Annotated in this window: 96 protein-coding genes (1 of these 96 running past the window's edge); 33 read left to right on the top strand and 63 right to left on the bottom strand. The window is 40.1% G+C overall.

Going from position 1 to position 115343, the window contains the following annotated elements; all coding sequences use genetic code 11:
- The 8 genes from LV85_RS10575 to LV85_RS10540 all read right to left on the bottom strand — a co-directional run.
- Nucleotides 1–29: the 5' portion of a DUF4260 domain-containing protein gene (locus LV85_RS10575; protein WP_111319141.1), read on the bottom strand. 331 nt of this gene lie to the left of the window's left edge; 29 of the gene's 360 nt are visible here — the first part of the coding sequence; its start codon is at nucleotides 27–29; its stop codon lies off the left edge, out of view.
- 72 nt (nucleotides 30–101) lie between these two features.
- Nucleotides 102–674, bottom strand: a complete 573-nt coding sequence (locus tag LV85_RS10570) for a Crp/Fnr family transcriptional regulator (protein ID WP_111319139.1) — start codon at nucleotides 672–674, stop codon at nucleotides 102–104.
- A gap of 286 nt (nucleotides 675–960) precedes the next feature.
- The gene (locus LV85_RS10565) at nucleotides 961–1443 is read right to left on the bottom strand and encodes a Cif family virulence factor (RefSeq protein WP_111319137.1); all 483 of its coding nucleotides are present in this window, start codon (nucleotides 1441–1443) and stop codon (nucleotides 961–963) included.
- A 252-nt stretch (nucleotides 1444–1695) separates the two neighbouring features.
- On the bottom strand, nucleotides 1696–2670 hold the full coding sequence (locus LV85_RS10560) for an NAD(P)-dependent alcohol dehydrogenase (protein ID WP_111319135.1): 975 nt from the start codon (nucleotides 2668–2670) through the stop codon (nucleotides 1696–1698).
- Nucleotides 2671–2696: 26 nt separating this feature from the next.
- On the bottom strand, nucleotides 2697–3062 hold the full coding sequence (locus LV85_RS10555) for a DUF2200 domain-containing protein (protein WP_111319133.1): 366 nt from the start codon (nucleotides 3060–3062) through the stop codon (nucleotides 2697–2699).
- Between the two features lie 163 nt (nucleotides 3063–3225).
- On the bottom strand, nucleotides 3226–4605 hold the full coding sequence (locus LV85_RS10550) for a RagB/SusD family nutrient uptake outer membrane protein (RefSeq protein WP_111319131.1): 1380 nt from the start codon (nucleotides 4603–4605) through the stop codon (nucleotides 3226–3228).
- A 12-nt stretch (nucleotides 4606–4617) separates the two neighbouring features.
- Nucleotides 4618–7590 carry a SusC/RagA family TonB-linked outer membrane protein gene (locus LV85_RS10545; protein ID WP_111319129.1) on the bottom strand — a complete coding sequence of 991 codons (2973 nt, stop codon included), beginning with the start codon at nucleotides 7588–7590 and terminating at the stop codon, nucleotides 4618–4620.
- Nucleotides 7591–7804: 214 nt separating this feature from the next.
- Complete coding sequence (locus LV85_RS10540) at nucleotides 7805–9685, bottom strand: CocE/NonD family hydrolase (protein WP_111319127.1); 1881 nt, start codon at nucleotides 9683–9685, stop codon at nucleotides 7805–7807.
- A 237-nt stretch (nucleotides 9686–9922) separates the two neighbouring features.
- Here LV85_RS10540 and fahA point away from each other — a divergent pair, with 237 nt between their 5' ends.
- Entirely contained in the window at nucleotides 9923–11191 is a 1269-nt protein-coding gene (fahA, locus tag LV85_RS10535) for a fumarylacetoacetase (RefSeq protein WP_211318400.1), read from the top strand.
- 267 nt (nucleotides 11192–11458) lie between these two features.
- Nucleotides 11459–12961, top strand: coding sequence for a hypothetical protein (locus LV85_RS10530; RefSeq protein ID WP_111319125.1), 1503 nt, complete (start codon nucleotides 11459–11461; stop codon nucleotides 12959–12961).
- A gap of 346 nt (nucleotides 12962–13307) precedes the next feature.
- Here the strand turns inward: LV85_RS10530 and LV85_RS10525 are convergent, their stop codons facing one another.
- From LV85_RS10525 to LV85_RS10490, 8 genes are all read right to left on the bottom strand, one after another.
- Entirely contained in the window at nucleotides 13308–14219 is a 912-nt protein-coding gene (locus LV85_RS10525) for a sugar phosphate isomerase/epimerase family protein (protein ID WP_111319123.1), read from the bottom strand.
- Between the two features lie 174 nt (nucleotides 14220–14393).
- Nucleotides 14394–15647 carry a cation:proton antiporter gene (locus tag LV85_RS10520; protein WP_111319121.1) on the bottom strand — a complete coding sequence of 418 codons (1254 nt, stop codon included), beginning with the start codon at nucleotides 15645–15647 and terminating at the stop codon, nucleotides 14394–14396.
- 106 nt (nucleotides 15648–15753) lie between these two features.
- The gene (locus tag LV85_RS10515; protein WP_245942255.1) at nucleotides 15754–16452 is read right to left on the bottom strand and encodes a DoxX family protein; all 699 of its coding nucleotides are present in this window, start codon (nucleotides 16450–16452) and stop codon (nucleotides 15754–15756) included.
- Nucleotides 16453–16511: 59 nt separating this feature from the next.
- Nucleotides 16512–17840 carry a cell envelope integrity protein CreD gene (gene creD, locus LV85_RS10510; protein ID WP_111319117.1) on the bottom strand — a complete coding sequence of 443 codons (1329 nt, stop codon included), beginning with the start codon at nucleotides 17838–17840 and terminating at the stop codon, nucleotides 16512–16514.
- Nucleotides 17841–17891: 51 nt separating this feature from the next.
- Nucleotides 17892–18185, bottom strand: a complete 294-nt coding sequence (locus LV85_RS10505; RefSeq protein WP_111319115.1) for a winged helix-turn-helix domain-containing protein — start codon at nucleotides 18183–18185, stop codon at nucleotides 17892–17894.
- 1 nt (nucleotide 18186) lies between these two features.
- Nucleotides 18187–18801 carry a hypothetical protein gene (locus LV85_RS10500; protein ID WP_111319113.1) on the bottom strand — a complete coding sequence of 205 codons (615 nt, stop codon included), beginning with the start codon at nucleotides 18799–18801 and terminating at the stop codon, nucleotides 18187–18189.
- Nucleotides 18802–19047: 246 nt separating this feature from the next.
- Entirely contained in the window at nucleotides 19048–19743 is a 696-nt protein-coding gene (locus LV85_RS10495; protein WP_111319111.1) for a LytR/AlgR family response regulator transcription factor, read from the bottom strand.
- Nucleotides 19740–20831: a sensor histidine kinase gene (locus tag LV85_RS10490; RefSeq protein WP_111319109.1), complete on the bottom strand. Its 1092-nt coding sequence runs from the start codon at nucleotides 20829–20831 to the stop codon at nucleotides 19740–19742. The genes LV85_RS10495 and LV85_RS10490 overlap by 4 nt, the downstream gene beginning before the upstream one ends.
- A gap of 211 nt (nucleotides 20832–21042) precedes the next feature.
- On the opposite strand from LV85_RS10490, the gene LV85_RS10485 reads away from it, so the two are divergent.
- Together LV85_RS10485 and LV85_RS10480 are read left to right on the top strand one after the other, a co-directional pair.
- Complete coding sequence (locus tag LV85_RS10485; protein WP_111319107.1) at nucleotides 21043–21471, top strand: hypothetical protein; 429 nt, start codon at nucleotides 21043–21045, stop codon at nucleotides 21469–21471.
- 35 nt (nucleotides 21472–21506) lie between these two features.
- A complete protein-coding gene (locus LV85_RS10480) occupies nucleotides 21507–22730 on the top strand; it encodes an alpha/beta hydrolase-fold protein (protein ID WP_245942252.1) in 1224 nt (407 codons plus the stop codon).
- A gap of 32 nt (nucleotides 22731–22762) precedes the next feature.
- Here the strand turns inward: LV85_RS10480 and LV85_RS10475 are convergent, their stop codons facing one another.
- The 5 genes from LV85_RS10475 to parS all read right to left on the bottom strand — a co-directional run bounded on the left by LV85_RS10475 (nucleotide 22763) and on the right by parS (nucleotide 27299).
- A complete protein-coding gene (locus LV85_RS10475; RefSeq protein WP_111319350.1) occupies nucleotides 22763–24154 on the bottom strand; it encodes an alpha-L-fucosidase in 1392 nt (463 codons plus the stop codon).
- Between the two features lie 13 nt (nucleotides 24155–24167).
- Nucleotides 24168–24617, bottom strand: a complete 450-nt coding sequence (locus LV85_RS10470) for a nuclear transport factor 2 family protein (protein WP_111319103.1) — start codon at nucleotides 24615–24617, stop codon at nucleotides 24168–24170.
- A gap of 180 nt (nucleotides 24618–24797) precedes the next feature.
- Nucleotides 24798–26327: an FG-GAP repeat domain-containing protein gene (locus LV85_RS10465; RefSeq protein ID WP_111319101.1), complete on the bottom strand. Its 1530-nt coding sequence runs from the start codon at nucleotides 26325–26327 to the stop codon at nucleotides 24798–24800.
- A gap of 70 nt (nucleotides 26328–26397) precedes the next feature.
- Nucleotides 26398–26850, bottom strand: a complete 453-nt coding sequence (locus tag LV85_RS10460) for an RES family NAD+ phosphorylase (RefSeq protein WP_111319099.1) — start codon at nucleotides 26848–26850, stop codon at nucleotides 26398–26400.
- Between the two features lie 2 nt (nucleotides 26851–26852).
- Nucleotides 26853–27299, bottom strand: a complete 447-nt coding sequence (gene parS, locus LV85_RS10455) for a type II RES/Xre toxin-antitoxin system antitoxin (RefSeq protein WP_111319097.1) — start codon at nucleotides 27297–27299, stop codon at nucleotides 26853–26855.
- Between the two features lie 327 nt (nucleotides 27300–27626).
- On the opposite strand from parS, the gene LV85_RS10450 reads away from it, so the two are divergent.
- The 3 genes from LV85_RS10450 (at nucleotide 27627) to LV85_RS10440 (ending at nucleotide 31057) form a co-directional block, all read left to right on the top strand.
- Nucleotides 27627–28502: a carbon-nitrogen hydrolase gene (locus LV85_RS10450; protein ID WP_111319095.1), complete on the top strand. Its 876-nt coding sequence runs from the start codon at nucleotides 27627–27629 to the stop codon at nucleotides 28500–28502.
- Nucleotides 28503–28507: 5 nt separating this feature from the next.
- Nucleotides 28508–29581: an agmatine deiminase family protein gene (locus tag LV85_RS10445; protein ID WP_111319348.1), complete on the top strand. Its 1074-nt coding sequence runs from the start codon at nucleotides 28508–28510 to the stop codon at nucleotides 29579–29581.
- A gap of 630 nt (nucleotides 29582–30211) precedes the next feature.
- Nucleotides 30212–31057, top strand: a complete 846-nt coding sequence (locus LV85_RS10440) for an alpha/beta hydrolase (RefSeq protein ID WP_111319093.1) — start codon at nucleotides 30212–30214, stop codon at nucleotides 31055–31057.
- 221 nt (nucleotides 31058–31278) lie between these two features.
- On the opposite strand, the gene priA is transcribed toward LV85_RS10440, so the two are convergent.
- The 3 genes from priA to LV85_RS10425 all read right to left on the bottom strand — a co-directional run bounded on the left by priA (nucleotide 31279) and on the right by LV85_RS10425 (nucleotide 36985).
- Entirely contained in the window at nucleotides 31279–33798 is a 2520-nt protein-coding gene (priA, locus tag LV85_RS10435) for a replication restart helicase PriA (RefSeq protein ID WP_111319091.1), read from the bottom strand.
- A gap of 3 nt (nucleotides 33799–33801) precedes the next feature.
- Nucleotides 33802–35838, bottom strand: coding sequence for a thioredoxin domain-containing protein (locus tag LV85_RS10430; protein ID WP_111319089.1), 2037 nt, complete (start codon nucleotides 35836–35838; stop codon nucleotides 33802–33804).
- A 178-nt stretch (nucleotides 35839–36016) separates the two neighbouring features.
- A complete protein-coding gene (locus LV85_RS10425; protein WP_111319087.1) occupies nucleotides 36017–36985 on the bottom strand; it encodes a GSCFA domain-containing protein in 969 nt (322 codons plus the stop codon).
- Nucleotides 36986–37251: 266 nt separating this feature from the next.
- On the opposite strand from LV85_RS10425, the gene LV85_RS10420 reads away from it, so the two are divergent.
- On the top strand, nucleotides 37252–37761 hold the full coding sequence (locus tag LV85_RS10420) for an RNA polymerase sigma factor (protein WP_111319085.1): 510 nt from the start codon (nucleotides 37252–37254) through the stop codon (nucleotides 37759–37761).
- Nucleotides 37748–38341 (top strand): hypothetical protein, encoded by a 594-nt coding sequence (locus LV85_RS10415; RefSeq protein WP_111319083.1) that lies wholly within the window; start codon nucleotides 37748–37750, stop codon nucleotides 38339–38341. The genes LV85_RS10420 and LV85_RS10415 overlap by 14 nt, the downstream gene beginning before the upstream one ends.
- Before the next feature lie 91 nt (nucleotides 38342–38432).
- On the opposite strand, the gene LV85_RS10410 is transcribed toward LV85_RS10415, so the two are convergent.
- Together LV85_RS10410 and LV85_RS10405 are read right to left on the bottom strand one after the other, a co-directional pair.
- Nucleotides 38433–39185 (bottom strand): DUF1835 domain-containing protein, encoded by a 753-nt coding sequence (locus LV85_RS10410; RefSeq protein ID WP_111319081.1) that lies wholly within the window; start codon nucleotides 39183–39185, stop codon nucleotides 38433–38435.
- A 5-nt stretch (nucleotides 39186–39190) separates the two neighbouring features.
- Nucleotides 39191–39607: a DUF1801 domain-containing protein gene (locus LV85_RS10405; RefSeq protein ID WP_111319079.1), complete on the bottom strand. Its 417-nt coding sequence runs from the start codon at nucleotides 39605–39607 to the stop codon at nucleotides 39191–39193.
- A 193-nt stretch (nucleotides 39608–39800) separates the two neighbouring features.
- Here LV85_RS10405 and LV85_RS10400 point away from each other — a divergent pair, with 193 nt between their 5' ends.
- The 3 genes from LV85_RS10400 (at nucleotide 39801) to LV85_RS10390 (ending at nucleotide 47338) form a co-directional block, all read left to right on the top strand.
- Nucleotides 39801–42236 (top strand): S9 family peptidase, encoded by a 2436-nt coding sequence (locus tag LV85_RS10400; protein WP_111319077.1) that lies wholly within the window; start codon nucleotides 39801–39803, stop codon nucleotides 42234–42236.
- 449 nt (nucleotides 42237–42685) lie between these two features.
- Nucleotides 42686–45826, top strand: a complete 3141-nt coding sequence (locus tag LV85_RS10395; RefSeq protein WP_111319075.1) for a SusC/RagA family TonB-linked outer membrane protein — start codon at nucleotides 42686–42688, stop codon at nucleotides 45824–45826.
- Between the two features lie 12 nt (nucleotides 45827–45838).
- The gene (locus LV85_RS10390) at nucleotides 45839–47338 is read left to right on the top strand and encodes a RagB/SusD family nutrient uptake outer membrane protein (RefSeq protein ID WP_111319073.1); all 1500 of its coding nucleotides are present in this window, start codon (nucleotides 45839–45841) and stop codon (nucleotides 47336–47338) included.
- A 318-nt stretch (nucleotides 47339–47656) separates the two neighbouring features.
- Here LV85_RS10390 and LV85_RS10385 read toward each other — a convergent pair whose 3' ends face one another.
- From LV85_RS10385 to LV85_RS10365, 5 genes are all read right to left on the bottom strand, one after another.
- The gene (locus tag LV85_RS10385) at nucleotides 47657–49762 is read right to left on the bottom strand and encodes a prolyl oligopeptidase family serine peptidase (protein ID WP_111319071.1); all 2106 of its coding nucleotides are present in this window, start codon (nucleotides 49760–49762) and stop codon (nucleotides 47657–47659) included.
- 149 nt (nucleotides 49763–49911) lie between these two features.
- Nucleotides 49912–51219, bottom strand: a complete 1308-nt coding sequence (locus LV85_RS10380; protein WP_111319346.1) for a D-alanyl-D-alanine carboxypeptidase — start codon at nucleotides 51217–51219, stop codon at nucleotides 49912–49914.
- A gap of 65 nt (nucleotides 51220–51284) precedes the next feature.
- A complete protein-coding gene (locus LV85_RS10375) occupies nucleotides 51285–52685 on the bottom strand; it encodes a SusD/RagB family nutrient-binding outer membrane lipoprotein (RefSeq protein WP_111319069.1) in 1401 nt (466 codons plus the stop codon).
- A gap of 11 nt (nucleotides 52686–52696) precedes the next feature.
- Nucleotides 52697–55888, bottom strand: a complete 3192-nt coding sequence (locus LV85_RS10370) for a SusC/RagA family TonB-linked outer membrane protein (RefSeq protein ID WP_111319067.1) — start codon at nucleotides 55886–55888, stop codon at nucleotides 52697–52699.
- Nucleotides 55889–56332: 444 nt separating this feature from the next.
- Entirely contained in the window at nucleotides 56333–58573 is a 2241-nt protein-coding gene (locus LV85_RS10365) for a sodium-translocating pyrophosphatase (protein ID WP_111319065.1), read from the bottom strand.
- A gap of 479 nt (nucleotides 58574–59052) precedes the next feature.
- Between LV85_RS10365 and LV85_RS10360 the strand changes: the two genes are divergently transcribed.
- From LV85_RS10360 to LV85_RS10350, 3 genes are all read left to right on the top strand, one after another.
- Nucleotides 59053–59580, top strand: a complete 528-nt coding sequence (locus tag LV85_RS10360; protein ID WP_146260464.1) for an HD domain-containing protein — start codon at nucleotides 59053–59055, stop codon at nucleotides 59578–59580.
- Nucleotides 59581–59911: 331 nt separating this feature from the next.
- The gene (locus LV85_RS10355) at nucleotides 59912–60610 is read left to right on the top strand and encodes a response regulator transcription factor (protein WP_111319061.1); all 699 of its coding nucleotides are present in this window, start codon (nucleotides 59912–59914) and stop codon (nucleotides 60608–60610) included.
- 9 nt (nucleotides 60611–60619) lie between these two features.
- The gene (locus LV85_RS10350) at nucleotides 60620–62077 is read left to right on the top strand and encodes a sensor histidine kinase (RefSeq protein WP_111319059.1); all 1458 of its coding nucleotides are present in this window, start codon (nucleotides 60620–60622) and stop codon (nucleotides 62075–62077) included.
- 288 nt (nucleotides 62078–62365) lie between these two features.
- Here LV85_RS10350 and LV85_RS10345 read toward each other — a convergent pair whose 3' ends face one another.
- From LV85_RS10345 to LV85_RS10330, 4 genes are read right to left on the bottom strand one after another with little or no spacing between them, the layout of a single operon-like run.
- Nucleotides 62366–62845 (bottom strand): hypothetical protein, encoded by a 480-nt coding sequence (locus tag LV85_RS10345; RefSeq protein ID WP_111319057.1) that lies wholly within the window; start codon nucleotides 62843–62845, stop codon nucleotides 62366–62368.
- 5 nt (nucleotides 62846–62850) lie between these two features.
- On the bottom strand, nucleotides 62851–63486 hold the full coding sequence (locus LV85_RS10340; protein ID WP_111319055.1) for a Crp/Fnr family transcriptional regulator: 636 nt from the start codon (nucleotides 63484–63486) through the stop codon (nucleotides 62851–62853).
- On the bottom strand, nucleotides 63483–64373 hold the full coding sequence (locus LV85_RS10335) for a hypothetical protein (protein ID WP_111319053.1): 891 nt from the start codon (nucleotides 64371–64373) through the stop codon (nucleotides 63483–63485). The genes LV85_RS10340 and LV85_RS10335 overlap by 4 nt, the downstream gene beginning before the upstream one ends.
- Nucleotides 64374–64377: 4 nt before the next feature.
- Entirely contained in the window at nucleotides 64378–64827 is a 450-nt protein-coding gene (locus LV85_RS10330) for a DM13 domain-containing protein (protein WP_111319051.1), read from the bottom strand.
- Nucleotides 64828–64942: 115 nt separating this feature from the next.
- On the opposite strand from LV85_RS10330, the gene LV85_RS10325 reads away from it, so the two are divergent.
- From LV85_RS10325 to LV85_RS10310, 4 genes are all read left to right on the top strand, one after another.
- Nucleotides 64943–65236, top strand: coding sequence for a hypothetical protein (locus LV85_RS10325; protein WP_111319049.1), 294 nt, complete (start codon nucleotides 64943–64945; stop codon nucleotides 65234–65236).
- A gap of 120 nt (nucleotides 65237–65356) precedes the next feature.
- Complete coding sequence (locus LV85_RS10320; protein ID WP_111319047.1) at nucleotides 65357–65596, top strand: hypothetical protein; 240 nt, start codon at nucleotides 65357–65359, stop codon at nucleotides 65594–65596.
- Between the two features lie 137 nt (nucleotides 65597–65733).
- Nucleotides 65734–66834 carry a Gfo/Idh/MocA family protein gene (locus LV85_RS10315; protein ID WP_111319045.1) on the top strand — a complete coding sequence of 367 codons (1101 nt, stop codon included), beginning with the start codon at nucleotides 65734–65736 and terminating at the stop codon, nucleotides 66832–66834.
- A 246-nt stretch (nucleotides 66835–67080) separates the two neighbouring features.
- Nucleotides 67081–67260 (top strand): histone H1, encoded by a 180-nt coding sequence (locus LV85_RS10310; RefSeq protein ID WP_111319043.1) that lies wholly within the window; start codon nucleotides 67081–67083, stop codon nucleotides 67258–67260.
- A 70-nt stretch (nucleotides 67261–67330) separates the two neighbouring features.
- Here the strand turns inward: LV85_RS10310 and LV85_RS10305 are convergent, their stop codons facing one another.
- From LV85_RS10305 to tamL, 15 genes are all read right to left on the bottom strand, one after another.
- A complete protein-coding gene (locus LV85_RS10305; RefSeq protein ID WP_111319041.1) occupies nucleotides 67331–67972 on the bottom strand; it encodes a hypothetical protein in 642 nt (213 codons plus the stop codon).
- Nucleotides 67973–67992: 20 nt separating this feature from the next.
- Entirely contained in the window at nucleotides 67993–68541 is a 549-nt protein-coding gene (locus LV85_RS10300; RefSeq protein ID WP_111319039.1) for a DUF4136 domain-containing protein, read from the bottom strand.
- A 215-nt stretch (nucleotides 68542–68756) separates the two neighbouring features.
- Nucleotides 68757–69350: an outer membrane beta-barrel protein gene (locus LV85_RS10295; RefSeq protein WP_111319037.1), complete on the bottom strand. Its 594-nt coding sequence runs from the start codon at nucleotides 69348–69350 to the stop codon at nucleotides 68757–68759.
- A 2-nt stretch (nucleotides 69351–69352) separates the two neighbouring features.
- Entirely contained in the window at nucleotides 69353–70000 is a 648-nt protein-coding gene (locus LV85_RS10290; protein WP_111319035.1) for a DUF4136 domain-containing protein, read from the bottom strand.
- Nucleotides 70001–70024: 24 nt separating this feature from the next.
- Nucleotides 70025–70495, bottom strand: coding sequence for a hypothetical protein (locus tag LV85_RS10285; protein WP_111319344.1), 471 nt, complete (start codon nucleotides 70493–70495; stop codon nucleotides 70025–70027).
- Between the two features lie 119 nt (nucleotides 70496–70614).
- Nucleotides 70615–71820: a BamA/TamA family outer membrane protein gene (locus LV85_RS10280; protein ID WP_111319033.1), complete on the bottom strand. Its 1206-nt coding sequence runs from the start codon at nucleotides 71818–71820 to the stop codon at nucleotides 70615–70617.
- On the bottom strand, nucleotides 71820–73058 hold the full coding sequence (locus LV85_RS10275; protein ID WP_211318399.1) for a porin: 1239 nt from the start codon (nucleotides 73056–73058) through the stop codon (nucleotides 71820–71822). Before LV85_RS10275 ends, LV85_RS10280 begins: the two co-directional genes overlap by 1 nt.
- A 101-nt stretch (nucleotides 73059–73159) precedes the next feature.
- Complete coding sequence (locus tag LV85_RS10270) at nucleotides 73160–73825, bottom strand: outer membrane beta-barrel protein (RefSeq protein WP_111319031.1); 666 nt, start codon at nucleotides 73823–73825, stop codon at nucleotides 73160–73162.
- A 126-nt stretch (nucleotides 73826–73951) separates the two neighbouring features.
- Nucleotides 73952–76291 (bottom strand): OmpA family protein, encoded by a 2340-nt coding sequence (locus LV85_RS10265; RefSeq protein ID WP_111319029.1) that lies wholly within the window; start codon nucleotides 76289–76291, stop codon nucleotides 73952–73954.
- Between the two features lie 4 nt (nucleotides 76292–76295).
- Nucleotides 76296–77462 carry a hypothetical protein gene (locus tag LV85_RS10260; RefSeq protein WP_111319027.1) on the bottom strand — a complete coding sequence of 389 codons (1167 nt, stop codon included), beginning with the start codon at nucleotides 77460–77462 and terminating at the stop codon, nucleotides 76296–76298.
- Nucleotides 77463–77468: 6 nt separating this feature from the next.
- Complete coding sequence (locus LV85_RS10255; protein WP_111319025.1) at nucleotides 77469–78950, bottom strand: hypothetical protein; 1482 nt, start codon at nucleotides 78948–78950, stop codon at nucleotides 77469–77471.
- Between the two features lie 45 nt (nucleotides 78951–78995).
- Complete coding sequence (locus LV85_RS10250) at nucleotides 78996–79760, bottom strand: hypothetical protein (RefSeq protein ID WP_111319023.1); 765 nt, start codon at nucleotides 79758–79760, stop codon at nucleotides 78996–78998.
- Nucleotides 79761–79778: 18 nt separating this feature from the next.
- Complete coding sequence (locus LV85_RS10245; RefSeq protein ID WP_111319021.1) at nucleotides 79779–80354, bottom strand: phosphatase PAP2 family protein; 576 nt, start codon at nucleotides 80352–80354, stop codon at nucleotides 79779–79781.
- A complete protein-coding gene (hemF, locus tag LV85_RS10240) occupies nucleotides 80351–81262 on the bottom strand; it encodes an oxygen-dependent coproporphyrinogen oxidase (RefSeq protein ID WP_111319019.1) in 912 nt (303 codons plus the stop codon). The genes LV85_RS10245 and hemF overlap by 4 nt, the downstream gene beginning before the upstream one ends.
- A 10-nt stretch (nucleotides 81263–81272) precedes the next feature.
- Entirely contained in the window at nucleotides 81273–83696 is a 2424-nt protein-coding gene (gene tamL / locus LV85_RS10235) for a translocation and assembly module lipoprotein TamL (protein WP_111319017.1), read from the bottom strand.
- Between the two features lie 19 nt (nucleotides 83697–83715).
- Here tamL and LV85_RS10230 point away from each other — a divergent pair, with 19 nt between their 5' ends.
- Both LV85_RS10230 and LV85_RS10225 read left to right on the top strand, forming a co-directional pair.
- The gene (locus tag LV85_RS10230) at nucleotides 83716–84465 is read left to right on the top strand and encodes a TrmH family RNA methyltransferase (RefSeq protein ID WP_111319340.1); all 750 of its coding nucleotides are present in this window, start codon (nucleotides 83716–83718) and stop codon (nucleotides 84463–84465) included.
- On the top strand, nucleotides 84462–85469 hold the full coding sequence (locus tag LV85_RS10225) for a bile acid:sodium symporter family protein (protein WP_111319015.1): 1008 nt from the start codon (nucleotides 84462–84464) through the stop codon (nucleotides 85467–85469). Before LV85_RS10230 ends, LV85_RS10225 begins: the two co-directional genes overlap by 4 nt.
- Nucleotides 85470–85526: 57 nt before the next feature.
- Here the strand turns inward: LV85_RS10225 and LV85_RS10220 are convergent, their stop codons facing one another.
- From LV85_RS10220 to LV85_RS10170, 11 genes are all read right to left on the bottom strand, one after another.
- Nucleotides 85527–85787, bottom strand: a complete 261-nt coding sequence (locus LV85_RS10220) for an acyl-CoA-binding protein (protein ID WP_111319013.1) — start codon at nucleotides 85785–85787, stop codon at nucleotides 85527–85529.
- Between the two features lie 135 nt (nucleotides 85788–85922).
- Entirely contained in the window at nucleotides 85923–87209 is a 1287-nt protein-coding gene (locus LV85_RS10215; protein ID WP_111319011.1) for a citrate synthase, read from the bottom strand.
- Between the two features lie 241 nt (nucleotides 87210–87450).
- A complete protein-coding gene (locus LV85_RS10210; protein WP_111319009.1) occupies nucleotides 87451–87873 on the bottom strand; it encodes a BrxA/BrxB family bacilliredoxin in 423 nt (140 codons plus the stop codon).
- Between the two features lie 27 nt (nucleotides 87874–87900).
- Complete coding sequence (locus tag LV85_RS10205) at nucleotides 87901–88257, bottom strand: iron-sulfur cluster assembly protein (protein ID WP_245942250.1); 357 nt, start codon at nucleotides 88255–88257, stop codon at nucleotides 87901–87903.
- Complete coding sequence (locus LV85_RS10200; protein WP_111319007.1) at nucleotides 88250–88681, bottom strand: SufE family protein; 432 nt, start codon at nucleotides 88679–88681, stop codon at nucleotides 88250–88252. The genes LV85_RS10205 and LV85_RS10200 overlap by 8 nt, the downstream gene beginning before the upstream one ends.
- Nucleotides 88678–89901: a cysteine desulfurase gene (locus LV85_RS10195; protein WP_111319004.1), complete on the bottom strand. Its 1224-nt coding sequence runs from the start codon at nucleotides 89899–89901 to the stop codon at nucleotides 88678–88680. Before LV85_RS10195 ends, LV85_RS10200 begins: the two co-directional genes overlap by 4 nt.
- Before the next feature lie 3 nt (nucleotides 89902–89904).
- Nucleotides 89905–91173, bottom strand: coding sequence for a Fe-S cluster assembly protein SufD (sufD, locus tag LV85_RS10190; protein WP_111319002.1), 1269 nt, complete (start codon nucleotides 91171–91173; stop codon nucleotides 89905–89907).
- A gap of 22 nt (nucleotides 91174–91195) precedes the next feature.
- A complete protein-coding gene (sufC, locus tag LV85_RS10185) occupies nucleotides 91196–91960 on the bottom strand; it encodes a Fe-S cluster assembly ATPase SufC (protein ID WP_111319000.1) in 765 nt (254 codons plus the stop codon).
- Between the two features lie 41 nt (nucleotides 91961–92001).
- Nucleotides 92002–92400: a four helix bundle protein gene (locus tag LV85_RS10180; RefSeq protein WP_111318997.1), complete on the bottom strand. Its 399-nt coding sequence runs from the start codon at nucleotides 92398–92400 to the stop codon at nucleotides 92002–92004.
- 35 nt (nucleotides 92401–92435) lie between these two features.
- Nucleotides 92436–93881, bottom strand: coding sequence for a Fe-S cluster assembly protein SufB (sufB, locus tag LV85_RS10175; RefSeq protein ID WP_111318995.1), 1446 nt, complete (start codon nucleotides 93879–93881; stop codon nucleotides 92436–92438).
- A gap of 232 nt (nucleotides 93882–94113) precedes the next feature.
- A complete protein-coding gene (locus LV85_RS10170) occupies nucleotides 94114–94587 on the bottom strand; it encodes an Lrp/AsnC ligand binding domain-containing protein (RefSeq protein ID WP_111318993.1) in 474 nt (157 codons plus the stop codon).
- Between the two features lie 540 nt (nucleotides 94588–95127).
- On the opposite strand from LV85_RS10170, the gene LV85_RS10165 reads away from it, so the two are divergent.
- The 3 genes from LV85_RS10165 (at nucleotide 95128) to LV85_RS10155 (ending at nucleotide 100587) form a co-directional block, all read left to right on the top strand.
- Entirely contained in the window at nucleotides 95128–97047 is a 1920-nt protein-coding gene (locus LV85_RS10165) for a M14 family metallopeptidase (protein ID WP_111318991.1), read from the top strand.
- Between the two features lie 2 nt (nucleotides 97048–97049).
- Nucleotides 97050–99890, top strand: a complete 2841-nt coding sequence (locus LV85_RS10160; RefSeq protein ID WP_111318989.1) for a S9 family peptidase — start codon at nucleotides 97050–97052, stop codon at nucleotides 99888–99890.
- 97 nt (nucleotides 99891–99987) lie between these two features.
- Nucleotides 99988–100587 carry a hypothetical protein gene (locus tag LV85_RS10155; protein ID WP_111318987.1) on the top strand — a complete coding sequence of 200 codons (600 nt, stop codon included), beginning with the start codon at nucleotides 99988–99990 and terminating at the stop codon, nucleotides 100585–100587.
- Nucleotides 100588–100666: 79 nt separating this feature from the next.
- Here the strand turns inward: LV85_RS10155 and LV85_RS10150 are convergent, their stop codons facing one another.
- Entirely contained in the window at nucleotides 100667–101461 is a 795-nt protein-coding gene (locus tag LV85_RS10150) for a thymidylate synthase (RefSeq protein ID WP_111319336.1), read from the bottom strand.
- A gap of 133 nt (nucleotides 101462–101594) precedes the next feature.
- Between LV85_RS10150 and LV85_RS10145 the strand changes: the two genes are divergently transcribed.
- Nucleotides 101595–103850: an efflux RND transporter permease subunit gene (locus LV85_RS10145; RefSeq protein WP_111318985.1), complete on the top strand. Its 2256-nt coding sequence runs from the start codon at nucleotides 101595–101597 to the stop codon at nucleotides 103848–103850.
- Nucleotide 103851: 1 nt separating this feature from the next.
- On the opposite strand, the gene LV85_RS10140 is transcribed toward LV85_RS10145, so the two are convergent.
- A complete protein-coding gene (locus LV85_RS10140) occupies nucleotides 103852–104895 on the bottom strand; it encodes an endonuclease/exonuclease/phosphatase family protein (RefSeq protein WP_111318983.1) in 1044 nt (347 codons plus the stop codon).
- Between the two features lie 244 nt (nucleotides 104896–105139).
- Here LV85_RS10140 and LV85_RS10135 point away from each other — a divergent pair, with 244 nt between their 5' ends.
- From LV85_RS10135 to LV85_RS10100, 8 genes are all read left to right on the top strand, one after another.
- Entirely contained in the window at nucleotides 105140–105715 is a 576-nt protein-coding gene (locus tag LV85_RS10135) for a DUF2911 domain-containing protein (protein ID WP_111318981.1), read from the top strand.
- A 136-nt stretch (nucleotides 105716–105851) separates the two neighbouring features.
- Nucleotides 105852–108266, top strand: coding sequence for a penicillin acylase family protein (locus tag LV85_RS10130; RefSeq protein ID WP_111318979.1), 2415 nt, complete (start codon nucleotides 105852–105854; stop codon nucleotides 108264–108266).
- Between the two features lie 5 nt (nucleotides 108267–108271).
- Nucleotides 108272–108643 (top strand): hypothetical protein, encoded by a 372-nt coding sequence (locus LV85_RS10125; RefSeq protein ID WP_111318976.1) that lies wholly within the window; start codon nucleotides 108272–108274, stop codon nucleotides 108641–108643.
- 113 nt (nucleotides 108644–108756) lie between these two features.
- Nucleotides 108757–109275 carry a winged helix-turn-helix domain-containing protein gene (locus LV85_RS10120; RefSeq protein ID WP_111318974.1) on the top strand — a complete coding sequence of 173 codons (519 nt, stop codon included), beginning with the start codon at nucleotides 108757–108759 and terminating at the stop codon, nucleotides 109273–109275.
- A gap of 186 nt (nucleotides 109276–109461) precedes the next feature.
- A complete protein-coding gene (locus LV85_RS10115) occupies nucleotides 109462–112053 on the top strand; it encodes an SLBB domain-containing protein (RefSeq protein ID WP_111319334.1) in 2592 nt (863 codons plus the stop codon).
- A 44-nt stretch (nucleotides 112054–112097) separates the two neighbouring features.
- Nucleotides 112098–113417 (top strand): UDP-glucose dehydrogenase family protein, encoded by a 1320-nt coding sequence (locus LV85_RS10110; protein ID WP_111318972.1) that lies wholly within the window; start codon nucleotides 112098–112100, stop codon nucleotides 113415–113417.
- Between the two features lie 59 nt (nucleotides 113418–113476).
- Nucleotides 113477–114082, top strand: a complete 606-nt coding sequence (locus LV85_RS10105) for a PglD-related sugar-binding protein (RefSeq protein WP_111318970.1) — start codon at nucleotides 113477–113479, stop codon at nucleotides 114080–114082.
- Between the two features lie 45 nt (nucleotides 114083–114127).
- Entirely contained in the window at nucleotides 114128–115225 is a 1098-nt protein-coding gene (locus LV85_RS10100; RefSeq protein ID WP_111318968.1) for a GNVR domain-containing protein, read from the top strand.
- The last annotated feature ends 118 nt before the right edge of the window (nucleotides 115226–115343 follow it).

Genomic DNA, 115343 nt, shown 5'->3' with positions numbered 1-115343 from the left:
GTCTCTTCCAATTTTAGTAAGCCTCTCATTTTTAGGTGAATTAGTGTGGAGGTAAAATTGGGCAGCTGAAGGGACAGCGCTCTTGATAAATATCAAGAAGTTTAGCTGAGTTGCTTATTTCTGATTCTACTGAAGGTTTCCGCAGTCATTCCCAGCATGGAAGCGATATATTGGAGTGGGACCTGGTTGAAAAGCTCCTTATTATACTCAAAGAACTGCGTATAACGTTCTTCGGCTGTCATGGACAAGTGGGTGAAAACCCGGTCTTCCAGAGTAGTAAAGCATTTGGCAATAAATAGCTTTTCCAGTTCATGCCAATTGGGGACAACATTCCCAATGGACTTATAGTTGCCTCCGCTGATGGTAAAAAGCTCAGCATTCGTCAAGGCTTGGATATTCCAGCGTGCTGGGCTGCCAAAAAGTAAACTGGAAAGATCTGTCACAAAATAGCTAGGAGTGGAAATCCACTGCGTGACTTCCTTATCCTCAGTTTGCTTATAGACTCTCAAAAGCCCTGATTTAATAAAGCTAAGCTTGTTGCATGGTTTTCCTGTTTTTAGTAAAAAGTCTCCTTTTTTTAGGGTTTCGGGCTGAAATCGTGAGCTTATTGCTTGCAAACTATCGTCCTTCATGACTCCAAAGTAGCTTGTGATATTTTGTTCGAGTTCTGTCATTATGAGTGAAAATAGGGAAAAAAGTCTACTCCTGATTACCCAAGCACTTTAATCACAACCTTCCCTTTATGCTTTCCTTCACCGAAGTACTGAATAAGTCTAGCTGTATCTTCTAAAGAGTAGGGACCATCTAATTAAGGCTGAAATATTCTCCTTCATAGGCCATTCAATTTAACTCATAGTGTTTCTTTCATGCTGTATCGAGGTGGTAGTGATTACACTATCGGTATTTCCTGCAGTACTTTTTTGTCCTAAAGTGAAGATTTTACAATTTACATAAACATGTTTAATGGATTTCCGAGTCAATGCTTCTGGCATCCGAAACTAGGTGTGCCGTGATTCTCCATTCTTCAGTTTTTTCAAATACTCGATAATGGGTAGTCCTTCGAGTGCCTAAATTTTTGTTGTCTGCTGCTTTCTGTCCTTCACGCTCAACAGTAGTAATTGCTAAAATAGCCTTTTCCGATAGTTGTTTAAGTTTCAATGAGGTTTGTTCTGTAGCACCGGACATTACAAAACCAAATGCAAATACTTCGGTCAAATACTTTTGTATCTCCAATTGCCCAATTCGATTAAACCCAAATGCATTAGTAAAATCAGCGTTATTAGAATACCATTTACAAGCCAATTCTACATCCTTAATTTCCCAAGCCCTATTCCAATCGTCAATTTTGCTCACAATTTGTATGCTGTCAGATTCAGCTATGTTTTGCGCGATAAGTCCGTGACTTCCCAAAACAATTCCAAAGACTATTAGAAGATTTTTCATTTTGAAGGCTATTTCTTGAAGTCTGTTTTATTCTAGACTCTCTTCGCTTCTGCACATTAATAATTAATAGTATTTTCTGAAAACAAGTAAAATTACTTGCCTACTACTGTTTATAAAATTTAAACTAAAATAGTTTAAAATGCTGATTTTTAAAATATTGTATAATTACCTAGTTTGACGAAGTGCTGAAAAGTGCTGGTAAGATTTGATTATATCCTGTACATAAAGATAATATCGAAAGTCTTCACCAGGTTATTGATTAACCTTAATCACAACCTTCCCTTTATGCTTTCCTTCACCGAAGTACTGAATAAGTCTGGCTGTGTCTTCTAAAGGATAGCGGCCGTCTATTTGAGGCTGGATTTTATTTTGGATTACGAGTTGGGCGATTTCATCCAGCCCTTCATTTGGTTTTAGACTGAGGATTTGAAGTCTTTTTGCAGAGAACAAGGAGAATATCTTACCCCAAATAAGTATTGAAATTAAGCTGGTGAGGTTGCCACCAATGGTCACATAGATTCCAGTTGGCTTTAAGGCTCTCAAATAGGAGAATGGAGATTTGCTTGATTTGCAATCCAGAATGAGATCATAGAGTTCTCCTGTTTTCGTAAAGTCCACTTTTTTGTAATCCATCACTTGGTCATAGCCGAGGGATTTCATCATGGTTAATTTCTCGGCTGAATCTACTCCGGTGACCTCACAGTGATGGAGTTTTGCTAGTTGAAGCCCAATGGTTCCTACACCACCGCCACCGCCGTTAATGAGTGTTTTTTGGCCTTGTTTTAGTTTCCCTATTCCTCTAAGCGCTTGCAGGGCTAGGGTAGAAGCATGGGGGATAGCCGTCGCAGTTTCAAAACTTAATTCATTGGGTTTGATAATTACTGCATCCTCGTGAATACTGATATACTCGGCAAATGTCCCAAATCCATGCTGTGATATATCTCCATATACAACATCCCCAATTTTCAGTTTGCGTACCTTTGAACCAATTCCCTCAACTACACCAGCCAGTTCCATGCCTGCAATTGGGTTTTTAGGTTTGGATAGCCCAAACATCAATCTATACAAATAGGGCTTGCCACGAACGATACTCCAGTCATAATCATTGATCGCCGTAGCGTGAATTTTAATCAGTACTTCGTTTTCCTTTGGACTCGGCTTTGCTACTTCTTTTAATGCTAGTACCTCTTCAGGTAATCCGTACTTCTCAAATTGAATAGCTTTCATGGGTAGAGTTTGGTCAACAAGTATTCTTATCCTTTTCTTAAAATCTTCTCCATCTTCCTTCCTTTTGCCAACTCGTCAACCAATTTATCTAAGTATCGAACTTGCTTAGTCAAGGGAGTTTCAATTTCTTCTATTCTATATCCGCAAATCATTCCAGTAATAAGTGGGGCATTGGGGTTCAGTTTTGCTTTCTCAAAGAATGTCTCAAAAGTCACTTTTTCTTCAATCAGCTTCTGGATCTTCTCATCATCAAAGCCCGTCAGCCACTCGATTAACTGGTGTAACTCTTCCTTTGTTCTACCTTTTTTCTCAACCTTTGTGATATAGTGGGGATATACCGATGAAAATGTCATTGTCGCAAATCGGGCATCGTGTTTGGCTGTAGTTGTCATATTCTTATTTCAAAATGTTGGAGATGTGCAGTTATTCCCTTTTTGACCAATTGATTTACTGTTTTGAAAATAATCAATCTTTAGTATAGTGCCTAATAACCTTCGTAATGTAAAAAGGGAAGCCGTTTCCAGCTTCCCTTTAAGTAATACATTCTTTGACCTGTTAATCCCCCTTGTACTCATCCCAGCTTAGCTCAGCTTGTGGATGAGGGAATTCAGTGAAGATCGTTCCCGAGTCATAAGAGGTGTCGATCTCACCCAATCGATCATAACGTCTAGCATCTATCCATCTATGTCCCCAAGGCTCAGCCCAGAGAGAGTACCTTCTTTGATACAAGATCTCATCGATAAGCGCATCCTTGCTGGTGCTACCTGCATAGCTTCCTATTCCAGCTGCAGTACGAATTACATTGATCGCGGCTACAGCCTCTGAAGTTTGATCTAGCTGTGCATGTGCCTCGGCTTTGAGAAGGATTAGCTCTTCATTGCGGATAAAAGGAATTGGGTCCGTATTGGATTCCCAGCGTCCATCCTGATATTCTCCTACCAGAGCCCCAGCATCTGTAGTTACCAGTACTGGCTCATCTCGTTTGAAGAATTTCTCAGCCACTCTTTTGTCATTTGGCGTAGCATCATCCAGCATAGAAGGATGTACTACAATGATCGAATTGACAGGAGCATTAGGTACGTAGTAAATTGGATTGAAAACATCCGGAGCTGCTCCATATGGATGTGCAGGACCGGCATTCAGGTCTCCATTCATATCCATAAATGATGCATCCAAAGCCGTGAGTACTCCTTGCCAATCTTTTCGATAAGCATCCAGTCTAGCCGTAATAGCACGATTAACTTGTCGCAATTTCGGTATCGTGTTGAAATCCTCAAATCCACTGGTAAGCGTAAAAGGGAAATCCCCTGATCCGGCAGCTTGTAAAGCCTGATCTCCTTCGTCTAAAATACCTTTGATTGCAGCCAATGCTTGATCATAGGGTACAAATGGCCCTGGATTAAGCGGGTCTTTGACATCTACACGTATTCCATTGGAATATACCCAGTTGGCCGGGATCATAAATTGAAAACCTTGGATTGTTTTCGCAAATCCAATTACTGCACTTTTGGATTCTACAGATATGTTTTCTGTGTTTTCTCCTGCTACTATGAGTACATCTGCCTGCTTAATAGCTTGATACGGTGTTGCCCAGGAACCGCCTCCTGTATTTCCAAATCCAAAATAGGATCTATCAGGGACTCTACCATTTTGTCCAAGCCAATCGGTTTGATTTCTAGGATCTGAAGCATTTAGATTCCAGATCTCGCGACCGAAGGTGCCCCAAGCTCTGGTGACATTACTGACATATCCTCTATGTCTGGATTCCAATCCAGTGACCAAAAACTGAATCTGCTGTTGAGTAGCGTTATTACTGACACTTTCCACTGAAGGATTGTTTGGATCCTGTATTTCATCTATGTGAAAAGGATTGCAACTTGTAAAGAATGCTGCAGCAATCGCTAGAACTGATGTTTTTATAGTTAATTTTTTCATGATTTCTGCTAATTAAAAGTCAAGGGTTAGGTGAAAGAAAATTCTCCTCGATGTAGGGTATGGAGCAATGTCCACGTTGTTCTGCACCGCTTGAGCTCCGAAAGTAGAGGTCTCAGGATCGTAACCCTGATATTCGGTAAATAGAAACGCATTGTTTGCAGATGCACCTACTTTGATTCCTTGTACTGCTCCACTAAACCAGTCATTGATAGTGGCTCTCGGAATGGTGTAATACAATCCGATCTCTCTGATTTTTACAAAACTTGCATCTTGAACCCATCGGCCTGCATTATTATACGGCTCTGGTTCACGTTGCCTACCGTTTGGAATTCCATCACCATTATCGTCATCAAACCAACCTTTGGTAGTTCCACCACCATCAGCCAAGAATGAGGTTAAGTTGATGTTACTTCCCGCTTTTCTCCAGTCTACCAAAACAGAAAGTTCTAGCCCTTTGAATAACTGTAATGAGTTGTAGAATGACAGGTTGAAGTCAGGCTGTGCATTTCCCCAGATCGTAAAGCCTCCAGGTACGGAAGGATCAGCCGGAGTACCTACGATGGTAGTAGGTGAGTAGCCTTCTGCATATAGGAAAGTGCCTAGTCCAGAACCAAATCCACCTGACAAATAGGTAGGAATACCTAACCTAGTCATCTCGATAGTGTTTTTCCAGAATAAGACCCTAGAGAACCATCTGATATTGGATTTCTCTAGAATGGTACCAGATATTCCTAATTCCACTCCTTTGTTAGAAAGCTCAGCCTCATTACTAGGAGTTGTATTCACTCCAGTAGAAGGAGCCAGGTTCAGGTTCTGTATATTGTTCTGTGTGTTTTTGATATAGTAAGTGGCTTCTATACTTAATCTGCTGTTGAAGAAACCAGCATCAATTCCGAACTCTAATTCTGAAGCAGTTTCTGGAAGTATATTAGTATTTCCTATAGATGTCGCAACAGTAGAGCCCAAAAGGCCACCGATGTTTGTGCCACCAAGTGGAGTATAAGTTGATCCAAATGGAACTGGACCAGCAGTTTCACCGTAGGCGATACGAGGTTTCAACATGGTGACAACAGCACTATTCCAAAAATCAAAGTTTGCGATGTTGACAGCCATGGATGCTCTTGGGAAAGCAAAGAACTGATTTGGGTCTCCATTCAAACTGGACTTATCCCATCTAATGCCCACCGTACCAATGATTTTGTCCTCAAAATTCATTTCCTGTTGAAGGAAAACTCCTGCTTCTTGGACTTCACTCATAAACTCACTGTTGATTTCTTGAACAGCGGCCTGCTTGAGGTTCTTTTGTCCTGGTACCAATCCTCTACCTCTGTTGAATAAGGAATGATTTTGGAAATCCAGTCGAACCATACCGGCCTGAGAGTTCATATTAACTCTGCCAATATTCCAGTTGTAAACCAAAGCTGCTTGAAAATTAGTATTCAGGCTTTCCTGTCTACCCACGAAAATATCTCCAGGATTTGCCTGAGATTGCTGATACTGCAAGAATTCTGGGAGATATACCTCTGTTGCATTATTTACAAAGTCCAAACCTCCAGAGATTTGGGCTTTTAGGAAATGCCGATCAGTTTTTAGTATATCTAGGTCCAGCGTAAATGCTTGAATGAATCGATTTACGGTGGAGTTATTTTCACCAAAATCCGTCACTGCTACTGGGTTTTCGGAAAAGTAAGGATTGCTAGGGTAGGTGCCATCCTCGTTTCTTCTCAAGTCATAATAGTTTGGAGTATAAGCGATACTATATCCAATACTAGCTCCTGAGTTGTTTTGGTTGCCGGTGAACCCTCTATCCGTGGATGAATTAATGTAGTTTGAAGAAACTCCGATTTTAATCCAATCAGCTATTTTATGATCGATATTGGCTCGAATGGAGTAGCGATCAAATCCTGTCCGCTTGATAGTTCCATCTTCTGACGTGATATTTCCAGAAACGAAGAATTTTGTTCTATCATCTCCACCAGAAATATTTAGCCTGGTGTTCAACAATGTTGCTTTATTGTTGTAGAAATAATCCTCGTAGTCGATAAATGTGTTGGTGGCTTGTGCTTCAGTAAATCGCTCAATCTCAGTTGCGCGAGTTTGCTCTGGGAAGAAATAATTTATTTTATCCACAGACCAATCATCTACTCCAAGTAATCTCAAGGGATTTGCAAAACCAATATCCTGAGAGATTGAAACATTAGTCCTGCCTTCTACGCCTCTTTTAGTTGTGATGATAATTACTCCAGCATTGGCTCGGGTACCGTAAATGGCTGAGGCAGATGGTCCCTTTAGCACTTCTATATTTTCAATATCCGCAGGATTCAAATCCGCTAATCTATTGGATCCATCATCTTGATTGGATCCACCGGCACCAGAGACTGCAGCTCGGCCTGTACTTTGGAAGGAGTTGTTGATATAAACTCCATCTACAATAATCAGTGGCTGTGAAGCACCTGTCAAACTCGAGATTCCTCGAAGTTGGATTGACATCCCTCCGCCGGGAGCGCCGCCATTAGAACGGATGGTCGCACCTGCTACTTTTCCATAGAGTGCGCCATCAGCTGTCTGAATAGTCGTCGTCCCCGTTAGATCCCTAGCCGATACTGTTGAGACTGCATTGGCGAGATTACTACGCTTGACTGAGGACACTAAACCTGTTACTACTACCTCATCCAGGTTTGTTGACTCTTCCTTGAGCAGAATTGTTAGGGTTGATTGATTTGCTGAGACCTTAATGGTCTGAGAAATATAGCCTATTGAAGAAACGACCAATTCGAATTCCTCTTGGCTATTTACCGGAAGATTGAAGTTGCCATCCAAATCAGTGATGGTTCCTGAAGTAGTTCCTTTGATCAGAAGACTAGCTCCGATCAAGGCTTCGCCTGTACGTTCATCAGACACATTGCCTGTTACAGCATATTGGGCCTGTGATATTCCTACCGAAAGGATAAGGAATACTAAAGTGAGTAAAGGTTTGTAAATCATATTTTTAGGGTTAAAGTGTACGCTTACTTTAAAATCCGAAAAAATTGACTCATACCTTACTTAGTCACTTAAAATCTTTGACCTTTTTATACAAGAGGATAATTAAGAGTATAATTAGTATTATTCTGCACTAGGTTTGAAAAAACGGTACAAAAAAAGGAGAGGTTTTAATCTCTCCATTTTTTGTGCTGAATAGGTGTGAATTTTCAGAATTTTACTGTACGATCGGTAATACGATTCTACTCAGGCTTTTTGCTCCGTGATGAATGGAGTTGGTAGCTACCACACCTTCTGTTTCATCATAGGTGTTTCCGCCTGTATTCATGTTTCTGTCAAAACGCGGGAAGTTGGAGCTACTCACTTCAATTCTGATTTTGTGTCCTTTTCCAAAGTAATTGGAAGTACTCATAGGCGTCATTTTTACTTCATAGACTTTGCCATCTTCCATCCAAACTTCCTTGTCATAGCCTTCTCTATACCTTACTCGCTGGATTGTTTCGTCCAAATTGAAGGCTTTTCCATCAGGATGCACGTCTATCAATTTGATAGTAACGTCGGTATCTTTGGCATCAGAGGATAGATATAAGTAGGATTCTATAAAACCAGAAACTTCAATTCCTTCTTCTAATACATCTGAAGTATAAACCAGAATATCGTCCCGCATTTCCATTTCAGATTGATCAAAAGATCCGCCTACGACAGCGTTGCCTGTACAACAGACATTTCCTCCATGGGAAGTCACTGGATTCATTGGGTCGTATTTGAAGGTGTCAGGATTGTCTTTTTTAGGTTTTTTGGGAGTTAGAACCCCATCTCCATTTAGTGAATTTGCTTTGCCTTCAGAATTAAGATAGTAAGGTGTCATTTCTGTATTAGCAGGAGGCCAAACATCGCTAGTCTGCCATTTGTTTGATCCCATGGTGTAATATTGTACTCTAGGCATTGCCTCCATTGTTTCAGACTTTTCGCCTTTTAGCCATAGATCAAACCAAGCTGTAATGATTTCATCGTAGTTTAATCTAGCATCACCTACGCTTAGGTCGCCCACCATCGTGTTTTCAGAAGCACGAGTATAGGAACAGTGCATCACTGGAGCAATTACTAAGTACTGATTGTCTCTAGCCAGTTGAGAAACGGCATTCTCTCTTGCATGATTGAACATAGCAATGTTAGGCCCAGAGGATACGTCAAACCAAGATACAAACCAGAAACTAGGCTTGTCAAAAGGCATCTCGTCATTATATAATCCGCTTTTAAACCATTTTGGATCATTTGGTTTACGGGTGATCATCTCTTCGTAGATCCCCATTGGACCATGTTGATTTTTGATAATGTCCTGGATAGGAAGATGACTTAAAGCTTCCTTAGAATCAATTCTTGGGTACTCAGGAGACATGTCATAGAATCGCTGAAGTCTAAGTAAGTCTTTTTGGCTGATTCCTTTTGGTAGTTTCGGAGCCATTGGATCATGTTGAACACTATAAAGCCAGTTGGTAAAAAGCATCTGACCAGCACCTCCACGGTACCAGTTGCCTTGTTCCCAGAAATCTCCAACTTTGCCTACACCTGCACCAAAGCCCTGTGGAACCATTGCTCCTAAGGCAGGGTGATCAAGTGAAGCCACAGCCATTTGCCATTCGGCAGTAGAGGAGCAACCTAGCGTCCCAACTTTTCCATTACTCCAGGATTGCTTGGACATCCACTCAAAGGCATCGTAACCATCTGTCAAGGGAAGACCGAGGATATCCCATTCCCCTTCAGAGAAATATCTTCCACGCTCATTTTGTACTACGTATGCATAGCCTTTTTCTACCCAGGAAAGGGCTGCTTGCATGGTACGGGTATTTAGCTCTCCATTTCCCCAGGTATTGAAATTATAGGGAGTTCTGGAAAATACTATTGGATATTTACCATCGCCTTTGGGACGGTAGATATCAGTAGCCAGTCTGACGCCATCTCGCATGGGCATCATAACTTTTTGATCGACAATAGCGACTTCATCCAGCTGATCGATGATGCTTTTCTCTTGAGAAAAAGAAACGGATACGACCATGACCAACAGGAGAGTCAGGAATATGTTATACAGATTTTTCATTTGATAGGAATTCAGTTTCAATCCAAGTTAGCAAAGTGAAAGAAAAGAAGAGTGAGAAATTGATGATTGGTTGATTTTGGCTTTGAGAATTAATTGAAATTTAGCTGTACCGCCTCAAAGTGCAAGGAGCCAAATACTTATGCGCACTATTAAAAAATGATTGTCAGAGCCTTGGGCATTTACCCTTTTGATTTCATACATAAAAGCTAAATTTGTGGTCACACTGTTTTTTACTCAATGAGCGATAGCCCGACCAACACCCTGATTACCTGGGTAGAAGTATCAAAAAATTCTGATTTCACGATCTACAATCTTCCATTCGGAGTTTTTCAGAATAAACGACTTAGTCCGCGTATAGGAATTGCCATAGGCGACAAGATAGTGGACTTGAGTATTCTAGATCAGGAAGGGTTCTTTTCGGATATGTTTTTGCCTGAAGGGGTATTCTTAAGTGAATCTCTCAATGAGCTTATAGCTTTAGGGAAAGTCATTACCAAGAAGATCAGAGAACGTGTTCAGGAACTGCTATTGGCAGATAATGAGAAACTGAGAGATAATTCTTCTCGAGGAAAAGTAATGGTGAATCGTAAGGAAGCCACCATGCTGATGCCTGTGAAGATCGGTGATTACACTGATTTTTATAGCAGCATGGAGCATGCGACCAACGTAGGAAAAATGTTCCGTGATCCAGAAAATGCCTTATTACCAAACTGGAAGCATCTTCCGGTAGGTTATCATGGAAGAGCCTCATCTATCATTCCTTCGGGAGTGCCGATTACGCGACCAAAAGGCCAAACAAAAGATCCAGAAACTGGAGCACCTGTATTTGGACCTAGCAAAAAACTGGATTTCGAGTTGGAATTAGCCTTTATCACGGGCAAGCCTACCAAGCTTGGAGATTCTATTTCTACCGCTGATGCTGAAGAGTATATTTTCGGTTTTGTGTTGTTCAATGATTGGTCTGCTCGTGACATTCAGGCTTGGGAATATGTGCCTTTAGGTCCGTTTTTAGGGAAAAGCTTTGCTTCATCCATCTCTCCATGGGTAGTGACTCTGGAAGCTTTGGAGCAATTCAAAGTAGAAAGTCCGGTGCAGGAACCTGAAGTTTTGGATTATTTGAAATGTGCCAAGTCACATAGTTTTGATATTCAATTGGAAGCATACATTCAGCCCGATGGAGAAAAGGGTAGTAAGGTGAGCACCTCCAATTTCAAGAACATGTATTGGAATGTAGCCCAACAGTTGGCTCATCATACGGTGAATGGCTGTAATATCAATGTAGGGGATATGATGGCTTCAGGAACTATCTCTGGTCAAGAGAGAGATTCCTTCGGATCAATGCTTGAATTGTCCTGGAATGGAAAAGATGCTGTCAAGCTCGAATCTGGAACAGAACGAAAGTTTATTGAGGATGGAGATACGGTTATTATGAAAGGATTTGCAGAGAAAGATGGACGGCGAGTTGGTTTTGGTGAAGTGAAAGCTAAAGTCCTCCCTGCTAAGTAATTTGCAATAAATACTAATATTAAACCCTGACTTAGTACAAGTCAGGGTTTTTTTATGCCCTTTTCACGGTCATTGTTCGTCTTAATGCTTAAATTTATTAAGTGTTGAATATCAAGTGTTTGAGCTGTTTTTGTCTTCATTTGATGTTCATTGGTTCTCGATTGTTTTGTGTCTTGTTCACTAATGAATCGGGATTATGATTTTCATGTAGGTCTCATTTTTTAGGAGACTAAAATTCCTTTTCAAATTTTCATAAATACAAAAACAATGGCTAAGCTTAGAAATTTATCTATTACAACTCCTATTCTTTTCGCCTTGCCTCTCAGAAGTGCATGGGCAGTAAACCCCGTCGATATCAATAAGCCTATGATGGCTGGAGATTGGGATGGTGCCGGTAGTCTCAAATTCAGCAGAGGCTATGTGATGGCAAAGAACGACGCTAATTTCCTCTACCTAACTCTCGATGTGGTTTCTGATATTGGGAATGATAGTGGTACAAATGATTACTACTGGCTCTCTTTTGATAACAATCGAGACAGAGCTATCACCTCCAATGTGGATGTGAATTATGCGGCTTATCCAGGCCAGCCAAATAAGCTTGGAAGGCAAAAATACCTTGGACCAGGTCAATGGACTGGATTGCTTTCAGACACTTCTCATTCAGGGGTGGTGCAGGAGTTTGGTCCCAGTCCAAATTCTGATGTAGCTCATAGGATGTGGAAGTTCAGAATTGAACTCAGCGAGATAAATGTGTCGCTTTCATGGCCACTGAGCACACCGTATACTTATTTTGGTTTCCGTGTGAAATCACGTAATCCTGGATTTACTACTGATTTCCCTAGCAATTTTTACAGAGACTTCACCAAGCTTCGTCAGTTGGTTTTAAGTAGAAAGCCAACAATTCCGTCTAAGGATTTGGGGCCTTTGGTAGGTAGTGTAGGTTTGATTCCTACCACAAAAATCTCTGCATCTGGTCGAGCGACTACTGACCCAGGATACTATCACGTTGTGGAGAATGCTGCATTTGGCGGTACTTTGAATTTGATAGGTAATAGAACAAAACTCCAACAATTGTGGTCTGCGGGCAATAGGAAGTATAAAGTTGAAATTGCTGGCCCAGGTGGAGGCTCCTTTAGCAAATTGATTAGCAACTGGTCAAACTACCGCTGGACAGGATCAACCTATGCCTTAGAATCTTTTTCTCCCAATACCTATGGTTATTATCAAATGGCAAACCCTGGTACGGATTACTCGATAGATGACCTCTTAATCCAGTTTCCTACAACTGGTCTTTTGCCAGGATTGTACAGCGTCAAAGTCACCTTTTACATAGGGACGAGCTATACTGAGTTGGACGCTCAGGTGCTGAGATTGTACATAGATAATCATGTGCCTAGCACGGTTATAGAAAGCGTAAAACATGGACGTAGTGAAGTTTCGGCTTGTGCAATTGAAACGATAGGAGCTGCTCCTGATGGACTGAATTTCCAAATTACGGCAAATGACCCTGAAGGGAATCTGAGAAGCGTGAGTTTCTATGCTACCTATGGTGCTGGACTTTCTACTTCTATCTATACGGAAGGCTACACAGCTGCCAAGGGAAATTGGGCTGGATTTACCAATAAACTTATTCCAGCATCTGGAAATTGGAGACCACCTCAATCTTGTGCGTATAGCTTTGTACTAGTAGCTACAGCACGAACTACGAATGGATATAGTTGGATAGGTAAAAACAATACTCACCGAAATCTGACACTATTGGTAGGTTAATTAATGGGCTAAACGGGAAAACCACTTCTTACTAAGGAGTGGTTTTTTTTGTGATATGGATTGAATCAGGGAGTTTGAAATTTGATCGTTGATTTTTCTAATCTTTTTTCTTGGAGGACTTTCCTCCAGAAATCTTATAAATCAAATAGCCAATGCCGATTACAAAGTGTAGGATTACTATTCCGACTATGATATAAATAGTAGTGTTGCTCATTGAGTGTTTAAACTAGTAATTTTAAGGAGATAAGGTTAGTTTTGATTGCTAAAATGCAAAAAAACCATTCGGTTTCGAATGGCTTTTTGTAATTAGGTTTATTTCTATTGGCTTGACTATGATAGCAATAGGTTATTTAAAACCGATTTCTTTCAATCCCTTATGGCTGATTTTGATGGCTTCCATAGGATCAAGATCAAAAGTATTGTCCTGCTCTACCAAATAGAATTCCATTCCTGACTTGTCTTTTTCGGCTAGGATTCTTTTGAAATCAATTGATCCAGTTCCAACAGGAGCGAAGTTTCCTTCAGCATTCATGTCCTTTACATGCCAAGCAATGAATCTTCCTGGGTACTTTTCGAAGTAAGTCAAAGGATCTACCTCAGCTTTTGTTACCCAGAATAAATCCATCTGAAAGTTTACAAATTCAGGATTACACTTTTCTAGCAAAAGATCTTCAATGATGGTTCCATCTTCCATTGCTTTAAATTCAAAGTCATGGTTATGATAAAGAAGTTTAAGTCCAGCCTTGGTACATTTTTCACCCAAGGTGTTGATTATAGTGACCAATTCATCTGGCGTACCTTTCATTCCCATACCTTCAGGTCCGAAGGTGAACATGCCCATAGGAGGTACTGGGATGACAAAATACTCAATTCCTGCAGCCTTTACGTCAGCAATCAATTGATCTGCATTTTCCATATTTACCATGCCCATATGTGCACTTTTGACAGTCATGCCTAGAGATTCTACGAAGGCTTTGAATTCAGTTGGTGCCATACCGTAGAATTTACCTTCTGCATAATTAGCAGCTTCGACATAGGCATAGCCAGCATCAGCAACAGCCTGAAGGGTTGCTTTAGGATTGCTTGCCATAGAATCTCGGACTGTGTAAAGAGCTAAACCACCAAAACTCCCCGACTCAGTTTCTACAACTTCAGGTGTTTCGGATGCAACTTCTACGCTTTTCTCAGAACTACATGCTGTAAAGCCTAGGGTAAGGGCTAAAAGCGAGGCAAAGATTAAATTGAATTTTTGTTTCATAGGTTTTCATTTTTGACGCGTTCAAGTTACCCAAATCAGATGGAAATAAACAAAGTAAGGGAGGAATGGTCAAAAGGATGGATGGGGCGGATTTTTTGAAATTGGCTAGTACAGGCGACTCTTCTACTTCCTGCTTTGGGGTGGAGAATTAGAATTGACGCTGAAGGCAGAGAATCAAGTCACTGATTTAGTTCTTTTGAGTACCTTTTTCACCAAGGGTCCAATTGTCAAGCCTTGGACAATAATGGAGAAAACAACCACCACATAGGTGACGGTGAGGAATAATTCCCGTTCCATTTGAGGCTCCAGCGAGAGTGCTAAAGCAATGGAAATTCCACCTCGGATTCCTCCCCAAGTCATCATTAGATTTGTTTTGGGGATGAAATCAAGCTTTTTGTCAAAAATAGCTACTGGCCCAGCAAGGGATAAATATCTGGCAATAAGTGCGACAGGAATTGCGATCAATCCAAATTTCAAGTATTCCCCACTGGTAGAAATGATGAGGAGTTCTAACCCGATCAATACAAAGAGAACAGCATTTAGCAATACGTCGATCAGTTCCCAGAATTTGTCCACGTAATTGTGTGTGGTCTCAGACCAGGCAATTTTCGGAGATTTATTTCCTATGAAAATCCCCGCTACTACCACTGCCAGTGGCCCGGATACATGCAGTTTATGAGCCAACATAGAAAGTCCCATCACCAAGGCAAGTGTGATGATCACCTCTGTTTCATAATGGTCGATTGCTTTCATTATTCTAAAAGTTATCCAACCTGTCACCAATCCGAGCAGTATTCCACCTACCACTTCCTCGATAAACAACAAGCCAACTTCGCCTGCATCCACAGCACCAATTCCCTGCTGGGCTATCTTGAAAATCACTAGGAAAACCACCACACCGACTCCGTCATTGAATAGGGATTCACCTACGATTTTGACCTCAAGTTTCTTGGGAGCATTGGCATTTTTCAAAATCCCCAATACCGCGATTGGGTCAGTGGGGGAGATCAATGCGCCAAAGAGGAGACAATAGATGTAGTCTATCTCGTGACCAAAAAGTATAAAGGCATAGTACATAATGGTACCTACAAAAAATGTAGATAGCACCACCCCGATAGTGGCAAAAACAGCTATCGGCGCTTTCAATCTATTGAGCGAATCGAGTTTGGTGTGTAGCGCTCCAGCAAAAAGCAGAAAGCTCAACATCACATCCAGCAGTGCTGTTTCAAAGTCGATTGAATTGATGAGTAGATCAGCTTCCTTTAGAAAATAGGGGTTGAACTTGCCCAGGATAGTAATTCCCAGGGTAAATGCAATCGCGATTATCATCAAACCAATGGTGAAAGGAAGCTTTAAAAACTTGGTGTTGATAAACGCAAAGATTGATGATAGGACGATCAGAATGGTGATGATGCTAAAAATGTCCATAGACTAGAATTGGTTTTGGTGGCTTGAGGCAAATTACAACCATTTTATTTATTGCTATAAAAAGCAGTGATCATTCGGAGCGAATGATCACTGTCTATAAAAATTCTTAGTTTTTTATTTGATCAAATCGTGCCAAGCAATCATCCAGCGGATCTCCAATAGTATGTACACATTCACAAAATTCAAATCCGGCTTCTTGGTTTTTAGTGTTAACAAATTGTGCTTTACATGATTTTAAAGAATTTTGAGGCATTACTTCGTGCCCAAAGTGAGAAAATAACACAGTGAAAACCATGGTAGAAATAACGACTATAAAAAACCAAGTCGGAAATTTGTTGTTGTATCTAGCTGGTTTTAATGCACTTACTTCTTTTGAATAGCTATTAAAAGGCAGGATGTATCTCAGTTTGTCATAGTGCCAGGCTAGGAGGTAGAGGTTGGCTAAAACCATCAAAGGTGAGGTGACATAGGAGCCAACAAAGCGAACAGCAAATGATAAAATCCAAATATTTAAAATAATGGGCAGGTATAATAAAGCTCCCATTAAAACGGTTCCAGGTATTAGTAATAAAATACCAGCTGTCAATTGGGCATAACCGATGAATGTGTAGTAATATCCAGTGTGATGTAAGGCCTCCAAGTAAGCTCCCATTGGATGAATAACAGATAAACCACTCGCGAATCGCTCCCCTAGAATCTTCACCATTCCAGCAATTATAAATGCATAGGCAAGTAGGATTCTGCAAATAATCTGGAATATCCAATGCCATTTGTTTTGCTTGATGCTGAAATAATACTCTTCCAATCTTTCTGATAGACCTGATAATGTCATTTGATTTCGAGTTTTATAACCTTCATTATCAATTATTTGTACCAGTCGATTTTCCTCGAAATAAACATAGTCACAGCAAGCGCCACAAATAGTCCGATACTTCCGATCAGTAAAGCATAGTCTTGCTGCTTGATGATGACAAATATGAAAATGTAAAATATCGAGAGAATTCCGGTGAAAATCCCGGTGGTTTTGAGTTGGGAGAAAAGGCTTTTAGAGTAAAGTGCCAGCAGTCCAACAGTGGCCAAGCTTGCGATTAGGTAGGCTATGCTAAAGCCAAATTGCTCGGAAAGTGCGATCAAAAGTGTGTAATACAATACTAAGGCGAAACCAACCAAGGTGTATTGTAGTGGGTGAATCCTAGTTTTGGTAAACGTCTCCATTAGGAACAAAGCCAAAAAGCTCAGGATGATTATTAGAATTGCATATTTCGACGTTCGGATGCTTTGTTGGTATTGATCTACAGGCATTTTGAGACTTAATCCAAAAGCACTTTCTTGAAAGTTGGGGAGGGTATTCGTGAATTCCTGACCAAAGGCTCTGTTGAAATGCAGGATTTTCCAAGTGCTTTCGAATCCATCTTTAGTTAGAATTCTTTCCTCAGGCAGGAATTCTCCTTGAAAGCTTGGGTTAGGCCAGTTTCCACTTAGCTTGAGTGAGGTTGTTTTGCCTAAAGGGACCACATGAAAATCCTTGCTTCCTTTGAGTTTCAAGTTTCCAGAAAAGCTAAACTCTCTCGATAAGGAATCTAGTGTTGCTGGGAATTGGAGTCCTTTCATGCCAGTTTGAGCATCAGTAAAAGGCTCAGAAATTAAGGGGATGTTATTGAATTTTAGCTCAGGATTTTCTCCAATTCCTCGCAGATCGCTTACTGAAATTAGAAATGATGCTTGATCCCAAAGTACCTGTTCGGCAGTAATATATAATTTCTCCAACGCTATGGCACCAAAATCCGCTTTGAGCTGAATGTCTCCACGATAAACAACTACATCGAAAATTCCCCGATGGAGGGATTCTGCTTGAAGCTCTCCATTAATATCCAAAACATCAGGTAAGAAATAGGCGGTTTTTAGCTCTTTGATGACTTTGTTTTCTCCATTGCTCTGAACTTCTCTGTAATAGTGATAGGGAAGGGATAGATAAGGGCCGATAACAGTTTGCGCCCTTGACCATTTGCCGGTGACTTCATTTTCTGTCTCTTCCAATCGAGCTTGCCTTTCATTGATCAAGTCGGTGGTGAGCGATTGAGGAATCAATAGAATTAAAGCTATAAATCCGATGATTAAAAGTTTCAAACTAGTGGAACTTGAAATCCAATCTTGAAATTTTTCAAGTAGGGAGAGGTTTGTGTTTGTTTCCATTGCTTAGGTTTTAAAAGTACTTTGTAATTCAAAGTGAGTGAGTAAATTTTTTTAGGTTTTGTTCTCTTTAATTAAATTTTCAAGGAATTCCAGATGATCTTGGAAGGCCTTTTTGCCGTTGTTCGTTGCAGAATAATTGGTCAATGGTTTTCTCCCCACAAAGGATTTATTGACGGCGATGTATTCCTGTTTTTCGAGGTTTTTCAGGTGCGAAGCCAGATTCCCATCCGTTACCTCCAAGATTTCCTTGAAGGAATTGAAGTCATATTCCTCGTTCACCATCAGGATGGACATGACTCGAAGTCTGACCACATTTTCAAATGCTTTGTCGTAATTCCCCTTCACCTTATCTGTCGTATTTGTAATACATCATCGTTCCGTAGATGATATGTAGGACACCAAATCCCAATCCCCAAAAGATAAGTCCATAGCCAGGAAAGAAAGCTGAAAGTATTCCCAAACCCAATTGGCAGTAGCCCAGGTATTTAATGTCGCTAAGTGTATGATTTGAGGCATTGAGTAATCCTAAACCATAGAATATCAAAGTTGCAGGGGCTACGATGACTAAATATCCTCTAAAAATGAGTGCCAAGCAGAAAATACCTCCAGTGATCAAAGGAATCATTAAGGCTGTCAAGAATCGTTTACTCGCAGGAGACCATATTTTGCTTGCAGTCCGCTGGCTCTTCTTTTTGCTCAATAGCCATGCGGTTCCCAATGAGAGAATTAGCACTGCGGATGCTGTCAGTAGAAGTTTAGGTAAAACCTGGTCATCATTTATGTATGAAGTCCGAAATCCTATGGGGAGATTTGGATAGTAAATCAAACTATAGGCTATTGCGGCTGCAATTAGGGCATATACTCCTGCCAATATTCCAGAAAGCCCACTCAGGGACAAGAAGCGGGTACTTCGCTCCATCATGGATTTGATATCAGCTAACTCTTGTTCTGGTTTTCTCATATTAAAAGTACTTTGAGTTACAAAGTAAATTCAAAAAACCAATTTATCACTAAGGGAGAGAAAAAAATCTAGGTATTTTTGAGAGTTTAAGTAAATCTGCTTTTCTAATTGCAAGGAGATAAAAGCAATAAAGGAAGTGGTTAAGTAAGAATTGAGACATGCTTCGATCATCGGTCATCTAACTTAGCAAGCAAAGAGAATTTTGCAACTGTCATAAATGAGGATAATCATTCGAAATAACTATCCCTACTCAAACTGCTGCAGCCGCTTCAGCACTTCTTCCTTATACGACCTGCTGATCGTCAGCGCTTCCTTTCCGATCTGCAGGTACTCATGAGTATAAGAATCAATGGCCGCAATATTTCCGATATAGGAGCGATGAAACCTGATGAATTGACTTTCAGGGAGCTTTTTCTCGAAATTGGAGATGCTCTCTCGGACGACCAACACACGATCTTTTAGGTGAATCTTGATATAATCCGCAAAGCTTTCTATGAAGAGGATTTCAGAAAAATCTACTTTTTCCATTTTCCTGTCTTGCCGGACAAACAAGAAGTTTGGCTTTTCTTCAGCTGAAAGAGCCCCATTATTCTTAAGAATCTCCGTTGCTTTAGTGACTGACTTCAGGAATCTGTCAAAAGGAATTGGCTTCAATAAGTAATCAGTCGCCTCCAGGTTGAATCCCTCAATGGCATACTCACGATAAGCTGTGGTGAAAATCACATGGATTTCTTTGGGAATAATTTTGGCGAAAGCCATACCGTCAATCCCTGGCATATTGATGTCGAGAAAAATCAGATCTACCTGTTCCTGCTGCACCACATTGAATGCTTCATTGGCGTTGCTGGAGCAGCCCACAAGATTCAAATGATCCACTTTCGATATGAAATCTTTCAGGATGCTCTGGGCGATAGGTTCATCATCGACGATCAGGCAGTTCATGATACGATTGGTTTGGATTGGGAGCTTTGCAATTCTAACTCAACTATAAAATACCCATCTAATTTTTGAATGCTGAATTTATGAGAATTGGGATAGAGGTGTCCTAGGCGCTTTTTGATGTTTGGAAGACCAATTCCAGTGGAGCTCAAGGTTTCTTTTGATAGACTTTCCTCAAAGGTGTTTTTCAGAAAGAAGCGTACTTTATCATCTTCAGTACTTATGTGCAATTCCACAAAGGCGTGTTTTTCCTGTGATTTCCCATGTTTGAAACTGTTTTCCAACAAGGGAAGAAAAAGCATGGGGGCTATTTTCAAGTTGGTTGTTTCGTCTGGAAAATCTGCGCATACCTGAAGCCTGTCTCCATGCCTCAGCTTTTCCAGATCCAAGTAGTCTTTCAGATGATCAATTTCATCCTGAAGTGGAACAAGCGACTTTTGAGTTTGGTATAAAATGTAATCCAGAAGGTTGGATAGTTTGAGAATCAGCTCTGGTGTTTCAGCACTTTTGGCAATAGCAGACCCATAAATGGTGTTGAGTGTATTGAATAAGAAATGCGGATGAATCTGCATTTTCAGGTAGGAAAGTTCCTCTTGCTTGAGTTCCAGTTCACCGTTTACAAGGGTAAATTGAAGCTCTTGATTTCGCAGGTGTATTTTATAACTTTCTCTGTATGCGGAAAAGAGGGAAGTAAGCAAAACCACAATATAGACTCCGACGATTATCAGGTATAGATTTTTGCTGAAGAGGAAACTACTGTCCATGCTATCCAATGAATTAATGAAAATGAATCCATAAAAGGAGGAGAGCGCAATCAGGAAAAAAGAAATAACAAGGGTATACGCTGTGTATAGCGCAAACCAAGTATGCTTTTGGCGGAAAAGAAATTCTGGGATCAGATAGAAACTGAATACATTCACCATTCCCATGGTGACAGGAAGTAGAAATAAACCAAAGGTGAAGGCAGGTACGAGGTCAGAAATAGTGATGCCGAAGTAAAAAGTAAAGAACAACAGTGCAGCTAAACAGATGGATGCCTGCTCCAGCAATTTCTTAGAAACTTGAATTAAAAGGCTGTTATTCTTTACCATTGAAATGGACAAGGTCTTTCAAAAAATTGTAATTGCAAAGAAATTGCGATGGTTGACGAGTTAGGTAGGATAAGTAACATGAGCTAGCAGATATATTCCAAAACTACCCGAATTCCTGTCAATTATCTGGGTTAGCCAGTTGTTGATCGCAAAACCTAATTTAAGAGCTCTGAGTACTGTAAACTTGTACCATCAACTAATCACCATATTTATGTTCATTTTCCCAGCTGTTTTTACTCAAAAATTGATTCTTTCAAATGTCATCATTGACAGATTTGAAGAAGGAGGCTTGACAGGGATGTTACTTATTCTTGCTTGTCTTTTGTTAGCGTTTTTTTTTACTGTCAAGGCTTTTGCCAATTTGAAAGGGGAGGAAGGTACTTTTTTGAAGTATAAAAAACTGATCAACCAAGTAGTGCTTCTTGGATTGGTTATTTCATTTGCCAATAGTTTAATGGGAATGATTAGTGTATTTGATGCACTCGAGATTTCAGGTGGAGAAGAACCTTCAATTATCGCAGGTGGACTGAAAATCACCTTGCTCTCGCCTTTGTTCGGGTTACTTGTCTTTATCCTGGGTTATACAGCAACTTTTGTCCTGAGCTTGATGAGAAAATCTGAAATCGAAGTAGCCGAGTAAAATCCTACTAAAAGCCTTCCCCTAATACTATCCTGATGACCTACTCATTTCAAAAAACCTTCCTATGCCTCTTGCTAATGTTTAGCATGATAGGTACAGCGCAAGCACAATTTCTAGCTCAGATTGGATTGAAGGATAGTATTTATTCGGAGTTGCTCAAAGAGACCAGAGTCTTTTATGTTCAAGTACCTGAGAACTTTGACTCGAATAAGAAATATCCTACAGCCTACATTTTGGATGGGGAAATTCTGCTGTCAGCACTGTCTGTGACTCAATCGTTTTACTCAGGCGGATTCCTGCCCGACATGATCCTCATAGGCATTTCCAATCATGAAAATAGAAACAGAGATTTAACCCCATCCGTCGTTGAACCAAGTTATGCTCCGAATGGGGGAGCGGCAGCTTTCACGGAGTTTCTATCCTCAGAATTGATTCCTTATGTTGAAGCTAACTATCCAGTCACAACCTACAAAACCTTAATTGGACATTCTTACGGAGGATTGTTTGCTATCAATACTCTTCTCAATCAACCAGACTTATTTGTCAATTATTTGGCGATAGATCCGAGTTTGGACTGGGATGATCAGCTGATGCTAAAGCAAGCGAAGGAAGTTTTTGAAAGCAAAAGCCTCAATGGGAAATCTCTCTATATTTCGCTCAATGGTCAGCTGCATATGCAAAAGCCTGAAATGACCCTAGAGGATGTCATGCAGGATGAATCGGAGTTCACCTTGTTTGCCAAAAGCAATATGGCTTTTGCGGAGCTCTGTAGGGCTAACTCTCAAACTAATTTGGACTTTGACTGGGAGTTTTTTCCAAAGGATCTTCACGGCACAATTCCCCTTCCTTCTCTTCGGAATGGCTTGATTTCAATTTTCAAATGGTTTCAGATGGAAAGAGTCGAATTATTCAATATTCCAGAAACTCCCACTGAAGATCTCATCGAATTGATTAACTATAGAGCTAAGAAGCTGGAGGCTCACTTTGGCTATGAGGTAGCTCCTTATCCGGAAGATTTAGTAAATATGTCCGGATACATGAGTATGGATAGAGGACAAATGGACAAGGCGAAAATGTTCTTTGAGCAGGGAATCCACTATTTCCCAAACTCTGCCAATATGTACGATTCTATGGCGGATTATTATGTGGCAAATGACGATTTAGAATCTGCTTTAACCTATGTGAAAAAGGCCTTTGAGATATCGGGGAGTGATTATCATAAGGGTAGGCTTGAAGAAATTCAGTTGAAAATCAATTAAGCTAAACCTCGAGAAGTATTGCTTGGTATAAACTAATCAAATGAGTAAACACTGAAATCCTTGATTTGAGCTTCTCCTATTGATTCAATTATCTTCAGTCGGAGATCAGATACTTCCATTGCCTCAAACTGATGAATAAACTTATGTCCGATCACTGATCCTTCAAAAATAGTTTTCCAGCCGCCTTTTGTCTTTCCTTCGATAGTGAATTTCCGGACTCTTTCTCCCTGTATGATGTCTTCCATCAGCACTACTTGGTTGACTTTTTGCTTTTTATCAAGTTTGAGATGGAGTTCCGTTCCAGTACCTGATGTAGATTGGATTTTGTTTTCGAACCTTCTATTTATTTCATCACCCAGCTCTTTTAGCCGCTTGGTATCTGTCTCTGGGAGCAAGCCTTCAGCATTCGGAGTTAGGCCCAAAATCAAAGTAGAATTATGTCCTACGGAATTGTAATACATATTCACTAGTTTGTCCAATGGATAAACAAGCTCATCTCTACCAGGCTCCCAAAACCAATCGTGACCACCATATCCTCTTAATGGGGCATCGCTCATGGCTGGCATATAATAACTTCCATTTGGATCACCTGTTTTCAGCAAAGCAAAGTTATTTCTACTGATTTCTTCTTTGGTGCTTTCACCTGCACCCACCGCTTGGTAGGGAAAAGTGCCCCAGCTAGGATATGGAACCGTGCCCGATTCAGATCCTCCCCAGCGCATGTCTGCACGTTGCAAATTGTGGTAGAATAAGCCATTAGGTTGATATTTCTCAAAAATAGAAAGTACGTCTGGGCCTCCTTGTTCTGGTCCATGAGCACCTCCATCAAACCATACCATGGCCCAATCTCCGTAATTGGTAAAGATCTCCTTTACCATTCCTTCAACCATTGAGTTATAATACTGTTGGCGATTTTGGGCAAATTTGCTTTCTCCTTCAACTTTGAAATCATGAATTCCATAAAAGGAATTCCAGCGAATCCCAATATAAACACCGGGAAGAATGCCGTATTTTTCGCAGGAAGCCTTAAAATCCCGAAGTAAATCTCCTGTGCCGTCCTGCCATTTCAGTGCTTTCATACTGTAAGGATTTGAGTCACTTTGAAACAGAGCAAAACCAGTTTCATGCGTGGCGGTCAGAATGGCGATTTTACAACCTGCCTCTTTTGCCGCTTTCACCCATTGATCAGTGTCTAATTTTACAGGATTGAAAATATTGTAATCGGCTATCGGGGTGATTCTGTTTTCTGCTTGGTTGTACACTTTTCCATCAAAGACGTGGAGGTCGTAGTGAAAAACGGCTGCCATTTCTGCATTTTGCCAGTTTAATTGAGCTTGTGTTGGGGTTGGTAGTTGATTCTGTGCCTGCAGCGAAAAATGTCCGAAGAAAAGAAGCAAAAGGATGTTGAAATTTGTTTTTTTCATTTGGTATAGAATTCTATTCCTCATCTGGTATTGCCATGGTGTGGTTTCCAGCGAGAAAGCACTTACCATCTATTTCAATGTAAGTGCGCATGAAATTGTATTTAATTGGAGTAGGGCCACGGTCTACAATGGTGTAGCCGGTGACGATGGCTGTATTGCCTGTAATTGCTACTTCTACATCGCTTTGGATTCTTGAGCGGGTATTGCTTCCTTCATTTGCAATTTGTCTCTCCGCCCGTTTGATCACAGATTCTTTATCGTCTACGGAGGATACATGATTGTGAACCCAGATGAAATTGTCAGTAAGTATACTTTTAAAAAATTCAGGGTCAGGGTTTAGATTCTTCTCTTCCCATTGGGCGTCCAGTGCTTTGATACTAGTTACAGTCATGCAAGTTTGTTGAGCTGATGCGGAAAAGTAGCTTACGAAGCCTAAAAGGATAATGAATATGGATGATTTCATAAATGACTTGTTCGATTAGGATTTGAGGTTTTCAGGTTAGGAATTTAGCAGATTAAATATCTTGCACCTAGGACTTTTGATATAAATGTAACATCACCACAATAGTTAAAATGCTAGGTTTTTCCTTAAACAAGAAAACCACAATTACCGGTGGGGAAATAGTATAACTTTGGGCTGAGCTTAATCATTTTTCCCATTCTTTAAAATTAAGACATTCGGAAGTTCATTTATTCCTTGAATCACTAGTTTGGTGTATTCGAGTGTATTATGCAGGTAGGATCCGAGGACGATATCTTGATCTCCGTCGCCATCTAGATCTCCCACATCCATAGTCATCCATTTTCCCAATGCTGCCTCAGGCATATACTTGGGTTTAAAAGTCATATTTCCTATGTTTTCAAAAAGCAAAAATTGATGCTTAGGATTTTGGAGTTCATCATAAAATGCGATTGTCGCCAAGTCTAAATCTCCGTCTGCATCAAAGTCCACAGCCATGGCCTTGACTGCTCCATATTGTGGGTAAAACCAAGCTTCTTCAAATTTGTCATTTCCCTTGTTTTCATAGATACGATAACCATGATAAGGCTTTGGGACAGATGAGTAATCCCAGTTATCTCCATTGCTATACAGTATGTCCAATTCTCCATCTGCATTTAAGTCTTGCAATTCAAAATAACTGGAGCCCATCACCGGTGAGAATCTCATCAGTATTTTTTCAGCTTGGAATTCACCATTTCCCTGGTTGTAAAAAACAGAGATACGCTCGTTGCCTTGGGAAAAGAGTGCTACGATATCCAATTTTCCGTCCAAGTTGAGATCTACAACTTCAAGTTTTCTAGCACCAGCTCCACCCAGTTGAATGGGATTTGAGCTAAGATTTCCATCTGGATAAATTGAGATATTTCCTCCATGATGGCCATAGTTGCAAAGTAATAAATCCGGTTTCCCGTCCTGTTCCAGGTCTTCCCAGATTCCAAAAACAGGTCTAGGCAAGTCATCCAATACCTGAGTCCAAGAGTCGGAATTCAAATTCATTTCAAAAATAGCACCTTGAGAAAGATCGCTCGGAGCTATTGACCCAATGGAAATAAAATTGTAAACCTTAGGAGCTTTTTTGATTAAAGCGACGGCTGGACTGCTAGCTTGAGGTAGAGTGTAAAGCTCATCGCTAGGAACTTTTACATAGAGCTGATTGGTCGTGGCATCTGCTATAAAAAGCTCCGATGTTTCCTCATTGATTGCAACTAGGCTTGTCTTTGGACTTTGGATCCCCTCTATGAAAAGCTTCTCAGCGGTAAATTTCTGTAAGGGATCTGGGGCTTCTTTTGCTTTTTGAGCAGCTAGTTCTTTTGGAGCTTCAGCACCGTAAAAATCCACGATTGCCTGAAAATCCTCGACACTGATCATATTGGAGCCGGGATAAACCCCTAGCTTCTTACTGATGGCAATCTCCTCCTCAGATTTATTCTCGTAAACACCCAAACTGTCCTGAGCCGTTTTTATCCCCATCATAGCAGCCATCTGTGGGAGAACCTGTTTTCTCCAGATTGTCTTGGGCAAAAGGGAAGGAGCTGGGTAGGCGTGACAGGTGCCACAGTAGCTTTCTGCCAGCACTCTTCCTTTTAGCAGTGATTCATCCTGAGCTCGAGCGGTAAAGCAGAGTAGGAAACCTAGTAAAACTAGAAAGATTGATTTGGTGGTTAGAGACATTTACTGCCTGTGTTATGATTAATTATGAGAAGTTGATTCGTCGTTTGAGGAATCGGAAGTTAAATTACTTTTATTTTATCAACCTCTGATCAAACCGAAACTCAACCTGCTCAATAACTTTCACTCTATGATATTCGGGGTGTCTGCAATTAAGTATGTAATTTCTTGAACTATGAATCACAGAACTTGGTACCTTAAGTGCTATAGACTTATTGGAGTTTATCCAGGCTTCAGCTATTTCTGCTAGAATTGCTGGTGCAGGGTAGTTTGTCCAGTTATCGGGTAAATCTTTTATTTCAATTTCAGAAATTGAATCATCAGGAATATCTAGGGTCAAGATATCCAAAGCTGGAACTATGGCTGGTGGAGTATGTACAACTATTTCGAGCAGTGCTATTTCTATGCTTTCCCCAGTGTAGAGAACAGGCGAACCTTTTCTATTCCAACGACCCCCAAACATCGCCGCACCTGATCCATAAATATCACTAGCATGTTTTTTACCTGCTATTCGATACACCTTCATGATTAACTGTAGACACCATGCTCGATTCTTCCTAAAATATCCCTCACTTTGGATATTCCTCCAGGAATTTCAATTAATTCCTGCGGTTCAATATCTCCCAAGGAAGTGTTAGGAAGGTGTAACCATTTGAAAAAATTTTCTTTGCTCTCAAAAACTTCGATGCCGTACAGGAATAAATCTGCTGCTTCAAGTAATTGAACTGAGCTATTCCTTTTTAAATCTTGCTTTGATTTTAGAAGCCTGTAAAGAGTTGGTTCTGATAAGTTTAAAAGAGTAGCGGTAAAGTTTTTGGAGAGATTGAAATAATCAATGAAATGAATTACAGCATTAGAATTTATGCCTTTGTTCGCAAGGGAAATAAAATCAAAAGGGCTGTCAACTCTATCCTTTAGATTTTCCTTGCCCATTACTTCATGCAATTTCTGGTATCTATCAATAGTCTTTTCCATATTTTATCATTTGATAATATAATTTATCATATGAACGAATGTGCGACAATTATGTTAGAAAATAATATCTTTGGTGTGATTTTTATTTCCGTTGATCCTAGTGGATTGTGTTTTATTTTTCTCTGAAAATCAATTGGTTATATCTAATTATTGAATATTGGTAATTGTGCTATCTGACTTCTTTTTCAAAATGAATCATTTTCACTGTCTTTTAGTTATTGCTACCGTATTTCATCCAGCTTACCGATCCATGAATTTCACATGTTCGGTTTGGGAATGGATGAGCACAAAAGTATCTTTACACCTCATTCATCAAAATGATCTATCGTGGCAAATAAAACTGTAAAAGTTGGCTTAGTCCAGTTGGCATGCTCCTCAGATGTGGCAGAAAATATGACGAAAACCATCGCTGGTGTTCGTGACGCTGCTGCTAAGGGCGCACAGGTTGTAGTATTGCAGGAGCTTTTCCGCTCTTTGTACTTCTGCGACGTGGAAAATTACGAAAATTTTAAATTGGCCGAGGCTATTCCTGGCCCATCTACCGATTCACTTGGCGAGCTAGCCAAAGAACTTGGTGTGGTGATCGTGGCTTCTCTTTTTGAGAAAAGAGCCGAAGGTCTATATCATAATACCACTGCTGTTTTGGATGCAGATGGAGCCTATTTGGGCAAATACAGAAAAATGCACATTCCTGATGATCCGGGGTATTATGAGAAATTTTACTTCACACCAGGTGACTTGGGTTACAAAGTTTTCCCAACCAGATTCGGGAATATTGGTGTGCTGATTTGTTGGGATCAGTGGTATCCGGAAGCGGCAAGAATCACGGCTTTGAAAGGAGCGGATTTCTTGGTGTATCCTACAGCAATCGGCTGGCACAAGGATCAAGATGGACTGACCAACGACGAGCAATATGGCGCTTGGCAGACGATTCAGCGCTCTCATGCTGTTGCTAATGGTATTCCTGTAGTTTCTGTAAATAGAATTGGTATTGAAGGTGATATGAAATTTTGGGGCGGTTCTTTTGTCTCCAATCCTTTCGGAAGAGTGTTATTCAAAGCCTCTCATGACGAGGAACAAGTACATGTGGAAGAACTTGATTTCGCAGGATCTGACCGATACAGAACACACTGGCCTTTCTTGAGAGACCGTAGAATTGATTCATATCAGCCAATAACTAAGCGATACTTGGACGAAGAATAATGAGCATGACAGATATATTTGCTTTAGCCAATTCGGGAGAGAAGACTCCGGCCGAATTAGGCTATTATTTCCCTGCGGAATTTGCACCACATACCGCAACTTGGCTTAGTTGGCCTCACAAAGAAGGCTCGTGGCCGGGCAAATTGGATACGATTTTTGCGCCATACTCCGAGTTCATCAAATACGTGGCACTTGGCGAAATAGTCAATATTAATGTCGCTGATGAGGCGATGAAAGCTTTTGCATTGGCACATTTGGAAAAAGCGGGAGTAAACTTGGCGAATATCCGTTTTCACTTTTTTCCAACAAATGACGCTTGGTGTAGAGATCATGGGCCAGCTTTCCTGATCAATCCAGATGCGGATGTGAAGAAAGTATTGGTTAAATGGAATTACAATGCATGGGGAGAAAAGTATCCGCCGCATGATCTTGATAATGAGATTCCAATCAAAATCGCAAAAGAATTGGGAATTCCATGTTTCAAGCCCGGTATGGTAATGGAAGGTGGTTCTGTTGAGTTTAATGGAAAAGGAACGCTTTTGACTTCAGAAGCCTGTCTACTCAATGAAAATAGAAACCCACATCTCAATCAAGGACAGATTGAACGGTATCTTCAGGATTTTTATGGTGTAAATCAGATTCTCTGGGTAGGCGATGGGATCATCGGTGACGATACCGATGGGCATATTGATGATATTACTCGTTTCGTCAATGAGGATACGGTCTTGACTGTGGTGGAAGAAAATGTAGCAGATGAAAATCACGGGTTGCTTCAGGAGAATTTGGAGCGTCTTCATAAGATGCGTCTGGAAAATGGAAAGCAACTCAACGTGATCGAACTTCCTATGCCAGCTCCAGTGATCTGGGATGATCAGCGACTACCGGCTTCTTATGCCAATTTTTACATTGCAAACCATGCTGTAGTTGTTCCTACGTTCAGAGATAAAAAGGATCAGCAAGCGCTTGATATTATTTCTGGCTGTTTCCCTGATCGCAAAGTAGTGGGAGTAGATTCTACAGATATTATATGGGGCTTGGGTAGTTTTCACTGTCTGAGCCAGCAGGAACCGGCGGTGTAGCCTCATTGCTTCCTTGTATCAGGTCATTGCAAACGCCTTAGGATCGAAGCAATCCAGTAGTTTCTTAGATAGCTTTGTGATGCAGCGTCATTGCGAGGGACGAAGCAATCTCGCTTTAGAATATATATCAGCTTATCGTCATTGCGAGGCACGAAGCAATCATATTAATACAAGCAGATTGCGTCGTCGTACCTCCTCGCAATGACGGATTATAATTTTCACCGCAAATCGTGTCAGTCCGAGTATTAAATATTCCTTGAACATACAAAAATGAAATGACAGTAATTTGGTTTGGAACCATAACGATGGTCACCTTGAGCGAAGTCGAAAGGTTCTCGACTTCGCTCGAACTGACCATCTTTTGATGTCCTCAAATCAATCTGTCATAGGTAGCGAAGTTGAGGACAATAACTTCACTGGCTTATTTTAAGGAGCCTTCGATTTCGAGACTCTCGTCTCTCAAGTGCTCAGGCATACACCGTCATCACTCTTTTGTAAATTCTAAATTTTTCTTACTCGCAATGATGCTAAATTCCGTCAGATTGCTTCGTCGTATCTCCTCGCAATGACGATAATTCTAGTGCAAACCGAATTCACGACTTGCTACGTTTCTATAGAAAACCACTAAATATGTTTAGACTTTTCCCCTTATTTATTTTTACTTTTTTGATAAGCTCGTGCGCTTTTCAATCCCTTCACAGAACCAAAGACATCAACTACATTTCGGCCACAACCCAGGAGGATTTGCCAAATAAAAATCTGGATGTTTACGCGCCTAAAAAGGCCAATAATCTCCCTGTACTCGTGTTTTTCTACGGTGGAAGTTGGGAAAGTGGAAAAAAGGAAATGTATCACTTTCTCGGAAACAGACTGGCTAGAAGGGATGTGATTGTGGTGATTGCTGATTATCCTCTGGCTTCAGACTATCAGATTTCAGCTATGCAAAAATCTGCCTTGGCCGCTGTGAATTGGACGAAGGACAACATTGAAAGCTATGGAGGCAATCCTGATCAGATATTTGTTTCCGGACATTCTGCAGGTGGGCATTTGGCTTCTTTGATTGCAGTGAAGGAGGGAGATTTGGAAGCTTCTGAGAATGGAAAGAAATTGGCAGGTTCTATTTTGATAGACGCTGCAGGTTTGGATATGTATGGGTATCTAGAAGAAACGAGTACCGGAGAAGGCAAGAAGTATCTGAATGCTTTTACCGATGATCCTGCGGTCTGGAAGGAATATTCTTCGATGTACTTCTTGACGGAAGATTTGTCTCCTATGTTGATTTTGGAAGGAGGGAGAACGTATCCCAGCATTCAAGCCAGTAGAGAACGTTTTATGAAGCGGATTGAAGAAAAAGGAATTGATGATGTGACTGTGAAAATCTATCCTAATAAAAAACATATTCCAATGATTACTCAGTTTCTATGGACTGGAGGAAAAGTCTATAAGGATGTGCTGGGGTTTATTGAGGAGAATTGAATTTGTTAATTATCCTCAACTATGCCATTACCCTTAAAATCTTAGCTGTTCAGGCTGGAAGACCGATGACAGAAGAACGAAGTGGCTCTCAGGGTTAATTAAGTTCTGAAATTTGTTCATCTACCTTTCTTTGAATGTTCTCTAACTGTGAAATGAGATTAATCTGTAATCTTCCAATTTTTCAATCTGTTCCGGCGGAGAAGTTCTTCAAATCAATTAATCTAAGAAGGATCCACATCCACCACAAACCTCACGGAGCGAAACTCCGGTCTGGACTTAAGCTCTTCAGTGATTTTCCAGAGGTATTCTTTGAAAATTACTGGAGTATTTCCAGATCGATCCAGCTTGACCAAACTCTCAAATTGATATTGATTCTTTATTCTGGCTATAATGCCTTTTTCGGGGCCAAGCACGATTTTTTTAATAGGAATCTCCGCCATGCCATGATGAAGGTTTAGAGCAGCCTTTTCTGCGACTTTATAATCAGCATGTCGTGTGGTGATCTTTACCAGCTTTACAAAAGGTGGATAGTAGAATTTCTTGCGATCATGAATTTCATGATTGAAAAACTCCAAATAATCGCCCTTTATAACTTGAGCATATATCTGTGTGTCTGGATCTCTAGTTTGCACAATTACTTGGCCTTGCACTTCTCTACGGCCAGCTCTTCCTGCAACTTGGGTGATTTGCTGAAAGGCTCTTTCTCCTGCACGGAAATCAGGGAAATTCAAAATTCTGTCTCCATCCCAAATACCAACTACCGTTACTCTTCCGAAGTCTAGACCTTTGGTTATCATCTGAGTTCCGACTAGAATGTCCAGATTTCCAGATCCAAATTCATCTAATAATCGCTGGTATCCATGTTTGTTTCGGGTTGTATCCAGGTCCATTCTGCCAATTCTAGCTTCAGGAAAAAGTAAACTTAAAGATTCCTCTATTCGCTCAGTTCCCATGCCCATGGTGGTCAGTTGGGTACTTCCACAAGCAGGGCAGGAGCTAGGAGTTTTCTCTTTGTACCCACAATAGTGACAGCGGAGTTCTTCCGAAAATTGATGATATGTTAAACTCACATCACATTGCACACACTGACCCGTCCATCCGCAATCCTCGCACTGGATATAAGGTGAGTAACCTCGACGGTTTTGGAAAATCAAGACTTGTTCTTGCTTCGCCAGTGCGTCCTGGATTCGCTCGCGCAAAATACGAGTCGTATCTAGTTTGAGTAGGTTCTTTCTCTTGTCAGCTGCCATGTCAGCTAAATGAAAATGCGGCATGCTCGCATCTCCAAAACGATGTGTCAATTCAACATAGCCGAATTTGCCTTGGCTGGCATTGAAATAAGATTCAAAAGACGGTGTAGCAGATCCCAGGAGCGTTCTTGCCTGATGAAAATAGGCAAGCATAATCGCAGAATCTCTTGCCTGGAATCTAGGTGCTGGATCAAACTGCTTGTAACTTGACTCATGTTCTTCATCTACGATAATAAGTCCCAAACTGTCGAAGGGCAGGAAAATGGATGATCTCACACCCACCACAAAAGAGAAGCGACCGCTTATAACGCCATTCCAAACTTCCACACGCTCATTATCCGAATACTTGGAATGATAAACTCCCATTTGACTTCCAAATACTTTTTTCAAGCGCGTCACAATCTGAGTAGTAAGAGCGATTTCTGGTAAAAGAAGCAAGACTTGGGAACCGCTATCTAGCACTTCTCGGATCATTTGGATGTAAATCTCAGTCTTTCCACTACCAGTCACCCCATGAAGTAAAACTGATTGTTTGCTTTCAAATTGATGCTTGATCTCCTCGAAAGCAGACTGCTGACTGGTAGAGAGAACTGCTGGTTTGGATTCTGGCTCCTCCTCAGCAAGTCGATTTACGACAACTTTGAAGGATTCAAAAACACCGTTTTTGATGAGTGTTTTCAGTGAACTTTCAGAATCTCCCTCTTCTAGCAAAGTCGCTTTGTCAAGGCCGTTAATGTTCGACTTAGGCAATTGTAGCACTGGCACATCGCGTAAGTATTTTAGGAGAATGGATTCCTGCTTGGCTTTGTTAGACAGAGTTTCAAAAATCTCCTGAAGTGCATTTTTATTCTCGACGATCTCAGGTTTGAGCCTTATTCTAGTTTCTACCTTAGGTGTGTATTTCTCCTGAACTTTCTCAAAAATCAGGATCGCTTCTTTCTTGACCAGGCTTTTGAGAATGGGATGAATACTCTTGATAGAAAGCACTTTTTCGCAGTCATCGTAGGAAAGCTCTGGCTTGGAGTTCAATGCATCTAAGATCATGATCTCCCGATCATCTAATGGGAATTTGCTCGTCTCTCTATCGAAATTAGGGTTCAATTGAACTTTGCTTTCGCTGCTCAATCTCAATCCGGAGGGCAAAGCCGCATGCATGACTTCCCCAATATGACAGAAATAGTATTCGGCCATCCAAACCCAAAAACGAATTTGAAGTGGATTGACACTTGGTGTATCATCTAACACTTCCAAGATTGGCTTGGCCTGATATGCCTGAGGAGGCTTGTTATGTACTTTGCCTATGATTCCAGTAAGGACTTTTTTCTTCCCAAACTGCACAATCACACGAGCACCAAGATTAATCTCAGGCTGCATGGAATATGGAATACTATAGGTGAACATCCTCGGAATCGGAACAGGCAGGATGATATCTGCGAAATTATTTCCGCTTTCGGGTGGGTACAAATCTTGATCTCCAAACAGGCTTTCCAAGGATCAGGCTAAATAGGGGAGTTGTGAAATGGCTTCATCATACGTGCCGACTGGTTTGCGGCAGGCATGATCAAAGCAAACATAAATTAAGGCATTTCCTTGCGGATCGGGTGTCTTATCGGCGAGAATTGCGGCATTTTCTGTCAAACTTTCTGAGTAAGCCAAAATCATATTAGGAGAATAGCTCTGCTGAAATTCCCTAGCCTTGTCCGATGCTCCGCTTCCGACAATTGCAATTTCTGCTGTAGGGACTAGCTTTTCCAAAAATAGATTTGCCCAGTTGCAAAGGAATCCTGGTTCTTTCAGAATAAGTTCTTTCATGCCTCCGAGCATTTTTGACGCGATTTCGGAGTATTTCTCCTCGTAGGTGAAAAGTGACAGGCGATGAAGATTCCTTGCCATAATTGAATTTGAAGCTGGAATCACATTGTCAAAAAGCTCTTTTTTATTAGCAATCAGCTTTTCAGCTTTGGGATTGTTGAAGAAGAAAAAGCCGTCGCTTTCATCGTAAAACTCTGCCAGACAGAAGTCAGTCAATGACCTCGCAAAATCTAACCACCGAGCATCTCCATTTGCTTCAAAAGCCATCATGGATGCTCTGATCACAGCGGCATAATCCTCCAAAAAGCCAGGGGTATATGCGTTTCCATTTTTGTAAGCACGATGTAAAACTCCATCAATCAGTAGTTTTTCCTGAAGGAACTTAAGATTCTTGATTGCCAAATCAAGCATGCTTTTTTCACCCGTAGCATAGTAAGACTGAAACAAACCTGCACTCATCAATGCATTCCAGCCACTTAGGATTTTATCATCTTTCCCTGGATAAATCCGTTGATTTCTCACTTCAAGAAGTTGAGATTTTACTTTTTCCAGCTTGGATTTGAAATCTGATAAATCCATCCCAAACTCTTCAGCGATTGCTTTTTCGTCTTCTGTTTGGAAAAGGATATTTACTCCTTCCTCCCAGTTTCCGCCGGGTTTGAGATTGTACAATTTGCTGAGCCAAGGGAGTTCCTCTGGAATTATATGTTGAAGTTCCTCGTAAGTCCACACGTAGAACTTGCCTTCCACTCCTTCAGAATCTGCATCCTGAGCGGCGTGGAATCCTCCTTCGCCATTTAGCATTTCTGCTTCCAGCCAAGCAACAGTTTCAGTGACTTTTTCCTTGAAAAACTCATCTTTACTCACTTGATAAGCTTTTGCATACAATTCTAGCAGTTGCCCATTGTCGTAAAGCATCTTTTCGAAGTGTGGCGCAAACCACTCTCCATCCACGGAATAGCGAGCAAAGCCACCTCTCAGCTGATCGTAAATCCCGCCCATTCCGATCTTTTTTAAAGTGAAAAAGACCTTTTTGAGCATCGTATCATTCTTGCTGAGAACGGCATAGTCAAGGATGAAATGCCAGATTGCTGGCATGGGGAATTTCGGGACGCGATTCATACCGCCCCATTCTGAATCGAATTGAGCGGTTATTTTAGTGGCAATCTCTGCAAGTTCATCTGGATCCAATTCCTGATTCCCAGCAGAAATCCCATATTTATCTGTTTCCTTTCTATTGAGGCTGTTGCCAAAACCTTCGGCGCTTTCAGCCAGTTGATCTTCATTGTTTTCAAAGGCAGTGGCGATGTTTGATAAAAGTCCTTTCCATTGCTGATTTGGGAAATAAGTGCCGCCATAGAAAGGCTTCTGGTTGGGCATTAGAAAGACATTCAGCGGCCATCCACCTTGCAATCCCATTGCCTGCACAGCATCCATATAGATATTGTCGATGTCTGGACGCTCTTCCCGGTCAATTTTGATGCAAACAAAATGTGCATTCATGATCTCTGCCGTGGCCTCATCTTCGAAACTTTCCCGCTCCATCACATGGCACCAGTGACATGCCGAATATCCTATAGAAACTAGAATCGGTTTGTTTTCGCTAGTGGCTTTTTCCAAGGCTTCAGCTCCCCAAGGCATCCAATCCACAGGATTGTGGGCGTGCTGGAGGAGGTAGGGGGATTGGCTTTCTGAGAGTTTATTGCTGTGTTTTAGCATTTTAGAGTTTGGGCTTGTCACCCTGAGCGAAGTCGAAGGGTTGTAAAGTGGTAAGGTTGTAAAGTTTTGTGGTGGAAAGCTTGATGGTTTGAGATAGAAAATGTTGAGGTTGTAAAATTATATTAACACTGAGTTTCGCCTCGTAAATCGTATTTCGTAATTCGTAAATAAATCATATTTAAAGTTTTTCTTGGACGACAATTATCTCCCTTGAAAAATCAAATTCCTCATTCAATCGTTCCAGCTTTTGAAGAAGATTCTGTAGAAATTTCTTGTGTCCTTCGCTATTAGGATTAAGTGGTCGATGGGAGAGTTCAAGCTTGATTTTTTGAAGTTCCAGGTTTTTTGCCTGAGTTTCAGTAGTGAAATTCGACTTACTCCACTTTTCCCAGATATAATCTTCAGCTTCCTCAGTTGGATGGATCAGGTCTTTTTTGTAAAAACGATAATCGCGTAATTCATCCATCATGACCTCATAAGCTGGAAAATAGGAGACAAAGGAAAATCGGTTTTCCAACTGCGAGCAGAGTACTCGAAGAAAGCTTTTACTCAACTGATTTTCTGGAATTCCATCTTTGATGTGACGGACAGGGCTTACCGTAAGTATGATTTTTAGATTCGGATATACTCTGGAAATATTCCCGAAAATGTGGTTAAAATGTAATTGCATTTCGTCCAATGGGACGAGCTTTTTGCGGAAATTCTTTTGTGGAAGTTTGTGACAATTGGCTACTCTGCCAAAGTCTTCTGTCTGGTAAATCCACGAGGTACCCAAGGTTAGGATAAGATGTGTGCCTGTTTCTAGATATTCTTTGACCTCAGCAAGTTGATGAGCATATTTCTGTTTGAGTTCCTCGGTGGATTCAGCATATAGATCTGAGTGTGCGCCTAGGTAAAAATATACCCCATCCCGTTCAAGAATTCCGTCTTCCTCAAGCTTGTCCTGAAATATGGCATGATCCAGCAGATCGCCCAAAATCATTGGGTGGAAGATTGTTCCAATAGGATTGACTAGGCAATCCATTTTAGCATCAATCATTTTTTGTCCAATGGTCTGGGCAAAGCAGGAGCCCATACTTAGGATTTTGCTCTGATGGGAGATAGGGAATTGTGATTCAGGAATAGTGAATTCGGTGGACCATTGCATACCCGAAATTAATGATTTGTGATGGATTTCGTGTTTTTACCGCAAAGTACACGGAGAGTTACGCAGAGAACGCCAAGGATTATTTTAGCAGTTCATTAGTCGTTGTCCTGCTTCTCCAGAAGCTGGACTTTTTTGTACGCTGTCGTTCGTGTGCTCTGTGCTCCACGAACGGTTCTTCTGCAAGTATTTTATTATTTTCTAAAAATTTTTCAACAATTCTGTGATTTTTCTCGAAGATCATAGACTAATGGAGTAAATGAAATCAAATGAGTAAAGAGGAAGCGTTCGTCAATCTTATCCATCAAAATCAGGGTCTGATCTACAAGATCGCAACGATCTATGCGAAGGAAAAAGCCGAACAGGATGATTTGTATCAGGAGATCGTGTACCAGACCTGGAAGTCTTTTGATCACTTCAAAAAAGCTTCGAAGCCGAGCACTTGGCTCTATAGGGTCGGGATGAACACGGCTATTACGCATTTGAATAAGTCCAAAAAGCAATTGAGTATGCTGCCTTTTGATCAGGTGACTATTCAATTTACTGAGTCAAATGATTCGGAGAAAGAGGAGAAAATCCAGTTGCTCTACACTCAGATTAGAAAATTGAACCTGCTGGATCGTGGAATTATCTTTCTCTTTTTGGAAGAAAAGACCTACGAAGAAATCGCCGAGATATCCGGAATCTCTGTAAGCAATGTAGGTACAAGAATGTCTAGAATCAGGCAAAAGCTTAAATCAGAAATGAATCCTAAATCTACTACAGATGGAACTCGATGAAATGAAATCACTTTGGGCAGATCTAAGTCTGCAGGTGGAAAAACAAGATAAAATCCAAAAAGAACTACTTATGGAAATCACTAAGAAAAAATTCAGAAGTAAGCTTAATGCCATTAGAATCCCAGAAATCATTGGTTCGTTATTTTGCGTGGGCTATGCCATGTATTTACTTTCCCATTTTTCAGATTTTGAACTTTGGTACAACCAAATATTCGCACTGATAAGCATATTCATTCTGCTAGCACTTCCTACCGCTAGCCTATCTGCAATAAATGGAATGAGAAATTTGAAAGTTGAATCAGAGTCTCCTTCAAAAATTCTGGAGGAATTCTTATTAAGTAAGCAGAGGTTTTTAAAAGTGCAGAGATATTCAATTGTTCTTGGCGGAATCCTAATGCTTGCCTTGATTTCACCAATAGCTGAGTTGAACGGCTCTATTGAGAAGATCTCTAACCCTATTTTCTGGCTTTTTTACTTGATTATAGGCCCAGTATTTATGTATATACTCAGTAAGTGGGCCTATAAAAAGTATAAGGGGACAATTGATTCCTCTGAGAAAATGCTTCAAGAATTAGAATAAGTAAAGTTAGGAAGGTCAGACTGAGCGAAGTCGAAGTCAATTTTACTTTATTAAATATCATTTGACTTCGCTCTATGTGACTCGTCCCTGTTTACTTATTTTTAACTTCTTCTTTTTTCAATTCTTCCCAAAGTCTTTTCACTTGCAAATCACCGTAGCCATAAATAGCATATTTCACATGAAATGCCCGAAAGATTTTCCCGAAGTCATCTGTTCCTAATTGAGCAGCAATATCTTTCATCGCTTCTTTTGGCTTGCCTAGATAATCTCCATGCGGAATAGAATCCTTCCAAGCTTGGACAGCAGGGTATAGAAAAGGTAACTCAGGACTGACTTGCTTTGAAAGTGTAAGTGCCTCAGCTACATCAGCTCTTTGATAAATATCCCACATATCAGACAAAATATGACGCTCATTAGGAGTAAGTGGCTTTGCATCCCGGTAGGCTTGCTCTAGCTGAAGTTCATTCATTCCTCCAAAACCTTCGATTAGATCCGTGGTAGGATTGATCAGATAAAGTTGACCTTTATGATGTTTCAGAAGGTTTACCACAAACCATAAATTAACCTGACAAAACAGATCATTTTCAAACCAAAGGTAGACCTGCGTGGCCGCAGTGGCTGTTAGGATTTTCTCAAATTCAGGGACTACATTCGTGTTGTAATCCGTTACAGAAGCTTCTGGGTAAGTTTTAGATAAATAATTAGCACGAATAACTGCGAGTTCATCGACAGTTTCAGCATTCACTGGACCATCCACTAGGCATTCGCGGATAATAGCAATATTGCCAGAAATACTGGCTGGAAATGAGGATGCTAACGAATCACCATTTAAAACATGTAGCATAATTATTATTGGTTTTTTGATTGGACTAAATTTATGGAAGTACGGATCATTTCCCTAAAAATATCTTCATCAACATCGGATAATTTTTTAATGTAAAGACATCCTTTGGATTTTTTATGTTTACCCAATTTTGCCAGAAAAGGTTCCAAATCAGCATTCCCAAGCATTATGTAGACGGATATGGATTGTTTTCTTGGCGCGAAACCAACTGGAAACCAGTCCATTTCTTTGCCCGAGGGGTATTTGAATTTGTATTTCCCAAATCCCACTATGCTTGGGCCCCAAAGCACTGGTTCTTCACCCGTTTCTTCTTTGAAAATCTTAAGGAGCTTCAATCCATCAGCCTTTCGTGTTGCCTGTTCTATGCTATTCAGGAAATCTTCGACGGATTCAGTTGTGGCTTTGGTTTTTAGTTCGGACATGAGCGTCTTTTGTTGTAGGTTATGGGTAGAGAGGTTAGCGTTGTACTATTTCATAAACCAAATTTGAAACTACCTATTCTTTTTCTGATTAATAGGATTATCTGCTGTTGAAACAATATTTTAGCCTTTTATCTGAATTTGATGAAGCTTATAGATTGTTTACATTATTTTAGGTTAACCAAAATATAACACAATGAAATTAAGAGCTACACTATTATTTGCTTTTCTGATTCTTCTCGGATTTTTTGAGGCGGAAGTTTCGGCGCAAAGTACTTACCAAACTCCTCCCAAATCAATTTCAGATTTGGTAAATGCACCAAGCACTCCTTCTGTTCGATTTAGCAAAGAGGGAGACTGGATGCTGCTGATGGAGAGATCAGACAATCCAAGTATTGAGGTTTTGTCTCAGCCTGAATTGAAAATTGCTGGTATGCGGATCAATCCTGCTACCTCTGGACCAAGTCGTCAGATTGGTGTTGAAAATATTAAAATTAAGAAAACGCAATCTGGGGAAGAAGTTCAGATTACTGGATTGCCGACGCAGCCAAATATGGGTGGAATTAGATTTTCGCATGATGAGAAATATATGGTGTTCACGCAGACTGAGGCAGATGGAATTAGCCTTTGGCTGGTTGATTTGAATACTAATTCTGCGAAAAAACTAACAGATAAGATTGTAAATGATGTCTATGGGAATTCGGTCCTATGGACTCCTGACAATAAATTGCTAGTGAAAGCAGTCAACCCATCACGCGGGTCAATTCCAGTAAAGCCATCAGCTCCTGCTGGACCTATTATTCAAGAAACTACTGGAGAGGCGGCGCCGAACAGAACCTATCAAGATTTACTGGAGAATCCTTATGATGAGACGCTCTTTGCTTATTTTATGGATTCACAGTTGATGGAAATTGATCTAGAGGGGAATCAAAAACCAATAGGCCAAAATGGAATGATTAAATCATTGGATCTTTCTCCAGATGGGAATTACTTAATGGTTGATTTGATCAAGAAGCCATTTTCTTATTTGGTTCCAGCGAATAGATTCCCTTATGATGTAGAGATCTGGTCAAGAGCAGGGAAGAAGGTGAAAACCTTGGTGCAAATCGAATTAGATGAAAATAGACCGACAGGTTTTGATGCTACTGTTACTGGTCCACGATACATTAGCTGGAGAGCCGATAAGCCAGCGGTACTGTATTGGGTAGAAGCTCAAGATGGAGGAGATGCGCGTGTGGATATAGCAGAGCGTGAGATTGTTTATACTTTGGCAGCACCTTTCTCTGGTTCCAAGCAAAAATTGGCTACATCAGCTTACCGGTTTGCAGGGATAGACTGGTCGGATGATACATTTGCCATTATGAGCGAGCGCTGGTCTAGAACTAGAAGGGATATTAGGTCAGTCATTAATCCATCCAATCCTTCACAGGCTAAGCAAGTCATTATAGATCGTTCTTCAGATGATTTGTACAATGACCCAGGAGATCCCGTGATGGAGGAAAATGAATACGGTGAAAATGTGATCCTAAGAAAAGGAGATTTGGTGTATATGACCAGCCCAGGAGGTTCTCCAGAAGGGAATATGCCTTATTTGTCAACCTTTAATGTCAAGACTAAGGAGGAAAACATACTTTGGAGGTCTCAGGCTCCGTACTATGAGCGTGTTGCCAAGGTGCTCAATGATGATGCTTCGGAGTTTATCACAATCAAAGAGAGCACTGATATTCAGCCGAACTACTGGTTGGTGAATACGAAAAAGAGAATGGCTCCTCGCCAATTGACCAATTTTGACAATCCTTATGAATCTATTAAGGGGATTCAAAAGCAATTAGTTACCTATAAAAGGAACGATGGGTTGAATCTATCTGCGGTGATTTATACTCCAGAGGGTTTTGAGCCAGGAAAAGATGCGCCTTTACCGGTGCTGATGTGGGCATATCCTAGAGAGTATAAGTCCAAAGAGGTAGCTGCACAGGTAAGAGGTTCACAATATGCTTTTACACGTGTAAGTTATGGTTCCCCTCTTTTCTGGGTGACTAGGGGATATGCGATTATGGATAGAACGGAGATGCCGATTGTAGGAGAAGGAGATAAAGAACCAAATGATTACTTTATTGATCAGCTAGTAGCAAATGCCGAAGCAGCCATTGATGAAATTGTTGATCTTGGTATTGGCGACCGCAATAGAATAGCTGTAGGTGGCCACTCTTATGGGGCGTTTATGACTGCAAATCTACTTTCGCATACTAATCTTTTTGCGGCAGGTATCGCCAGAAGTGGTGCGTATAATAGAACACTGACACCATTTGGATTCCAGTATGAGCAGCGAACCTATTGGGAGGCTCCAGAAGTTTACTTCAACATGTCGCCATTCTCCTTTGCGCACAAGGTAGAAACTCCAATTTTGCTTATTCATGGACAGGCAGATAATAACTCAGGGACATTCCCTATACAGTCTGAACGCTATTATAATGCCTTGAAAGGTCATGGTGCTACAGCTAGATTGGTTTTCTTACCGAATGAAAGCCATGGTTATTCTGCGAAGGAGTCTATCAATCACATGCTCTGGGAAATGGATACCTGGTTAGAAAAGTATGTGAAAAATATAAATGAGCTGGAAAAAACCAATTAATTAATCGTTGAAACAGATTGTTACAAGCCTCCATTTATTAGGAAGAATAGGTAAATGGAGGCTTGTTTTTTGTTCTTGAAAAGCTTGAGAAGCTACCTATTGTTTTTGGGTTTCAAATCGGATATTTCTTTAAATAGGGCATTTATTCATATTAAATGATTGAATAATCATAATTGATGTTAAATTTACGTTAGTATAACCCAGATATAAAGAGAAAAACATGTCCGATTTCGAAAAACTGGTTTATTCACTTTTGGCCATTTCGAGGTTAGACACTATTTAAAGAAGGATTTTGAAAAATGATTTCGACAGTTGAAACTAATAAGTATTGCTATCTAAAATCTCTATTTTCTAAGGAGTTGCAATAAAAAAAAGCACATATAATTCAATATCTAAAGAAAATGCAACCCCAAGGTGGGGCTGTGCTTGTAAACAATTAATTAAAACTTATGAAGAAAACATTACTCAGTTTGCTCTTTGGACTACTGATGACCAGTACGGTGTTTGCTCAGCAGCGTACCATATCTGGTAGGGTAGTCGCAGATGAAGAGCCCGATGGACTCATTGGGGTCAACATTTTAGTAAAAGGAACTAGTACAGGTGTGATTACTGATCTAGATGGTTATTACAACTTAGAAGTTCCTGACGGTGCCACTACTTTGGTCTTTAGCTACATTGGCTATTTGAGCAAGGAAGAGGTTATTGGAAACAGATCTGAGATCAATGTGACATTAACTCCTGATGCGCAAAATTTGCAGGAAGTTGTGATCACGGCTTACGGTGGTACTGTTGATAAAGGAAACTTTACCGGTTCTGCAGTTTCATTGAAAGGTGATAAGATTGCTGATAGACCTATCAATAATGTGGTAAACGCTATCGAAGGTCAAGCTCCTGGTGTGATTACTACTTCTGCTTCAGGACAACCTGGCGCTACTCCTGCTGTTAGGATTCGTGGGGTAGGTTCTGTGAACTCTTCCTCTTCTCCATTATATGTAGTAGATGGAGTTCCATATGATGGAGATCTTTCTAACCTAAACCCATCTGATATTGCGGACATGACCATCCTCAAGGATGCATCTTCTTCTGCTTTATATGGTGCTCGTGCTGCGAATGGGGTGATCATGATTACTACCAAAACTGGTAAAAAGAATGAGCCTACTTTCAACTTGAAGATTCAGCAAGGTTTTTCAGGGAGAGCTCTTCCTGAGTATGACCGTGTAAACCCAGATCAATACTATCCTTTAGTTTGGGAATCTCTGAACAATAGTAGGCTTGGTGCTGGTAATTCTCCAGCTGAGGCAGCTGAGTATGCCTCTACCAATTTGATCGATAATGTACTGAAGTACAATATCTACAATGTTCCTGATGATCAAGTTGTTGGTTTAGACGGAACATTGAATTCAAGCGCAGTCAACAACTTTGAAGGTTTGGATTGGTTCGATTACCTTCAAAGAAGAGGGGATCGTAAAGAGTATAATTTGACCTATTCTGGTGGTTCTGAAAAGACAGATTTCTATACTTCTTTCAACTACTTGAATGAAAAAGGGTTTGTGATTCAGTCTGATATAGAAAGATTCACGGCTAGAGTAAATGTAAATACGCAAGCAACTAAGTGGTTAAAGACTGGATTGAACCTATCTGCTACCATGAGCGAGGGAAACAACTCTAGATCTACAGGTAGCTCTAGTTATGTGAACCCATTCTTCTTTGCTAGAAATATAGGTCCAATCTATCCAGTATATGCTCAGAACATGCAAACTGGCGGATACATACTTGACGAAAATGGAGATAAGATCTATGACACGGGAGACTTATCTGCTCTAGGACTTCCTAGTAGAGGTGCAGATGCATCTGCCGGTCGTCATGCTGTTCAAGAAACACTACTTAATGTAGATTCTTTCGACAGAGATGTGATTTCAGGTAGAGCATATGTAGAGGCCACCTTCCTAAGGGATTTTACTATCAGAACAAACATTTCCACTGATATGACATCCTTATTGGATGTGGGTTATGATAACCAAATCGTAGGTGATGGAGCTCCTGCTGGTAGAACCAACAGGTCGAATATCAGAACTAATTCTCTAACATTTAACCAGATCTTGTCTTATAATAGAGTATTCCAGGAGAAGCACTTTGTAGAAGCTTTAGTTGGTCATGAGAATTATGATTACCAAGTAGAAAGACAATACATTGCTAAGCAAGATCAGATTGTGGCAGGTAATATTGAGCCTGACAACTTCGTGACGATTAACTCTGCTACCGGTAGAACTGACGTGGATAGAATTGAATCTTACTTCTCTAGAGTAAATTATGTTTATGACGATAAGTACTCTTTTTCTGCTTCCTTCAGAAGAGATGGTTCTTCAAGATTCTATAAGGATGTAAGATGGGGTAACTTCTTCTCAGTAGGTGGAGCCTGGACAATTGATCAGGAGAATTTCTTCAACTCTAGCTTTATTCAATTGTTGAAGTTGAGAGCTTCTTATGGTCAGGTAGGTAATAATAATGTTAGTGGATTTTATCCATGGCAGGCATTGTATGACCTTGGAAATAACAATGGGCCTGAGCCAGGAATCTTGCAAGCTTCTTTAGCAGCGAGAGAACTTCTTTGGGAATCAAATAATACGTTCGATATAGGAGTTGATTTTGCTTTCGGCAATAGATTCCAAGGTACACTTGAATACTTTAACCGAGTTTCTGAAAACTTGCTGTTTGAAGTTCCTTTGTCATTGACAACCGGTCTTGAAAGTAGGTTCCAGAACATCGGTACCATGTCCAATCAAGGTATAGAATTCAGCATTGCTGGAGATGTGGTAAGATCAGGTGATTTCAAATGGAATGTAGGATTGAACGTATCTACGTTTGACAATGAATTCAAGAAGCTTCCTTTTGAAGAGCAGATCAATGGAACAAAGAAATATGAAGTTGGTAGTTCTATCTATGACTTCTGGTTGAGAGACTGGTATGGCGTAGATCCTGACACTGGAGACGGATTATTCCGTGCTGAAGAATTTGACGAAGATGATAATGATATCCGTATCGTAGGTTCAGATACACTAACAGTAGATCAAGGGAATGCTAGATTCCATTATGCTGGATCTGCTATTCCTGATTTCTTTGGTGGTTTGACCAATACGTTCACTTATAAAGGATTTTCATTAAGTGTCTTAATGAGTTTCTCTGTAGGTGGAGATATCTACGATGGTATTTACGGTGGATTAATGGATGCTGCTACTGAAGGTGGTGCATTGCATACTGATATCTTGAATAGATGGCAACAACCAGGTGATATCACTGATGTTCCAAAGATGGATGTAACTGGAGCTGCAAATACTAATGTGGCCTCCGATCGTTGGCTGACTTCCGCTTCTTATCTGAACTTCCGTTCTGTGAATGTTTCTTACACATTCCCTAAAGAGTTTTTGAAAAGAATCAAAGTGAAGCATGCTACGCTTTATTTAGCTGGTGAAAACCTAGGTTGGATGTCATCTAGACAGGGTATGTATGTGTCTGGTACTTTCAACGGTACTACTTCAAACACATATACTCCAGCTAGATCTTTCACTCTGGGACTTAATTTGAACCTGTAATTTAGAATGACGATGAAAAAACATATTAATAAAATATTTATAGTGGTAGCACTTTTCGTCAGTACTAGTTGTGCGGACGATTACTTAGATACTACTCCGACAGATGCAGTAGGTGTAGAAGAGACATTTGAATCCACTCAGAATGCCATGGCCGCATTAAATGGTATTCACAGAATGCTATTGTTGCGTTTTGATAGTCAGGGCCAGCCTGCAGAAAGTGGTGTGATGATCATGCGTGATGTAATGTCTGATGACGTAGTGTTCACTACTACTGGTAACGGTTGGTTTGTGTCTATGTCTAGATGGTTGACTCACTCTAATGAAAATGCAGGTGATGTACGTTTTGTTTGGAGATATTACTATAAAGTAATAGGTAACGCGAACATGATCATCGCTAATATAGATGAGGCGGAAGGTGCCCAGCAAGAAAGAGATGAAATCAAAGGTCAAGCATTGGCCTATAGAGCTTGGGCTCATTTGAATCTAGTGCAGCTATTTGCTGAGCGCTATGATGCATCTGGGGCTAATTCTCAATTGGGTGTACCTATCGTTTTAGAGCCGATCACTGAAGGTGGTGCTAGAAATACGGTAGCTGAGGTTTATGCTCAAGTAAATACTGATTTGGCTGCTGCTGCAAATTTATTGGAGCCACTAGGTGGATCTAGAAATGCTAAATCTCACTTGAATATTAACGTAGTAAAAGGTATTCAGGCACGTGTAGCAATGATCGAAGAAGATTACTCTACTGCTGCTCGGTTAGCAGGGGAAGCTCGCGAAGGATTTGACTTGATGTCTGAGTCTGAGCTTTATGAAGGATTCAATAATATAGATAATTCGGAATGGATCTGGGGCAGTTTTCAGCAAGATGATCAGCAGACTTTCTTTGCATCGTACTTCGCTTATATGTCTTTGAATTTCTCTTCAACTAATATTAGATCTAATCCAAAGGCGATAAACTCAAGTCTTTATGATATGATTCCAGATTCAGATTACAGAAAAGGACTTTGGGACCCAAATGCATCTGATCCAGATATGCGAGATCCATTTATCGATGAGGCGACATTGTCAAGTTTTTCAAAGCGAGATTACATGAATCGTAAGTTTCTTGCACAGGGTAATGCATCATCTGTAGGTGATGTTCCTTACATGAGAGCAGCAGAAATGTACTTGAACGAGGCTGAAGCTTTAGCTAGATCTGGTAATGACGCACAGGCTGCGCAAGTTTTGTATGATTTTGTTTCAGAGAGAGACCCAGATTACGCTATGTCTTCTAATACAGGTTCAGATCTTGTTGATGAGATAATGATCCAGAGAAGAATAGAATTATGGGGCGAAGGTTTCAGATTTTATGATTTGAAGAGATTAAACCTTCCGTTGGATAGAACTGGAGCTAATTTCGTAGAGTCAGTGATTAACGGGAAATACACTGAGGCAGCTGGTACAGATAACTGGCAGTGGCAGATTCCAATTGACGAAATGAATGCTAATGATAATATGGTTCAAAATCCTTAAGGATTATTGATCAAAGTAAAGCCCGGGGAAAATTTTATTCCTCGGGCTTTTTTTGTGGTTCGGCAAGCCATCCCTTCGGGAGGCAGGCTCACCAACCGTGGTTCGACATGCTCACCAACCGTGGTTCGACAATAGAAATTCGTCGGTTTATTGAGGTCTAGAACAGATAGACAGTCCTGATGGCAATGGCTAGTATAGAGCTAAGATTACTTTTATAGGCTCAGAAATAGCTCGAAATTATAGTTCATAAAATTCGATCGGCAATCCATCTGGGGCATCGATAAAGAAACATCTCATTACAGTTTGATCATGGATGCCTTAGTCCATCAAATGTCTTTTCAGAAAGTCAGCAGTTGCTTGGTCTACTCGGATCATATTGGACCATTTCATCCAGTGATGGGTATCTCCTGGAATAAGTATTGACTCATAGGGCTTTCCTAATTCCTCAAACCTTCGGATGAGATCGGCAGTTTGGCTGACAGAGACATTTCGGTCGTCATCGGAATGAATAAAAAGAACTGGGGAAGTCCAAGTTTTGAGATCGGCCATTGGGGAAGATTCCCAAGCTATTTTCTTGGCCTTTTCATAATCTGCAGCCACCTCGTAGGTTTCTGGTAAATCATACCTGCCATCCAGATCATGCACACCGTGAATATCCACGCCTACTTTGAATAAATTTGAATCTCTGGCTAGTGCCAAAGCGGTCAAATATCCTCCGTAACTGCCACCATAAATCCCAATTTTTTCACCATTGACTTGTGGCAAATTGGCAAGAAATTCACCTCCAGCTTTGATGTCCTGGTATTCTACCGCCCCTTGATAATAGCCATAGGCTGGTCGGTGGAATTCATAACCATAACCAATGCCCAGGCGGTAGTTAACAGATAAAACTACGAACCCGAGTTCTGCTAAATATTGGTTAAGTGCATAGGTGTTGGAGTAATAGTCCATATAGCTCCAACCCAAAAGCATCTGGCGTTGTGGTCCGCCGTGTGCGAAAATAATCCCAGGTTTATTTGAAGATCCGTCTTCCTTTTCAAATACTTGCCCATAGACCGTCGTACCATCTGGCGCAGTAAACTTCACTTGTTTAGGTACTACTAGGGAAGCCTGGGGGAAATCGCTAGGGATAATGGATTCTTGCAATAGTTTGGTGTTTGCACCATCATTGACAGCTATCAAATGTGAACGCCTTGCAGTAGCTGAGAAATATGCTTTTTTATCTTGATCTCCTAACCAAACAGGATAAGCTTCTATGCCTTCACCTTCAGTTTCCCAAGACAGTTGTGCAGTCGAAATAGTAATGGAGCCAATATGTCTTCTGTCCAAATCTTCTGGAGTATTGCCTGTATTTGCAGCGAAAATCAACCTTTTTCGATCAGGACTAATTTTGATTTGCTCCACCATATAGTCACCAGGGGTCAGCAGCTTAGTATTGCCGGAGCCTACATCTAGGTGATAGAGGTGCTGCCAGCCATCTTCATAGGACTGGAAAACCAAATTACCATCTGCAGAGAATGAAAAGAATGGATAAGCATAAGAGCCTCGCAGGGTTTCTGCTGCTTTCCAAAGCTTTTTGCCTTTTCCAGAAAATGCATCAGCGATCCAGATCTCCCAAGGATTGTGTCTTGGCTCTAACACTGGAAATGCGGCGCCTTTTCCTCCTTGAAGTCTGATGAATGCGATTTGATTTCCTTCAGGCGACCATTGGGGGAGTACATCTCTATGAAATGAAGGAGAAACCCATTGGATAGGAGAAGTGTCATTTTGGTAGATCCCTACCAAGGAATGAGAGCCACGATTCGAGACAAATGCCAGCTTAGTCCCATCGGGTGAATACTGTGCAGTATTTACATTACCTTTTACTTCAAACAACTGGCTAGGTTTGGCTGAGCTATCTAAGTCCAGCGTCCAGATTTGCCCAGCTTTGAGAAAGCCCAATTGATGCGGATAACCCACAAAAGGATCATCTCCTTCGATAATAGCTTCCGTTTGACCAGTAGAAAGATTGATTTTCCAAATTTCAACTTTAGGGAGTTTTGGAAGATTTTGAGCATTCACAGTAGAGGAAGCATTTCCACCACCATGATCTCCGCCACGGACGAAGATCAGCCATTTTCCATCTGGAGTGAATTGCAAACTGCTTATCTCCTGTCCGTCATCTTCGTTGAATTGAGTCAGTTTTTTAGGATCAAAAGCGGGTCCCTCTGCGAAATACACATTTCGTTTGCCTTGCTCATTCATTGCCCAGGCAATTTTCTCACCAGTAGGAGAGGAAGTGAGTTCTGAGGGGAAACTGAATTTCCCAACTTGCTCCATGGTGAAGGATTGGCCTCGAACTGTTTGAGGTAAGAGATAAATAGCGAGTACTAAACAGTAAGCAAGGAGTATAGCGATAGTTTTGTATCGAGTAAATGTTTTCATAGGCCTTAACTGGTTGGTGGTTTAGGATTTTAACTCGTATTCTAGAACCTTATATAGCTCAAATGCAAGAGAGTCTGTGACAGGTTCTTACAAGATAGCACCAATTTCAGGTGAATATTCTGCATAAATAGTTGAGTTGCTTTATACCCTTAATACTTATCATGTATGATATAAAGCACTTTAGTTAACTCAGTTTTCAATTCACTTCCAGAAATAGGATAGTTATTCATCAGACAGGAAAAGTGAAGGATTTTGCCGCTTTTTGTTATTAAATAGCCGCTGAGCGCATTGCTCATCGATAGTGTTCCTGTTTTGGCATAGATGTAAGGTGGCTCGCCTGGGTCAGAAGGGTACCAGTTTCGAATCGTACCTGATTCACCACCTGCCGGGAAATAGGCTTTGATTTTTTCAATGGGCACTTCTGTCCGGATCTTAGCCAGTAATGCTATGATAGATCTAGGCGTGAACATGTTTTTGGAAGAAAGTCCTGATCCATCTACCCAAATAGGTTCGTCGGGCAAGTCTGCTAACAGGTTTTCTTTGGCATAAGCAATGGCGTCAGATGTGCTGAGTTTGTTGTCCAGCTGATCAGAAACTAATAGCAATAACTGCTCGGCAAGGAAGTTGTCTGAGATTTTCATCATCTGGGAATAGATACTGTCAGCAGCAGCAGTGAGTAATTTCTTCGGTTCTTCTGAGAAGTAACTTGGGTTTTTGATTACAGTTACACTTTTCTCCAGTTCTTCAGAAAGCAGCTTGGCAGCAAAGTCTGATGATGTAATAAAGGGTATATCTGTCTCGAATCGTTTGTCAGTAGCCTCAGATGTCACAAAGTACTTGAAGTTGTTTGCTAAGTGATCTCTTTTGAAACTTGAGCTAGCAGTACCTCTAGGCTCAGAGAGCACCATGTTCGCTTCAAAGCGTGGGGGATAGATCGTGAAGGTTGAATCTCCTTCCTCTTTGGCAAAACGTACTATATCACCATAGATAGGCAAGGAAGAACGTTCTGCTGCGTAATAGGCATTATACCAATCCCAACCCCAACCTGGTCCAAATGCATTTACCTGATCAAAGTTGTCGAGTAGGTACAGCTTTTTATCCTGACTTTTCAGGAAATCAATTGCCTTGGTGTTTTTTAGGTCTGGGTGTAATAAACTTGGATCACCAGTGCCCCAAAAGATAAGCGAATCGCCCTTTTCTATGTAGTTTAAGCCATTTACCAAACTGTCTCCTAGAAGAGTATAGGAAGTGTAGAAGGTGAAGAGTTTGGTGTTAGAAGCTGGGATAAAATATTTGTCTGAATTGATATCTACCAATACCTTATCTGCAACAGGATCGACTAGCATAAAGCCCAAATGTCCTTGATTAAAAACATCTGATTTGGTGAGGGATTTGTTGATTTTCTGAACTGTACAGGAAGAGCATATCAGGATGATCAAGAGTAAGTGGTTTCTCATAGGATTCATTTTAAGAAAAAAAATCTCCTGAGATTCTCAGGAGATTTTGTGTGATAAAATTCTAATCAATTGACATCCCACCAAATGTTACCATAGAGACTTTCTGATCCTCCAAATTGTCTCTGTACAGCTTCATTGTAGTTATCAGTATTATTGAATTGTTCAGTTTCTATGTAGATCTGTCTATTAGGAACATCGGCTCCATCAGGTGCAACCATATTATTAGGGTAGCCTGTTCTACGGTACTCTGCCCATCCTTCATAGCCATGCATAAATAAATGCACCCATCGTTGAGTTGCAATCTGTTCAATGGCGTTATCCGAAGAATAGGCTATCTCTGGTTGAGCCATGAAGTCTGGTAGGGAGCTTGTATCTGCACCCCATTGTTCCATAGATGCTTCTATAGCCATATTGTAGTTTTCTTCAGCCGCATTGTCACCGCCAGCGATCCAGCCGAGTTTGGCAGCTTCTGCCTGAGCAAAAAGTGCTTGGGCATAAGTTACTAAATAAACAGGAGCATCTTGGGCATGGATAGCATCACCAAGAAGGGCGTATTTTTCTGTATCAATATCAATAGTTTCACCAAATACAAGGCCAGTATAATCTCCATCCGTACGGTTTGGATTTGCGTAAACCATCAGTCGTGGGTCTCCTACCGGTTTCATTTTGTCCATCAATGTTGCACTGATTGCCCACCATTCTCTTCCCTGAAGATCGATTTGTCCAAACCAATAATTCTGATTGTTAGCGTCGGCTAAATGTTTAAACACTAAATTTCCGCTATTGGAATCCAAAACTCCTTCTTGTAAAGCTTCAGTAAATTTTTCTTTTCCTAGAGTAGGGTTAACTTCCGAAAGGCGAAGCGCCATTAGCATTTTCAGCGTGCCTGCAAGTTTGGACCATTTGGTCATATCACCATTATACATGATGTCATTTGTGATGCTACCTGGTACAATTGCTGCATTTGCTTCATCTAATAAGCCAAAAAGGCTTGTATAGATTGATTCCTGTGTATCATATTTAGGAGTGAAATTATCCGCTCCCTGTAAGGCATCGGTCATTGGTACATCTCCCCATCTGTCAGTAGCATGCCAGATATAATAAGCCTTTAGGATTTTAGCAACAGCTAGCTGATTTTCCACTGGACCTTCGGTTCCACTTAAGTCATCTGCAGAATTCAAAACTGTCTGTAAATTGATCAACGGGCCTTGATATAACCAGTAGAAGCTTGTGCTTGATTGCGGATACAAAGACGCATTTACATATTGTGTTTCCGATAGGTATTGAGACATAAACTCACCCTGAGGAGAGGAGCTAAGTCCTGATAGGGAAAGCATAGCATTTGCAATCAATTGTGTTCCAGAAGCCTGACTTGGGACGTTTGGATTGATGTTTATATCTTCATCGAAATTGTTACAGCCTACCAATAGAAGCGCTGTAACGATTATTATATTAAGCTTTTTCATGATTTCTGTAATTAGAATGTAACGTTAAGATTGAAACCAAAGGAACGTACACTTGGTAATTGTCCAGATTCGTACCATCCTATAGCTTGAGATCCAGTAGAAAGCTCTGCAGGATTTATACCCTTAGGAGCATTTTGGAAAAGCATAGCTAAATTTCTACCTACTAAAGCGACTCTTACATTTTCAACAGGAAGTTTAGCATGTTGTGCCTTATTGAAGTTGTAGCTTAAACTTACTTCTCTCAGTCTGATGAAGGAGGCATCATATAACCAATCTTCGTAAATTCTTCTTGCCACTACTCCATAATAGGCTTTTGCGTCTACAAAAGCAGTGACATCTTCTCCAGTTTCGGCAGATATACCTTCTACTTTCACTCCACCACCATCTTCAAGAGGATCCCTTACATTCATGCCGTTTTCGTTGGTGGCAGCGGAAAGGGGATCTAAACCGGTTCTTACTGCTAACATTTTAGATCTTGAGAAAAATTGGCCACCGGCTTGGAAGTCAATCATAGCCGCTAATTGGAAATTTTTGTAGTTCAAGACATTTTGAAAGCCACCATTAAATTCAGGAAGAACTGTTCCAAAATCATGAGTGGCATCTGTGTACAGTGGTAAATTATTGCTTCCTAATAGGATTTTACCAGTTGCTTCATCTCTTTGATAAGCTTGACCTACAAGGCTACCGAATGGTTTTCCTACGTAGGAATTCAAATAACTCGTAGTTGAAGAATAAGTAGTGCTTCCATATTGATATACATCAATTCCAGGATAGAGCTCAACCACTTCATTTCTATTTCTACTGAAATTCAAAGACATATCCCAATTGAAATGCTCTGAGCGGAAAGGTGTGGCAGTTATTGCTAATTCAAGACCTTTATTTACAATTTCACCAGCGTTTATCGTTGCTGAACCATATCCACTTGCCCCGGAAATATCCAGATTTAAAATTTGGTTGACATTTCTTTGGTTATAGTAAGTAAAAGATAATCCTACTCTGCCTTCATAAAATTTGAAATCCACACCAGCTTCATATGAATGAGCAAATGAAGGTTTGATGTTTGGGTTATTCAAATTGTCTGGGACAGAAAGCGTGTTGACCGTCTGATCGCCTGAATAGACAGTTCCGACATTATAAAATGAAGTAGTACTATAAGGACTCAAATCGGAGCCTGCTTGTGCATAACTTAGTCTAAGTTTACCCAGAGTCATTGCTTCAGATTTAATCCATTCACTGAATACTATTGATGCAGAAAGTGATGGGTACCAGTAGGAGTTATTATCTACTGGTAATGTACTTGAATTGTCATTTCTGATGGATGCATCTAAGAAATAGATGTTATTATATCCCAAAGAAACCATGGCATAAGCACTCTTGATTTGCTTTCTTTGAAGATAGGAGGTTGTAGAAGGTCTGTCAATAGAAGCATTAATATTGTAAAAACCTGGAGATGAAAGTCCTCCCACTGTAGCCATGGATAAATAAGAATAGTTTCGGTCATATAAATTTCCACCAACATTTGCGTCCAGAGAGAACTTATTCCATACTTTATTGTATTGGGCTAGAAACTCATAGTTCATTTCAGTGTTTTGATATTTACCGATAGAATACCCTGGGTTCCCTGTACCACCAAATGATGCTCTAGAATTGATGTTTTGTGTGTACATGTCAGATCGGACAAAAGCACTTATTTTCAATTCTGGTAAAAGCTGATATGAAATCCCTACATCACCAAAAAATCTATCTCTGTTATCATCGCTGTAATTTTCGTTTGCTAGGAAGTATGGATTTGCCCAATATAGCGGATTGAAATTCGTGATCTCCCCTGTAGAACTACTAGGCCGTCTTAGATTCCAATGAAGAAACGTTCCATCATCATATTGGTAGTCCTTAAGCCTGTTCATATCCAAAGATCTTTGGAACCATTGGCCCATATATCTTGAGCCATCTTCGGATCCCTGCCCTGGACGACGACCCTTATTGGCCGCATAGTTAATGTTGGTAGTTATTCTTATTTTTTTGGTAAGATCAACACCTAGACCTAGTCCCACGTTGTTTCTCTTTAATGAGGTGTTAGGCTCGACCCCTTGAATACGTGTGTCATTTAAACTCACTCTAAAATTGGAGTTTGCACCACCACCTGTAATGGTTACCCCATTGTTTATGTTTGTGCCAGTTTCATAGTAGTCTTTAATGTTGTCAGGTTGAGGGACAAAAGGACTAAGCTGACCATATGTGGGATCTTGCGGGTAAAAGCTCATAACATCTCGAACCAGCGTTCCGTCCATTTTAGGTCCCCAGCTTTCATCGACAGCTATATCTACATATTTGTCGCCATTTGGTAATGTACGCCAGCTTTGACTAGAGCCACCTCCATATATGTCCTGATATGGCATTAAATTGGAAACTTTATCCACTAACACAGATGAGCTCAATTCCACCTTTACATCGGAGCCTTTTTTGCCTTTTTTGGTAGTAATCATCACGACACCGTATTGACCTCTGATTCCATAAAGAGCAGATGCTGCTGGGCCTTTCAAAACGTTGATCGTCTCGATATCTTCAGGGTTAATGTCCTGACCAAGGTTACCGTAATCTTGACCTGAAGAACCTGAGAAATTTGAGTTTGAAATAGGAGTTCCATCCACTACCATCAATGGCTCTCCTCCTCCTGAAATGGAGTTCACGCCTCTGATTTTTATTTTTTGGGTGCCTCCCATACTTGCTCCAGATGAGCCTGTAACTTGCACACCAGCTATTTTTCCTGATAATGAACCTAATACGTTTTGTTCTTTAGTGTAGGTGATATTTTCTCCCTTAACTTCTTGAGTGGAATAACCGATCGATCGCTCATCTCTGGTAATACCTAGTGCTGTCACCACGACTTCACCTAGTTGAGAAATATCTTCGGCTAAACTGATATTGATATTAGTAGAATTACCTACAATTTTCCGTTGGGAGGTGTACCCGATAAAGGAATAAACCAGAACTGATTCTGCGCCTGGTACAGTAATGGAATAATTTCCATCTAAGTCAGTCACGGTTCCCGTGGAGGAATCTTGAATAACTATACTCACTCCAGGAAGTGGTTCCCCGTCTTCCTGTGCTGTTACTCTTCCTTTGACAGTTTGCTGGGCATAGAGTGGTATACTAGCCAGAAACCCCAAAAGAAAAAGCAATGTCATTGCGTAGCTTTTCTTCATGTGCTTTTTTGTTTATGGATTATTAATTGGTTTAACTTTTATTCTTGCAATTCCTTGCATGATTTAAACAGCAAGAAAATAGATGATAATACAAGTAAGTGTTCTTATCTGATTGATGGTTAGTCTATTGATGATGGTTTGGTTCTACGGTCCTGAATTTGACCATTCTCCCCAAAATATGCCGTTATCAACAAGAGTTCACTATTTGTTATTGTCATCAATTCATAAATTAAGGATAAAGGATCATTTATTTCAATTTTTTGGACTTGATTTTTATGGTATTGACAATAATTTATTCTTTTTCAAATATAATTTGCCCTTGCCTGTTTCTGCCGTATTATATTTTGAATACTGGCAATAATTAGCTAAACGGCTAGAATAGAGGACATAAAAAAAGACTGCCTTGGTATAGGCAGTCTTTCAAGAAGAGAAAAAGATAGTCGATTAATTCACTTTCTTTATTTCAGTGATTGTTTCAGTTACCACTTTTTTACCGTCTTCATATTTGATTTCTTTTTTGATTTCCATTTTCTCAGACATGCCAGCAGTATGAGGACGTTGACTGATATGAGGCGCGATTATCAAAGCTACGATAGACATCAATTTAATCAGAATGTTCATGGAAGGTCCAGAAGTATCCTTGAAGGGATCACCAACTGTATCACCAGTTACGGAAGCTTTGTGTGGCTCAGACTTTTTGTAATACATCTCACCATCGATCTCCACACCTTTTTCAAAAGACTTCTTGGCATTATCCCAAGCGCCACCTGCATTTGACTGAAACATTCCCATCAATACGCCTGATACAGTCACACCAGCGAGTAAACCACCTAGCATTTCGGCAGAAGAAACTTGCTCGAATACACCCTGAAAGCCAAAACCAACCAAAATAGGAGTGATCAATGCAATGGCTCCTGGTAGCAGCATTTCTCGAAGAGATGCTTTAGTAGAGATCTCTACGCACTTATCGTACTCAGGCTTTGCTTTGTATTCCATGATACCTGGAATTTCTCTGAATTGGCGTCTTACTTCATTCACCATGTCCATCGCAGCTCTACCCACAGCCGCTATAGCTAGGGAGGAGAATATATATGGAATCATACCGCCGACAAATAGGGCGGCCAATACTGGTGCTTTGAAGATGTCAATCGCATCAATTCCAGCTACACCCACAAAAGCTGCAAACAATGCGAGAGAAGTCAAAGCTGCTGAAGCGATCGCGAAACCTTTACCAGATGCTGCTGTAGTATTACCTACAGCATCCAAGATATCAGTACGGTTTCTTACTTCTTCAGGGAGCTGACTCATCTCAGCAATACCACCTGCATTATCTGCGATTGGCCCGAAAGCATCGATGGCAAGTTGCATGGCAGTAGTAGCCATCATACCAGCGGCGGCAATTGCTACTCCATAAAGACCAGCAAAAGCATATGAACCCATGATACCACCTGCCAAGACTAGTATAGGAAGAACTGTGGATTCCATTCCAACTGCAAGTCCCGCAATGATGTTGGTCGCATGACCAGTTGCTGATTGCTTAATGATGGATTGCACTGGACGCTTGCCCATAGCCGTATAATATTCAGTGATAATACTCATCAGAGTACCTACTACCAGACCAAGGATGATCGCATAGAATACATCCATATTGGTAAAGTCATATCCACGAATAGACAAGGTCTCTGGCAGCATGTATTTCACTACAAAGAATGATGCGATACCTGTGAATACAATCGAAGACCAGTTGCCCATGTTCAAGGCATGCTGTACATCACCTTTATCGTCCTTAATCGTGACGAAGAACATTCCCAAAATAGAGAATACGATTCCCAAACCAGCCAATACCATTGGTAGTAGGATAGGAGCGATTCCTCCGAAATTATCTATAGAAACAATCTCACGTCCTAGAACCATGGTAGCAAGGATGGTGGCTACATAAGAACCAAACAAATCCGCACCCATACCAGCTACATCACCTACGTTGTCACCTACGTTATCAGCAATAGTTGCAGGGTTTCTTACGTCATCTTCAGGTATTCCAGCTTCTACTTTTCCTACCAAATCAGCTCCTACATCGGCAGCTTTGGTATAAATACCACCACCTACACGAGCAAAAAGTGCTATAGATTCAGCACCAAGTGAGAAACCAGCAAGTACTTCCAGTGCTTTTTCCATTTCCACCCCATTCACTCCAGCACCTACACTTTGTACATACATATTATAAAACAGGATGAATAAAGAGCCTAGGCCAAGAACTGCCAAACCGGCAACTCCAAGTCCCATTACAGAACCGCCAGTGAAAGACACTTTAAGGGCATGTTTCAAACTAGTTCTAGCTGCTTGGGTGGTCCTTACGTTCGCTTTGGTAGCGATATTCATTCCTATGTACCCTGCAAAGGCTGAAAATACAGCTCCGATAAGGAAGGAAATGGCGATAACTGGACTAGATGTCTCGACGGACATTCCCGACCATGCCAAAAGTATGACTGCAATGACCGCAAAATAGGAGAGTACCTTCCATTCGGCTTTTAAGAATGCCATGGCTCCGTCAGCTATATAGCCGGCGAGTTCCATCATGGTTTTGTCTCCTGTTTCCTGCTTGGTTACCCAGGCAGATTTTATGGCCATCACGATCAGGCCCACCAGTCCCAACGCGGGGACTACATAAATCAAAGCTTGTTCCATAGAGTATGTCGACTGTTATTTTGAAATTGTTAATTGAGCAAATATAGAACTTCTCATTTACCGACCAATCTCAGCTCGCTATAGTTTAATTCTCAAGTAATTAGTGATATTTTAGTAATACAGTAATAGAATTACTATTTAATTTCCAATAATTGATAAATTATCTAGCTTTCATTGAAATATGATAATCTAGTTAGTCTATCCAAATCATAAAAGTTTTGCAGCTTTATCATCCTATTCAAAAAATGTTGTTCTGTTCTAGAAAGGCTTATGCGTAATTTTAGACATCTTGGTAGAATAATTTAAATAACTAAAATTCAATTGATTAAAGCTGTTGATGTCAATTTATATAGTAAATTGGTTTCATAATATTTTTAAAAATCACCCTAAAGCCTGTGGATTTACTTCTTGAAAATTTTGAGTGCACAATAAGGAAACTGTTTGCCGAACGGCTAAATCCTAAGCTTTGTTACCACAATTTGGATCATACGCTCACTATTGTAGACAAGGCGAAGGAGATAGGGGAATACAATGATTTGGGAAATGAACAGTTGGAAGATTTATTCCTAGCAGGCTGGTTGCATGATGTGGGCTATTGGGAAGGGATTGCACAAGATCATGAGGAAAGAGGTGCTGATTTTGCCCAGGACTTTTTGCCTAAATTTGGAATTGATCAAGCTAGAATTGACAAAATTCGTGGAGCTATCCTAGCGACTAAAGTGCCGCAGCAACCTCATAATCTCATCGAATCAATAATTTGTGATGCTGATCTTTATCATCTGAGTTCTACACAATGCTATGCTCAAACCTTATTGTTGAAAAAGGAATATGAACAGCTTAATAATCAGTCTGTAGTACTTTTGGATTGGTTGCGGAACTCGGAGGATTTTATGAAAAACCATCAGTATCACACCGATTATGCCCTCGAGTTTTTTCAGCTAGGAAAAGATAAAAACCTGAAATTTCTCCAGTTAAAAATAGAAGAACTAGCTAAGGCTGAAATTTGAATGCTTTAATACTGTAGTCCTTCTAGATATTTCTCATATCCTTTTGGTTGACTGTATAGCAGATTAGGCTTGTGATAATTTCAAATATGATTGGATATTTTTCTAGTCAATACCCAGGATTCATTGTTGTATTCCCAGCTTTGATCCACATTGGTATTGGTGAAAATAGCACAGACGTAATCTCCTTGTGGAGAATTCACCAGAAACACCTCGGATCGAGGGCTTCGGATTTGATTTTTCGTACTTTTTAATCGGCAAAAAATACTTAACAGCCTATCGTGATAGTTTCGTGATGATTAGATTATAACTTTCCAATTCACTTTATTTTCAGATGAAAAAAGTACTTATAGTAGAAGACGATCCCAATATTAGTCAGTTGATACAGATTCATCTGAAGGATTTGGACTATGACATCAAAGTAAGGAATAATGGTCGAGAAGGATTTGAAGAGGCGAATACCAATCCTTATGATCTCATTATTCTAGACATTATGCTGCCCGAAATGGATGGCATTGCTATCTGCCAGCGTCTTCGTGCCTTGGATAATTTCACACCTATTCTTATGATCACGGCCAAGTCTGAGGAAATAGACAAGGTTATCGGTTTGGAATCTGGAGCAGATGATTACATCACCAAGCCCTTCAAGATCCGAGAGTTTATCGCAAGAGTGAAGGCTATTATGCGACGTCAAGATCAGTTTGCGATGCTTGCCGCAAATGATGTGAAGTTGATCAAATTTGAGTCTCTGGAAATAGATGAGAAAAAGCGGAAAGTAATTCTACTTCAAAAGCGAGTGGATTTGACTCCCAAGGAATTTGACCTGCTAGTACTCATGGCTAAGAATCCAGGGAGAAGCTATTCCCGAGGAGAACTCCTTGAATTGATATGGGGATATGATTTCTCAGGCTACGAGCATACTGTAAATGCACATATCAACCGGCTTCGTGCCAAGATAGAAGCGGATCCAAATAACCCAAATTATATCCTTACCACTTGGGGAGTAGGATATAGATTTAATGATGAATTTTAAGCAGCAGCCATGAAAAGTCTATTTCTGAGAATTTCTCTCATCTTTATTTTGGTCTTACTAATAGTGGGCTGTTCTTATATTTTTATTACGGCGATCACAGCTCAGCGTTATTTCCAAGAAACAACACAGCGCTTGAATGCTACCGTTGCCGAATATATGATCGAGGAGGTCAATCCCTTTGTGGATGGCGAAGTGAATGAAGCTGCGCTAGGAACGATTATGCATTCCATGATGGCTGTGAACCCAGGGATAGAGGTTTATTTGCTTGATCCTACTGGTGAAATTCTCTCATTTGTAGTGTTGGATCAGCTGGTCAAACTGAAGCGTGTAGAGTTGGCGCCAGTTAAAGAATTTATTGCTGCCAAAGGCGATGATTTTGTAATGGGGGATGATCCTAGAAATCCTGGCGAAAAGTCTGTTTTCTCCGCTACTGCAGTTTATGAAGATGACAAGTTACTTGGCTACGTCTATATCATTTTGGCAAGTGAAAAGTATGAAACCATTTCTTCTGGAGTACTTGGGAGTTACTGGATGCAGTTAACCTTCAATTCCATTTTGATCACTCTCGTGGTGGCTTTGCTTATTGGTTTGGTTTTGATCGCATGGCTTACTCGTCATTTGCGTACTATAGTCAGGACAGTAGAGCGTTTCAAAGATGGTGATCTACATGCACGAGTACCACACTACAAAACCAACTCTGAGTTTGCTGTGCTGGGAGAAACATTCAACCACATGGCGGATAGGATACTTAATAATATAGAAGAGCTGAAAAATGTGGATAGTCTGCGTAGAGAATTGATAGCAAATGTGTCCCATGATCTCCGAAACCCACTAGCGATTATCAACGGCTATATAGAAACCCTGCAAATGAAAGGGGAATCAATTTCGCCCGAAGAGAAGGAAAGCTACCTGAAAATCATAGGCAATAGTACTGATAAGCTGACCAAGCTGGTCGCCGATCTATTTGATCTATCCAAATTGGAATCAGGACAGATGCAGGTCAAGAAGGAAAATCTCAATATTCAGGAACTCCTATATGACAGTAGCTTGAAATATGAATTGCTAGCAAAATCAAAAAATATAGCCATAGAAACTGCTATTTCTTCTTCACTTCCACTGGTCAATGCAGATCTATATTTATTAGACCGAGTGATCCAAAACCTATTGGATAATGCCGTGAAATACACTCCTCAGGATGGTGAAATAAGTATTGAAGCCTCTTCTGTAGCCGGTGCCGTGGAGGTCAAAATCCGAAATTCAGGTGGAGGAATTCCACAGGCCGATTTGGAAACTATTTTTGATCGATATTATATGATTGATAGGGAGAGGGAAGGAGTAGAAGGCTCTGGACTTGGTTTGGCGATTGTGAAGCGAATCTTGGAAGTTCACGGTTCTGAAATCCATATTGAGTCGGATTCGAATAGCTTTACGGAGTTTATTTTTGAGTTGCCTGTGGAGCAGGCTTAATTTCCTGTTGCTGTTTGAAGTTTTGGTAGAAGGTGAAAAGTTGTGAATTGTTAGAGGTAATATGTGAAAAGTAGCAGGTAGGAAATAGTGATATTTATGATGAATAATAGTTGTTGATTGAGAGTGTTATTTGAACTATGAGAATTGTAAATTCGAATATAAAAAGCTAATATATTGTTGTTTAACCTATATTAGAATGAATCATCACTTTAGATTAGACTAAAGAAGGCCAGCGATTAATTGCTGGCCTTCCTTGGTTATATTAACGCAGGTGTTTTCGTTTTTATTTCAATTAAACTCAGCATAGCCAAATGGGATAGCGGCGGCACCGCACCAGAGGATTCCGTGTGTAAATTTGGCGCTAGGGAAATTGGGCAGTTTGTAATAATGCTCTCCTGGTGCATCCACTACAGCAACTAACTGAAAACTGGACGTTTCTGATAGTGTTAAGTTTTTTGAATCGGAAAGATAAACTGTAACTGTTCCGGTGTGAAAACTGGAATTGAAATCATCGCTGAGTTTAACAAAAAAGTCACCGCTTTCATCGGTAACGAGGTCTATCATTCCCTTGGTATTTGAACCACTTTGAGATGTGAATGTTCCCATTTTGAGCACATCTACTTTTCCTATGACTTTCGCTTCGCCTGGTTTATCAGGAACACCAGCTACATCAGCGGGAGTTGATGGCTGAGGATCGTCCGAGCTGCTGCACGAGCCGAGTGAAATGACTAGTAAAATGAGGAGTATATAATTGAATGAATGTTTCATGGTTACTAGGGTTTGAAATTTTCCAGATTACGAAAGAGTATTCTATTTCTACTGTAATTGATAATTCCTTGTTTCTTCAAGGTAGAGAATGTTTTAGTAACTGTTTGCCGACTTGAGTCGGAAAGCAAGGCAAAATCCTCATGTGTGAGGTTGATTTTGAGTAGAGTTTCATCTCCATATTTCTTCCCGATCTTTATGGCAAGTTCTTTCACAACTGCTTTGATACGCTGATCTGCATCAAGGGAAATCAATCGTTCATGTCGATGAGATGCTTCTATTGTGCGGTCCACTAAGTGCTGTGTGAGTTTTGCTTTACCTGCTTGGCTAAGATTGCAAAAACTATCTATTTTTTGGATCAGAGTTCCTTTTTCTAAGGCAATAGCATAGCTGAGATTTTTTATTGGCAAAGCATTATTAAAGTCTCCTTCACCTATTATTTCACCAGCTGTAGCGATTTTTAAGATCGTCTGAAAACCGTTTGGAAGCATCTTCTGTAGTTTAACGCTACCTGCTTTCACTAAGTAGAATCCTTCAGATATCTGGTCTTGCTTATAAATAGCTTGCCCTTTTGTGTAACTCTTAAATGAGGGGAAAGTTATCTGAACGGTTTCTCGATAAGGTTGAATTAGGCTAGTATTCATGGTTTCTTTGGTTTGTATTCGTAATAGACTCCAAAGCCAATTACGCCTGAGGAGTAAATGTTTTTGCGCTTGAATATCCAGTCGTTGAAATTCCTATAATTCACAGTCACATGTATGTTTTTGTAAACGGGCACAGAGGCGCCAAAGCTGTATGCTGTGTATTCAGAACCATCTCCTCGTACAAAGTCCGTAGCTACTTCTACTTCATTGACCGAATTAAGTGCGTTGAGTCGGGCGTTCACCCAGACTAAATCAGCTATATGATACCCTATTTCGGCTCCTATGGCAAATTGGTCTGAGAAAGAAATCCCTTCATATTGGGTTCTAAAATTGTAAGAGCTAAAAAGATTTCCATACAGTGGAATGTCAGGGAGTGCGAAAGAACTCGCTAGGGTAGTCCAAACATTAAATTCTCCATCTCCTGAAGGTAAATTGATTTGCTCGAAATCATTGACCGTGCTCTGAGCAAAGTTATTTGCTCGGCCAATTGGGAATTCGGGAGCTATAGAAATGCTGAGTGGTAAATATTTTTTGAGTAATGAATGCTTAAACTCTAACCGTAGATCTCCAAGACCGCTTACAGTTTCTGTGGTTTCGAAACCATTCCAAATTTGAAGTGGCCAGTTGGCAATAATGGTGAATTTGTCTGTGACGCCGTATTCCCCATAGAAGACAAGAGATTGCTGCGAAAATTGATTGGTTTCCAATAAGTCCCCAGTTAGGGAGTAATAGTCATCAGATTTCATGGACTGAAAACTTAGCTGGTAAAAACCTTCAGTTTTCTCCTTAGTCCAGCCAGATTGCGCAGCTGCCTCAAAAGTAAAAAAGCACATATACCCAAGGCCGAAGACTTTGAGTATAAGTGATTGGATGTTGTGGAATTGCATCTTTTTATAATAGTGGCGCATTTCCAAAAGGAATTCCTACAGATCCGCACCATAATAATACATGGGTATATTTTGCTGTGCTGACACCAGTAGGAACAGCAAAGCTGTTTGCACCAGCCATTCTCACTGGCCCCATTACCAATAAATCAGGATTTCCATTTGCAGGATCCGCCATGAATGTATCCGAGGTGGATAGGTAGACTGTTACCGTTCCAGTCGCAAGTGCCGTGTTGAAGTCTGAGCTGAATTGTAAGAATTCTTTGCCTTCCGCGTCGGTGCCTATCTCCGCGGTCCCCATGGATCCAGCGGCATTTTGATCCACGAAATTTCCACTACGAGCTACATTCAAAGAACCAGTGGGCTGTGTAGGATCAATAATAACGGGGTCTTTATCATCGGAACAGGAGACAAGGCCTAAAAAGGCAACGTAAAATAGAATAACTGCTTTTTTCATGATACTGTGGTTTTGATTTATCCAAAATTGCCGCAAGGGTATCACAAAAAAGTCACGGAAGAATAAAGAAATTAAACTGAGGCTTGTTTTCTTTGGGGATTACAACACAAAAGCTATGGCTGAAGACGATAATAAAATTGCTGATTTCCTAGAATCTAAAGATAAAATCAAAGATTACAGTCCAATGCTGAAGGCACTTTGGTATGATGGGAATGGTGACTGGGAAAAAGCACATGATCTAGTGGATGGCCTTGACGGAAAAGCAGCTGCAAGAATTCATGCTTATCTGCACAGAAAGGAAGGCGATCAATGGAATGCTGATTATTGGTATAGAAGAGCAGGAGTGGAAAGACCTGATATGACCTTAGAAGAGGAGTGGGGAATGTTGTTGAAGCAATATCAAGTTTGATTTTTCTTAGATTATTCCTCATAAATTTGCTTTAATTTCTAAAAAATACCCTGTATAGGGTATGTTTTCACTTGAGCTTCTTGAGTATTTTTGACTTTGCAATTAGTCATCAGCCTATCTATGAAATTCTTCTACCTTGCTTCAAGTCCAAATGCCAATGGCCTACACGAAGTTCACGATCGTGAATGTGAAGATATTCCAGGTTCCTACGATCGAGATTACCTAGGTCCTTTCAACAACGGAAATGAAGCTATACGAAAAGCATTATCAATAAAAGAGAAAGTTGGCTTATGCGAGAATTGCTGTAACTCTTCTAGCCAGACTATTTTTCAGAATGAAAGCAATAATTTGAGTCAATAAGAATGTATTCATTTTTTTAGGTTGATAAAAGAGTTAGTGCTAGTAGGCGGAGTTTGAATAAGTAGTTTTTTGGGAAGGAATTGGGAAAGCAGTATCTTGATAGAGATTATTGCTTTCAACCCTTTAACCTCCATTCGATGAATTTTATCTCAAGACGTACCACAATCAAGTCATTAGCACTAGGTGCAGGTGTTGGCCTGATATCTCCTTTTAATGTTTTTTCCTCAACTAAGGCACGAAAAGAAAAGCTTGGAGTAGCCTTAGTAGGCTTGGGCTATTATAGCACTGACCTACTAGCTCCAGCTCTGGAGAAAACAGAGAAGTGCTATCTCGCTGGTATAGTGACTGGAACACCCACCAAAGCATCTGTATGGAAAGCTAAATACAAGATTCCGGAGAAGAATATCTACAATTATGACAGCTTCGATACAATTGCTGAGAATCCGGATATTGACGTGATCTACATCGTATTGCCACCATCTATGCATATGGAATATGTAATCCGAGCGGCTAAGGCTGGCAAGCATGTTTGGTGCGAGAAACCAATGGCTGTGACAGTAGAAGAGTGTCAGGCTATGATAGATGCCTGCAAGCAAGCGAATGTTTCTTTATCTATAGGTTACCGTTGTCAGCACGAACCTAATACTAAAGCCTTTCAGAAAATTGTACAGGAGAAGAGCTTAGGGAATGTGTTGGGTTTGGATTGTGCAGCTGGATACAGAGAAAATCGAACTGATCACTGGAAGCAAAAGCGTGAAATGGGTGGAGGGGTGATCTATGATATGGGAGTTTATGCTATTCAAGGAGCTAGGCTTGGCACTGCCATGGAGCCAATAGCTGTAAACTCTGCAAAGGTGTGGACTGAGCGTCCTGAGATTTACAAAGATGGATTAGGTGAAATAGTAGAAGCTGAATTGGAATTTCCAGGTGGAGTAATAGGTACTATAAAAACCTCTTTTGGCGGGAATATGAACTTCCTTAATATCAAATGTGAGAAAGGAATGATAGAGATGGCTCCCTTTTCTGCCTATGCGGGTAACAAAGGGACAAGTCCTTTAGGAGAAATTAATTTTCCTTTTCAACAACCAATGGAGCAAGTATGGCAGATGGATGATGACGCACAAACAATTATGGACGGAAAACCACAATCTGTACCTGGTGAGGAAGGACTTCGGGATATTCGAATAGTTCAGGCAATATTAGAATCTGCAGAAAAGGGTACAAAGGTGCTGATCTAGCTAGACTATATTCCTTTTTGGGCAATCTACAAACCAATTTGGGGAGAGCAGAGGCATTTTTGCTAGATTATTAAACTCAATTTTTGGCATGAAATGTTGCTAAAAATTGAATAAAAGGTTCGTTTTGATGAAAACATCATTTTTCTTCACGAAAAATTAAAAATAAACGCCAAAAGACTTCTAATGGCACTATAAATGATGTTTATTGTACTCAATTACATTTTATAACCAACCAATAAAACGATTATGAGCAAACACCAAGAAGTTAAAGATTTGGTCGATTCTTTAGAAGCAGACTTTGCGAAATTTTATGAAAATGGTAACAAAGCAGCCGGAACAAGAGTAAGAACGGGCATGCAGGCTATCAAAAATCTTGCACAGGAAATCAGAGCTGAAGTAACAGCAATCAAGAATTCCGCTAAATAATTATTTTAGTGCTTACCAAAAAAGCCCTGATAGAAATTCTATCAGGGCTTTTTCAGGTTTAAGAGGAAAACTATTTGGTGGTGATTATACCATCTTTAACCATTTGATATTCTACTGCCTGAGCAAAGGCTTTAGAGAAAGTCTCTATTGACGTGGGATTGGTAGTCTCTGACTGTGCAGACCATACCAAAGCTTGAGTTTGCGCATCGTATAGGTTCATTTCGATGTAATAATTCTTGTCAGTGGCATAATAACCTGGATCATACATGATAGGGTTATAGTAAGAATAATAACCGTAAAACCCACCATAAAATCCACCATATCCCATAGGAGAATACATAGAGGTACCAGGTACATATCTCGTTTCAGAAGTTTGATCGAGCAGTGCTACGGTTAAGATAGCATCGTGACCTGCGTCCTGAATGGCCTTGACAGTTTGGTCTTTGTTCTCTGGGGTGGCTTTGAATCCAGGAGGGATTATATCAAAGCTACTATTTGCAGTAATTCCATCTTTTTCAAGAATCGCATCGATATCATTCTCGATAGTTTGTCTAGCAACTAGTTGTTCTGTAAGTGCAGTCACAAATAAATTGCTGTAGCCTCCGGCTTTTGCCTGTGGCGCTTTCCAAGATCCTGTGATTTTGGTGCTCGGTGCACATGCTGCTACCATCGCAAGTAGAAGTAGTGCTACGATTGAATTCGATTTTCTCATTTGTTCGGTTAATTTATTGATTAGTTTTTATTATCTATTGCTTCAAATACTTCCTGGACTGCAGCTTTTATGGCGGCTTGTTTCTTTTCTTGTTTGGTCGGGATGATTTTTGATACCAAACCGACCCAGGCGGCTTTATTGCTCTGTGCATCTACAAAATGAACGGTCAAGGTACCTTCCCTGTATTTGTTGACTACTATTTCCTGACTTTGCCAAGTGTAGTTTCTTTGACCCATGTACATAAATGGATCTGTAGTAAGGTTTGTTTCACGAGTTTGCTCCTTTTCTTCTACAGCAATTCCCAAATTGATTTTAAGTTGCGGATTTGTCTTATCTTCAGACAAACCTCTAGCTTCCATTTGCTTGTTGATTTCGTCTTTTAGGTAATTGACAGACAATTCGAAACTTGCATTATGAGCTTCCTCTACCTCTACATCCAAAAAGGCGTAACTGTTGTAATCTGTCAAATCAAAATCGTCATACAATCCTGATTCAACAGTGACATTTGTCGTGCTACAGGATATTAAACCCATCACTAGGGATAGCCATACATAGGTTAATTTTCTCATAAGATAGCTTGAGTGATAATTGAGTTGGTTTTCAATAGAAATACGCGTTAGTCGAGGTATTGTTTGAATCCAACTTTTCAAGGGGGAAGAATTAGTGAGTTCAGTAGTCTTAGAATCGCTATCTACTCAGTTTTTGATTAAAAAGCAAAGTGGATAAAAAAACATCCGACAAGTAAGACTTGTCGGATGCCTGTTGATGCTGTTACATATTTCACTTAACGTATAAACAAGATGCCAAAATCAAGTCCAATTGTTGATTGTCCATCTAGGTTACTGCTACTAAAGGATTGGTAATATTTCGCTCCTAATTTGAATCCGACGTTTAGTGCTGGACGATACATTAGTCCAAGCTCTGGTCTCAATGCAAATTGCCAATGCGTATCTTCAGAAGAGAATATTCCCATTTCGATTCTTCGGTCATGAGCGATTGTTCCTACTCCCAAACTTGCATATGGTTTGAATTCGCCTGTTTGATTGGCATAATAAGTACCTGTTACAAGGATAGGGTAGCTGTTCTGATATCTGTATTGAACTCCAGATAGAGATGCTGATCCTTCCGTGTATACTTTATCTAATTCTCTTTTATAAAGTGTGGTATTTCCAATTTCCCCACCAACTGCAAAACTTCGAGTGATAAATCTCTGATATTCGAGTTTGATACCTCGCCCCGATACTTGATCGATGTAATCTGCAGTGTTTCCTGTTGGAATAGAAACAGAGTAATTGATTGAGAAGATAGATGTTTGTGCTTGTGTAGCTCCGGCAAAAAACATTACCAGAAGCGCTACTAATATGATAGACTTTTTCATGATTATTTTGCGAGGTAAGGTGATTGTTCGAAAGCTTGATCAATAGTGCTATTGATTCGGTCATTAACAGAATTTACATCTCCTTCAAGAAGGCCATTTACAACAGCAGTCCATGAAACAGGGATTAGATCTGATTCAGAAATACTACCCGGGTCAGTCATTTGCATCAATAGCGTACCAGTACGAACTGTGGTCACTTGTGGTGGGTAGTAGCCTGGATAATACCAGCCCCATCCTGGACCCCATCCTGGATAGTACCAGTTCCAGTACCACCAATCGTAGTAAAAGAAGATTTCGTCAGTTTGAAATACTGTAGGTAAAATGATTAAATCAGGATTTGCACTTTTATCCACTTCAGTATAACCTGCATTCCGCATATTATCACGAATAGATGCTAAGATCCCTGCAGTGTAAACAGGAGAAACATAATCAGGTTCAGTATTGTCTCCTATGTTTACATTTTTGTTCGTTATTTTAACGATTTTATCGGGTACAGCAAAGGTCGATTTTGATGCGAAATCAAAATTGACATCGTAGTTTGTATAGACAACATCCAGTTCATCCACGTATTCTGCACCGTCTGGTGTGCAAGAAACCAGCAGATAGGAACTTAATACTCCTATTGCTAGAAATTGAAGTTTTTTAAGCATAATCTTTAGTTTGGTTTAATTTTCTTATTGATCTATAAATGGTAATTCTTGCTGTATCGCATTCCTGATTGTGTTGTGGATATAGGTGTCTATTTGCAAGAATTTTGCAGCGTCTACTGCAGACGTAGCTTTTTTAAACTTTTTGTAATAGCTAGAATGAAGCTTGGAAAGCGCTAAATCGTTTTTCAAGGTTCTGTTGGCTAAGTCATCCGCTTCATCATCTCCAATGCTCTCATATTCAGAAAGGAAATCATTAATGATATTCAACCTCTCTCTACCTAATTCTTTTCGTGACTCTTCGTATGCTTGATAAATTGTCCAAAAAGCAGGTGCAACCTCATCTGGCAAATCCATATATCCTTCAATGATTTGCTTTTTATCCATACCAAAGGCTGATTGGATAAGCGTGATTTCTTCATCTACCGAGCTTTGCGCAAAAGAAAGCTGATAAGAGGTGATGAGTAAGAATGCTGAAAGAAAAAATACGTTTTTCATTTTTAACATGTTTGTGAGGTTTAAAATTACTTCGCGGCAAAGTTAAGCTTAATTTAGATTTGAGTAATTTTTTTTAGACAAATTACCATACGTTATTCGGTGCTAATATCAGCTTTGATCTAAAAAGACTCATTTATATTGAGGTAAAAGCCAGAGTTGCCTTTCTGTCCAAATGCATAATCAGCTGTTATAGTTGTTCGTTTTTCCTTGTTAATCATTACTCGTAACCCAAGCCCATATCCAGGGTTGATCTTTTGCATAAGTTTCTCAGCAGTCATTTTACTGCTAAAGGAAGCGGCATTTACGAATACTGTTCCTCCAAATAGATCCTTGTTTCTCTGTAGAGGAAAGCGATATTCGACTTCAGTATAAGCCATATTTTCGCCACGGAATCTACCCTGAGCATAACCTCTACCAGTTCGGCCAAACATATCCCATCCAATTGCGGGTAGGTTCATATAGGGTAAATCTCCTGAAACCAAGAAATTCCCATAGGCCCATGCAGCGATAATATGCCTGTTTCTAGTATCACTAAGCTTGAAATAATGCCTGTAGTCCAATAGTAGGGTGGAAGACGATTTATCTGAACCTAGAAACTCAGGGTTTATCTTATAAGAAATCATCGCATAATTTTTCTCATAAGGAGAAACTGGCACATCTCGATTTTCCATTACAGCATTCAAGGAAATTCCTGATAGGGTATATGAATCAGTGGGAAAGCCTAATGATTCGTTGTAATAGTCATGACTAAATTCTCCTGTGATAGTAGCATCTTCATCAAGGAAGTTTTCAATTTTCTGATGAATATCTAAATGGTATCCTACGCCCAAATAGAACTCACTATCGCCAACTCTACGAAGCAAAGTCTCATAAAATCTTATCAGGGTAAAATCCATTTGTTGCTCACCTACCAATACGTCTGATTGAGTAGGGGCGAGGTAACTGGTTTCATTTGGACTGTTACTTCCCAGTCCATAGGTTGGTTGTGAAGTGATAAAGTACCGCCAGTCTCCTATCAGGTTCCATTGGTCATCCGCTAGGAAGACATTACTCTTGGAGCTGATAATCCATTGTTTTTTGGTGGTGTAGAGGAAGTTGAAAACTAAATTGGATTGGTGAGTAGAGCTTGGGTCTCCCATAAACCAAGAGTTGGAAGCTGCAACTCCAAACATCCAACCATTGGCTGGGTTATAGGCGATAGCTGGTAATGGGAGTATACTGAAATTATTTATTTTATTGGGGTGGTAGCTAGTTGTATCCTTTTCCTGAGCTAGGAGCTGAAGGTATGCTAAGTTCAATATAAAAATAACACATAGTTTTTTCATTAGAATGAAATGTCAAGTTGAAGCCTAAATCGGAGTTCATTGTCCTGCGGAAGCTCTTTGTCCTGAAAAGTAAATCTAGTCAATTCCGTAGTAAGCTTATTTTTATGCCCTGCAAAAAACCAGTTGAAAGCTACAGCAGCTTCTCTTTGTTTATTACTTGAAAAATTTAGATCAGGGTTTACTACGGCATATCTCAAAGCTATTTCTAAAGGTTCTGGCCAAAACTCTAATGCCTGATGAGCAAGATAACCAGCGGAGACATAAAAACCTCCAAGATCAGTTTCAATTTCATCAAAGTTGTCATATATATTTTTTCGATGAAATTCACTTGCCCAAGAGAAGCCTTTATAAATAAATGCTGTCTCAATCTGGAATTGATTTACCGTATATTGAGAGTCGTTAGTCCCTTCAAAGCCTATTAAATTCCCTCCTCCGGCAGTTGAAAACCGCGTGTATGGACTGGTGTTGGTGACTGCAGCAACCGCTATGATCCCCGCTGGCTTTTGAGATATATTTAAATCTCCTCCCGAAAAAGGAACTTCTCGTCCCAGAAAATTCCATTGAAATCTCCCGAAATACATCATCTTCGAATCATCATTTTGTGTAGTGCCACGACCCATCCCGGTTAGAATAGCTACCCAATAGTTGAAATTGGCAATTCCTCCACCATCAAGATTCCCGTAAACTTCCACTCCCTGCTGTCTATCTACAGTGAACTTCCTGTTGAGTATTGATCGATCTACCATTTGCTGATTACCACTAGAGATGAATCGTTCTCTGGTGTATTCAATCTTCCATTGACCAGCTTTGAATTTCATCCATGGCCACTTTTCGATCATGACTCTGTAGTCGAGCAGGATACTCCTCGAAAGTTCGTATTCAAAATAATATTTAAGCCAGGGTTGGTAGGCATGTCCACCTATTTTCAATCTTGCTCTATTGATTTTAAAAACCCGTTGATCTTGGTTTAGGAAATCAGCGAAAGTAATCGGATCCTGATCATCTGGCACTGCAAATCTCAATTGTAATCGAGCTGCTATTTGCATTTCATACTTACCATCTTCGGTCTTTAATATAAAGCCATTTGAAGTGTGATTGAGGAAGGTTTCTTTTTTCTTAGTGTCAGTTTTTGTGCTGTCTACTTCTTGCGCGGAGGTAGAATAGACTACCATGGTGCAGATTAAACAGAGTAATAATTTATGCCAAGGACTCCGCCTTTCCATCAGTATCCAATTCATTTATCCGCGTTTTTATGAGAATTTAGCCTGCAAATAACGAAAAAAGCATCAAGAAACTTTTCAAGTTCTTGATGCTTTTCGCCTAAACTAAGATTATTGTTTTATTTACCTGCTTGAGGAAGTCTGAAAACTAAGCCTCCTTCTAACCCAAACTGATACATAGAAGAGTAGCTAGAAAGTCCGCCTCCATATCCTCCAGTACCAAAGTAAAGTCCTCCACCAAATGCCTGAGTAGCAGAAAATAAGGATGCTTGAAGTCTAATAGCAATATTGTCAGCTACCCAGAAGTTTGATCCTCCACGGATATTCCAAGCGAATTTGGTTCCTGTATTATCTTTTCCAGTATCTGGGTTACCGATATTGAATATCCCCATGCCTATGCCCATACCACCAAATGGTTCGATTAAATCATTTATTGGAAAGTATCTTGTACCATTAAGCATCAACCAGTTGATTGCTACATCAAAATCAGTGTTTTGAATTTGACCATTGAAGATTCCACCATCCTGATACCTTGTAGGCGCGTTGGTGTCTTGACGTAAATACTGGATTTCAATTGCACCTCTATTAGGTATGTGGTATTCTATACCTGCTCCCCATCTTAGTCCATCCTGAATCTGCCCGTCGAAATAGGAGCTGTTTGAGTAATATGAATCTACCCTATCCTTGAATACATAACCCGCATAGGTGTTTATCCTTAGTTCTTGGGCAAGTGAGAGCGTTGAAAAGGCTCCAAGAAAGAGTAGAGAGAAAATTAGCTTTTTCATAATTATTTTGATTTGATATTAGTCTTTCTGAATACTGAGTGTCTATAATTAGTCACAAACTTAGATTTTTTTTCTATAAATATAAGGGACAGATTTCTTTATTGGTCATTTAGTTCATTGACAAGCTTAATTTTTTAGGACTCGTATTTCTACCTTACGATCTGTTTCTACGGAACCTTTAGAGTTTCCTCTGATTATTAGCCCACCATTACTTATGTTTATTCTTTCCGATGGGATCTTAAAGTAGTCTTTAAGTGCAGTAGAGACAGCTTCGACTCGCTTTTCTGTCAGGTTGAGATTATAAGAGACGGATCCTGTGTTGTCTGCAAACCCAACAAGCTCAACACTGACCTCTGGATTTTCTTTCATATAGTCTGCCACAGGAGATAGTTTGTCCCGTTCAGCATCTGTAAGTTCAGCATTGTTAACATCAAAGTACACTTCGATCTTACTTTGGTGTAGCAGAGTCTTGACATTTTTTTCCTGTATTTCTTTCACGGTGACCGTGTCCACCACGCGTGGGATATTTGATAGACTATCAATAATTAATGAGTCTTGTGCTATTCTAGCTCTAAGTGTAGAGTCATTTGCTGCCACTGCTGCAGCATTTTTCTTGTCACCACTATTAGAGATGGCGGCGGTAGTCGCAGCGGTTCCACCTACTAGTAATGCATCTCTCAGTAATCTGTTATTCTTCTCTTCTAGTTTATCCTGCTTTCTGGAATTTTTCTCCAATTTTTTAGCAGTTTTATCATCCATTCCAGAGGTTTCAATATTGAATTCTTGAGGTTCTGGATCATCATGCTTTCGGGATTCAACTATCTGATTTTGAGATGAGAAGGCCATCATCATTGCCGAATCTCTAGTTGCCTGAGCAGCTAACATATCAGATCTGAACTGCTCCATTTCTTCATCGAATTGCTCTCGTGTCATCGTATTAGAGGCTGTGGTCTCAGCATATACATCAGAAACCTGTGCAGTAGAATCAAGAGATAAGACGGCAGGATTGCTACTATATAAGATCTTACTTACCTGTCCAGGGTAAATTATCAGTTGATTCATCAAATTTGCGGAATCTAATTTACTTACAGATGCACTTCCAGTGTTCTTGACGGCATTAAGCGAGTCCAGCTTGAATTGAAACTCTGAGTGTTGAGACATGAGCTCAATCATTTGAGTTTCTACTGTTGATTTCTCAGTTTGCAGATTAGTAACTCTTACTGCCATGATATTCTCAGAGACAGAGGAATCTCTTTCGGCTAAAGCCAAAGCTTGGTCTATATTTTCTAGGTCACTTCCAGCAGTTGCTATGCTTTGTTGAACACCTTGTCTCTCAATAGTCAATGAATCAATTTGCAAATCAAGTTCAGCCAAAGTGGTAGAGTCAGTAATTGCTCCTTCAGTTCCTGAAACTGCGGATCCATTGGTAGGTAACTGGATTACCGTGAAGTAATTATTCGTTACTTGCCCAGATGCACTTCTAGCCTTTTCCTGTGCTTCTTCTTTGGCCATTTGAGCATTGGAAAGCTCAGTAGGGACATAAGTGTATCGCTGTGTGATCACAGGCGGATTGAAAGATTTTTTGTTTGCTCCTAAACTGAATTTGACACCAATTCCATGATAAATATACCAGTCTGGTCTGCCGTTTTCCATGCCTCTATAGGGATTGTCACTGCTAACCATGTTAGTACCTGGTTTAGCGGCATACTCTTGGAAGGCATTGTCATAGCTACTTCTATACACGCCAGAAACATCATCTAAATAATCTGTATTCGTTCTTTTGAAATCAGATTGTGCAAATAATTCGATGCTTTTAGTAATTCTAAAGCGAAGACCTAACCCAACATTAGCATATAAGGAAGTGGTTTTATAACCATCCGGATTTTCAGTCCTAAGACTGCTGAGTTCTGTTTCAAAAACCCCGTCTGGAATTACCGCAGCATTGAAGTAGTTATACTGATTTCCATTTGCATCAAGTAAATCTCCATGAACTTTGAAGCTTTGTACACCAGCTCCCACAGTGATGTATGGGGCAAAGAAGGATTTGCCAGAAAGAAGCCAGTTGTTGTCTGGCTTGATCACAAAGGACAATCCAGCATCATATACGTCTGTTTGAAAATTTAATGCGCGGTCGAATGTAGGGCTTTCAATAAATAGGGATCCATCATTTTTTATAAATCGATCACTAGATCCAAATTGATAGCTACCACCTGTCAGCATCAATCCTACAGAGTTGCCTAAAGCATATTCTATCGAGAGTTGATAGGATAATTGATCTGAATAGGTCTTGTATCGCTTGTAATATTTAGTAAAATTCTGAAAATTGTTAACTTCCATAGGACGTATATCTCCTAGATAATTGGTCGTACCTGCACTGACTCCAAATCTCCATTTGTATCCATGTAATTGTGCCTGAGCAGAAAAGGCAAAGGCAAAAGCGAGAATTAATAAACTTAGCTTTTTCATATCCTTACCTTTTTTTGCTTCCTACTCCCAACCAAATATTGAATTCAGCACTTATCCCTACAAAGGGGTGAAAGCTATTCTGATTCGTTCCGCTTAGATGTTCCGTTGTAATAAATGTTCCTCCAGCATTCAATCTAATGAATCGGAAGAAATTATATCCTAACCCTACATAGATAGGTCTGTCCAGCACAGGTCCAGATATTTTCTCATCCAGTTGATTCCTTATGTCTCCAGAGAGGAAGAAACCTGTAGAAATAGACATGTTGTTCATGAATTTGGCAAATGTTCTATTGCCAAGTGGGAAGGAAAACCCAGCATATGGACTTGTTACAAATTCCTGCTCCGGCAGGCCTGTACTCAAGGAAATAGCACCATAACCAACATTAATTGGTAGTGAGTTAGCCAGTTTCTCAGTTGGATAGTTTTGGAAGATTTTTTCGTCAACCCGAACTAGCATATTTGGACTTAAGTATTGATCAACTTCTGAGAAGAGTATGGCTTCTAAGTCCGTAATATATTCATCTGCGTAAGCTGCTCTTGCATTATCGTTTTCAGATAAGCCGACTACATTAAATTTAGATTTACCCATCTTTAGCTTACTCCTTTGTTCGAGCTTAGCTCTAGTGATATCGCTAAACCCTGGGAAATGCTCTCCGTTTGGAAGCTCAAAATAATAAGCTCCCTGATCCACTATCCGTGACAAGTTATTTAATAGCACTTCATCAGATTCAGAAAAACTGATCCCGCCTTTTTTGATCGTAGTCACCGTGTTAAGGTAAGTTTTGATATTCTGGTGAATAAGACTACGGACTTCTTGAATCTGATCTGCCCCAGCTTTTTGATAGTACCCAAACTCCATATGATAATCTGTATTCGATCTCAATGGATCCGCCATCAATACTTGGTAGGATAAATCCTTGTATCCAAATGGAGCTTTCCAAAAATAGGTGTATGCTGCTTTTTCGGATCTTTTGGATGGGTAAATAATCAATTTAACCATCTCTATTTTTTCGGGAATAGCTCCTCTGATATAGAATTCTTCCTCTGCAGGTAATGGCATGCCACCATTAATCTCCCCAGTGATCAGATCGAGGTTTATGGTAGTGACTTGAGCTCTCAGTCCCATCACGCCAATACCAAAGACCAATGCTAGTAGTAAAGTTTTTTTCATATTAGCCTAATTGAATTTTTTGAAATTGAATGCATAACCTACCAAGAGTCCAATATTAGTATAACCAGCCTTTGTGATTACCAAGGCTCCTTCCAAAAGCTCATCGGCATCCACTTCATTAAAGCTTCCTCGCTGTAAGTAATCATTTGTAGAGCCAAAGCTATACACCAATCCGATTGTTAAACTACTCCTGGATTTTTTTATTTCGGTTCCCAAAGAGAGATGAAAAATATCCCACTGGGTTATTCCAGTTACGATTTGAGTTGAATTGACTGTTTCGGGATCAAAGTAACTAAAATCAGTTCTAACACTACCCATTAGGGTAATGTTCTCTTTAATTTTATTTTCATAGCCAATCGCGAAATTGGTTACGGGTTTCATGGCAGTCACCACATTTAAAAATTCATCGCTGTTAATATTTGATCCTTTAGACTCAGGTCTCACTAGTGCATTAGGTTTTGCATTGATGATACGATATAAATCAACTCCTCCGAAGTATGTGATATTTAGGCTAAGTGTGGATTGGTTGAAGTTCTTATGAACCCCGGCTGCAATTTCTATAGGAGACTTGTAGGTAGTTTTAAGTTTTTCTTGCCTATCTGTTGCATAGGCAGTTAAAGGCTCATTAGATCCAGGAAGAAAAATATTTGAGAGTGTGAGGTCTTCGGCTACTGTTCCACTACCAAGCAAGTCTAAGCTTGGTGTAGTCATCGTTAATCCAAAACCATAGCCTGGTTTTTGATAATTTAATCCAAGCTTTAGTGCTGTTCTAACAGCAAAATAATTCACAAACTCATTTTGAGTTCTAGATATCAGGAAGTAATCTGTTTGATTTGTAAGTGTTTTGGCAGAAAACCTGTAGGAAAAGTTTACTGAGCGAAGGGTATTCAATAGCGTAACCCCAAAGCCTAGGTTGGAGTTTAATTTTTTGCCAACACCGAGTGCTAAGGTTGTTTCATTGACTTTGGTGATTAAATCTGATTCGGCAACGAGCTCTTCTAATCCTGGGCTGACCTGATCCCCAACCACGTCATAAAAACCATCCATTCTAGCAACGCCATTAAAATTAAAACTTACGGGTGTGAGTAAGCCGTAACTGATATTCCAGTTAGAATTGGTTTGAATAGAGCCACTGATGAGTAAGGGGACGGTATTGAACTGAATTCCTTTGAAATCAGCTCGCTGTCCTAAGGCATTCTCAATTTTTACATTTTCAAGTCCATAAAGATTAGCATTGATAGATAAGGAAGTAGTATCTAGAAAAGCTAAATTCCCAGGATTGTAAAATACGCCAGCATTATCTATGGTGTCAGTGAGGACCGCTCCACCCAATAAGGCAGCTCTAGTTCCAAATTGATTGCTCCAGTGATGAGTGTCTTGGGCTTGAGAAGTTAGGGTGCTGATTATAAGTACTATAAATAGTCCTATGAAATAGGATGATTTTGCCCTAAGTTTCTTGATGCTTTTTGCAGGTAGTAAAAAATACATACTGGAAATTAGTTATTGTTTTTCAATTGAGAAGTTAAGATTACCCTATTTAGCTATTTTTGCACTTTGAGTGGTAGTCTTTTTCTTTACTCTTGAGAAATAAATCTTTAATCTTGACCCAATTGCTTTCACAGTAGGGACATTGTCTCCATTGCCAAATTGATGAAGAAAATAGGTTTCGAAATCAATACTCCTACTAACCCTCAAGTTGGCTCCAGCTGCAAGCCGGGTTCTATTGAGTCCTCTTCCCTGAAAGTCAAGATATCGCTCTACATAGGTGTACGCTGAGAATGTTAAGTATTCAGTTCTAAAATCCCTTTCTACTATTAGTCTTGGTACATAGCGTGCATTAAACTCATGATCAGCAATCACCATATCCAATTTTCCTTTGTAATAAAGTCTAAATTTTGGAGTAATAGAGAAGGTGTTAGCAGTTTGTATTCGGAAGGTACTTGATCTGATTTTATCATCATCTGTAGGAGGGGTAGTAGAGTATAAATACCCTACACGAAGTCTAAATCTGAAGCGTTCTTCACGTCCTACGAAATTCAACTTTGAAATAGGAGCTTTTAATCCAAAGTAATCCACAAAAATAGAAAACGCTCCTTCACTATAACTTGATTGGTCTACCTTTGTGCCTGATACTATCGAATACAGCCTAAAGTTATCATTGATCTGATAATAGAGGTTTAGCTCAGGCCAAACTTCCTGCTGCGGCTCCAGATTTGTAGAGTCGTTTTGACCATAAGCACGGTGAAAATTTGCTAGAATTAAGCCTGTAGATATTATCAAAAAAAAATTCAGCTTCATTTTACCTTATAATTTTTTTCACTTTAGAAATATCTTTAGAATTTCTCTTTTTAAAAAGACAACAATAATCCAAGATAATAGTCCTGCAGCAATTCCCACAATTGCTCCTACAATAATATCCAAAGGATAATGTACACCTAGGTATATTCTAGTGTATGATATTATCGTAGCCCACAAAAATAGCCATGGGAGAAAACGAAGCTTACCTTTCATTTTAAGGTTTAGAAAAACTGCTAGCCCAAAGGTATTTGCTGCATGGGATGAAGCAAATCCAAAAAGCCCGCCACATCTATTATAGTTATGAACAAGTCCATTCCATCGTTCATCATGACAAGGGCGCAGTCTTTCGAAAAATGGCTTCATCAGCCCAGAAGTCACTTGGTCAGCAATAAGTATAGTTAATGCTATACCTCCGATCACCCACCAGCTATTTTTTCTTTCTACTTTAATGATAAAATATACCAGTAATGCATAAAATGGCACCCAAATGAACGTTTGAGATAACTGATAGGCAACAGGATCCAGCCAATCAGCATGAAAGGAATTCAACCAGAGGAATATCTCTTCATCCCAAGTCTTGATTTGTTCGATCATTGCTTATAAGATAACCAGTCTATTCCTTTTTTGAGATTGTTAAGAGTAAATTCTTCTTTCGAGCCAACTTCGGGTTCGTGACTATATTCCCAACTAGCCATTGGCGGCATACTCATCAGAATACTTTCCGTACGACCATTGGTGTCAAGGCCAAACTTGGTTCCGGCATCCCAAACTAAGTTGAATTCAACATACCTACCTCTTCTCAGGCTCTGCCATTGTTTTTCCCTCTCTCCAAATTGGATGTTAGAATTTTTCTTCATCAAATCTCCATAAACATCTGGAAATAAACGTCCTAAGGCAAGACTGAATTGCAGTATTTCTTCAAACTCCTGATCGTCCTTAGCTTTCAGTCTGTCGTAGAAAATCCCTCCAATTCCACGAGTTTCATTTCGGTGTTTGACATAGAAATAGTCGTCTGCCCATTCCTTGAATTTGGGATAATAACTAGCATTATATTGGTCGCAGACATCTTTCACTTCTTGATGAAAGTGTTTGGCATCGGCTGGGTGTATATAATGAGGGGTCAGATCTATCCCGCCTCCAAACCAGTGCTCTCCATTATCCATCTCAAAATATCGGATGTTCATGTGGATAATAGGGACCATAGGGCTTTTGGGATGCAAGACGATGGATACGCCAGTTGCAAAAAAATCTGCCTTATCTAATTTAAGCTTCTTGAGAATTTTGTCTGGGGTAGGACCATGAACGGCCGAAAATGCAACGCCACCTTTTTCAATAATATTACCATTTTCGAAAATTCTAGTTCTGCCACCTCCTCCGGCAGGTCTAGTCCATAGATCTTCTTTAAAGTTCCCTGTGCCATCCGCTAGCTCTAACTCCTTGCAGATATGATCCTGCATCTTCCTATAGATTTCCGCTATTTCTTCTTTACTCTTTCGGGACATTATTTTTGCTTTAGAATGGGTAACCTATGCCAAAGTTAAGAACAGTTTGGCCTTTTAGGCCAAAAATTTGATTGAATGATATATTATCTAGCACCCATCTTTCACCTTCAGGCATGGATGGATCCACCGCTTTGGTTGCTAGATCAAGTCTTACTACCAGGAAATTAAAATCCATTCTCAGCCCTAAGCCTGTTCCTATGGCAATCTCTTTGTAGAATCGATCAAATCTAAAATCTGCTCCAGGACGTGAATTGTCCACGCCTATCACCCAGGAGTTACCTGCATCTACAAATACCGCCATGTCGAAATAACCAACTAGGTTCCTGCGATATTCTAACATGGTTTCAATAATCATCTCTGCGGGCTGCTCAAATGCATAATCATATCGACCGTTGTCTCCTATTGGAGGTGTATAGCTTCCCGGGCCTAATCGCCTTGCTTGCCAGGCTCGTATGCTTGTACCTCCACCAGCAAAGAAATATTTCTCGTAGGGGAGGATTCCATTACTCACTCCATAAGGATTCGCAATTCCGAAGTTTGCCCTATAGGCTAGTGTGGATTTTTCATTTATAGGATGATACCTACGGAAATCAGCCTGGAATTTGAGCCATTGAAATCTAGCAAAATCAGTAGTTTCATTATTGCTAGGAGTGTTTACAAAGTTTAAAGTAGTTCCACCACTTTCTACAAATAATTTGAGTAATGAGGCTTTATTTGAGGAATTGTAATTGCCATAATTATTAAAGTTAATAATAGACTGTCCCGAAATGCTACTAATAAATGATGGCAGGAAGGACCAAATCAAATTATTACCCTGACTTTCTAAATCCAATAAAACGTCAGTGAAGTCATCAGATATTTTTGGAGTACGAACATAATTGATGTCTGCTACATTGATGGTGAATTGTTGCCTATTTCCTCGAGTAACCCAGGTATAGGCTAGGAGCGCATTTAGTCCTGATCTAGTGTATTCGGGGCGATTAGTGTAGTTGTAAGCGAGCTGAGTACGGGTGTTGGGATTGTATCGGCCAAACTTTTGTAGTGCTCTCCCATAAAATGGGATAAGGAATCTAGGGAATATGACCGAAGCTGAGGTTCCAAACTCCTTGCTTTGATATACTCCTTGATCAGTCGCAGAAGCAACTCCTTCATATCCCATTCTCGTACTAAACTCCAAAATTTCTCCTGCTCTGAAGAAATTTCTATTCCTTAATACCATGCTAAAAAATGGTCCTGGCAATTGTTCTGTGATACTCAATCCAAGTTGATTGGTGAGTTGATATTTTTGATTGGGTTGTGTCAAAATCTTAGCTGTAAGACTAGTGCCTACTGTATCGAAAGAAATGTTGATATACCGAAATAAATCAAGATTACTTAATTGCTTTTGAGTTTCTATGATGTCCTCTCTTTTATACAGATGCCCTTCGTCAAATAAAATTCTTGAGCTAAACAACTTGGCGGAAAAACGATCTCTATAAAACGTGAAATCTATATCTTGATAATTTCTATGATCCTTTTCATCTATAAAATCTTCACTTGGTGGGCTGACTTTGAAGGTGATCGAATCAATGCTATAAACTTCATGTTTTTCTGCAAAAGAAGGTTTCAGTATTCTTTGCTCAACATTGATTTGCTTGGATATAGTATCGTAGTACAAGTTGTAATCGATAAAACTCTTCGTAAACATGTAATATCCGTTGTTTTTGAAAAGCTCCTCCAAGCGCTCTCTTTCCTTTGTGAAATTGCTTTGAATGTAGCTGTCCCCATGTTTAATGAAGGATTTAGTTTGGGTTTCCTTAATCAAAGCCAATATCCCTTCATTATCAGAACGGGTGTAAATTGAATCTAGCAGATAGCGCTCATTTTCTTGGATGATGTAAGTTACTTTAGCAGTCTTTTTCTTGGTTTTTACTCCAAAGGATACTTCCGAATCTAAAAACCCTTTGTTGTACAGGTAGCTGTCTATTTCATTGACTGTTTTCTCAGTTTGGGCAGAGTCTAGGATGGTTACGGGATTCCCAGTACGCATCAGGAAATTCCCATATTCCTCCAATTTTTCTAAGTCTTCAATTTTCGTCAAGAGCTTATCTCTTCTTTTGATATGTTTACGATCCTCAGGTGTCTCTAGAAGATTTGCCTTGACTTCTTGAAGCTCCGCATTCTTTGCTTCCAGTTTATCGCTTACTTTTGCACTGTCATAGAATGCCTGACCAAATCTATAAATGGTTACACCCAAGGATGAATTGGTAAGCGGAATTCTGGTATTTGGCTCTTGAAAAAATAAGTTCTCAATTTCTAGGTGATTTGCCTTCTTTACTCCCTCAAGGCTGTTCTTCTCAAGGACAAATTCGCCTTCAGGTAGATCTTTGCTCAAAGAGCAAGCAGCCATGGCCCAGAGGACACAGATAAAAAGTATATATTTGGTGAATTTCAAAATGGCAGAGTCGATCCGAATGCTTAGCAAAAATACAGTTAAGTTTATTAAATCCTTACATCAAAAGAAATTCCGAAATCAGGAACAAAAGTTCTTCGTGGAAGGGGAGAAGAGTGTGTTAGAAGTGTTGAACTCTGATTTTAGGGTAGAACTACTTGTGACGACCACATCTTTTTTTGATAGGTATAGTAAACTAATCAATAGCAGTGATGCTCAGGTCATCATAGCTACTCAAAATCAACTGGAAAACCTGGGGCAATATCAAAGCAATGATAGTGCCTTAGCTGTGGTACATATGAAGCCTAATAGCGCTTTTGATTTCCCTGAAAACAATTTTGTGATTGGTCTAGATGATGTGCGAGACCCTGGTAATCTTGGTACTATTATCAGAATTGCAGATTGGTATGGGATCAAAAACTTGGTGTTTTCAAGCCAAACGGCAGATTTTTATAACCCTAAAGTGATTCAATCCAGTATGGGCTCATTTACTAGAGTTAAATTTTTCTATGCTGAGCTCGATAAAGTTTTTCAAGAATGGAATGTTCCAGTCTATGGAGCGTTCTTAGATGGGGAAAATGTGCACGAAATGAAGCAAATTTCACAGGGTGTTATACTGATGGGAAATGAGTCAAATGGTATATCCGAAGAACTTGCAGCACAGGTGACAGACAAGGTGACAATTCCAGGTTTTGGTCAAGCAGAGTCATTGAACGTGGCGATCGCCACAGCCATTCTCTGTGATAATTTTAAGCGCTTGACAATCGGATGATTTATAAGTTAGTTCAAACACTCAAAAAAGTTGGTATCAACGGTTTTTTGCTGGGCTTGTTTGCAGCGATATTACTGGCTTGGTTATTTCCATTTGCAGGATCTAATCAATCTCCAGTTCCCTGGAAACCTATAATCAATGTAGGGATTGGAATGGTGTTTTTCCTTTATGGAGTAAAACTCGATCCAGTTCAGCTGAAGTCTGGCCTGAAAAATTGGAAACTTCACATACTAATTCAGCTGACTACTTTTGTGTTATTTCCCTTGCTCGTGCTAGCTGTGATGCCTTTTATGAGTTGGATAGACAAGGACTTCCAACTAGGGATCACCTATTTGTCAGTGTTGCCGTCGACGGTGAGCGCTTCGGTAGTGATGGTTTCTATAGCTCATGGAAATATCCCCGGAGCCATTTTCAATGCCAGCATTTCAAGTCTTCTTGGAGTGGTAATTACTCCAGCTTGGATGGGAGTTCTGGCAAATTCCGCAGATATTCAAATGGACTTCCTACCTACTTTGGGCGAACTTTCCCTGAAGGTGCTTCTGCCTGTTATCCTTGGAGTTCTTGCACATCGATGGCTGTTTCCAAAAATAGAGAAGCATCTTGCAGCGCTCAAATATGTGGATCAGACGGTGATTATGATTATCGTATTTACCTCCTTTGCGCAGTCTTTTTATCAGGATGTTTTTGCGCATTATAAGCCAACCGTATTGCTAGAAGTAGGGGCTACGATGTTGGGATTGTTTTTCTTAGTGTGGGCTGTAATTGAAATCTTGTGTCGTATGCTGGGTTTTAGCTGGGAAGATCGTGTGACAGCGCTATTTTGTGGTTCCAAAAAATCACTTGTTCAAGGAGTAGTTATCGGCAAGGTTATTTTTCCCGACCCTGCGACATTAGGTTTGGTTTTGCTCCCAGTAATGCTTTATCACATTCAGCAGCTTATTGTAGGATCTGTGATCGCCTCTAGGTTTGCCAATAAAAAAGACTTGATTTCATCTCAAGAATAGGTGAAAGTTACTCTAACCCTAACCAAAAATAGCCTGAATCATTCAGGCTATTTTTGGTTAAACGTGTGTCTTGGCTAGTAGATCCACCAATTTGATGTATTGATCGGCGGCTTCTTCTTTGGATTTACCTTTCAGGTTTGCCCATGCATTGTATTTGGCAGCGGCTTTAAAGTCAAAACCTCCTGGTCTTTCTGCTTCATTATCTCCCTCTGTGGCTTGTTTGTAAAGTCCATAAAGCTTGAGTAAATCCTCGTTGCTTGGTTTTTCAGTGAATTTCTTGGTTAATGCTACAGCATCTTCGAAAGTATGGGCTGACATGATATGTATGTTTGGTTAAAAATGAATAGTCAAAGGCTATACCAGTTTGGTATTCGTTATTAGCTGTTCTTTAAATAAAATAGCCAGCTAGATTATAGCTGGCTATTTAGACAATTTGTGGAATAAACTCTACACTTATCGCTTATTCATCGATACGTAGTCACGCTCATTCGATCCAGTATACACTTGTCTTGGTCGGCCAATTGGCTCTCCATTCTCTCTCATTTCTTTCCACTGTGCGATCCAGCCTGGAAGTCTACCTAGCGCAAACATTACGGTGAACATATCAGTAGGGATACCTAGAGCTCTGTAAATAATTCCAGAGTAGAAATCTACGTTTGGATACAATTGACGATCAATGAAGTACTGATCATTCAGCGCTGCATATTCCAATTCTTTTGCAATGTCTAGCACTGGGTCATTTACACCCAATTTCTCTAACACGTCGTCTGCTGCTTTTTTGATGATCTTAGCTCTTGGATCGAAGTTTTTGTAAACTCTATGTCCAAAGCCCATTAATCTGAAAGGATCATTTTTGTCTTTTGCTTTATCCAAATACTTCTTAGCATCTCCGCCGTCAGCTTTGATTGCTTCAAGCATTTCGATAACAGATTGGTTTGCTCCACCATGAAGTGGTCCCCAAAGTGCATTGATACCTGCAGAAATAGAAGCGTAAATACTAGACTGAGAAGAACCAACGATTCTAACAGTAGAGGTAGAGCAATTCTGCTCGTGATCTGCATGAAGAATAAGTAATTTGTCCAATGCTGCAGAAACGATAGGATCTACGTCATACTTCTCTGCAGGAAGCGCAAACATCATTTTCAAGAAGTTTGAGCAATAATCCAATGAGTTATCAGGATAGTTAACAGGATGACCCATTTCGTTTTTATATGCCCAAGCAGCGAAAGTTGGCATTTTCGCTATTAGGCGAATGATACTCAAATTAACTTCCTCTTCAGTTCTATTAGGATTCAAAGAATCTGGATAGAATGCTGTAAGTGCACAAATCATAGAAGAAAGAACGCCCATAGGGTGAGCGTTAGAAGGGAAGCCTTCCAAAATCTTCTTGATATCTTCATGAACTAAGGTATGATGAGTAATTTCTTTAGAAAAACTCTCGTATTGAGCTTGAGTAGGTAGCTCACCATAAATCAATAAATAGGATACTTCAAGGAAGTTAGACTTCTCTGCCAGATCTTCGATTCTATATCCTCTATAGCGAAGAATTCCTTCTTCACCATCCAAAAAAGTAATGGCGCTTTTTGTTGCTCCAGTGTTTTTGTATCCTGGGTCAAGGGTGATAAGTCCCGAGGATGCTCTAAGTTTAGCGATATCGATCGCTGATTCATTTTCTGTGCCGGTAATGACCGGGAATTCATATTCTTGTCCTTTGAAAGAAAGCTTAGCTGATTCAGACATATAGTTATTGTTTGGATTGCTTATGTTAAAAAACCTCGAAATAGGCTGGTAAGATAATAAAATCAAGTAGCTTTTTGATTGCCAAATATGATCTATGGGATATTATTCATGTGAAATGTGATTTTAATCCCAATAAATCTTGCCGCTGCCTTAATAAATTCTTAATAATCAAGAAGTCTTATTCTATGGACTTAGTGAAAATTAAAATTTGAGAATAAAAAAAGCCCCGGAGGGCTAATTTTTATGCGCAGAAATGCTCGAACACTTCCACTAAGTGGTCGCCGATCATTTTAGCATTTCTTCCTTCGATGTGATGACGCTCGATAAAATGCACCAACTCACCGTCTTTGAACAATGCCATTGCTGGAGAAGAAGGAGGGTAAGGGAGGCAAAGCTCTCTTAGTTTCTCTACAGCTTCTTTGTCATTACCTGCAAATACTGTAGCAAGAGTAGTAGGTTTTACTTTTGCATGTTCTACAGCATAAGTAATTCCTGGTCTTGCAGCTCCTGCTGCGCAACCGCAAACAGAGTTTACTACTACAAGGGTAGTGCCTTTATGGTCTGGACCAAGATGCGTTGCAACTTGCTCAGCAGTTCTGAACTCTTCAAATCCTACGCTGGAAAGTTCGGCTCTCATTGGAGCGATCAATTCTTCTGGATACATAATATTACTAGTTTTTAAAGTTCTTAATTATAAAAAGCCCAATTCAAGCTTAGCAGCTTCGGACATCATATCTTGAGAATAAGGAGGGTCAAATGTCAATTCGATTTCCACATTGTTGATACCCTGGATCTGCTGGATTTTATCCTTCACTTCCGTAGGGATATATTCCGCAGATGGGCAATTAGGAGAAGTCAAAGTCATCAAGACATACACATTGTTTACTGGGTAAACTGTGATCTCATAGATCAACCCAAGATCATACACATCCACAGGTATCTCTGGGTCATAGACTAACTTGATCGCTTGTACTACTTTTTCCTTGAGATTTTCTACTTGTCCTGCTGGAGTTTCCGTTGTGCTTTCTGTTGACATATTATCAGGCATTTTGCTTGGTTTGAATCGCCATCGCGTATAATTTGATCTGCTTGATCATCGAAGCAAATCCATTAGAACGCTGGCTTCCGATGATTGAACCCATTCCGATTCTTTCCACGAAATCAAGCTTTGCATTTATAATCTCTTCTGGGCTTCGATAGTTCAATACTCTCAGCAAAAGTGAGATTAATCCTTTGGTGATATCCGTGTTGGAATCCGCTTGAAAGTGAACATTCCCGTCTTTTTCATCTGCAATCAACCATACTTTTGATTGACAGCCTTTGATCGTGTTCACCTCAATTCTTTCATTATCAGGGAAATCTTCTAAGCTTCCACCCAATTCCATGATGTAATAAATGGTGGATTCTTTGTCATCCCCAAGGATTTCAAATTCCGATACTATCTCATCTTGAACTTCCTGGATACTGCTCATTTATTTTTAATTCGGGCTATTCGGCTTACGCCTTCTGCCAGTTTATCTATTTCTGATTTGGAATTGTAAACAGCAAAAGATGCTCTTACAGTTCCTTCTAGGCCCAATCTTTTCATCAGTGGCTGTGTGCAATGGTGGCCAGTTCTGACAGCAATACCATTGGCATCTAGCATCATTCCTACATCATAAGGATGCATCGCATTGATGTTGAAAGAAAGTACACTGACTTTTTCTTGGGCAGTTCCTACAGGGATGAAGCCTTTGATTTGCATCAGCTGCTCATTGGCATAGGCAAGCAATTCATCCTCGTGCGCTTTGATAGCATCTTTCCCAAGCTCATTGATAAAATCAATTGCGGCTTTGAAAGAAATTACATCAGCGATATTAGGTGTTCCAGCTTCGAATTTGAAAGGAATCTCATTGTAAGTGGTTTTTTCAAAGGTCACTTCTTTGATCATTTCTCCACCACCTTGGTAGGGAGGCATGCTTTCAAAAACTTCCCTTTTGCCATATAATCCTCCTAGCCCAGTAGGGCCGTAAAGCTTATGTGCTGAGAAAGCAAAGAAATCACAATCCAAATCCTGCACATCGATTTGCAAGTGACTGGAACTTTGTGCACCATCCAAAAGTACTTTAGCCCCAACTGCATGTGCGGCTGCTATTACTTTTTTGACAGGATTGACTGTTCCTAATGCATTGGAAGCATGAACTATGCTTACCAATTTGGTTTTCGCAGAGAGCATTTTTTCGAATTCTTCGAAAATGATTTCTCCGGCATCATTGATCGGGATTACCTTGAGAACTGCACCTTTTTCTTCGCAGAGCATTTGCCAAGGAACAATATTGGAATGGTGCTCCAGTGTAGAGATGATGATTTCATCACCTTTTTCTACGAACTTTCTTCCAAAAGTAGCAGCAACTAGGTTGATGCTTTCTGTAGTTCCTTTGGTGAAAATCACCTCTGCAGCTTCACGTGCATTGATGAAATGCTGAATAGCTTCTCGGGTCTCTTCGAAATAGCGAGTAGCTCGATCTGCCAAAGCATGAGCTCCACGGTGGATATTCGAATTGTCTTTTTCGTAGTAATTCGTCAAGGCGTCTAGAACGGCCTGAGGCTTTTGGGTCGTAGCAGCATTGTCAAAATACACCAAAGGCTTGCCATGCACTTCTTGATGAAGTACAGGAAACAAGCCTCTGATTTTTGCTATGTTTAGTCCCATTGCTTAGAAGTTACTTCCTAGGCGTTCTTGAACTTGTGCGATGCAATACTCGCGGAAACTTTCATCTTTGATATGTGCCATCACTTCACCTGCAAATGCATAAAGAAGCAAGCCTTTAGCTTGGTCTTTGGCTATGCCTCTAGCCTGAAGATAGAAAAGCGCTTCCTCGTCAAGCTGACCAGTAGTACAGCCGTGAGAACATTTTACATCATCTGCCCAGATTTCAAGTTGTGGTTTGGTGTTGACCACAGCATCTTCTGATAAAAGAATGTTATTGTTTTGCTGGAATGCGTTAGTCTTCTGAGCGTCCTGTCTTACGAAAATTTTCCCATTGAAAACTCCACGTGAACTGTCTGCCAAAATACCTTTATATAGCTCGTTGGATTCTGCATGAGCCACGGTATGATCCACATTGGTATGATTATCCACATGGGTCTTGCCGTTTAGCAAATACAAACCATACATATTTCCTTCGGAATTGCTTCCGAGGATATTGATGCTCAGGTTATTTCTAACCATTTCGCCCGAAAGAGAAATGTTTACTGAAGTGAATCTTCCGTCTTTTTGAATATCAGTTTCAATATTGCTGACTTCGATGGCGTTTTTGCCTTCATTCTGCAGCTTGTAGTAGCGGATCTGTGTATTGATTCCGCCTTTTACTTCTACTACTTTATTGACAAAATATGGCGTATCACTTAGGTTGACGCTGTGATTGATAAAGGACACTTCTGCAAAGTCTCCAGCTTCTATCCATACTCTTGGTTGGATTACTTGACCAGCATTTGCCTTGAAGAAATTCAACAAAAGAATCGGTTTCTGGATTTGAGCTTTTTTAGCTACGGAGATGAAAATCCCAGCGTCAAAAGAACTTTGATTCAGTGCACAAAAAGGATCTTTCTCAGGTTTTGCGACACTTCCCAGAGGAGTGTTAGCTTTTTCTGAAAGAAGCGCAACTTCCACTCCTTCAATGGTAGAAGAAAGAGCAGGTAGAAATTGTCCATTGGCAAAAACCAAAACGTCACCTTCGTAACTTTCGAATACATTTGCTTTCACCTGATCTGCAGTCACTTCGAAAGCTTCTGCTGAAGCAAAGTTTTGGATGCTTTGCTCAATCTTTTTGGTAATCGCAGTGAATTTGTATTCTTCTGATTTATTGGTAGGGAGTCCTTGGGCTTGGAAAGCTTCCTTTCCTGCAGCTCTAGCTTCTTCGAAACCAATGCCTGTATTACCCAATAATTCCACAAGTATATCTTGCTTGATAAGCGTACTCATGCGTGATGTTTTAGGATGAAAATCAAACGGTAGCGTTGGAATTGACCTCGTCTTTGATCCAATCGTAACCTTTCTCTTCTAGCTCTAGTGCAAGCTCTTTGGTACCTGACTTTACAATTTGTCCATTGTACAATACGTGTACAAAATCAGGAATAATGTAATCCAGCAATCTCTGGTAGTGAGTGACCACGATAGTTGCGTTGTCTTTAGATTTTAGTTGGTTAACACCGTTTGAAACGATACGAAGTGCATCGATATCAAGTCCTGAATCTGTTTCATCCAAAATAGAAAGGGTCGGAGCAAGCATCGCCATCTGGAAGATCTCATTTCTTTTCTTTTCTCCACCTGAAAAACCTTCATTCAAGGCTCTGCTCAAAAGCTTCTGATCCATCTCCACCAGCTTCATTTTTTCTTTCATCAAGGTCAAGAACTTCACCGCATCAAGAGGATCTTCACCACGGTATTCTCTTACTTGATTGACTGCAGTTCTTAGGAAGTTAGTCGAGCTAACACCTGGGATCTCTACAGGGTATTGGAAGGCAAGAAATACACCTTCTCTTGCTCTGTCTTCTGGAGAAAGATCCAAAAGGTCTTTGCCTTTGAAGGAAACCTCACCAGCTGTTATTTCATATTCTTCTCTTCCTGCCAATACTGAAGCAAGGGTAGATTTACCTGAACCATTTGGCCCCATGATCGCATGAACTTCTCCTGCTTTCACTTCTAGGTTGATACCTCTCAGGATTGGAGTTCCTTCTATAGAGGCGTGCAAATTCTTTATACTAAGCATAATCTTAAATTTGACATTTGATATTTGAAATTGAGGAAACCTTATTTTAAGCTTTTAAACTTGTTTCCTTTAATCTCACTGTCTTTTAAATATTTTATAAATCCGGAAATTGACTTACTAATTTCTAGACTCTTTTCACTAGTCACATGAAGTGTTTCTTCAGATATGTAATTTCTGTCAAAAGCTCTATATAACTGAGACCTTGACTCACCTGCTGAAGCTTTAGCAATACTTAAGAATTGAATAAATTCTTTATTTCCTTCTCGCTCAAAACCTTCAGCTATATTATCCATAATTGATCCTGAAGATGAATTAATTTGATTTTTCAGACTGAAATCATTCCTGAAACCTTCTTGTTGAGTTAGGTTAAATATGATTCTGCAATATTCTCTAGCCTTTTTCCAGATGTCTAAATCTTCAAAGCGTGTGATGGTTGCCATAATTTCAAATCAGAAATTTCAAACCTCAAATTCCTTTAACCAACTGATCCCTCAAGTGTCAATGCCAACAACTTCTGTGCTTCCACAGCAAATTCCATTGGCAATTGGTTCAATACCTCTTTAGCGTATCCATTTACGATCAAAGCCACTGCATCTTCCGTAGCAATACCTCTTTGGTTGCAATAGAAAAGCTGATCTTCTCCAATCTTCGAAGTAGTCGCTTCATGTTCCACTTTTGCAGTCGGATTATTGATGTCGATGTATGGGAAGGTATGAGCACCACAGCGATCGCCCATGAGTAGGGAATCACATTGTGAGAAGTTACGCGCGTTTGAAGCACGCTTCATCACTTGTACCTGACCTCTGTATGAGTTCTGAGATTTTCCTGCGGAAATACCTTTGGATACGATTCTTGACTTGGTGTTTTTACCAATGTGAATCATTTTCGTTCCGGTATCTGCCTGCTGATAGTTATTGGTTACCGCTACAGAATAAAATTCTCCGATAGAATTATCGCCCTTTAGAATACAAGAAGGATACTTCCATGTCACAGCAGAACCTGTTTCTACCTGTGTCCAAGAAATCTTAGAGAAGTCACCTGCACAAATTCCACGCTTAGTTACGAAGTTGTAAATTCCACCTACGCCTTCCTTGGTCCCTGGGAACCAGTTCTGAACAGTAGAGTATTTCACTTCGGCATGTGCTCCAGCGTATATTTCTACCACTGCTGCATGCAATTGATTTTCATCACGTTGCGGAGCAGTACAGCCTTCTAGGTAAGATACATATGATTCATCCTCAGCTACGATCAGCGTTCTTTCGAACTGGCCTGTGTTAGCGGCATTGATTCTGAAATAAGTAGAAAGCTCCATTGGGCAACGAACGCCTTTTGGAATGTAGCAGAATGAACCGTCAGAGAATACAGCTGAATTAAGCGCTGCGTAATAGTTGTCAGTCATTGGCACCACTGATCCTAAGTATTTCTTTACCAAGTCTGGATGTTCTTTGACTGCTTCACTGAAGGAGCAGAATACAATACCAAGTTTGGAAAGAGTGCCTTTGAAAGTGGTCGCTACAGAAACTGAATCAAGTACTGCATCTACTGCAATTCCTTGAAGTCTCTTTTGCTCATTCAAATTAATACCTAATCGCTTGTAGATATCCAATAATTCTGGATCTACTTCATCCAAATTTTTAGGCTTGCTAGCTTGCTTAGGTGCTGAATAATATTTTAAAGACTGGAGGTCGATTTTTGGATAATGAACATTCGCCCATTTTGGCTCTGACATGGCTTCCCATGTTTTGAACGCTTTCAATCTCCAATCAAGAAGCCAAACTGGTTCTTCTTTTTTTGCAGATATCCACCGAATGGTCTCTTCAGTCAAACCTACTGGAGCCTCGTCGGCTTCATAGTTGACTGACCAGCCATGCTCGTACTCTTTTGACGTTAGTTCTTCTAAAATCTGATTGTCTTTGCTCATTGTTGCTGAGTTATTTAGACTAATTACATTTTAACGGCGAAGGTACAACATATAATGAAAATACCATGTTTTTACCCATTGGATAATTCTATCGAACATATAATTCTCCAATAGAAAACGCCCTTTTTATCTATTCTATACCGTGTTTACAAAAAAAAAGTATTGAAGGTTCAATACTTTTGATTTTTAATTGAATAGGTAAATCCTTTATTTAGATTTAATCTTAATTGGCTTATTTCTCTTTGTCAAAAAACTGTATAGGTCTGTTGATAGATTCCTCCAACACAATTAATGTTTCTGTTCTGTCGATTCCTTCGACTTTTTGAATTGTGTCAAGGACAAATCGTAGGTGGTTGGTGTCTCTGCAGATGATTTTTGCAAAGATCGAATAATTGCCAGTGGTATAATAGGCGCTAACTACTTCTGAGATTGTCTTCAGGTTTTCGATGACTGTATCATAAAGCGAGCTTTTTTCAAGGTAAATCCCCAGAAATGCAGATATGTCATAGCCAAGCTTAGAAAAATCTATGTTTAAAGTGGCACTCTTGACGATACCCATATCTTCTAACTTCTTCATGCGTACGTGTACCGTTCCAGAAGAAACGAAGACTTTTTTGGCAATTTCAGTATAGGGAGTCTTGGCATCTTCATTGAGGAGCGAAATGATCTTCAAGTCGATGTTGTCGATATCTAAAATTTTGTCCATTTTTATCGAGTGATTTTGGATGATTGTTAATAAATCTGCCTGTAAATTACAGATTGTTCAAAATATAGCAAAATTTATTTTTCAATTTGTAATTAAAAGCAAAATCCACTTACTTTGGACTCGATATAAATGTTCAATTGAATATTTTGTTCATAGAGTAAAAAGTCGAATTAAAATTTGAGATCATTTGTATTGCCAAATTTTAGTTTAATTTCAACAGAAACTTTTAATCTCTAAAGTTATATTTGGGTTTATATTCTGAAAAGGGTCTTGCTTCTGGCGAGACTTTTTTGTTTTTACTCAGAATGTATAATACCTATAAGTGCACTTCAAACCCTTAATACGGTGTATTTATCTTTTTTTAGCCAGAAATCTTGTTCAGTGATTTCGGGAAAGCTAGCAGATTTAGGGCGTTGATTTAGTGAATTTTTGCCTTGACTTTCAGAGCTTAGGTAGCAGGATAAGCCCAGCTTTTTTTTAAGCGGTTGGGCAATGGTGGACGGAGGTTTTTATTTTTGATCAGCTTATAACCACCATTCCATGAAAAAAACACTACTATTTATCCCTTTGTCCCTCATTTTATCTGTGGGTATGTCTCAGGTAAAGACATTTGAGAAAGCTCAAAAATTCACCGAAGCTGATACAACTGCCAAATTCCACACAGTTTCGGGAGAACGACATGGCCCATCTTATTTTAAGAAGCATGAGTTTCCAGAGGTGGAATATGTACCTACTGATCGCTTAACCTTTGACAAATATCACACCGTTGAGGTCATGTATCATTGGTATGAAGTCTGGGCGGAGCAATATCCAGATATAGTAGAGCTCTATGAGATTGCTCGTTCTTTTGAAGGAAGGCCGATTTTGCAGATGACCATTACCAATAAGAAAACAGGCAAGGATACGGATAAGCCTGCTGCATATTTTGAAGGGGGAAGGCACTCTGGAGAAATCACGGGTAGTGAGTCATTACTTTGGCTGACCCAGCACTTACTTGAGAATTATGGAAAAGATCCTGAAATAACCCATTTGATCGATACCAAGGCAATTTATTTGAGACCTCAGAATAATCCTGATGGATCAAATCTATACCTGTTTACAGCGCAAGCCAACAGATCTACGGTAAGACCTCATGATAATGACCGAGATGGCTTATTGGATGAGGATCCTAATGAAGACTTGGATGGAGATGGGATTATTTACCAAATTAGAAAAAAGGCCACAACTCCTGAGGAGCTTGAAAAGGCTAATTATATTATAAATCCTGATCATCCTGCAGGGAAACTGATGAAGCGAGTTTTTCCTGGAAAAGGTGAGTATTTATTGTATTCTGAAGGCATCGATAATGATGGCGATGGGGATTATAATGAAGATGGAATTGGAGGACTGGACCTTCACAGAAATTATCCTGAAAACTGGAGACCAGATACCGGCGGTGACTTGACCGGTAGAGGATACACTCAAAATGGCGCAGGAGAATTCCCAATGAGTGAAATTGAGTCTAAGTCCACAGTTATGTGGATGCTTAGTCATCCGAATATTTCAGTGGTGAATTCTATGGATACCCGAGTTCCTATGCACCTCAGAGCTCCATCCACTTCCAAAGCAGAAGAGCGTATGTATCCTTCCGATTTGGCTATCTATAAGGAGATGGATCAGTTAGGCTTGTCTTTTACGGGTTATCCTTGGGCGGGTGATGTCTACGAAACATACGCTACTAGATATAAGGTCAATCGCATGACTGGAGATCCTTTAAAGCCATCTCCGCTATTTGGGCATGGTCCTGATTTCGGGTACTTCTATTATGGCTCTATATGGTATGGCGATGAGCTCTGGAATAATGGTGCCATGAAGGATTATAATGGGGATGGCGTTTACGATGATTACGATGCTTTGATGTGGGATGAGGAAGCAAACGAGGGGAAAGGTTTTAAATCATGGACTCCGATGATTCATCCTACACTTGGAGAAGTGGAGATAGGAGGATTTCATCCTAAGTTTTTTGGACAAAATGGACCAACTTGGCAATTAGAGAATTGGGCTAAAAAACAAGCACAGTTTAACCTGGCTATGGCCAAAAAACTTCCTGAACTGAAAGTAGAAAAGGTGAGTGTTAAGAAAGTTGCTAATGGAGAATATGAAATAGCACTTTCTTGGAAAAATGTAGGAGGTCTTCCAGTTGCTTTGGAGCAAGCCAAACTGGTGAAAATTGTTCAGGAAGATCGAGTTTCACTCGTTTTTGATAAGGAATTGACCAAAGGCTACGAGGAAGCTAAAGTTAAAATTGAAAGTCCTGAATTGTATGACAAGACGATTTATGCAGGCTATACAGGACTGGGCGAAACGAAGTCGGCTACCTTCAGAGTAAAGGTAACGGGCGATGAGGAAGTAAAAGGAAAAATAAAACTGGCTTCGACACGAGGTGGGTTTTTTGAGCAAGAATTTATTATTAATAACTAGAAATGATGAGAATTAAAGGATTTGGAGCATTACTGCTGGTGATGCTCCTTGCTTCGCAAATGAGTTTTGCGCAGCAGAAACGACCCTTAACCCATGCCGATTACGATGCTTGGGAGCGCTTAGGTTCACAGAAAATTACCAAAGATGGGCGCTGGCTTGGATACCAAGTTTCTCCTCAAGATGGGGATGGGCGCATTGAGATTTTCTCCTATAAAGACCCTAGTAAGCGGCAAGTTATTTCAAGAGGATCATCTTTTGACTTTACAGCTGATGATGCATTTGCAGTAGGTAAGATAGTACCGGAAAAAGACTCTGTGTATGTGCTGAAATTGAAAAATACGAAGAAGGATGATATGCCTTCTGATAGTTTATTCATTTATAATATGGCGGATAACCGACTGGAGAAACTGCCAAATATAAAGTCATTTGCCACTCCTGAAGAGGCTGGAAGCTGGATAGCTATTCTGTTCGAAAAAGAGAAGAAAGCGAAAGAAAAGAAAGCTAAGGAGGATGGAGAAACTGAGGCAGACTCTACTGCAAAGGCCGAAAAACCTAAGAAAACTGATGGTACTAAGCTTACCGTACGAACATTGGATGGTTCCAAGAGCTATGATTTCGAGCGAGTGAAGTCCTATGGGTTTTCCAAAAATGGAGATTTTCTTCAGTATGTACTGGCTGAGGAAGATACCTTAGACAATGCAGCAATCTATATTCTGAACTTATCTAATGGCGAAAGCAAGCTTATCTCAGAAGGAATGACCTCGTACTCAGATGTTACTTTTTCTCCAGAAGCCAAATACCTAGCATACCTTACTACTGACGATTCTACCAAGGCCAAAAAGCCATACCATTCCCTTTTTCTGATGAAAACTTCGAATGGGGAATTGAAGGAGTTGGCGACTGAAGATTCTGATGGTATTCTTGAAAATGGTAGAATTAGCGAAAATGGAAATCTTAAATTCTCTGAGGATGAGGAGCGCTTGTTTTTTGGAGTAGTTCCAGATTATGTGGATTACGGCTATGAAAATGATACTACTATTTTGGACTCGGATAGAGTGAGTTTGGATATCTGGGGATGGCAGGATTCTGAGATTCAACCTATGCAGTTGAAGAATAAGGGACGTGAAGAACGCTTTTCCTATATGGCCACAATAGATCTGAAAAATGATAAGATCACGCAGCTCGCTGATTTGGAAGTGAAAAATGTAAGTCTAGAATCTAATGTAGAACGTGATTTTGGTATTGCTTGGACGGATGCTCCGTATCGAATTAATTACAGCTGGGATGTGCAGACTGGAAGAGATTTGTACCTAGTAGATTTCAATGATGGCTCAAAAACACTTATTGAGAAGGATGCCTCAGGTTTTCCTTCAATTTCTCCAGACGGCAACTATGTGTATTGGTACGATGGAAGAGATAGTAGTTGGGTAGCTTATGATGTGGCTCAAAAGGCTAAAATCAATCTTACCAAGGAACTACCAGAAGTGTTTTATGAAGAATTGCATGACTCACCTTCTTTACCGAGAAGTTATGGTAATGCTGGTTGGCTAAAAGGAGATGAAGCTTTTTTGGTCTATGATAGATTTGATATATGGAAAATAGATCCTAAAAACCCTTCTAAAGCAGTGAATCTTACCCAAGGTTCAGGTAGAAATAGCAACACTATTTTCAGAAGACAAAATCTTGATCGTGAGGAGCGAAGCATTGATCCAAAAGGACAATTGCTACTTGCGGCATTTAATGAAAAGACCAAGGACGCTGGTTTTTACACTGGATCATTTGATGGGAAAACTGCTCCTAAGGAATTGATCATGACGGCGAACCGCTATTATGGATTGACCAAAGCAAAGGAGAGTTCTGAGATTTTGATTAATAGATCCACCTATCTAGAGAATCCGGATATGTATTTGGGTGATTTGGCTTTTAAAAACCTCAAGAAGGTTTCTAATCTCAACCCTCAGCAGGCTAATGTAAATTGGGGTTCGGTGGAATTGGTTGATTACTTGACTGATGATGGGGATCCACTGCAAGGCCTGCTATTCAAACCTGAGAATTTCGATGCTTCCAAGAAATATCCAATGATGGTGTATTTCTATGAGCGTAACAGTGACGGTTTGCACAATTACAGATCCCCTGCGCCAAGTGCTTCCACGATTAATATTCCATATTTCGTAAGTAATGATTACCTGGTTTTTGTGCCAGATATCAAGTATAAACTGGGACTTCCAGGACCAAGTGCTTACAACTGTATCATTCCAGGAGTTCAGTCGATTGTAGCCAAGGGCTTTGTAGATGCTGATAATATGGCGATCCAAGGTCAAAGTTGGGGAGGATATCAGGTAGCTTATCTGATCACACAGACGAATATGTTCAAAGCTGCAGGAGCTGGAGCGCCAGTCGTAAACATGACTTCAGCATATGGTGGAATCAGATGGGGAACAGGTATGAGTCGTATGTTCCAATATGAGCAAACGCAGTCTAGAATAGGAGGGACACTTTGGGAAAAGCCTGTGTACTATATAGAAAACTCCCCGTTGTTTTTTATGGATCGAGTGCAAACTCCAGTGCTAATCATGCACAATGACGAGGACGGTTCAGTGCCATGGTATCAAGGAATAGAAATGTTTATGGCTTTGAAGAGATTGAGTCGACCAGCTTGGCTACTCCAATACAATGGGGAAGATCATAACTTAGTACAGCGAAAAAACAGAAAGGATCTTTCGGTTAGGCTGAGTCAGTTCTTTGACCATTATCTCAAAGGTGAACCTGCACCTCTCTGGATGTCCGAAGGTCTGCCAGCGGTACAGAAGGGAAAGACCTTAAAGTATGAGTTGAGTAATTGATTTTCATAAAAATGCCTTCTATTCCAAAATAGAGGGCATTTTTTTGTGTTAAAATTTCAGAGAAGTATGGGTTTTCATGAAGTTAAAATGTATCTTCATGAACAATTCACCACCAATTCTCAGCCTATTAATGTATAATAAAATTCGAAGTGCAATTACCGGATATAAAGTCAAAAAAGTATCTGTAAATGGTTTGATAATAAAAACTTCCTACAATGGTAAAATGCCATCTTCTGATCCGTTGACGGCTCTGAAAGAAGTGAAAGTTAAACTAGATAATTTTCCAAATGCTGTTTCTCTAGACTTAGATTTAAATGAATTATGGGGAAAGAGGCTTAGTTATTTGAAAGATATTAGTTCTTCTTCCAGCTCAAAGTTTGAGATTAATAAAAACCAATACAAGATTGAGAGGTTTGTCACCAAGCAAGACAAAGCGCCATTAAGCCTATATACATTTAGTAGGAATGACAAGATCTTTGCGCTTTTCTCAAGAGTTTATGACTATGGTAACTACTTTAATGAGGTAGAAAACTGTTTAGTTGATAAGCATATTATTGAAAGGTCTGAATCTGGAGCGAATATGCATTTTGTCACGAATGGAGAATATTCTGTCATTGTGGATGTCTTTGGACATTCACAGTCGTTTTTTTGGAATGATAAGGAAGAATTAGAGATGTGTCTTGAAACTATCCTTTAATTAGTTCAAATAAGCAAATGAAAAAGCCCTGAATCGATTCAGGGCTTTTTCGTGTTCAATAGCTTTGAGGATTCTAGACTTATACCGCCACTGCAGCTTTGATATGTGGGTGCGGATCGTAGTTGATCAATTCGAAATCCTCGTATTTGAATTCGAAAATATCCTTTACCTCAGGATTGATTTTCATAGTTGGCAAATCTCTTAGCTCACGGCTTAATTGTAGTTCTGCCTGCTCTAGGTGATTGGAGTACAAATGCGCATCTCCAAAGGTGTGAACAAAGTCACCTGCCTCTAAATCACAAACTTGCGCCACCATCATCGTAAACAAAGCATAGGAGGCGATATTGAAAGGTACGCCAAGAAAAACATCAGCACTTCGCTGGTAAAGCTGACAGCTCAATTTGCCATCGGCTACATAGAACTGGAAGATCGTGTGACAAGGAGGTAAAGCCATATTGTCTACATCTGCGACATTCCAAGCGCTTACGATGTGTCTGCGACTATCTGGTTTGGTTTTGATTTGATGGATCAAGTTTTTGATTTGGTCGATCTCTCCTCCTTTGCCATCTGGCCAATGTCTCCACTGATAGCCATAGACAGGTCCCAAATCACCATTCTCATCTGCCCATTCATTCCAAATGGATACTTTATTGTCATTCAGATATTTGATGTTCGAATCGCCTTTGAGAAACCATAGGAGCTCGATTATGATAGACCGCAGATGAAGTTTTTTGGTGGTGACCACAGGGAAACCCTTGGATAAATCAAATCGTATCTGATGCCCGAATATGCTCCGAGTTCCTGTGCCTGTTCTATCTCCTTTAACTGCTCCCTCATCTAGGATTTTGCGCATCAAATCGTGGTATTGCTTCATCTGGTCTGTTTGATTTTCAAGTTTTGGCAAGTTAATGAGTTCAGAGAATAAATGGAATTGATTTAGCACAAAGCAGCTTCATTCTTATTATACTTGAAAAAGAGATAGTGAAAATACTCAGGTAAACGACTACATGTTTCAAAAATCAACAGCTTACACATTTCTTGTTCTAGCGGCCATTCTCTCGGTGTTATTGGTGATTTTTAGGCCAGTTCCACAGTTTAATTATGACTTTGAAACATTCTTTCCCCATCAAGATGAGGACTTAGATTTTTATCAAAATTTCAAAAGTCAGTTTGAAAATGATAATGACTACCTGCTAGTTGCCCTGGGAAATGATACTGGAGAATTACTGTCTGCTAACTTTCTAACCAAAGCCAACAGTATTCATGCAGACGTTCAAAAGCTAGAGAAGGTAGATACCGTTATTTCAATCCTGAATTTGGAACAACCCATCATCGGGATATTTGGATTGAGAACTAGAAAAGTTCTGGATTGGTCGGATGAGAAATCACTTCTTAAAACTTCATCTAATCTGGACCAATATAGGTCTCAGCTAATTTCCAAGGACGGGAAATCTCTGCTGCTATGGATCAAAAACGAACAAAATATATCCAAGTCAGCTGGTGATAGTTTGTATAGTTCTATCAAGGCTGTTTTCAAAAATCATGAAATCCAGCCTGTAGCAATAGCTGGGAAAATCCAAACTCAGGGTGATTTCATTAAGCTGATGCAAGATGAGTTTGGGTTGTTTTTTGCTGGCTCCATCTTGCTGATGTTGTTTTTGCTAGTAGTGATTTTCAGAACCTGGTGGGGGGTGATTATCCCACTTCTGGTTTTAATTATTGGGGTAGCTTGGGCTTTTGGTTTGCTGATTTATTTGGGGAAACCGCTAGACCTGATGTCAATCATGCAGCCAACTATTTTCATGATCGTAGGCTTGAGTGCTTTGATACATTTTTTCACACATTTGATCAAAAAATTGAAGGAAGCTGAGGAGAAGGATGCCGCGATTCGAGCAGTTTTCAAAGACTTAGTTGTGCCAGTTTGGCTAACTATTTTGACGACTTCGTTGGGATTTATTTCGCTTTACTTCACGACCATTCCAGCGCTGCAGGATTTCGGATGGACTACAGGACTGGGAGTGTTGGTGATGTTTTTTGCTGTTGTCATGGTAGCACCAGGATTATTATATCTTTTTCCCATCAAGGTTTCAGCTGCCAGTCAAAAATCAGAAAAGCCATCAATTTTACTTAAGGTTTTCTCTTGGCAATTGAAGCATAGGAAATGGCTTCGCCTTTCATTTTTGGGGATTACCCTGCTTTGTTTTGCACTAGGTTCTACTCTTAAGATTAACGGTTATTTGCTTGATAATCTACCGCTTGATCATCCTATTCAGCAGGATTTCGAATATTTCGATGAGCAATTTGGAGGTTCAAATCCCTTGGAGATTTATCTATCAGCTGGTGATGGAGCAAAGTCATTGCTAGACTTTGAAGTGCTGGTGGAAATAGATAAAGTAGAAGCTAAAATCCATGAGTTATTTGGTGAAGGGGAAGCTATTTCGCCTTTGACATTGGTGAAGTCTATCAATCAGGCTCAAAACCAAGGGAACCCACAAGCCTTTACCATGCCATCGCGCGGACAACGACAGCGAATGAATCGATGGCTTGAAAAAGGCTTGGAAAAAGCTGATCCAAAGGTGATTAGTGAAGATCTAAAATCTGGTAGAATCTCTGCACGAGCTCCAGATCTGGGTTCTTTGAAAATGACTGAGCTTCGGGAGGCCTTGAATGAGTTTGTCCAAGAGGAAGTCAATGCTGATTTGCTTCAAGTTCGGTGGACTGGCACAGCTTATTTGATCGACAAGGGACACAAGTCTGTTACGATGCAGATGGCAAAAGGTCTTAGTATAGCCTTTCTTTTGGTAGCTGTAATCGCGGGTTTTTTGTTTAGGTCTTGGCGGATTTCATTTCTTGTGCTGATTCCTAATTTCATTCCGCTTATCTGGATGCTAGGGCTGATGTACCTTTTGGGAATAGAGTTTAAGTTGACTACGGCGATCTTATTTACGGTGGCATTCGGGATTGCAGTGGATGATAGCATTCATTTTATGAGTAGGCTGAAGCAGGAACTTATGTTAGGCAAGAATCTGATTTACGCGTTGAAGCGTACATTTTTGGAAACAGGGAAGGCAATAGTTCTGACTACAATTGTCTTGACTGCAGGATTTGGGATTTTGATTTTTAGCCAGTTTGGTGTCACTCACTTCACCGGTCTGTTGATTTCAGCATCCATGATTTTTGCCTTGCTTGCAGACTTGATATTACTGCCACTATTGCTTTTGCCCTTGAAAAAAATGTGGGAGCAAAAGTTCAAGAAACCCTAGGCTATTCCTTATAGCCATCCCAGGTGAATGTAGCTGACACTGGGTAATGGTCGGAGTAGTCCACTTCTCTATGCGTTTTGAATTGAATTGCTTTGAGTTTTTCAGTCGAAAAAATATGATCAATTCTTAAGAAGAAAAGAATGCGGTTATAAGTAAAACCGAATCCCCTTCCAGCAGTTTCAAAGGCATTTTCATAATTTTCACTCAATTTGAAATAGGTATATGAATAAGGGATTTCATTGAGGTCACCCATTAGGATCAAGGGATGAGGGCTGTTGTTCATGTGTTCCAACAGAACTTTGAGCTGCTTGCTTCTAGCCAAACTTCCACGCTGTAGTTTTCCTAAAGTCTGTCTATAATTTTCCTTTACACCTTCCAGATTTTCCAGGCCTTCAGAATTGATCCGCATAGATTCTAAGTGGGCATTGTAGATTCGAATTGTATCAGAATTCACCAGAATGTCTGCGAAAATGGCCCCATTTGTCCCTTGCGCATCAAATACCTTTCCGTCATGAATGATGGGATACTTGGAGAAAATCGCCAGACCGTTAGATCGTTTTCTAGGATTGCCGTCGATGATATGATAGGATACTTTATAGTTTGAGTTTTTGCCAAGAATTTTGACCGCATCTCGAGAAGGGGTTGTGTTGTCTTGATAAAACTCTTGAAATACCTTTACATCTGCTGGTTGCTCCTGTAGCCAAGAGAGCACGTTTGAGTCTGGAGTGACCTCACTTTTTGAATTGTAGTAGAACATATGTGCATTATAGGTAAGCACTTTCAGTCCTACAGCCTCTTCATTTTTGGGGTGAATCTGAATAGTGGCGAAGAAAAACTTATAACCTATCAGCAAAGCCAAAAGAGGCAAGAAGGCTAGTTTTCTCCAGGATAGAATCAAAATCACCAGTAATAATAGATTCAATAGTAAAAATACCGGGATGAAAAATGGCAAAAGCCCTATGTATCGAAAATATTCTGGCGAAATGTAAACACTAGCGAATACTAATAGCGATACGGCAAAAATGAGCCGAGTAATAATTTTCATGAATTAAAATTGATCAGGCGATAAATTAAGTAATAAATCATGATTCTATCGAGGCCTTTAGATTTTTTAGCTTTAGAGCAATCTTCGATCCAAGTGAAAATTGACATCCATAATAGATTTAACTAATTTGTAAAGGTAGAATTTTTGCTTTTGAAGCAAATGTTTGTGCTAGAAATGATGAAAGAGAGGCTTGAATTTTGCTCATTTACCAATTATTAGTTATTTCGATAGAAAATTACCCACTATGAAAACATATCAAAGTATTTTGGCAACAGCCGTGATTGCAATAGCTTTTGCCTCATGCAGTGAACCAAAAACTTCTGAATCCTCTGAGTCTGAAGTGGCTGCAGAGACTAAGGAAGCCGCTGAGACGGAAGAATCTAGACCAAGCCCGAAAATTGTAAAAGAAGGTCAAATTGCTGGCAAGGCATTTAAAGTACAATATGGCTCTCCTTCTGTGAAAGGAAGAGAATTATGGGGCGATTTGGTGCCGTATAATGTAGTATGGAGAACTGGAGCTAATGAGGCTTCTTATGTGGAATTAGCGGAGGATATGAGTGTAGAAGGGCAACAAATTCCAGCTGGTAAATATTCTCTTTTTACCATACCAAAAGAAAATGGAGCTTGGACTGTGATTTTCAATTCTGAGTGGAATCTAGAACATGGTCATTTTCAGTACGATGAAAAGAATGATGTGCTGAGAGTAGACGTAAATCCTGTCTGGGAGGAAAGCAATCAAGAAGCACTCTTAATGGAAATAGAAAGTCCAGGACTAGTCATTCGCTGGGAAAAGCTAACCCTACCAATCAGTTTCAAATAAAAAGACATACTCCTTTGGATGCCCTCAAAATGATTTTTTGAGGGCATTTTTGTTGATAGATGTCAAAAGGAGCTGCCACTTTGCCCAATAGTAATCAGATTGGCTTAAATTCGTCACCTTACCTAAAACTGATACAATGAAGTATGCAGGCTTTTTAGTCTCTTTGGTTTTGACAATCGCTCTTGCCATTGCGGTTTCCAGACCTTTTGGCGCGATCCCACCTTTAGCTCCTTTGCTTGATCCTAGTCATGGATTTTGGCAGAATTCATACTCTGAAGATGAATTGGCAGAGGATGAATTGGAACTGAATAATCTGAATGCTGAGGTGAGGGTGGTTTATGATGAAAATCTTATTCCTCACATTTTTGCAGACAATCAGACTGATTTGTATAGAGCTCAGGGATACATCACTGCTAAGCATAGACTTTGGCAAATGGAGTTTCAAACAATGGCTGCAGCTGGTAGAATATCCGAAATTGTCGGTCCTATGGCTTTAGATCTGGATAGGATGACCCGTCGAAAGGGCTTGGCTTTTGGAGCGGAAAAAGGAGTGGAATTTATAAGAGAGAATGATCCTGATTCCTACCAAAATTTAGAAGCTTATGCGGATGGTGTCAATCAATACATTGATCAGCTTTCAGATGCTAAATTGCCTGTAGAGTATAAAATCCTGAATTATCGACCTGAGCATTGGACAGCTTTCAAATCCATCCTGTTGTTGAAATACATGACAGACATGCTGGTTGGAGATCGGGATTTAGAGTACTCGAACTTGCGCAAAATCCTAGGAGATGTAATGCTGGATAAACTTTACCCAGAATTTCCGACAGGAGTAGATCCAATCATCGAAGCAGGGCATAAGTGGGGATTTAAGCCACTTGATGTGACTAGACCAGACAGTATTAATTACCCTGACGATCAATTAGTAATAGAGCCTTTGCCACAGCCAGAAGAAGGAACCGGCTCAAACAACTGGGCTGTCGCTGGCTCAAAGACCAAAAGTGGTAATCCGATTTTGGCCAATGATCCACATTTGGGATTGAATTTGCCCTCACTTTGGTATTCTATGCAATTGACTAGTCCAGAGCATTCTGTCAAGGGCGCTACGCTTCCCGGGGCTTTGGGCGTGATTTCAGGGTTTAATGAAAATATAGCCTGGGGAGTTACGAATGCGACGCGAGATACTCGGGATTGGTACAAAATCACATTTCAGGACAATTCTAGAAAAGCTTATCGCTATGGTGACAAGTGGGAGCAGACTTCCTTCAGAGTAGAGGAAATCAAAGTGAAGGGTGAAGAGCTCTTTCTAGATACCGTGGTCTATACACATTATGGGCCTGTGGTTTATGATAAGACTTTCAAAGGAACTCGTCAGGACGTGAATTTTGCATTGAAATGGAATGTGCACGAAGGCTCCAATGAGCAGAAAACTTTCCTGATGCTGAATACAGCAAAAAATCACGATGACTATAATGAAGCCTTGAATAATTTCACGGCTCCAGCTCAGAATTTTGTATTTGCCTCCAAAGCGGGAGATATTGCTATGCGTATCCAAGGTAAATTTCCTTTGAAATGGAAAGGCCAAGGCAAATTTTTCATGGATGGTGCGGATCCGAGGATGGAGTGGCAGGGCTATATTCCTAATGAGCAAAATGCCAGCACTTTGAATCCTTCTCGTGGATTTGTCAGCTCAGCCAACCAGCATCCTACAGATTCCACCTATCCCTATTATGTCTTTGACAATAGCTATGAATTCTATAGAAATCGCCGCTTGAATAAGCGTCTCAGCGAAATGTCTGAGATTACTGTAGAAAATATGCAAGAGCTGCAATTTGATGATTACTATCTACATGCAGCTGAGGCATTGCCAATAATGCTAGACCTTTTGGGTAATGAATATGGAGATGATGCTGATGCCAAAAAATATGTTTCGCTGTTGAAAGAATGGGATTTTTATGCTGATCCCAATCAAAAGGCACCTACTGTGTTTTATATCTGGTGGAGGAAAACCTATGGACAAATTTGGAAAGAATTGTCTGAAAATGTCGCTCCAATCGTATTGCCTAGCTATTATCAAACTGTGCTATTCATGAAGAATGAGCCTGATGGAGCTGTGTTTGATTTGAAAAATACGGCTGAAATGGAGAATGCTGCTAGACATGTGAAGGAAGGTTTCAAAGAGTTGCTCGCTGATATGAAAAGCTGGGAAGAGAAGGAAGGAGACTTTGCTTGGGCCAATTATAAAAAGACTAGCATCCAACACCTGGTTCCGCAGTTTAAGGCATTTTCGGTAGAGAATGTTTACACTGGAGGCGGATCGGGAATGCTAAATGCTACCAGTGGTAGACATGGTGCGAGTTGGAGAATGGTAGTAGACTTAGGTCCAGAAGTGAAAGCTTTTGGCATCTATCCTGGCGGCCAATCTGGCAATCCAGGAAGTAAGTATTACAGTAATTTTATCAATAAGTGGGCAAATGGAGAGTATCTGAATTTTGATCTGAGAAGTTTGGATCAAGAGGAAGGTGTTTTATTCCAAACTATTTTAAACTAAGAGCTATGAAGTTTATTCTATTGACCTTTCTCACAGTCTTATTGGTCATCGTATTCAATCCATTTGTTCCTTACTGGGTAGTGATGATAGGTATTATGATTTTATCGGTGTTAGTAGGGAATAAGGGCGCCGCCGCTTTTTTTGCTGGTGGCATAGGTATGGGACTAGCCTGGCTTGGCCAAACAGTGTATATCAGCACTTTATCCGGCAGTCAATTACCACAAAAGATGGGGGAATTGATGGGTTTTGGTTCTGATCTTGCTTTGATTGCCATCACTGTAGTGCTAGGTTTTTTGCTAGGAGCATTCAGTGCTTTGACAGGGAGTTTATTGAGAAAACACTTAGAAAGAAAGCCTGATAACATATACGGCAGGTAGAAGGATAAAAAGAATATAGTTGAGAGTACTCATTCTTCATCAAAAAGACAGCTTTTGTTTTTCCAATTCAATGCAATGAGTACCTTTGTTACTCACTTTTAAGGTGAATTTTTATGCTAGAATCCTTAATTACCTCAAAGACAAGGTTGAGGTTACTTATTAAGTTTTTCGTAAACCCCAAAACACAAAGCCATTTGCGAGGATTGGCAGACGAGTTTGGGGAATCAACTAATGCAATCCGCAAAGAATTGAATAACCTAACGCAGGCGGGTATTCTGGTGAAAGAAACTGATAAGAACAAAATTGCCTACAAGGCAAATGTTCAGAATCCCTTTTTCTCCAATATTCAAGAAATCATCCGAAAGTACTTGGGTCTGGACAAGCTATTGGAGCAAATCCTGGAACGCATGGGTGATGTCAATCAAGTTGTTTTAGTTGGCGACATTTCAAAAGGTATCGATTCGGGAATAATAGACGTAGTGGTTACTGGCGATAGCCTAAACGAAAACTATATTCTAAATCTATCTACTCGGATAGAGGAGCTTATAGAGAAAAAAGTGGTATTGACATTGCTAGCTGATAGGATGGTTTCTACAGGGCTAGTTTTGTTTGATAGTGAAATAGGAGTTTAAAAGGCTCAGAGAGCGGTATTGAAATTAACTGTAGGCACTGTTGTGACTGAAAGGGCGAAGCTGTGTAAAATTGGTTGAGAATCAATTAAAAATCAGAAATTGCTACCTGAACAATTAGAAGTGGACACGAAAATAATAGATTTGGAAAATTATACTTGGTTAAATACAGCTAGGAATTACCTCCTGATGGGGATTTTTTTGTTGGTAGCCTTTGCAGCGCAATCTCAAAGTCTTTCCGATATACAAAATCTCAAGGTGGATGATTTGTCAGATGCTCAAATCGAACAATTGATAAAGCGTGCAGAAGCTAGTGGGGTTTCGGTTGGGCAAATAGAATCTCTTGCAAGAGAACGAGGAATGCCTGCCGTGGAGGCAGCTAAACTTAGAAATCGTATTTCTGCGCTACAGATGTCCATTTCTCCAGAAGCGGGTGCAGCTAGCTTGGACGGTATGCGTTCCGTGGAGGGTTACGAACAAGTTGATATGTTTGATTCAGTCCGTAGATCAGATCCTTATTACGATTTGACTCCTTTCCAAAAGAAAATCTTTGGCTTTAAACTTTTTCATAACAGAGCTTTGGACTTCAGTCCTAGCTTAAATATTCCTACTCCTCAATCCTACGTTATTGGCGCAGGAGATCAACTATTATTAGATATCTACGGTGCCTCCCAACAATCGTATGATTTGACGGTGAGTCCGGAAGGAAGAATAATTGTGCCGAATATAGGACCTGTTCAAGTGGGAGGATCTACGGTCGAAGCAGCTATTTCCAGAATCAAGTCGTCCTTAGGGAGAATTTATTCTGGGCTAATGGGCTCCAATCCTAATACCTTTCTTCAAGTTCGATTAGGTAATATTCGTAGCATCAAAGTTTCAATGGTCGGAGAGTTGACCAAGCCAGGGACCTATACCTTGCCTTCATTTGCTACAGTCTTCAATGGTTTGTATGCAGCTGGCGGTCCAAATGAAAATGGTGCATTTCGTAATGTCCAAGTCTATCGTGATAGTCGCTTAGTGGCTACGGTGGATATCTACGAGTTTCTTTCCAAGGGAATTCAGGATGCTAATATCACGCTACAAGACAACGATGTAGTCATAGTTCAACCTGTACAGGCTAGAGTAGAGGTGATAGGTCCGGTGAGAAGAGAAGGGCTTTTCGAAGTGAAGGCTGGAGAGTCCCTAGATGATTTGTATATCTACACTGGAGGTTTCAAGAGTTTAGCCTATAGAGATCGAGTAACAATCAGGAGGATAGAGGACAATCAACGCAAAGTAATTGATGTAGCCTCAGATGAGTTTAAGACATTTTCATTGAAAGATGGGGACGAAATACTGATAGGTGAAGCGCTGGAGCGGTTTTCTAATCGGGTTCAGGTAACTGGCTCGGTCAATCGTCCTGGTGAATATTCTCTTGATGAAGATGGGCTTACGGTGCGAGAATTGATTGGTAAAGCACAAGGATTGAAGCCTGAAGCATTTGTCAATCGTGCTACGTTGTATAGAACAAGTGCGGACCTTACACTTGCTGCGGAGCCACTGGATTTGAAAGGAATCATGGATGGTACCGTGGAAGATGTGGCATTGAAAAATGAAGACCTTTTATTTATCCCAAGTCGATATGATATTCAAGAGGAATATTATGTGAAGATCTCAGGGGAAATTAACTATCCAGGCACTTATCCTTTTGCCACAGATATGACGGTGGGTGATTTGATTTTGAGATCTGGAGGTTTGCTACAGTCGGCTTCCAATTCATCTATCGAAATAGCACGAAGAGTAAGAGATGTAAATACTGGTAAAATAGCTCAAATCAGTACGCTCACTATTGACCCTGATCTTCAACTTACCGAGGAAGAGAAGAGCCAACCTTTATTGCCATTTGATCATGTTTTTATCCGACGTAGCCCAGGATTTGAGAAAGAGCAATTGGTGACTATTCGTGGTGAAGTCATATACCCAGGGGATTTTGCCATAGCTAGTGCAAACGAACGAATCTCTGATTTGATTACAAGAGCGGGTGGTTTATCTCAGTTTGCTTATCCAAAAGGTGCTAATCTAATCAGGAGAACGGTTTATTATAAAGGTTTGACTGAAGAAGAGTTACGAGAAAAGACCTTACGTGAAATCAAAGCCAATCTTGATGTTGAGACAAATCGAGAAAATAATGAGGCAGAAGCGATCCTTTATGAGCGAATAGCTGACAAGCTTGTCCAAAATGAAATTGAGCGTTTGGAGAAAGAACAAGAGCTACAAAGGGAACGATTGTTTAATGGAATGTCAGCGTTAGATTCCTTACCACTCGATACTGCTATCAACAAAGTAAGGATTAAGCAGCAAGATCTGGTCGGAATAGATTTGGAGAAAATCATGCAGAATCCAGGTTCGGAAGAAGATTTGATACTAGTGGAAGGTGATATTATTCAGATTCCTAAGCAATTGCAGACTGTGAGAATGGTAGGGGAGGTATTGTTGCCTACTACCACAAGATTTGACAAAAAGAATAGCCTTAAAAATTACATTTCCAAAGCTGGTGGATTCACAGAGGAAGCGAGAAGATCCAAGACTTACGTGGTCTATGCAAATGGAGATGCTAAAAGAACACATAACTTCTTAGGATTAAATATCTATCCAGAATTAGAACCTGGAGCAGAAATAGTAGTACCGATGAAGCCCAAGAAAAGTAGAATGAGTCCTGCGAGTTGGATTGGAATAGCTTCTAGTCTAGCTACCGTAGCTATTTTGGTTCAAACCATAGTGAATAATAGCAAGAATCCATAGGCAACAAAATCAAATACTAGTAAGCTAACCCTAGTTAAAATAATATGAAAATCGCAGTAGTAGGTACAGGATACGTTGGTCTAGTATCGGGAGCATGTTTTGCTGATGTAGGGATTGAAGTTACCTGTGTTGACATCGATCAAAAGAAAATTGATAACCTGAAAAATGGCATTATGCCCATTTATGAACCAGGACTAGAAGAGGTAGTAATTCGTAATTATAAGAGCGGAAGACTTAAGTTCAGTACGGATCTGGGTGAAGCTATTCAGGGTGCATCGGTTGCTTTCATCGCAGTAGGAACTCCTCCTGGTGAAGATGGGTCTGCGGATTTGAAATACGTACTAGCCGTAGCCGAAGAGATCGGTACCAAGATGAGTGATTATATAGTGGTGGCTACCAAAAGTACTGTCCCTGTTACCACTGGGGAGAAAGTTCGTGCAGCTATCAAAGGTGCGTTAGACAAGAGAGGGTCTGAATTACCTTTTGCAGTAGCATCCAATCCAGAATTTCTTAAGGAAGGTGCTGCCGTTGAAGATTTTTTGAAGCCAGATAGAATTGTAATCGGAGTAGATGATACTCGTGCAGAAGAGATTATGAAGCGACTGTATAAGCCTTTCCAGTTGAGCGGGGAGCGCATCATATACATGGATATTCCTTCTGCTGAGATGACCAAATATGCTGCGAATGCGATGTTGGCAACCAAAATATCCTTTATGAACGACATTGCTAACCTATGTGAATTGGTAGGAGCTGATGCCAATATGGTAAGAAAGGGCATAGGTTCGGACCCACGCATCGGGAATAAGTTTATCTACCCAGGTGTGGGTTATGGCGGTTCTTGCTTTCCAAAAGATGTCAAAGCAATCATCAAAACAGCCAAGCAATATGGCTATGATCTGAGAGTGCTTCAGTCTGTGGAAGATGTCAATGACGATCAGAAATATATTCTTTCTAACAAGGTGAAAGCTCACTTCGGAGAAGATCTTTCAGGAATGACCTTTGCAATGTGGGGTTTGAGTTTCAAACCAAACACAGATGACATGCGTGAAGCTCCTGCTGGAGTGATCATCGATGAACTGAGAGCTGCCGGAGCTACTGTCAAAGCTTACGATCCAGTAGCAATGGATGAAGCTAGAGAGCATTACATCTTCGATAAAGTGACTTATTGTAAAGACGCCTACGAAGCCTTGGTAGATGCTGATGCTTTGCTATTGGTGACGGAATGGTCAGAATTTAGAATCCCTAGCTGGGAGGTGATGGGTAAGCTGTTGAAGAACAAAGTGATCTTTGATGGAAGAAATATATATGATAAAAACTATCTGAAGACCTTAGGATTTAAGGCCTACGGAATAGGTTCTAAGTAAGGATTATTGCCCTTGGGCTACACTCAAGGGCATAACTGTGTTTTGAGTAAAACAAAAAAATGATAATTGCGGGAGCTGGTGGACATGGGTTAGAAGTATGTCATGTGTTAATTCAACAGGGTATTTCTACTTCTGAAATTTACTTTTTTGATGAAGATCCTGTTAAACTACAAAGAGGAGAGATTCAAGGAAGAGGCATTTTTGATCTGTCAGAGATTCAACAGCATTTCAGCCAAGATCCACGCTTTATTTTGGGAGTAGGCAACCCAATCCACAGAGAAAAATTATATCATTTATTGTCTGCCCTTGGAGGTAGCGTTTATGGAATAGGTAGCGTCTCTACTCTTGAATCAAGTAAGGTTTTTGACGCTATGCCATTCAGCTTTATCGGTCCAGAGACTAGTATAGGTTTGGGAGTTTTAATCAATACCTCTGCTCATGTACATCATGAATGTACTGTGGGTGATTTCACTGAAATAGGTCCAGGGGCAATGTTATTGGGGGCTGTTAAGGTGGGAGCTAAATGCAGTATTGGCGCAGGAGCAGTATTGTTACCAGGAGTTGAATTAGGTGAAGGCGTTGTCGTAGGAGCAGGAGCAGTTGTGACAAAATCCGTCATGCAGAAATCGGTTTTAGTAGGAATACCTGCAAAGCCTGTTACATGATATTTTTTAGATTTATTTTCTATTTCAATACTAACAAACTAGCTCATGACATCAAATGATCAGTCAAAAGTAGAACTGAACTATCTAGAATTGATCCAGAAAATCTTTTTGTATAAAAGAAGATTACTTTCATTTGCATTGGCAGGATTTCTATTAGGCTGCTTAATTGCATTTACGAGTCCCAAAGAATATTTGTCCTCATCACTAGTTATTCTTGAGGAACCCGAAGGTTCTGGACAATTTGGACAAATGGGAGCATTAGCGGGATTAGCAGGAATTTCCTTACCGCAAATGCAAGGTGATCAAGCTAGATTGAGTGCTGATTTATTTCCAGACGTGATTCATAGCAGAGACTTTTTGCTGGACATCATGAAAGAACAGTTTTATTTTCAAACCAAAGGGAAGGAAATGACCTTGGAGGAATACTATGCTGAAGAAAAGCCAGGGAATATCGTTAAAAAATCTATTAACTTTGTTTTTAGTATTCCTGCTCGTTTAATTGGTCTTTTTTCATCAAGTGAACCCGCGCTAGTAATGCCAGAATCAAGCGGCACTGAAGCAGAGGAGCCTAGGTATGTGGCTGTAACTTCTAAGGAGAATTATGTATTAGGGCAATTAAAAGAGAGAATTACTATTGAAGAGCAGATGAAATTGATTCAGCTCAATGTATCTATGCCAGAAGCAACTATTTCAGCGGCAGTGAATGCCTTGGTTTTAGAAAGACTGATCGAATATGTCACCAATTATAAAACCGTAAAACAGAAAATTAATCTTGAGTTTGTAGAGGAGCGTGTTGATGAAGCTCAGGTTAAGTTTCAGGAATCTCAGCTAAAGCTAGCTTCCTTTAGGGATTCTAATCAGGGAATCGTCTCGCGTAGGGCAATGACCAAAGAAGAACAATTACAATTTGAGTTTAATATCTCTTTCAATATTTACAATACTTTGAAACAAGAATTGGAGCAGGCAACGATTCAACTCAAGAGAGAAACCCCAGTGTTTACTGTAATGGAGAAGGCAAGTGTACCTCTTGGACCAAGTAAACCAAATAAGCCTTTGATTATAGTTTTCAGCATCTTTCTTGGCTTCTTTGTAGGTGTTTTGTATGCCATCTACCGAATTCTTTTATCCCAAATTACTAAGTAAATCCAAGTATGCGTTCGATACAAATGGTGGACCTTCGGTCCCAATATGAGTTAATTAAGACTGAGGTAGATCAGGCGATTCAAGAGGTGATCGACACGACGGCCTTTATCAATGGCCC

It is taken from the genome of Algoriphagus chordae, assembly GCF_003254055.1.
Classification (GTDB): Bacteria; Bacteroidota; Bacteroidia; order Cytophagales; family Cyclobacteriaceae; genus Algoriphagus; species Algoriphagus chordae.
The sequence above is the reverse complement of the archived record's forward strand: the minus strand, read 5'-3'. Positions and strand labels throughout refer to the sequence as shown.

Bases quoted from the DNA above. Each gene is read 5' to 3' on its own strand.
- LV85_RS10465 (WP_111319101.1), bottom strand. From the start codon at position 26,327: ATGTCTCTAACCACCAAATCAATCTTTCTAGTTTTACTAGGTTTCCTA.
- LV85_RS10220 (WP_111319013.1), bottom strand. From the start codon at position 85,787: ATGTCAGCCCATACTTTCGAAGATGCTGTAGCATTAACCAAGAAATTC.
- LV85_RS10530 (WP_111319125.1), top strand. From the start codon at position 11,459: ATGGCTAAGCTTAGAAATTTATCTATTACAACTCCTATTCTTTTCGCC.
- LV85_RS10475 (WP_111319350.1), bottom strand. From the start codon at position 24,154: ATGAAAAAAACAAATTTCAACATCCTTTTGCTTCTTTTCTTCGGACAT.
- LV85_RS10305 (WP_111319041.1), bottom strand. From the start codon at position 67,972: ATGAGAAAATCGAATTCAATCGTAGCACTACTTCTACTTGCGATGGTA.
- LV85_RS10180 (WP_111318997.1), bottom strand. From the start codon at position 92,400: ATGGCAACCATCACACGCTTTGAAGATTTAGACATCTGGAAAAAGGCT.
- LV85_RS10295 (WP_111319037.1), bottom strand. From the start codon at position 69,350: ATGAAAAAGTCTATCATATTAGTAGCGCTTCTGGTAATGTTTTTTGCC.
- fahA (WP_211318400.1), top strand. From the start codon at position 9,923: ATGAGCGATAGCCCGACCAACACCCTGATTACCTGGGTAGAAGTATCA.
- LV85_RS10280 (WP_111319033.1), bottom strand. From the start codon at position 71,820: ATGAAAAAACTATGTGTTATTTTTATATTGAACTTAGCATACCTTCAG.
- LV85_RS10115 (WP_111319334.1), top strand. From the start codon at position 109,462: ATGGGGATTTTTTTGTTGGTAGCCTTTGCAGCGCAATCTCAAAGTCTT.
- LV85_RS10195 (WP_111319004.1), bottom strand. From the start codon at position 89,901: ATGGGACTAAACATAGCAAAAATCAGAGGCTTGTTTCCTGTACTTCAT.
- LV85_RS10100 (WP_111318968.1), top strand. From the start codon at position 114,128: ATGACATCAAATGATCAGTCAAAAGTAGAACTGAACTATCTAGAATTG.
- LV85_RS10565 (WP_111319137.1), bottom strand. From the start codon at position 1,443: ATGAAAAATCTTCTAATAGTCTTTGGAATTGTTTTGGGAAGTCACGGA.
- LV85_RS10370 (WP_111319067.1), bottom strand. From the start codon at position 55,888: ATGAAGAAAAGCTACGCAATGACATTGCTTTTTCTTTTGGGGTTTCTG.
- LV85_RS10470 (WP_111319103.1), bottom strand. From the start codon at position 24,617: ATGAAATCATCCATATTCATTATCCTTTTAGGCTTCGTAAGCTACTTT.
- LV85_RS10125 (WP_111318976.1), top strand. From the start codon at position 108,272: ATGAAGTTTATTCTATTGACCTTTCTCACAGTCTTATTGGTCATCGTA.
- LV85_RS10350 (WP_111319059.1), top strand. From the start codon at position 60,620: ATGAAAAGTCTATTTCTGAGAATTTCTCTCATCTTTATTTTGGTCTTA.
- LV85_RS10385 (WP_111319071.1), bottom strand. From the start codon at position 49,762: ATGAAAACATTTACTCGATACAAAACTATCGCTATACTCCTTGCTTAC.
- LV85_RS10345 (WP_111319057.1), bottom strand. From the start codon at position 62,845: ATGAAACATTCATTCAATTATATACTCCTCATTTTACTAGTCATTTCA.
- LV85_RS10355 (WP_111319061.1), top strand. From the start codon at position 59,912: ATGAAAAAAGTACTTATAGTAGAAGACGATCCCAATATTAGTCAGTTG.
- LV85_RS10390 (WP_111319073.1), top strand. From the start codon at position 45,839: ATGAAAAAACATATTAATAAAATATTTATAGTGGTAGCACTTTTCGTC.
- LV85_RS10520 (WP_111319121.1), bottom strand. From the start codon at position 15,647: ATGGACATTTTTAGCATCATCACCATTCTGATCGTCCTATCATCAATC.
- LV85_RS10320 (WP_111319047.1), top strand. From the start codon at position 65,357: ATGAAATTCTTCTACCTTGCTTCAAGTCCAAATGCCAATGGCCTACAC.
- LV85_RS10550 (WP_111319131.1), bottom strand. From the start codon at position 4,605: ATGAAAAAATTAACTATAAAAACATCAGTTCTAGCGATTGCTGCAGCA.
- LV85_RS10440 (WP_111319093.1), top strand. From the start codon at position 30,212: ATGTTTAGACTTTTCCCCTTATTTATTTTTACTTTTTTGATAAGCTCG.
- LV85_RS10340 (WP_111319055.1), bottom strand. From the start codon at position 63,486: ATGAATACTAGCCTAATTCAACCTTATCGAGAAACCGTTCAGATAACT.
- LV85_RS10460 (WP_111319099.1), bottom strand. From the start codon at position 26,850: ATGAAGGTGTATCGAATAGCAGGTAAAAAACATGCTAGTGATATTTAT.
- LV85_RS10135 (WP_111318981.1), top strand. From the start codon at position 105,140: ATGAAAACATATCAAAGTATTTTGGCAACAGCCGTGATTGCAATAGCT.
- LV85_RS10500 (WP_111319113.1), bottom strand. From the start codon at position 18,801: ATGAGAAAACCAGAACAAGAGTTAGCTGATATCAAATCCATGATGGAG.
- LV85_RS10395 (WP_111319075.1), top strand. From the start codon at position 42,686: ATGAAGAAAACATTACTCAGTTTGCTCTTTGGACTACTGATGACCAGT.
- LV85_RS10140 (WP_111318983.1), bottom strand. From the start codon at position 104,895: ATGAAAATTATTACTCGGCTCATTTTTGCCGTATCGCTATTAGTATTC.
- LV85_RS10290 (WP_111319035.1), bottom strand. From the start codon at position 70,000: ATGCTTAAAAAACTTCAATTTCTAGCAATAGGAGTATTAAGTTCCTAT.
- LV85_RS10485 (WP_111319107.1), top strand. From the start codon at position 21,043: ATGTTCATTTTCCCAGCTGTTTTTACTCAAAAATTGATTCTTTCAAAT.
- LV85_RS10110 (WP_111318972.1), top strand. From the start codon at position 112,098: ATGAAAATCGCAGTAGTAGGTACAGGATACGTTGGTCTAGTATCGGGA.
- LV85_RS10325 (WP_111319049.1), top strand. From the start codon at position 64,943: ATGGCTGAAGACGATAATAAAATTGCTGATTTCCTAGAATCTAAAGAT.
- LV85_RS10490 (WP_111319109.1), bottom strand. From the start codon at position 20,831: ATGGTAAAGAATAACAGCCTTTTAATTCAAGTTTCTAAGAAATTGCTG.
- LV85_RS10250 (WP_111319023.1), bottom strand. From the start codon at position 79,760: ATGAAGCTGAATTTTTTTTTGATAATATCTACAGGCTTAATTCTAGCA.
- LV85_RS10365 (WP_111319065.1), bottom strand. From the start codon at position 58,573: ATGGAACAAGCTTTGATTTATGTAGTCCCCGCGTTGGGACTGGTGGGC.
- LV85_RS10405 (WP_111319079.1), bottom strand. From the start codon at position 39,607: ATGTCCGAACTAAAAACCAAAGCCACAACTGAATCCGTCGAAGATTTC.
- LV85_RS10260 (WP_111319027.1), bottom strand. From the start codon at position 77,462: ATGAAAAAAACTTTACTACTAGCATTGGTCTTTGGTATTGGCGTGATG.
- LV85_RS10425 (WP_111319087.1), bottom strand. From the start codon at position 36,985: ATGCAATGGTCCACCGAATTCACTATTCCTGAATCACAATTCCCTATC.
- LV85_RS10445 (WP_111319348.1), top strand. From the start codon at position 28,508: ATGACAGATATATTTGCTTTAGCCAATTCGGGAGAGAAGACTCCGGCC.
- LV85_RS10420 (WP_111319085.1), top strand. From the start codon at position 37,252: ATGAGTAAAGAGGAAGCGTTCGTCAATCTTATCCATCAAAATCAGGGT.
- LV85_RS10270 (WP_111319031.1), bottom strand. From the start codon at position 73,825: ATGAAAAAGCTAATTTTCTCTCTACTCTTTCTTGGAGCCTTTTCAACG.
- LV85_RS10145 (WP_111318985.1), top strand. From the start codon at position 101,595: ATGTTTCAAAAATCAACAGCTTACACATTTCTTGTTCTAGCGGCCATT.
- LV85_RS10255 (WP_111319025.1), bottom strand. From the start codon at position 78,950: ATGTATTTTTTACTACCTGCAAAAAGCATCAAGAAACTTAGGGCAAAA.
- LV85_RS10285 (WP_111319344.1), bottom strand. From the start codon at position 70,495: ATGAAAAACGTATTTTTTCTTTCAGCATTCTTACTCATCACCTCTTAT.
- LV85_RS10205 (WP_245942250.1), bottom strand. From the start codon at position 88,257: ATGCCTGATAATATGTCAACAGAAAGCACAACGGAAACTCCAGCAGGA.
- sufD (WP_111319002.1), bottom strand. From the start codon at position 91,173: ATGAGTACGCTTATCAAGCAAGATATACTTGTGGAATTATTGGGTAAT.
- LV85_RS10430 (WP_111319089.1), bottom strand. From the start codon at position 35,838: ATGCTAAAACACAGCAATAAACTCTCAGAAAGCCAATCCCCCTACCTC.
- LV85_RS10335 (WP_111319053.1), bottom strand. From the start codon at position 64,373: ATGCAATTCCACAACATCCAATCACTTATACTCAAAGTCTTCGGCCTT.
- LV85_RS10315 (WP_111319045.1), top strand. From the start codon at position 65,734: ATGAATTTTATCTCAAGACGTACCACAATCAAGTCATTAGCACTAGGT.
- LV85_RS10160 (WP_111318989.1), top strand. From the start codon at position 97,050: ATGATGAGAATTAAAGGATTTGGAGCATTACTGCTGGTGATGCTCCTT.
- sufB (WP_111318995.1), bottom strand. From the start codon at position 93,881: ATGAGCAAAGACAATCAGATTTTAGAAGAACTAACGTCAAAAGAGTAC.
- LV85_RS10560 (WP_111319135.1), bottom strand. From the start codon at position 2,670: ATGAAAGCTATTCAATTTGAGAAGTACGGATTACCTGAAGAGGTACTA.
- LV85_RS10245 (WP_111319021.1), bottom strand. From the start codon at position 80,354: ATGATCGAACAAATCAAGACTTGGGATGAAGAGATATTCCTCTGGTTG.
- LV85_RS10495 (WP_111319111.1), bottom strand. From the start codon at position 19,743: ATGAACTGCCTGATCGTCGATGATGAACCTATCGCCCAGAGCATCCTG.
- LV85_RS10225 (WP_111319015.1), top strand. From the start codon at position 84,462: ATGATTTATAAGTTAGTTCAAACACTCAAAAAAGTTGGTATCAACGGT.
- LV85_RS10330 (WP_111319051.1), bottom strand. From the start codon at position 64,827: ATGAAAAAAGCAGTTATTCTATTTTACGTTGCCTTTTTAGGCCTTGTC.
- LV85_RS10210 (WP_111319009.1), bottom strand. From the start codon at position 87,873: ATGTATCCAGAAGAATTGATCGCTCCAATGAGAGCCGAACTTTCCAGC.
- LV85_RS10480 (WP_245942252.1), top strand. From the start codon at position 21,507: ATGACCTACTCATTTCAAAAAACCTTCCTATGCCTCTTGCTAATGTTT.
- LV85_RS10380 (WP_111319346.1), bottom strand. From the start codon at position 51,219: ATGAGAAACCACTTACTCTTGATCATCCTGATATGCTCTTCCTGTACA.
- LV85_RS10150 (WP_111319336.1), bottom strand. From the start codon at position 101,461: ATGAAGCAATACCACGATTTGATGCGCAAAATCCTAGATGAGGGAGCA.
- LV85_RS10415 (WP_111319083.1), top strand. From the start codon at position 37,748: ATGGAACTCGATGAAATGAAATCACTTTGGGCAGATCTAAGTCTGCAG.
- LV85_RS10200 (WP_111319007.1), bottom strand. From the start codon at position 88,681: ATGAGCAGTATCCAGGAAGTTCAAGATGAGATAGTATCGGAATTTGAA.
- LV85_RS10570 (WP_111319139.1), bottom strand. From the start codon at position 674: ATGACAGAACTCGAACAAAATATCACAAGCTACTTTGGAGTCATGAAG.
- LV85_RS10300 (WP_111319039.1), bottom strand. From the start codon at position 68,541: ATGAGAAAATTAACCTATGTATGGCTATCCCTAGTGATGGGTTTAATA.
- parS (WP_111319097.1), bottom strand. From the start codon at position 27,299: ATGGAAAAGACTATTGATAGATACCAGAAATTGCATGAAGTAATGGGC.
- LV85_RS10310 (WP_111319043.1), top strand. From the start codon at position 67,081: ATGAGCAAACACCAAGAAGTTAAAGATTTGGTCGATTCTTTAGAAGCA.
- LV85_RS10555 (WP_111319133.1), bottom strand. From the start codon at position 3,062: ATGACAACTACAGCCAAACACGATGCCCGATTTGCGACAATGACATTT.
- LV85_RS10265 (WP_111319029.1), bottom strand. From the start codon at position 76,291: ATGAAAAAGCTAAGTTTATTAATTCTCGCTTTTGCCTTTGCCTTTTCT.
- LV85_RS10120 (WP_111318974.1), top strand. From the start codon at position 108,757: ATGCTAGAATCCTTAATTACCTCAAAGACAAGGTTGAGGTTACTTATT.
- LV85_RS10410 (WP_111319081.1), bottom strand. From the start codon at position 39,185: ATGCTACATGTTTTAAATGGTGATTCGTTAGCATCCTCATTTCCAGCC.
- LV85_RS10545 (WP_111319129.1), bottom strand. From the start codon at position 7,590: ATGATTTACAAACCTTTACTCACTTTAGTATTCCTTATCCTTTCGGTA.
- LV85_RS10165 (WP_111318991.1), top strand. From the start codon at position 95,128: ATGAAAAAAACACTACTATTTATCCCTTTGTCCCTCATTTTATCTGTG.
- sufC (WP_111319000.1), bottom strand. From the start codon at position 91,960: ATGCTTAGTATAAAGAATTTGCACGCCTCTATAGAAGGAACTCCAATC.
- LV85_RS10215 (WP_111319011.1), bottom strand. From the start codon at position 87,209: ATGTCTGAATCAGCTAAGCTTTCTTTCAAAGGACAAGAATATGAATTC.
- LV85_RS10540 (WP_111319127.1), bottom strand. From the start codon at position 9,685: ATGAAAAATCTGTATAACATATTCCTGACTCTCCTGTTGGTCATGGTC.
- LV85_RS10375 (WP_111319069.1), bottom strand. From the start codon at position 52,685: ATGAAAAAGCTTAATATAATAATCGTTACAGCGCTTCTATTGGTAGGC.
- LV85_RS10130 (WP_111318979.1), top strand. From the start codon at position 105,852: ATGAAGTATGCAGGCTTTTTAGTCTCTTTGGTTTTGACAATCGCTCTT.
- LV85_RS10230 (WP_111319340.1), top strand. From the start codon at position 83,716: ATGCTTAGCAAAAATACAGTTAAGTTTATTAAATCCTTACATCAAAAG.
- LV85_RS10155 (WP_111318987.1), top strand. From the start codon at position 99,988: ATGAACAATTCACCACCAATTCTCAGCCTATTAATGTATAATAAAATT.
- LV85_RS10525 (WP_111319123.1), bottom strand. From the start codon at position 14,219: ATGAAACAAAAATTCAATTTAATCTTTGCCTCGCTTTTAGCCCTTACC.
- LV85_RS10170 (WP_111318993.1), bottom strand. From the start codon at position 94,587: ATGGACAAAATTTTAGATATCGACAACATCGACTTGAAGATCATTTCG.
- LV85_RS10275 (WP_211318399.1), bottom strand. From the start codon at position 73,058: ATGAATTGGATACTGATGGAAAGGCGGAGTCCTTGGCATAAATTATTA.
- LV85_RS10400 (WP_111319077.1), top strand. From the start codon at position 39,801: ATGAAATTAAGAGCTACACTATTATTTGCTTTTCTGATTCTTCTCGGA.
- hemF (WP_111319019.1), bottom strand. From the start codon at position 81,262: ATGTCCCGAAAGAGTAAAGAAGAAATAGCGGAAATCTATAGGAAGATG.
- LV85_RS10105 (WP_111318970.1), top strand. From the start codon at position 113,477: ATGATAATTGCGGGAGCTGGTGGACATGGGTTAGAAGTATGTCATGTG.
- creD (WP_111319117.1), bottom strand. From the start codon at position 17,840: ATGGAAACAAACACAAACCTCTCCCTACTTGAAAAATTTCAAGATTGG.